We start from the raw sequence: 115,343 nt of genomic DNA on the forward strand, positions 1-115,343 counted from the left end.
TACCGGCAACCCGGTGCGCGAGGACGGCAAGGAAAGTTCGAATATTTCGGCCAACTATATCGACGCCGATGAGTCCTTTCCCCTGGCCAAGCAGTTCAACGTCACCATGCAGTGGGACCCGGTCGAACACGAATCGTGGTTCTACTTCTACCGTGACCAGATGCGTGAATGGGTATTTCTGCCGGACGCACGCGCCTTTCGCGATCGCTATGACGTAGTCAAGCAGTATGACTTGCAGGGGTTCTGCGCCTGGGTGCTCGGCGCGGAGGATCCGAAAGTCTGGGAGGCCTTGCCCGATGCGGTCAGGTAGCTCTCGTATGCCGGCAACGCGGGCAGTGATCATGGCCTGCCTGTTGGCTCTGGGCGGGAGTGCATACGCTACGCTCCCGCCACTGATTCCTCAGCCCGCCCAAGTTCGTGTGGGGCAGGGTAGCTATGTCGTCGACTCGACCACGGCGATTCATATCGCGCCAGGCGATACGGCCGCTGCAGATGCGGCGCATTACCTCGCCGATCTGTTGGCGCGCACGCGAGGCTTGCGGCTTGCCGTGCGCGAAGATACGACACCAACGAGTCATGGCGGCATCGTATTGCGCAGCGACGCTCATGCGGCGGTTACGCAAGCGGAAGGTTATGTCCTCGATGTCGATGCCGATGGGGTACGTATTGTTTCGCGCGATGCCGCCGGACTCTTCTACGGGGCGATCAGCGCGTGGCAATTGCTGACGCCCGATACGGCCAAAGGCGCCGTGTCCGTGCCCCTGCTGCATGTGGCGGACTGGCCACGCTTTGCCTGGCGCGGGCTCATGCTCGACTCCGCGCGCCATTTTCAGTCGCCGGACGATATAAAGGTCGTCCTCGATGCCATGGCACAGCACAAGCTCAACGTCTTTCATTGGCATCTCACTGACGACCAGGGCTGGCGCCTGCAGATCCGACGCTATCCCAAGCTGACCGAGATCGGCGCCTGGCGTAAACCTCCGGGACCGCTCAGCGAGTCCGCGGCGGCGACCTACGGCGGTTACTACACGCAGGCACAGGTGCGCGACGTCGTCGCATACGCCGCGGCTCGACACATTACGGTCGTTCCGGAAATCGACATGCCCGGGCACGCCCAGGCGGCGGTTGCGGCGTATCCCGACATCGGCGTGACCGGCGAGCGCCCCGCGGTTTCCATCGACTGGGGTGTCAACCCGTATCTGTTCAACGTCGACGAGCATACGATCACCTTCCTGCACAACGTGTTGGACGAAGTCATGGAGCTTTTTCCATCGACCTTCATCCATGTCGGCGGCGACGAAGCGATCAAGGATCAATGGCAAGCCTCGCCGGCGGTGCAGGCGCGCATGCGGGCGCTGGGCATCAAGGACGAGAAGGCGTTGCAAACCTGGTTTATCGAGCGCATGGGCGTTTATCTCACCCAGCATGGCCGGCGTCTGATCGGCTGGGACGAAATTCTCGAAGGCGGCCTGCCGCCCTCGGCTTCCGTGATGTCGTGGCGCGGCATCCAGGGGGCCATCGATGCGGCACGCATGGGACATGACGTCGTGTTGTCGCCGGCCCCCACGCTTTACTTCGACAATCTGCAGAGCCATCGCAGCGACGAGCCGTCAGGCCGGCTAGGGGTTCAACGCCTGGCCGACGTCTATAAATTCGAAGCGATGCCGCCGCAGATTCCCGCAGAACAGTCCAAACATGTTCTCGGTGCGCAGGCGAATGTGTGGACGGAGTACCTGACCGCGCCCTGGCAGATTCAGCACGCGGTGTTTCCGCGCATGGACGCACTCGCCGAGGCGGTGTGGACGCCGTTGGGGGGGCGCGACTTTGGCAGTTTTGTCGAACGTCTTCCGGCGCAGTTCGGCCGTTACCGCCTGTTAGGTCTTCGCTACGCCGATAGCGCGTTCGCCGTGGACATCGAAGGGCAGGCCGATGCATCGTCGAACGACAAGGTGCGTGTCACGTTGTCCACGCAGACGCCGGTAGCCACGCTTCGGTACACCACGGACGGCTCTACGCCTGACGCTGCCTCACCCGTGTATCGGCAACCCATCGATCTGGCCTTGCCCGTCACCGTCACGGCGATACCTTTTACCGCCGATGGGCAGCCGCTGGCCGACGCACGTACGCAGCGCATCGACACAGGCAGTCTGATGAGTTTCGACAGCGCGCATTTTGCTGGCTGCCTCCATGGCGATCTAGGCTTGCGAGTGCCGCTATTGCCCGATGCGACCGCACCCGCACCGGTTTACAACGTTGATTTGATGAACTCCTGTTGGCAGATACACAGCGTGCATCTGGATGGGATCGCATCGGTTGCAGTCGACGGAGCGTGGCTCGCCCGCAACTACGGCTTGGCGCACGACGCGGTCAAGGTCGTTTCCCGTGCCTCGCGGACGGCGAATGGAGAGTTCGAGATCCATCTGGACCGTTGCGATGGTCCGTTACTGGCCTCGCTGCCCTTGCCTGGGAAGGCGGAGCCGGGAACGCCATTTCGGGCGAGCTCGGCCTTGTCCGGCCGCGCAGGTGTGCATGATCTTTGCGTACTCTCGACCGCGCCGATTCGTGGCGCGTTGGCGGCGCCGGGTCGGATCTCTTTCGGTCCCCATCCGACATCGCCCGAGACCCCCTGATGAGCAAAAGGGCGCGCCACAAGATCGGTTCATACGCATCGATACTCGGCACGATGCTGCTATCGATGCTATGCGCAACGGCGACGGCGGCCACAGCGGATGATGCCGACCAGAAGGCTGCGCACCTGGTGGCGCAGATGACGCCGGATGAAAAAATAGCGCAATTGCAGAGCACGGCCCCTGCCATTCCACGGCTGCATATACCAGCCTATGACTGGTGGAGCGAAGGGCTGCATGGACTGGCGCGCCACGGTTACGCCACGGTCTTTCCGCAGGCGATCGGGATGGCGGCCAGTTGGGATACAGATCTGTTGCATGCCGTTGGCGATGTCATCGCAACGCAGGCGCGGGCCAAGTTCGTCGCCACCGGCATGCACGAGGACCATGCCCGCTACAATGGCCTGACGATCTGGTCGCCCAACATCAATATCTTTCGCGATCCGCGCTGGGGGCGAGGCCAGGAGACGTACGGAGAAGACCCGCGCCTGACCGCAGAGCTTGCCAAGGCCTTTATCGGTGGCCTGCAAGGTGGCGACCCCGAGCATCCGACGGTCATTGCGACACCAAAACACTTTGCCGTGCACAGCGGGCCAGAGCCTGGACGCCACGGCTTCGACGTCGACGTCTCGCCGCACGATCTGGAAGACACCTACCTGCCGGCGTTCCGCGCCGCTGTTGTCGATGCGCATGCCGGGTCGATCATGTGTGCCTACAACGCCATTCAAGGGACACCGGTGTGTGCCTTGCCATGGCTGCTGGGGCAGCGGCTACGCAACGACTGGGGCTTCCGCGGCTTTGTCGTTTCCGATTGCGATGCGGTAGACGACATGACGGCATTTCATCACTTCCGTCAAGACAATGCCGGATCGGCCGCCAGCGCCCTGCGTGCCGGCACTGATCTCAACTGTGGCGTGGCCTATGCCGGGCTGCGTGCGGCATTGGCCGATGGCCGGGTCGACGAACACGATATCGACACCGCGGTCACCCGGTTGTTTGCCGCGCGATATCGCCTGGGTTTGTTCGATAGCCGTTCGACGGCGTCACACGACAATGCGGCGAATGATCGTTCTCTCGCTCTGCGTGCCGCCAGGGAAGCGATGGTCCTGCTGAAGAACGAGCGAAACACGCTTCCCTTGAAGCCAGGCAGCCGGCTCGCCGTGATCGGGCCCAATGCCGACTCGCTGGCCATACTGGAAGCCAACTATCACGGTACGGCACGCTCGCCCGTGACACCGCTGGCCGGATTGCTGGCTCAGTTTGGCGAAGCGAATATCCGCTACGCGCAAGGATCGTCGCTTGCGCAAGGCGTGCCCGTGCCGATTCCGGCGACTGCATTGCGAACCGGCCGGCGCGATGGCGAGGCTGGTCTGAAGGGCGAGTATTTTCGTCGTAGCGACATGTCCGGCAAGCCGTCGGTTACGCGTATCGATGCCACGGTGGATAGGGATGTCGACCATGTCGCACCGCTGCCGTCGTTGGATGTCGACGACTATGCCGTGCGATGGACTGGTCAATTGATTCCGCCCGGGCCGGGAGACTACACGCTCGTCGCGCATGTCGACCGTTGCTTCGACTGCCGCGGGCACGATCCGGTGCGTCTCTATCTGGACGATCGGCTTGTTGCCTCCACCGATGGCAACGATCAACCGCCAGCCGCCGTCGTGCATATCGACAATACGCGGCCACACCCGATTCGGCTGGAGTGGCAGCACAGCGGGCAAGATCAAGGGATCCACTTGCAATGGATCGCGCCAGCGGATGCGCAGCTGGCGGAGGCTCGCGGCGCGGTCGACGGCGCGGATGCCGTTGTTGCCTTTGTGGGATTGTCGCCCGATCTCGAAGGCGAGGAGCTCAAGGTCGACGTTCCAGGCTTTCTGGGTGGCGACCGCACGGACATCGGCTTGCCTGCGACCCAGCAGCGTCTGCTCGAGACGGTAGCCGCCAGCGGCAAGCCGGTGATTGTCGTTCTGATGAGCGGCAGTGCAGTGGCGATGAACTGGGCCAAGGAACATGCTGACGCGATCCTGGTGGCTTGGTATCCGGGCGAGCAGGGCGGCACGGCGATAGCGCAAACCCTGGCCGGCACGATGAATCCCGGCGGGCGTCTGCCCGTGACGTTCTATCGCAATGCGAGCGACCTGCCGCCCTTCGTCGACTACGGCATGAAAGGGCGCACGTATCGCTACTTCAGCGGCGATCCGCTTTACGCCTTCGGCGACGGCATGAGTTTCACCACGTTCAACTATGGCACGCCGACATTGTCGAGCACGCAGATCAAGGCGGGTGATTCGCTGGATGTGGACGTCCGGCTGCGCAATGCCGGCTCGCGCGATGGCGATGAAGTGGTGCAGGTTTATCTGGCGTATCCCGATGCGCCCGATGCGCCGCGCCGTGCGCTGGTGGCTTTTCAGCGCGTGGGATTGGCTGCGGGCCGGGATCGCGTGGTGCATTTTCATCTCGATCCGCGGGCGCTGAGCCTGGTCGATGCTGATGGCGCGCGCGCGGTGCGGGCGGGCCGCTATCAACTTTTTATCGGTGGCAAACAACCGGAAGCGGCGCAGGTGCCGGCGACCTTCACGGTCGACGGGCATGCCGATCTGCCGCACTGAACTCAGGCACTTCGGAATCAAGGACTTCAGACTAAGGAGCGTTGCATGGTGACACGACGACGGTTTCTTCAGGCTGCCATGGCCGGAACATTGCTCGCACGTGCGGAGCTTGGCGGTACGGCCTTGGCCAAGAGAGGCGCCGGCAAGCGCACGACTGCGGTACCACTGGCGCCATCGCAGTACGTCGATGTGTTCATCGGTACCGGCGGGCACGGTCACACCTATCCCGGCGCGGCGCTGCCGTTCGGCATGGTCCAGCTGGGTCCGGATACCTATAACGCGGTGTGGGATTCCTGCTCGGGATATCACATCAGCGACAGCTCGATCATGGGGTTCTCGCATACCCATCTCTCGGGCACGGGCATCGGCGACATGCTGGATGTGCTGGTCATGCCGCGTACGGGTCCGGTGCGGCTGAACCCTGGTTCGCTCGAGCACCCGGAGAGCGGCTACCGATCGCGCTATCAGTCGCAGTCCGCGGAGCCGGGTTACTACCGGGTGTTGCTCAGTGACACCGACATCACCGCGGAACTGACCGCAAGCCTTCGCGCAGGCATGCATCGCTATACGTTCGGCAGCGATGCGCCCGGTCATGTGCTGATCGATTTTGCGCACGGCATGCAGGACAAGCCGGGCGTGCCGACCCGAGTCACCGACGCCAGTCTCGCGCTGGTAGGTAACGACACGCTGGTGGGCGGACGGCGTGTCCATCAGTGGGCTGATGGGCGCTATGTTTATTTCGCGATGAAACTATCACGACCGTTTGCCGGCGCGACGCTGTATAGCGACGATGCGGCGGCCGGTGGGACACACATCGAGGGTGCGCATTTGAAGGCGGTCCTGCGCTATCCCGATGCTCATGCCGAACCGCTATTGATCAAGGTCGGGCTGTCGGCGGTGGATATCGATGGCGCCTTGCGCAATCTCGAGCAGGAGATGCCGGGCTGGGATTTCGACGGCTATCGCGCTCGCGCGGCGGAGGCATGGAATACCGAGTTGTCGCGCGTGCATGTCGAAACAACGAATACGGCGGCCAAGCGCATTTTCTATACGTCGCTGTACCACAGCCTGCTGGCGCCCACCCTGTTCGACGATGTCGATGGGCGTTACCGCGGCATGGATCTCGATGTGCATCGCCTGCCCGAAGGCTCGCACAACTACAGCACCTATTCGCTGTGGGATACATATCGCGCGCTGCACCCCATGTTGACCTTGCTGCAGCCTGCGCGCGTACCGGATCTGGTGTCCGGCTTGATCCGCATGGGCGAAGAAAGCCCTAATGGTGTGCCGGTATGGCCGTTGCAGGGTGTGGAAACGGGCTGCATGACGGGCTATCACTCGGCGGTCGTCGTGGCCGAAGCCTGCGTGAAGGGATTGGGCGGCCCTGAGATTGCCAAGGCGTGGCCGCTGTTTCGTCAGCGTGCCATGGATGACGACTATCGTGGCCTTGCGAAGTACCGCGCAATGGGGTTCATTCCCAGCGATCAGGTGGATGAGGCCGCCAGCAAGACGCTCGAGTATGCCTATGACGACTGGGCGGTTGCCGCGATAGCGGCGGCTACGGGCGCTACCTCCGAAGCCATGGCGTTGCGTCGTCGGTCGCAGAACTACCGGCATCTTTTCGACAAGGCGACGCAGTTCATACGTCCTCGATTGGCCAATGGCGAATGGGCGGAGCCGTTCGATCCGCGCGGCATGGGGCACAGTTCACGCTGGCGCGACTTCACCGAAAGCAACGCCTGGCAGGCTACGTTTCTCAATCAGCATGACGTCACCGGCTATATCCGGATGTTCGGTGGTGACGAAGCATTCGAGGCGCGGCTCGATGAGCTGTTCAACACGAGCTCCGAGCTGCCGCCGGATGCGCCGCCGGATATCGCGGGATTGGTCGGGCAGTATGCGCACGGCAATGAGCCCAGCCATCACATTGCCTACCTTTACGCGTACGTCGGCGCGCATCACAAGACGCAGGCGCGCGTTCGCCGTCTGCTGGAGGGTCAATACCACGCCGCGCCCGATGGTTTGGCCGGTAACGAGGATTGCGGCCAGATGAGCGCGTGGTATGTCATGAGCGCGCTGGGCATCTACGCGGTCGATCCCGTGGGCGGCAACTACGTCTTCGGCAGCCCGCTCTTTGACGATGTCACGATCGATGCGGGCAGCGGACAACTCTTGCGCATTCAGGCGCTGAATAATGGGCCGGGCAAGCCTTATATTCAGTCGATCACCTGGCAGGGACGGCCCTGGACTCGCAGCTGGATTCCCCATGGCGAACTCGCACGGGGCGGGCATCTGGTTTTCACCATGGGAGCCAAGCCCAATCTCGACTTCGGGCGATCGCATGACGATCGCCCGCGCGCCGATATCGATACCTCGTTAGCGTGACGGCCGGGCCTCGACGTTGAATACCTGGAACTCCCGGATCGCCGCTTCGCCAACACTGGACAGGATATTCAGCCGTACGCGCTGGGCGGTGACTTTCGGGAAGGTGTCGATCTTCATGTGCCCGATGGCTTCCGCGCCGGCAACGGCCCGCCAAGCCTTGCCGTCGAAAATCTCGATCGCATACTTGCGAACGTGCTGTCCGTCATCGAGCCATTCCATGCTCAGCACGCGGTCGAAGGTGACGGTGTGACCGAAGTCCACTTCGATCGTGGCGTGTCGCGATCCGGCGGGAGCCGACCAGAACGTATCCTTGTTGCCGTCGAGCGCGGCTTCGGTATTTTCGTCGGTGGCGACATGATGGCGAGCGAGGTTGTGCGCGTCGCCGTAGCGCTCCTGCAACGCCTTGCCGAATGCCTCCAGCCGGGCGACATCGGCATCGGGCAGACGTCCGTGACGATCCGGCGCGATACCGAGCATCAACTGGCCGCCGCGCCCCACGCTGTTTTCCCAGGTATCGACCAGCTTGTCGACGCTCTTGAGCGTACCTTCGTCGTTGGGGTGCCAGAACCAGTGCAGGTCGTGCAACGGCGTGTCGACCTCCACCGGTCGCCAGCGCAGGTAGCCATGGCGATCGAGCACATTCCAGTTCTCGCCGCGGATGTAGCCGTCCTCCTGGCCCACCCAGCGAATATCGCCGTACTCGAGAAGGCCAGCGTCGGCGAACACCATCGTGTTGGGTTGATACGTGCGCAGGGTTTCGAGGTAGCGGGTGAAGTTGTAGACGTGACCGGCACTGCCTGCACCGTCCAGCCACCACTCGACCAGAGGGCCGTAGTGCTGTGTCAGTTCTTCCATCTGCGCCATGTAGTAGGCGTCATAACCTTCGGGCTGTATAGCGTAGCGCGGCTCATGCCTGTCCCAGGGCGAAAGATACACGCCGAACTCCAGACCCTCGGCGCGAGCTGCATCGGCGGCCATGCGAACCACGTCGCCCTTGCCCTGCATCCAGGGGCTGTTCTTGACCGAGTAATTGCTCCCGGCGGTGGGGAAAAGCGCGAAGCCATCGTGATGCTTGGCCACCATGACCATATAGCGGGCGCCGGCGGCGCGACTTGCACGCGCCCACTGCGCCGGGTCCATATGGTCCGGATTGAACACCTTGGGGTCGGCGGTGCCGTCTCCCCACTCGCGATCGAGAAAGGTGTTGGTGCCGAAATGCACGATGACGCCGAACTCGAGGTCCTGCCAGTGGGTTTGCTGCGGCGACGGCTTGATGTCCGCCGAGCTCTGACCAAAAACGGCACTGGAAAAAAGCGCACAAGCCAGTGCCGCGCCGAGGATGGTTCGAGCTACTCGTTTCATGCGTTCCCTTCCGAAGAATTACAAATAGACGTAAAGATGGCCAAAATGAAAATACATTAAAGGGCATCGTCGGCGGCCATGTCAATGCATTTTTCGATCTATATTCCGGCGATAAAACGGTGTATTCGCCTGGGTTTCATGCTGCTTGCCGCGGTGTCGATTTCGGCCGTCGGCGGCAACGCCTCGCCTATCGTCGCGAGCGAGTTTATCGCCGATCCCGCGCCCACCGCACAAAGTCATGCGGGCACGATTGTGGAAACGAAGCAGGGGCTTGTTGCTGCCTGGTTCGGCGGCAAGCAGGAGCGCGATCCGAGCGTCGGCATCTGGGTTGCGCGGCATATCGCGGGACGTTGGTCTTCACCACGCGAAGTCGCTAACGGACGTCAAGCGGACGGTTCGCGGCTACCGACGTGGAACCCGGTACTTTTTCAATCCACAACCGGCACGCTCATGCTCTTCTACAAGGTCGGTCCGGATCCGGAGCATTGGTGGGGCATGGTCATGACCTCCGGCGATGCCGGCGCGCATTGGTCGCAGCCGTGGCGTTTGCCGTCGGGAATACTCGGCCCGTCCAAGAACAAGCCGATCCAGCTGGCCGATGGGAGCATCGTCAGTCCGTCGAGTACGGAACGTGGTGGCTGGCATATTCATGTCGAGCGTTCCAGCGACGACGGCAAGACATGGTCGACCAGTGGCGACATACCGTCCCATGGCATCGACGCCATTCAACCGAGTCTGCTCGTTCGGCCGCGAGGCGACATCGAGGCGATTGGGCGAACCCGTCAGGGTAAGCTCTTTCAGAGCCTGTCTTCGGATGGCGGACGCCATTGGTCGCCGCTGCGCCTGCTGGATATAGACAACCCCAATGCCGGTATCGATGCGGTGTCGCTTGCCGACGGTCGTTATCTGCTGGTCTATAACCCCGACTTGCCCGGCCGACAATGGTGGGATGGCCGCGGCACATTGGCGATTGCCGTGAGCGAAGACGGCATGCGATGGCGCAGGGTGCTCACGCTCGAAGACAAGCCAGGCAACGAGTACTCCTATCCCGCAGTTATTCAAACCCGAGATGGCTTGGTCCATGTTCTCTATACGTGGGAGCGAAAACGGATGCGACATGTAGTTATCGATCCGGGAAAACTGGTCCCAGACAATCTCTAAAAACCTTGCTTATTCGTCATCCCGGCGGAGGCCGGGATCCAATCCTCAGTTGCCGCTTGTCAGGCAGTCTGTGGCAAGCATCTGCGTTGCGGAATGGATTCCGGCCTTCGCCGGAATGACGGGTTGGGGGGCTTGTTGGAGCTTTCCGTCAATCGCGCCTTCGACGATACGGCCTCTATCGCTTCACATAAAGCTGAACATGCGTATAGAAGCCATCCTGGATATAGGGTGTCGACACTGTTGCTTACGCCACTAGCTAAACCATGTGGCTCAAATAACTATCGCATTCCGCCACGCCTTCAGGAATCTGCAGTTCGCGATATAGCGCGCGAGCTTCTTGCAATACAGGCAAGGCGTCGAGTGGCTTTCCCAGGTCCATCAAGGCAAGCGCCGTAACTCTCAATGCATTGGCGAGATCAAGTTGTGACGCATCGGGAAGCTGTCGATAGATATCGACGGCTTCTTGTCCTGCCATGAAAGCCTCTTCTGACTTTCCACGCTCGCGCTCCATATCGGAGACGTGCCTGAGCGCATGGGCCAGCAAGGTTCGATCATCAATCGCGCGGGCTTTGGTGACGACCAGTCCGTAAGCCGCGCGCGCTTCGGCCATATGGCCAGCCGCGCGATCGGCTCTTGCGTGCTGAAGCAATGCTTCCAACTTCCGGCTCATATCGCATCCGATGACCTGGTCAATCGCCGAAAGGCATGGTATCGCAATATCATTCGATGTCTGCGCGCCGTCCATAGGGATCGGTACTTCCTGGGCACCGAAATACACTTTTGAGTCAAGAAGTCTACCCTGAGGGAGGCTTCGGAACGCTCTCGATGTCGGTACCGTTGCGTTAGGGATGCAACTCTATCCAGGGATGCTCTACCTAACCGGGGTCAGAGAGACGGCTATGTATGAAGGTGCATTTGGCGAGCGGCTAGGGCGTTCGTTCCGTATAAGCGATCCGCCCACGCTTCAGAGTCAGACAAAGCGCGGAAGTCGGCTGGCGGCGACGGAATTGCGTATCGACAAGTCCGGCTACGGCATGACCTCACCCATGGGTAACGACGACGCTTATCTGATTTGTCTGAATTTGAAGCGGCAGTCGACGCATGAGCTGTGGTGCGACGGTCGGTCTGTATGTTCGACTGCCTATGAGGCAGGCACGACCTATCTTCTGGACTTGCGCAGAGATCCGATTACCTATATCGGTGATCCGCTGCATTCGCTCTATTTTTATATACCGAGACGCGCGATCGACGAGACGATGGAGGAGATCGACAGTTCGAACTCCAGCGATATCGTGCTGCAACCGGGTGAATGCATCGACGACTCGATCATCATGAGTATCGGGCAGACACTGCTACCGATCTTCCGCAACGCGCCGGCGTTTCATCAGCCGCTCGTGGACCATCTTCTGCAGGGCTTGTGTGTTTACCTGGCCTTGAATTTCGGTGGGTCTTCGGTCGCGAACGCCATCGTCAAAGGTACCCTCGCGCCATGGCAGCAACGGCTCGTGACGCAGATGATGCGCGATCGGCTGTTCGAGGGCATCTCGATTACCGAGCTTGCCGAGGCATGTGGTTTGTCCGCCGGCGCACTGGTGCGAGGGTTCAAGAAGAGCACCGGCGTATCACCGCACCAGTGGTTGCTCTATCGGCGTATCGACCTGGCGATCGAACTCATGTCCGATCCCGACACCTCGCTGGCGCAAATCGCCTTCAATGCGGGTTTTTCGGATCAAAGTCATTTCAGTCGCGTCTTCACGCAAAAGATGGGCGTGACGCCCGGTGCGTGGCGCAAGTCGCAAGTATCGAGCAGGAGAGGCATCAAATGCCTGGTGGCTTGATGACGCTCTAGGGCAATGAATCCAGAAAGCCGCGTTTGACGGCGATCATCACGGCATGCGTACGGTCTTCGGCACCCAGTTTGGCCATGATGCTCTTCATGCGTGCCTTGACCGTGTCTTCCGTGATATTCAGCGTTTCGGCGATATGACGATTGCTGCGCCCCTGGGCTACCAGGGAGAGCACCACGATCTCGCGATCGGTCAGTCCTTCGCGACCGGTGTGGCTTGCAATTTCCTGAGCCACTTCGGGTGCCACGATGTGACGACCCGTCAATGCACCGCGTATGGCCTTGATGATTTCCTCGCGGCGGGCTGTCTTCAGCAGGTAGGACGTGGCGCCAAGCGTAAAGGCCCGGACCACCCGGGCGTCACCGGGAAAGGTCGTGAGCACGATGATGGTGGCGTCGGGAAACTCGCTGCGAATGGTCGTTATGGCCTGCAAGCCATCCATGACGGGCATCTGCAGGTCGATCAACATGATGTCCGGGAGCAGCTTGCGAAACTGTTCGATCGCTTCTTTGCCATCGGCGGCTTCGCCGGTGACTTCCATATCGGTTTCCTGCTCGATGACCGCTCTGAGCCCGTCTCGCATTACGGGATGGTCATCGACAACGAGTATCCCGAATCGTTCTTTGGTCTCGTTCAAAAAAGTCACCTGTTTTCCGTCACCGGCACCGAAAACAAGGGTGTGAGCGGAATCCTCACTTTCTCCCTGGCGTCATGACTATGCGCTGAGGCGTCGAGTAATTCAATGCTCGAAAGTGTACTTTTTTTGCGAATCAATGCGGTTTTCCCTTGATTTGAAGGCTTTATGCACGTGTTTGGCGAATGTCCGTGATATCAATGCGACGGATGCAAAGGAGTGAATTTTCATCCTTCATCGTCAGCTTTATCCAAGAACCCGGAGGTGCCGAGTGCCATAGTCGTCGCGATTGAGTTCGCATCGCAACGTGCGTCGTTTCTTGAAGACGCTGCCGATGAGGACTCGAGAGCCAGCCCCATGGCATCGACCAATCTTTCTTTGGGAAAGCCACATGAAAAGCAACTTCTTCCTGCCTATCACGCCGCGTGGCCTGTCGACGATCGCACCGCCTCCACCCTGGCACTATTCCGGCGACTTTCTCGTCATCGAGTTCTGGAGCGACCCGAAAGTCGTGGCCGCCCTGCTACCCAAGGAGCTACAACCCGACGCCAAAGCGGAGGGGCATGCGCAAGGCTATTTTATCGATTGGCAGTTCACGGGAGAGAATGACGAGTTCATGGACCCGGCGCGCTACCAGTATCGCGAGTTCTTCATCCTTGTCGACGCGATGTACGAAGGTAAGCCGGTTTCGTATTGTCCCTATATTTTCGTCGACAACGATTCGGCAATTGCGCGTGGATGGGCCCAGGGTTTTCCGAAGCGGCGCGGTTCGATCTTTCAAACGCGCACTTTTGCCGCGGACAGCATCGCGTCCCCGAAGCTCGCACGCGGCAGCCGTTTCGGCGCCTCCGCCTCGGCGGAGGGGCAGCGCATTGCCAGGGGCATCGTGACGTTGGACAGCGAGGTCACGAACCTTGCTGAGCTGGGTTCACGGCCCACCATCAACCTGCGCCACTACCCGCGGCTGACCGCCGGCGATTGGGGGAGGCCGGCGGTGCATGAACTGGTCGAGTCCGTCATGGACAACTTCACGGCCGTCGATGTCTGGGGTGGCAAGGGCGAGCTGACGTTGCCCGAATGCGAGAACGAAGATGTCTCCGATCTCGCGCCCGTGCGTTGCGGTAAGGGCTATCGCATGTCCGTGTCGTACTCGGTGACTGATCTGAAGACGCTGGTCGATCACTCATCGAAATAACGTCGAACGGTTTTTCGATGAGATTCCGGACATTCATCTAGAGGTTAATCCTATGTCAGCTCAATTTACATTTCCGTTTTCGCCAAAAGGCAGGTCGGCCATTGTTCCTTCGCCGCCCTGGAGTTATGCGGGCGATGCGCTCGTGGTCGAATTCTGGGCCAAGCCCGATGCCGTCAAGGCGCTCCTTCCGGAGGGCTTGAAGCTCGACGAGGACGCGGGCCATGCGCAGGCACTGTTCGTCGACTGGCAGTTCACCGCCGCCAATGAAGAACTGCTCGATCCCGCGCGCTATCAGTATCGCGAGTTCTACATCCTGCTCGATGCCCTCTATGGCGAAAAGAAAGTCGCTTTCTGTCCGTATATTTTTGTAGACAACGATTCGGCGATGGCTCGCGGATGGGCGCAGGGGTTTCCGAAGCGGTTGGCGTCGGTTTTTCAGACCCGAACCTTTGCGGCACCGAGCAAGGCGTCGCCTAGAGTTGCGGCAGGTAACCGCTTTGCCGGGTCGATGTCGTCGAACGGTCAGCGTCTTGCGGAGGGGCGGGTACTTATTGAGAAGCCGCTGGATGACCCGTCTTCGCTCGTGGGTCGGCCGACGATAAACCTGCGCCATTTCCCGCAACTGGCTGCCGGCAAGCACCAGACACCTGCCGTGCACGAGCTGGTGCAAGCCCAGTTCAGCAACTACTCGCTGAAGGATGCGTGGGTTGGCCGTGGCGAACTTGTATTGCCGGAATGCCGGGGTGAGGAACTGTCCGACCTGGCGCCGCTCAAGTGCGGTCTCGGTTTCCGTGCGTCGATGGGTTTGACGGTGGATGGGGTGATTATTCTTCCGACGTGATGGGTTGTTTGGTGCTCTCTCCGTTTGCCGGTGTCCTCCTAAGTCGTCATCCCGGCGAAGGCCGGGATCCACTCCTCAACGCAAATACTCGCCTAGTGCTCTCTGACAGGCCAGAACTGAGGAAATGGATCCCGGCCTTCGCCGGGATGACGGATAGGAGAGGGTGTTTTAGAGAAGCTCCCTGAGGTCGCGCCCACAGGAAATCAGTCAACCACTGAATCTCTGTAGGAGCGGCTTCAGCCAAGACAAGTCCTAGGGGAGGTTCTCGCGAATCATCTCCACGACATCTGCTCCACGCCCATGAAGAATGGCCCGAGTGGAATACAAAGCCATGCCTATGACGGGTTTCAGCTCGATGAAAGGTGGCTTGACCAGCTCGAGCGGATTGACCAGTACATTGAGCAGTGCAGGGCCTGGCTGGGCGAGCCACTCGTCGATGGCCGCCTCCAGCTCGGAGGACTTGCTGACGGTTCTGCCCCATAGGCCAATGGCCTGCGCCACCTTTCCAAAGTCGGGATTTTTGAGGCGCGTGAACGTATCGAGCATCCCTTCGGACTTCTGTTCTATTTCGACAAAGCCCAGTTTGCTGTTGTCGTATACGACAATCTTGACGGGTATATCTTCTTGTATGGTCGTCAGCAGTTCGCCGAACAGCATCGACAAGCCGCCATCACCACAGAGCGCGATGACTTGACGATCGGGTGCGGCCTTTTTTAGCCCGAGCGCATTTGGAAGTGCCGTCGCCATGGTGCCATGAAGAAGGCTTCCAAAAATGCGGCGCTTGGCGTTCGATTCGATGCAACGAACGGCCCAGACAATGGGTGTGCCGTCGTCGCCGGCAAAGAGCGCATCTTCGTCGGCATGCTTGCTGATGAGAGATGTCAGGTACGAGCCGGGAATGGTGTCATTGTGACCAGGTGCCAGGTGCTTTTTCCAGGCCGCCATGAGCTTGTGATAGCGTTCGACATGAGCCTTCTGGAAGGTATCGTCCGTCTTTTGATGCAGAAGCGGGAGCAGTGCGCTCAGCGTGGGCTTGATATCGCCGACGGCACCCAGCGTTACATGATGGCGTCGACCAAGATGGGTAGGGTCCAGGTCGATCTGTACGATCTTGGCCTTGTCGGGATAGAACTGACGCCATGCGAAGTCGGCTCCCAACAGGAGGAGGGTGTCGCAGTCCAGGATGGCCCTGTAGCCAGACTCGTTTCCAAGAATACCCGTCATGCCGATGTTGTACGGATTGTCGTGCTCGAGGAAACACTTTCCTCGTGATGTATGTGCGATAGGCGCCTTGAGTTGCTCGGCGACAGCGATGATCTCGTCCAGCGCACCCTCACATCCGGATCCGGCATAGATGGTGACATTTTTGCCGGCATTCAGGATCCTGGCGATGTCTGCGAGTTCATCGTCGTTGGGACGTACGGTGGGACGCGCGTGGTGAACCTGGTAAGGAAAGTCTTCGTGAACCTCGCCGTGCGATACATCGACAGGAACGATCAATACAGCGACGCCGCGCTTGGCGATGGCGGCCTGGCAAGCCATTACCGCCTTCTTGCGGGCTTGATCCGGGGTAAGGATCATTTCGCAGAAGACCGAGCACTCTTTGAATACCGACTTGAAATCCACTTCCTGGATGAATTCAAAACCCATGTCGCTCATCAGGATCTGGCTGGCAATCAAGACGATGGGCGAACGATTGCGGTTGGCTTCGTACAGGCCATTGATGAAATGCAAGCTTCCGGGGCCACAGCTGCCCGCGCAGGCGGTCAGTTCGCCGGTAAGTAGCGCCTCGGCGCCGGCAGCGAAAGCCCCGGCTTCTTCATGACGAACATGCACCCACTCGATCGGGCTCTTGTCGAGATGCTCGGCGATGAGATTCAGCGTGTCGCCGACAATGCCGTAACAGCGTTTCACCCCCGCCTGCTCGAGAACTTCTACGAGGATTTCGGCAACTTTCTTGCCCATGGCACACTCCACCAGTTGAGTTGGTAAGGAAAGAGACGGATAGCGGGCATTACAGCGAGCCGGGCCGATGGCCCAGTGCGAGGTCGAGCGCGGCCTTGGCAATCTGCACATTGGCGTCCGCGTCTTCCTGGTCGGCCTGCGCTTTTGCGAGTACCGCTTCGCTGTTGGTCAGATCGGTGATGCTGCTGAGTCCGCGTTTATAAGAAGCCAGGGTGGCTTGATAGGCGACGTCCGAGGCCTTGGTATAGGCCAGTGCCTGCTCGCGATTGTCGAGGCTCGTCTTGAGATTGCTGTAGGCCTGTACGACCTGCTGAGAGGCCACATTCTTGGCGGCCGCCAGCGAATCTTCCGCTGCGGACTTTTCCGACATGGCCAGCGACACCTTGGTTGCACGTGCGCCACCATCGGACAGTGCCCATTCGAACGAGACGAATACGGCATTGCCGGTGCGGTTGATCGACGAGTAAGGACTGCCGTCGCTGCTGATCTTGCCGATGTTCTGAAATACCTGCGCCGACAGGCCGATCGTGGGGCGGTAGGCCGCCTTGGCCGTATCGATCTTGGCGTCCGATGCGGCCACTTTGTTCTTGGCGGCGAGGATACTGGGTCGCGATTCGACCGCTTCATCGATAAGCGCATGGAGCGCCGGCAGGGAATCTGGCGTCGCGACGTCCGATGGCGTAGCGACTTCGAAGCGGCTTTCCGGTGGCAAGCCCACGGTGGCCACCAGACCGGCAAACGCCGTATCGGCAGCACCGGATGCCTTGGTCAGTGCCAGGCGCATGGCCGCTGTCTGACGCTGCGCTTCCGCCACCTGTACCACGGTAGCGCGCCCATGGCTGCGTTGCGCCTGCACGGCCTGTTCAGTCAGTCGTGCGGAATCGAGTGCCTTTTGTGCGGCGCGGACGCGACCTTGCGAGGCGGTTGTTTCGAAGTAGGCTTCTGAAACGTCGTAGACGAGCTTTTCCTGCGCACCCAGCACCGCCGACTGCGCGGCATCGGCGTTGTGCTGAGCCTCTTCGACCTCACCTTTGCGGCGGCCAAAATCGAACAGGAGCCATTTCATTTCCAGGGTAGGGAAGATCTCGCGCGTCGACGAAACGAAATAACCCTTGGACGAGACAGTGGGCGGAATGGCCGCTGGCGTGTGCTGGAAGCCGCCCAGAGCCTTGAGGCTGATCTGTGGCGAGTATTGGCTCTTGGCCAGTTGCGTTGCCAGATTCGCTTGATAAGCCTGTTCCTGGACCTCTCGCGTTTGCGGGTTGATCGACAACGCTAGCTGCAACAGCTCCGGCAGCGCATAGGTTCGGTCTTCGACCTTGGGCGTGTCACCTACTGTTGTGGCGGTCTCGGACGTTTCCGCCCAAGACGCGGGCGCATCGCCCGCCCATGCCGGCGCGAGATAACCCCATAGCGCAAGGGCAACGCCGCAGATCATGGAAGGTAACGATTTATAGCAAGCGCGATGCATGGTCGATCTCTTCGTTTAAGCGCACGCGCGCCAGGCCGGCGAGCGAGGTCGGGGCCGACGCATCGGGGTGAATCGATTCGGGAGCGGACCCTCTGGAAAGCGAAAGCAGGCGCTGCGACGCTTGCAGGTCGGCGTTGGGCATGGGGTGTTCGGACTGGAGACGCTGGACCACAAAGGCCGAGCTGACCAATCGTTCGATGGCGGCCGCTTCGCTGTCGGCGGTATCGGCTGGCCTGCGGCCCTGAATCAATCGTCCTTCGAATGCCGAACGCGATTTCAGCAGGGCTGCCTGTTGAGCCTTTGTCGCAACGTCGAGCCGCAGTTGTGCTGCCGCTTGTGCCGTCGGAGCGACAAGCAGCGCACTCAATCGCTGCAGCGACGAAGACCAGAGCTTGCGCGCCTGCTGCAGCGCGCTTACCGGCCAGAGGCTGGTGAAAAACACGCTGAGCCAGATATTTCCGATAACGATACCAACTACTCGATCCCGCAGTACCGTCAGATCGCTTGCCGGCGCATAGCCCTGCAACACCCCAAGAAAGAACGCGAACGCCATTTGCATGCCGGCGTAGGAAATGTTTTCACTGCCGGTGGAGACCCAGGCGCAAAGTGCCGAAACACCCGCGACGAGCAGGCATAGCTGACCGATATCCGTCAGTGAAGGCATGACAAACACCAGGCAAAGACCACCGAGAAGGCCGCCCAGGACCGCGCCGGAAATGCGCAGGGTCAGCTTGTGCACGCTTTCGCCAAAGGTGGTCAGTGAGACAAAGAAGCACGTCGTCACCGCGGTCCGGATTCCCGGCCAATCCAGCAAGGTATAGGTTGCGTAGGACGCCATCACTGCAAGGGTCACCTTGAGTGCGTAGCGTGCGTGTGCCGGATCGTGGAAGGCCTCGGGTACAAAGAACCGACGAGGTTGAGCGGCCGGCTTGCCGGGCGTGCCGGTCTCGACCTGCCCGCTGGCTTGTGCGTGCAGGTCGCGCAATGCTAGCTCGAGGGCTTCGCAAGCAGGATTGGATGCTCGCTCCGTGCTTTCTTGAAACGACGGAGCGGGTTCTGTCTCGATGCCTCTGCGCTTGAGAAATAGCCAACGGCTGTGGCGAACGCTCGATGCCAGCGCATGCCGGGACGTCGCCGGTAGCCCAGGCGGCAAATCGCGGGCGATCTGGAGTATTTCCAGTACGAGACCGAACAGCCGTTGGTCCTCTTCCGCAAATGCCTTGAGTTTTTTATCCCAGAGGTACGCTTTTCCTCGCAGCTGGTTGAGCGACACGAGCTTTGCACGCAGCTCGGACGGATTCTGGGAGAGCGGTCGTTCGATATAGCCGGCTACCGCTTCCAGCAACGCCGCCGCTCGCTGACGGGAAAGGGCGACCGGACTTTCTCCGGTAAGAAGATTGAGGACGATGATCGTCAATACCGGCGTGGCGACAACGACCCAGAGCCACAACACGACATGGGTGATCGCCTCACCGCTAGGCACATCGTCGATGAGTGTTTGCGAGAGCATCAGAACGAACCCGGCGAGGAACGCGACCGGTCCCAACGTGCTCGTGCGCGACAGGAACGTGCCCAGGAACGTGCTCAATGCGAGCACAGGAATCCGAAGTGCGGGCTCCGATGCATCGAATACGTAGAACAGGACCGAGAGGGCCACCGCCAGCGTCGCGGCCACCAGGCCGGCGACAGCGGTCATCAGCGTCGTGGCGGTGTCTTCCATGCTGAGAAGAAAGATCAGGTACGCCACATACGGAGGCAGCGGTATCTCAAATACCATGGCTAGCGTCACGGCAATGGCCGTTCCGGCGGCAATGCGTGCGATGGAACGCATTCTCGGTGCATCGAGCTGTAGCTCGCGACGGAGCAGCGCCGAGAGCCCTTCCGAGGAAGCGCCTGCGCTGACGGAAGTCATTTCATCACCTTGACCGACACCGTCGCGCCGATACGCAGGAAACTCGCATCGGAACGATCCAGCCGCACCCATACAGGGAAACGCTGTGCCACAACAACCCAGTTGAGATTTCGATCGACCGCGGGCAGTCCCGGGCCGGCTTGTCCCTGCGGTTGAACACCCGATCCGAGACTTTCGACGACGCCCTGCAATGGGTGCTCATCATGGCCCATCACCCAGACGGTGGCGCGATCGCCCGGCTGCAGATGGCGAAGATCCGTTTCCCGGAAATTGGCGATGGCATACCAGTGCGTGTTATCGATCAGGGTAAACAGGGGATGACCTTCGACGGCGAACGAGCCGATCGACAGATTGAAGCCGGTGATCCGCCCGTCGACCGGTGCCCGGATAGTCGTCTCACGAACGTTACGCGCGGCCAAGGCCTGGGCGGCTTGCGCGCCGAGCAGCTGCGCCTTGAGGCTCTCCACGTCGCCAATGGCTTCCTTGGCTTGCGAAGCCTGTTGAACGGCGGCCGCCAATTGCGCATTGGCGGTACGCTCGTTGGTACGTGCCTCGTCCATTTGCTGCGCCGTCACGAAGCCGCTTGCCAGGAGCGGCGCCATGCGCTGAACCGTGTTGTGTGCCAGCGCGAGCTGTTGGCGGGCACGATCCGCCTGCAGTGCGGCGGCCTGCGCACCCGAACCCTGTGATGTCACCTGACGGCCGGTCAGGTCGATGTCGGCTTCCAGCGCGGCGACCTGCGCATCGGCCTGGCGGAGCTTCATCTCAAACGGTTCGGGATCGATGCGAAGCAGCACATCGCCTTTGTGAACGAACTGATCGTTCTGGATGTTGGACTCGACGATGCGCCCGCTCACCTCAGGCGTGATGCCTGCGCTATAGGCAAAGACATAGGCGTCGTGGGTACGGGGGCGCTGATCGAGCACGATCATCGTCGCGATCAGCATGACTACGGCACTGGCGATGGCGACGAACGCGATGATGCGGCCTAGGGTTGTCTTTTCGGACATGGACGGTGTCTCCCTCATCCCAGCCATAGCAGCCAGATCGCCAGCGTCATGGTGATCCATAGGCACAGGTAGACCACTACCGGCATGGGAAGCGCCGCATCGATGCCGGCCTTTCCGAGTACGACGCGCAAGAGCACGACACCGAGCAATCCAAGCAGGGCGCAAATCATCCAGGTCGGAAAATACGATCCCAGGATGTTTCTGGAGGGGGACGCGCTACATGCCGTCAATACGGTGGCCGACGTCAGCATCGCAGCCGCACGCCACCGACCTGTCGCTTGCAGAAGTAGAAGTCGGGGCTTTGAGCATCGACATGAATTCATGGCGCGTTATTTCCTGGTGTCAGCTTTACGTGTGCGGGGGACATGGACGGCTTCGCCCACCCCTCGCGAGGTGGGCACGTTGAGATATCGTCGTCCTGCTCAAGTCCCGTCTCCGGAGCAGGCGGTTCGCCATGCGTCGCGTTAGCGAAGAAGGTTCACTTTCGCCAGGTCGACCAGTTGGTTGGCCCGGCCATCGAGCACCGCGCGGATCATGAAAAGCCCAAATTTGTAGGCTTCGTCGAACGTCGTGGTCGGCGGCATCGCCAGTTCCTGGCGTGCGCTGACAACGTCCACGAGCGCGGGACCATCGTGCTCGAACGCCGCAATGAGCGCCGAGCGCAAGTCCTTCGGGTCCTCGACACGAATGCCCTTGACGCCGACGGCGTTGGCCATGTCGGCAAAGTTGGGATTGATCAGGTCACAGCCGACGTCGACAAAACCGTGCGCCTTCATCTCCATTTCAACGAAACCCAGGGTGCCATTGTTGAGCAGGACGATCTTGACCGGCAGGTTCAGTTGCCGCAGCGAGAGGAAGTCGCCCATCATCATCGAAAAGCCGCCGTCGCCGGACATCGAGACCACCTGGCGTTTCGGGTAAGCGACCTGCGCGCCCATGGCGTGGAGCATCGCGTTCGCCATGGAGCCGTGATTGAACGAGCCGACGATACGGCGCTTGCCGTTGACCTTGAGATAGCGCGCCGTCCACAGAATGGGCGTGCCGACATCGCAGGTAAAAATCGCATCGTCCGCGGCCAGTTCGCTGACCAACTGGGTCACGTACTGCGGATGGATCAGCTTGCTGCCGTCCTTGGGCTCGGCCAGCTTGTCCAGGCCTTCGCGCGCTTTCTTATAGTGAGCGAGCGCTGCATCCAGATGGCTGGAGTCGACTTTTTCGGGGATGGAAGGCAGCAGACTCTGCAGCGTCTCCCGCACGTCGCCGATCAGACCGAGATCGAGCGGGCAACGATTGCCGAGCGCTTCCGGGCGCATGTCGATCTGCGCGATCTTGGCGTGCTCGGGGAAGAACTGACGGTAGGGGAAATCCGTGCCCAGCAACAGCAACGTATCGCAATCCTTCATCGCGGCGTAGCCAGAGGAGAAACCTACCAGCCCCGTCATGCCGACATCGTACGGATTGTCGTACTCGATAAATTCCTTGCCGCGTAGAGTATGGACGATCGGCGCTTTGAGACGCCGCGCCAGCTCGACTACCTCGTCATGTGCGCCGGCACAGCCCGCGCCGCAGAACAGGGTGACGCGTGTGGCATCTTTCAGCAGGTTGGCCAGCCGCTTGAGGTCTTTCAGGGACGGATGAACGATGGGCTTGGTCGGCACCACCCAGCGCGGCGGCTTGGCCACGGCCTCTTTCAGTGCAATATCGCCAGGGATGACCACGACCGCGACACCGCGTCGCGCGACGGCGGCGCGGATGGCGCGCCCCAGGATCTGCGGAAGCTGGCTGGAGTTGGACACCAGTTCCACGTAGTGGCTGCATTCCTTAAATAGCGATTCCGGATGCGTTGCCTGGAAGTAGTCGATGCCGATTTCGGTGCTCGGGATATGCGCCGCGATGGCAAGCACGGGCGTGCCACTGCGATGGCAATCGAACAGGCCATTGATCAGGTGAAGATTGCCGGGACCGCAGCTACCCGCGCAGACCGCCAGTTCACCGGTCAGATGCGCCTCGGCGCCAGCGGCAAAAGCCGCGCCTTCTTCATGGCGCGTATGGATCCATTCGATGGTGCCCAGTCGCCGGAAAGCATCGGTCAGACCGTTGAGCGAATCGCCAACAACGCCATAGACGTGTTTGATGCCTGCCAGTTCGAGGACATGGGCAATGTAGTCGGCAGAGGTCATGGCCATGGTAACGATCTCCCTTGCGATGGATGTCTATGCGCGACGTCAAGCGACTTGAATGCAGGAGACGTTAGCGCCAATGCCGCGTTGCGGGCTTGTACGCGATTGACCGGATATGTACGAAACCCATGCGGGTTGCCCGGACTGACGGCGCTGACGCCTATGCCGACACTTTCGAGTCGGAAGCGCTGCTTCTCGATGCGCCGCGATGGCGACGACACGTCTTATCTGTTCCTTGGCGGACAGTTTTATCCAAGACCGTCTTGCTCCAGCGACCTACAGTCGTCCCGTCCCCATGTCACGCAGTGGGTGAAGTCGCGTTCACCATGCAGCCCACGTGGCTGTTCCGTGCTGTCGTAAGGAGCTGCGCCGGACGCGGTGCGGCATAGCGGAGACCCATCATGATGCTTAGAAGCCCGACGCTGTCGTCTTTGGTTCGCTTGACGACGGCGATGGCCTGTTGCATGTCCTTGAGCGCCTGTACCGAGGGGGTGCTCGACCCCAAGGGACCTGTCGGGGCGCAAGAGAAGCAGCTTCTGCTGGAAGCGCTTATTCCGATGCTGATGGTGATCACGCCCATCATCGTCCTTACGCTCTGGTTCGCCTGGTGGTTTCGCGCGTCCAACGCCAAGGCGACCTATCGGCCGCGGTGGGAGTATTCCGGAGCGATCGAGTTTTCCATCTGGATGATTCCCTTGCTCGTCATCCTCTTTCTCGGAAGCCTGGCATGGGTCGGCGCACACCAGCTCGATCCCTATCAGCCGTTGGCATCGAAGCGAAAGCCGCTTGTCGTCCAGGTGGTGGCCTTGGATTGGCGATGGCTGTTCATCTATCCGGAGCAGGGCATTGCCAGTGTCAACGAGCTGGCGATTCCGGTCGACACCCCGGTCTCCTTCAAGCTCACCTCGGCGACCGTGATGAACTCGTTCTTTGTCCCCTCGCTGGGTGGTCAGATATATGCGATGCCGGGCATGCAGACACAGTTGCAATTGCAGGCGAGCGAACCGGGCAACTATCGCGGGCTGTCGGCTCAATTCAGCGGCGATGGTTTTTCCGACATGCATTTCCAGGTGCTCGCGACCGACTCGGCAGGTTTCGAGACGTGGGTTCAGCGGGCCAAGTCGGCAGCTTCGCGACTGGACGCGGCTACGTATGACCAGTTGGCGGCGGATCACAAAGTTGGCCCGGTCGCTTACTACTTCCCGGTATCCGACGCTCTGTTCGATCACGCCATCGACCATGCCACGAAGCGGCCGGAATCGACGTCAGGCGTCTCCGTAAGCACCCCAGGCCCTGCGCTTATATCGGCTCGATCGGAGCAATGACATGTTCGGAAAGCTTACGCTAAGCGCCATCCCCTTCGACCAGCCCATCATCATGGGCACATGCCTCGTACTCATCTTTGGCATCCTGGCGATCCTTGGCCTGATCACCTATAAGCGCAAATGGGACTGGTTGTGGACCGAGTGGATCACCACGGTCGACCACAAGCGCATCGGCATCATGTACACGCTGCTGGCCATGGTGATGCTGCTTCGCGGGTTCAGCGACGCCATCATGATGCGTTCGCAGCAGGCGCTGGCCAGCAGCAACGCGCATGGTTTTCTGCCGCCGGAGCATTACAACCAGATCTTCTCCGCGCACGGCACGATCATGATTTTCTTCATGGCGATGCCGTTCGTGGTGGGACTGATGAATTTCGTCGTGCCTTTGCAGATCGGCGCGCGCGACGTGGCGTTTCCGGTGCTCAACTCCGTCAGCTTCTGGCTGACCGCTGCCGGTGCGCTGCTGATCAATCTGTCGCTTGGCATCGGTGAATTCGCCCGTACCGGCTGGCTGGCGTATCCGCCGCTCTCCGAGCTGCCTTTCAGCCCTGGAGTAGGGGTCGATTACTACCTGTGGTCGCTGCAAATATCGGGTGTCGGTACGCTGTTATCAGGCGTCAACCTGGCGACGACGATACTGAAGCTGCGCGCGCCGGGCATGCGCCTGTCGATGATGCCTGTGTTCACCTGGACGGCGTTGGCCTCCAACATGCTCATTGTCGCGGCGTTCCCGATCCTGACGGCCACGTTCGCGATGCTGCTGCTGGACCGCTACCTGGGAACGCACTTTTTCACCAACGACGGTGGTGGAAACCCGATGATGTATATCAACCTCATATGGACATGGGGGCATCCGGAGGTCTACATCCTGATTCTTCCGCCATTCGGTGTGTTCTCGGAGGTCATTTCCACGTTCTCCCGCAAACCGTTGTTCGGCTACCGGTCCATGGTCGTGGCGACCATGGTCATCACCCTCCTGGCGTTCACGACCTGGCTGCATCACTTCTTCACGATGGGATCGGGCGCGGACGTCAACGGCTTCTTCGGTATCACCACCATGGTGATCGCCATACCGACGGGCGTGAAGATCTTCAACTGGCTGTTCACCATGTACGGTGGCCGCGTGCGCTTCACCTCGCCGGTCCTGTGGACCATCGGCTTCATGGTGACGTTCACGATAGGCGGCATGACCGGTGTCCTGATGGCCGTGCCACCGGCCGACTTCGTGCTGCACAACAGCCTGTTCCTGATCGCGCACTTCCATAACGTGATTATCGGTGGCGTCGTCTTCGGGTGCTTCGCGGGACTGACGTACTGGTTTCCGAAAGCGTTTGGCTTTCGTCTCCACGAGGGGCTTGGTAAAGCCGCGTTCTGGTGCTGGTTCGTGGGTTTCTATCTTGCCTTCATGCCGCTTTACATCCTTGGCTTCATGGGTATGACCCGCCGCATGAACCATTACGACAATCCCGCGTGGCTGCCTTATCTCCTCGTCGCAGAAGCAGGGGCTGTCCTGATCTTTATCGGCATTCTTCTCCAGGTCGTCCAATTGGTATGGAGCATCAAAAAACGCGCGAGCTTGCGCGCGGGTGCGGACCCATGGGATGGACGTACCTTGGAGTGGTCGACGGCATCACCGCCACCGCCGTACAACTTTGCGCGGGTCCCTCAAGTGGCTGGTCTCGATGCGTACTGGGAAGTGAAGCAGGAGGTCGCGACCGCTTCGACCCAGCCGCTCGAGGCGATCGAAATGCCGAAGAATTCGGGGTTTGGCTTCTTTGTCAGTTTCTTCGCCGTCATGGGTGGTTTTGGCATGATCTGGCACATCTGGTGGATGGGTGTATTGGCACTCGTCGCGTTCTTCGCGCTGATCGTGTGGTCGTCCTGGGGCGAAGAGGACGAATTTGAGCTGTCGGCGGCGGAAGTCGGCCGACTCGAACGCGCCAACCCCCACACTGCCTGATCTGTAAAGGACGGACCTATGTCTAGCGATGTTGCTTCATTGGATATGCCGTCGGAGGAGTCGGGAGTGCAGCTCCCGTCCAGGCAGCATGTCACCGGTTTTGGTTTCTATCTCTACCTTCTGAGTGACGGCATTCTGTTTGCTGCACTGTTTGCCGTGTTTGCCGTGCTCAGGACGGCGACGGACGGTGGTCCTGACGGGCACATGCTTTTCAGCTCGCGCAATGCCTTTATCGAGACGGCCTGCCTGCTCACCAGCAGCTTTACCTGCGGCATCGCCATGTTGGCGTGCGATCGGCGCAACAAGTTCGTTGCGCTGATGGGATTCCTCGTGACAGGTGTGTTGGGTCTCGTCTTTCTGACCCTGGAAGTCCATGAGTTTGCCGATCTTATCGCCAAAGGCGATGGGCCCGGACGCAGCGCTTTCCTCTCGTCGTTCTTTACGCTGGTGAGCACGCACGGATTGCACGTGACATGCGGACTCCTGTGGCTCGGCGTGCTGCTCGTGCAATTCCTGCTGCGCGGATTCACACCGGCCATCCTGCGCCGTTTCCTGTGTTTCAGCCTTTTCTGGCATGTCCTGGACGTGGTCTGGATCGGTGTCTTTACGTTCGTCTATCTGGTCGGAGGCTATCTATGACAACACAGCAACGGCACGACCCTCGGCGCGGGGATTCGAATACGCCGGGTCTGGAAGGCCGGGAGGCGCATGGCAGCCTCCGTGGCTACATCATCGGCTACGTTTCGGCCATCGCGCTGACCGTTGCCGCATTTGTCATCGCACCCAATACGAGCATGGCTCCTTTCAGCGTGGTGGCGGCGCTGGCCGTTCTGGCGATTGCGCAGATGCTGGTTCACCTGATCTTCTTCCTGCATATCAACACCGCACCCGCTCAAAAGATCAATGTCACGGCGTTCGCCGCGGCGATGTTGATCATCGCGATTGTCGTCGTCGGATCCATATGGATCATGGGACACCTCAATCGGAACATGCTTCCGATGGATCATCTGATGCAGATGCAGCGTTGAGGCAGTGGTCGAAGGAAAGCCTGGAACGAACCACTACCTATTCGTCATCCCGGCCTGCGCCGGGATGACGAGTGGGAGGTTTTTCGAAATCAGCCGGAGTCATTCCCGCCAAAAGGCCGATTTTTCGACCCTCCCCAAAGGACTAGACTGCAGCCACGTGACCCATCTTCACCGTCGCGGATACTTTTCATCCGGCCATGGATTTGGAACTCTATCCACTTATGTCTGCGTCGGTGTAACCATGAAAATTCCACGGGTAACGGGAAAACTTCGCGAAATGACGGCTGCCTATGAGCGCGATCCGACGGTCATCGTCGAGCGTTCTTACAAGGCGATCACCCAAAGCGACCCGGTCTACGCCAAGCTGCCACCGAGCGCCAGGAACGACTTCCTGGAGTCGATCCGCTTTTCGGCAATACTTTGGTGCAAGACCATGTTGACGGGCGAATACCCCTCCGACGAAGACATGGAGGTATTTCGAAACCTGGGACGGCGGCGCGTCCATCAGGGCGTTGAGTTGGCGTCGTTGCTCAGGGCCTACCGGGTCGGCTCAAAAGAGCTGTGGGCTATTTATCTGGAGTTTGGTGCAGAGCATCCGGATGTCCAGAACGAACTTCTTTTCAACCTGTCGCCGTATCTCCTCGACCACTTCGATGAAATGGCTCAGGCCATCGCAGCCGCCTACATGGAAGAACAGTACGAGCAGTCTCGATGGAAGGACGCCCTGCGTTACGAGCTTTGCAATTTGATCTTCAGCGCATCGGGAGACGTGAGCGAGTTCAGCCGGGTATCGGAGACCATTGGCATCGACCCGACGATCGCCAGGGTGGCCTTCGCATTCAATGCCAATGTGCCCGATACCTTGCCGTCCCGCGTGGAGGCGGAGCTGGACAGGATACTGCTCACCGTGGCGCGCATGGCAAAGGTCAATGTGGCCGATCTTGTCAGGGTGACGTATCGCGGGCGGTTGATCGTCTGGGTTCCATGCATTCGTGGCGATTCCCTGCTTGCCAGTGACCGGAGAATGGGGGAGCTGGCCGAGCGCCTGATCGAGAACGTTCCGGAGCTAAAGCAGGTGGGCGTCGGGATGATGGGGCAGGGGCCATCCGGCTGGTCCGGCTCCGTGGACGAAGCTGCCAAGGCGTTGGAGGTGGGCGAACGCATTGGTGCCGGCGAAGGCGTCTACCGGTACTCGGACATTGCCTTGAACGAGGGCGCCAGGCGCTCGGATAACGTGCTGCGCTATATGGAATCGCTGATCGAACGTCTATCGCACGAGCCGGACCTGTTGAGAACTCTCGAGTGCTATCTGGAGCAATGCCAGAAGCGCAAGCCCACCGCCTTGATTCTGGGGATTCATCCCAACACGCTGAACTACAGGCTCGAGCGTATTCAAGAGATCACCGGCGGGAGTCTCGAAGACCCCGCGTGGCTTACCAAGCTGTATGTAGCGACAAGCTTGCGCAAATACAGTCTGTAAGGGCGGTTTAGAAAAGCAGCCTAGACAGCTAGTTCGCCGGTGCGCGACAACTGATGAGTCGCGTCCGACCGCGTTGTGTTTTTTTACAAAAAAAGTCGAGATTCTTCCAATTCTTATCAAGGAGACATGCTGATAAAAGTTGCCCCAAAGCAGCGGGGGCGGCTAATAAGGTGGTGTTTGTGTGGCATGGGTTGTCCATCTCTTACTCAAATTGGGTGAGATCGCTCGGTGCTGGAATCGCGTTGGTTCTTGCGCTTTGGAACGTGAACAGGCTGCGACTGAGACGCACGGAGAAAGGCGCCCGTTTTCTGGAAGACGAACGGCGCGCCGAACGCAAGCGCATAGCCAGGGAGTTGCACGACACGCTGCTGCAGGGTCTCCAGGGCATCCTGCTCGAGCTTGAAGTGCTTTCGTCGAGGCTGCCGGAACAGGAGCGCGAGCGCGCGATGCGGATCGAGCGAAAGCTGCGTGACATCGTCGTGGATGGCCGCAATGCGATCAGTGCGCTGCGTTTTCCTGATGACGACGAAAAGGATTGGATGGCGGCCGTGCTGGAGATGGGAGAGCGGGCGGCCTCGGATTCGAAGGTCGACTTCACGCTGAGAATCAGAGGCGTACCCTGGAGACTCCCGTTAAAAGTGCGCGTCGAGGTGTTGGCCATTGTTCGCGAAGGCCTGCGTAATGCGTTCGAGCACTCTCAGGCGAAGGCTATCTTGGTACTCGTCAGATATGCAAAACGCGGGCTGAAGATTTCGATCCAGGACAATGGCATCGGCGTCAGCGAACAGTACATCGAGTTCCGCCGGAAAGAAGGCCATTGGGGCATTGCCGGCATGCGCGAGCGGGCCGAAAAACTGAGGGGGAGGCTGACGATCAAGAGCCAGCTTTCCCGAGGGACCTCGGTCAACCTCGTCCTCCCCAGAGGTCCCGTCTGCTTGAAACCTCGTGCCCTGTGGATACCCCCCGCAGGGCGTCGATTGGGCATGAAAAAGCGAGCCTAGCCAGGCGCTTGTATAAGCCTGATTCCCCGTGGACAAAATGGTCCGCCGTGAGACGGATATGTACTCTTTAGGGTAACGATAAGCACTCGCCGAATCGCTAGAGTGCGCTCATGGTCATTCGGGGAACGGTGATGAGCGCTGACAGCCCTAATACAACCTCATCGGCCCATGCGAAGGTCTATGCCATCGCATGGGGCCTGGCGGCCGTGTTTTATTTTCTGGAATACGCATCGCGCTCGTCACCGGCGGTCATGATGCCGGAGCTTGCGCAAGCCTTTGGCGTGAGCGTTTTGGGTTTGAGCGGCATCCTTGGTCTCTACTACTACACCTATTCGACGACCAGTCTCGTCGCGGGCGTGCTGTTAGACCGCTGGGGTGCCAAGTATGTGGTCCCGATGGGCATGCTGTTGCTCGCGCTTGGCTGCATGTTGTTCGCTGTTCCGACCACCAGTATCGGTGGCGCGGGGCGATTGCTGCAGGGGGCAGGGTCCGCCTTCGCTTTTACCGGCGCCGTCTATCTGGCCTCACATGGATTCTCGGCCAAGAAACTGGCGACAGCGATCGGCTTTACGCAGTGCTTCGGCATGCTGGGCGGGACGATGGGACAGATCGCCGTTGGACCGCTTGTTCATGGCGTCGTAAAGGTGGCGACATTCTGGGTGGGACTGGGCATTGTCGTGCTTCTCGTGGCCGGTGTGTTGTTCGTAATGACTCCCAGGGAGCCCGTCGTCGCCGGAAGCGCCGCGGCGCACGGAAACTTTCTTGCGCCATATAAAGTGGTGTTCAGCAATCCTCAGTCCTACTTGTGCGGCCTGGTGTCCGGGCTGCTGTTCGCGCCGACGACGATCGGGGATATGGTGTGGGGCGTTCGGTTCTTTCAGGTGGACCGGGTGTTCAGCTATCACGATGCGGTGTTTGCCATATCCATGGTGCCGCTCGGCTGGGTTTTGGGTTGCCCGCTGTTTGGCTGGCTCGCGGATGCCCTGGGTCGACGCAAGCAGGCTCTCATTATCGGCATCTGCCTGATGCTCGTTTGCGCGCTGCAGTTGACCTTTGCGCCAGGCGTCCTGCCTGCGTGGTTGACCTTGCTCACTTTCGGCATAGCGTCAGGCGCGGCGATGATTCCTTACACGATCATCAAGGAAGCCAATCCAGATAACGTCAAGGGCAGCGCGACCGGTGCGATTAATTTCATCACGTTTGGCGTGACCGCGCTGATCGGGCCGGTGTTTGCCAGCAAGCTGGGCAAGTCGGTCGGCGACTCGACTATCGATCCTCGGTTGCATTTCTTTCATTCGACGTTGTTTTGGGTATTGATCGTGGTTGGCGCGCTTTTGGTTTCTCTGCTGCTGAAGGAAACGGGCAGGGCGACTGCTCGCACCTAACCTTAATTTCCATCGTCGTCCCGGCGAACGCCGGGACCCAGCGCCTTCAGCGGGTCGAAGCGTAAGACCCTGGGTCCCGGCGTTCGCCGGGACGACGGCTAGGGGAGGATTCTTCAAGGCCCTTGAAGATGCTTCGCAGTCTGACACTTGTTCTAACGGGTTGCGCCATTCCCCCTGAAATTATTCCACTTTCTTATTAGAGTCCTACTAAGACGAACAAAAAACGGCGCCGACGCATAGGCGTGACGTCGGGGAACCTCGAGCTCGATCACGGTCCCTTTACCAGGAGCACTGGTCACCATAAGCTGCGCGCACAGTTTGCCAGCCCGCTCCCGCATGCCAGCTATACCCCAATGGCCATCCTTCTGCCGCTCCTCGATGCGCTGTTCCGATACCCCGATGCCGTTATCGCAGATGGTAATGGTCAAGGCGTGCTGTTCGTAATCGACGGTCACCCAGACCGCTTCCGCCTGAGCGTGTCTGAAAGCATTCAAGATGGCTTCACGAGTTATCGCCAGCACTTCTTCGCACGCGTCTTGAAGCAGATCGCGTGGGTCATTAATCAGACGGAGCGAAAACCTCGTCTCCGATTGTGCGGCGGCTTCGTTGCCGACCACAAGCAATTCGGCGATGAAGCTGACCTGGTGGTCCTGTGATTGTCGAAGCGCACTGATGGTGTCGCGTCCCTCGATCAGCATGCTGCGCATCTTGTCCTCTATCCTTGACGCACTATCTCGCTGCGCATCGGACAGGGTAGGGCCGCGCGTCCAGGATTCGATTTGCAGGAGTATGCCTTGCATGCCCTGAAGGAGGGTGTCATGGAGATCCCTGGCAATACGCTCCCGCTCCGCCGAACGCTCATGAAGAAGTAAGCGGTATCTGCGCGCGATGAATGACACCCGCAAGGCATATAGGCACCAGGCGCACAGCATGGCCATACCGACCAGGAGTGACTTGAACCAGACGGTTTGATAAAACGCCGGCTGCACTTTGAAAGTGAGGCTGGCTGGCGCAACACTGGCAACGCCATCTTCGTTGATAGCCAACACCTGGAAATGATAAGTGCCTGGCAGAAGGTTGGTGTAAAAGGCTTCGCGCCGTCCTCCTGCTTCCTGCCAGTCATTGTCTACGCCTTGAAGCCGATATCGAAAGCGCGCGCGTTCAGGCATGGATAGTGCCGGTGCTGTGTAGTCAATGCGCAGATTGGCGGTCAATGGCGGAAGTATCGGGATCGAAGACAGCGGCCATGATTTACCGCCGGCGGTGAAGCCGCTGATCGTGATCGCCGGAGCAATCGTGTTGTATCGGATATGCGGCGGATCGATCCAGGACAGGTTCTGCTTTGTCGCCACCCAGATGCGCCCATCGGTACTTTGAACCATGGAAGGTCCGGGCCGGACCGCCTTGGGTTGTCCATTGATACCATCGTCCTGGGTAAACAGCTCATAAGAGGGTTGATACCCCGGGTTGTGTAGGAGAGTTTCGATCTGGTTGGCCGCAATGCGGTAGGCACCATCCGTATTGTTTAACCAGAGATCGCCTCCGCTGGTTTCAACTATGCCGGAGATGCCGCGCAATGCATTGCCGCCCTCGGCATGGAAAGCAACGAACCGGTTGTTGGAAGCAAGATAGGCGATGCCGGTATCTCCCGCTGCCCAGACATGCGCGCCCCGTATATACAGGCTCAATACATTGCCGATCGCCAACCCATCGTCGCGACCATAGAGCGTCACTCGATCATGATCGACCATCGCGATACGGTTGTTGGGGTAGCCGAGCCATATGCGTCCCTTCTCATCGGCGATGATGCGAATCGAGGGCCCTGAAGGCAGTCCCTTGAGGCCGCCATTGAGTTGCCAAGCGCCATAAGCGCGGCGAAAGACACCGACCTTCGCCGCCGAAAGCCAGATATTTCCCGCGGCGTCCTCCGCTAGATTCTGGCAGGCTTGAAGCACCTCCTGGCCATGGTCGCTTTTCAGCGTGCCGGGCGGAGGCGATATGTGGGTAACACGCACACCGTCATAGACTTCCAGATCGGCGTACCCGACCATCCAGATGGCCCCTTTGTGATCCACCATGGAGCAATCGGAACCCGGGCCCATGCCTTCAATACGTACGGCAGGCGCCTCGCCTTCGAGATGGAGTGCGTTTTCTCTGAGGCTGCCCACCCATAACCCACCAGCATGATCCGCCGCTATGGTCAGGTCGGACATTCTTCCTGGAAAGACGACGGGCGTGAACTTGCTCACGCTGAAGCGATCGATGCCTTGTTCGGTCGCCACCCAGACATTGGCCTCGCGGTCCATGAAATAGAACAGCCCATACTCTCCGCTCAAGCCTTCGGCCTTGCCGAAATGCTCCTCGCCGGCGATGGCATCCTCGTCGTTTTTCCAACGAACGCGCGTGATGCCTTCGCGATCCTCCCTGGTCACCCACAAAGCCCCGGAGGGGTCGCGCAAACTTGCCCAGTACAGGTTGTAGGTGTCATTCCAGGAAATGGATGCCGGGAGACCCAGCCGATCGTGTTTGGCCTTTGCTATATCCGTGGGCTGCCATTGCCCAGTTTTATCGTCGAGGAGATAGGCAGCCTGGGACTCGAAGAGATAGATGCGACCATGGATGTCACCGAGCCATAGAGGCTCGTGCGTCGGGTCGCCGTCGTTGGGGCGGGAAACCTTTTCCCAATGCCCATCGCGTTGCCGGGCGATGCCGCGAGTCGTGGCCATCCATAGGGCGCCATCTTTCGCTCGCACAAGGCCGAGCACGCTGCCGCCGGGAAGTGCCGCATCCGGCACGCTCGATAGTTTGCCTTGATGCCATACGCTGACGCCGCCGAAGGTGTAACCGATCCACAGGTCGCCATTGGGCTCGGAAAATAAAAGGGAGATATTGGTCTTCGGCAGCAAGTCGGTGGGACTGCGATCGAATCGCACGCCGTCAAATCGAAACAGACCGTTCTGCGTACCTATCCACAGAAACCCGTCGGGTGTCTGGACCATCGCCTGCGCGTTCGCCGGCGCGCCGTCCCGAGAGAGATAGGCGCGGTGCTGGAATTGCGGCAAGCTGTAACGGTAAGGCGATTGCGTCACCAGCGGTGCAATAGCATGAGGTGGCTCGGCGGCTCGCGCAACGAAAGGCACGCCCATCGCGACCGGCGCGGTGCAGGCGAGCCACACGAACAGACGTGTCATTGCACGGCCAATGAAATGCATTCCACACAACCCTCAAGACGATACCCATGCGCGAACCCGGATACGTGCATGGAAACCCAAAGATTCAGCCCGCGGCGCTTGGCCGTTCGGCAGATAAAGATGACTCGGAGGCGTCCCTCCGCACTATCTGGGCTTGCCCTTCACGTTTTACTCCGATCGCCGGGTTTCCGAATTACCCGAGGAAGGAGATAGGCCAAGAGCACATAAGCCAAGAGTGCTAGGAGACCAGCCGAAGCAAGGTGCTTGACCGCTGTGGCATATCAACGGTTATGGATGTTTGCGTACCGATTACCATAGATACTTGAGCTCCATACCCAGATAGTTGGAATTGTGCGCGCCGGCACGACGAAGGGCATTGCCAACCTCGAAATGCACCATTTCCAAGGCAGCCACGAGGTTTGTGTTGATGGCGTAGTCGCCACGAAGCTGGCCGTAGCTGCCCGTCCAGCGCCCACCCTGACCGGCCGTGCCAGGGATGGGGATATTGGGTTGCGTATACACGGCATCGGCGGTGGTCTGACGCCACTGCAGCGCGAATGCCGCCGTTAGCGTTAGCCGGCTTATGGGCTTGACCGTCACCGACGGTTTTACATGGATGAAGTTGACGTACCCGGTATAACCCGCGAGCGTGAGGTAGTACCCATTGGGGAAGAGCGGGTTGAAAGTGCCTACGGTGTGGTCCGCGCCATGGCGATCGCCGGATGCGGCATCCAGCTGCAAGCCAAGGCGGGGCTGCCAGGACGTTGTAGCAAAGGTGTAGCCGGCGCGTGTGCCTATGGCCCAGGCGCGAATGTCACTGGCGCCGACCGAGCCGCGCTGGATCATGGTTTCCAGATCCCAGTCCAGGCCGCGGGCGGCGCCGGCGTAGCGGACATCGAATATGTGTCGTGATTCTCTTCCGCTGGCGTCGATGTAACGCGCGTTATCCCGGGAGTACAACGCGTAGTACGCGGACAGCTCCTGTGAACCGAACAGCAGATGCTCCGCACGGACCATGTTGAAGCGCAAATGCCGATCGGAATAGTCGTCGAAATCCTGAGCGTCCCGATACTGCACCGGCTGGCTGATAAAGCCGATGACATGCCAGGACCGGGTTTCCCAGCCTGCCCAGATCGCATCGAATGCCTGGCGTACATTGGGGCCGTCACGTAGCGACACGAAGCGCTGCAAGTCGAAGGCGAACTCCTGACGGCCTGCACGGAATTTGAACGTGTCGTCGCCGATCGTGGTGTTGTACGCAACAAAATCGAGACGCAGGTCGACGGGATTGCGGTCCGCCGATGTGGTGACCTGCTTGCCATAGTCGCGCGCGTCCTCGAGCTGGGTAAACAGCTGCCAATGCGAATTGAAGTGGAGATCGGCATGTACCTGGAGACGCTGAATGAGGTAGCTGTCCGACCGGTTAGCGCCCACACCGAACCCCACGTCGTCGTTGTATTCCACACGCTCACGCAGATTCAATCCTAGCGAGAGATAGCTGGACGGATCGTCGGCGGCAAGCGGAATGTATTTCAGCGCATCGCCTGGCCGGTTTCTCAGGGACGGGTTGGCCAGTGCCGACCAGTCCTCCTGCCAGCGACTGAACATGGGCGTGGGGCGAGTTGGAGCACTGTCCTGCGCGCAAACCGTTGCCACCGGGAGCAGGGCAAGCAGCCCGCACGCGACACCGCGGGCAACGGTGTCGCGTAGCAATGGGTGAGTCTTACTGTCCGGTCGCCGCATGGACTTCCGCGACGTAGCCGCCCGGGAACAAGATCATGGCGATCTGTCGGCCATCGGCGGTATAGGGTTCCACCAGCACGTTGGCGCCGCTGGCTTTGGCCTTGGCGAGCGTATCGGCCAGATGAGGCACCTCGTAGCCGGTCATTTCATGACCGTACGGCCACGGAAGGTGTCCATCGGTGACCTGTACCGACATCTTGCCGAAGGTCGATTCGATACGGATGCGGCGGAACGTATCGCCGGCTCGGCCGATCTCTATGCCTGGCGCATGGGGATTGTCGGAGACGACCTTGCCATGCGAGAAAGCAAGAAAACTGCGCACGAACGCGTCCGCACGGTCTGGCGAAACATAGACGCGATTCTCCGGCACGGTCTGGAATGCCGCGTAGTTCGGCGGCGTGGTGTGCCAATACAACTGCATGTTCACGCCACCCGGCCACTGGATGACCGCATCGCGACCGATCGGATCGGGAAACGTAGAGACGATGACGTCGGCGCCGGCTGCACGGGCTGCACGAATGGCCACATCCATGTCCTTCACCAGGTAACCGGTGCGCTCGTCGCCGAACGGGCGCGGAATGGGTGTCTTGAAACCGAACAACGACACAGTGCCCACCGGTGTCTGCAGTAGCTGCGTGGTAGTGCTGCTGGGTGTTGGCGTGACCTGGGCGACACCTTGCTTCGTGCTCTGCCCGCCAAAGGTGGCCAGGAAGCTTTGGGCGAAGCGGTCGACATCCGTGGGCGCGACGTAGACATGGGTGGTGTCGTACTGCGAGCCCACCGCGACCACAGGCGTGGGCGTGGCGTCGCGTGCCTGTGAGGAGGTCGCGGTCGCTGACAATGCCAGACCGACACCCCATAAGGCTGTCAGCAAGAAAGAGGAAATACGCATGTCTAACTCCGGATCAGGATGGAGTGAAAGAAACTTTGGTGCGGCGGTCTCGCAGATCATGCCAGGCTACCAGCAGGAAACCGCCGACCAGCCCGAGATGCTCAAAAAAGGCGTTCTCGATCGGGAAACGCTGTGCGAGCGGAAGCTCCCAAAAACGGTTGGCCAGAAACGTGGCCATTAAAGTGAAGCCGGCCAGCACCAGCGCACCCGCCCACCGATAAAAGCCGGTGACGATAAGCACCGAGGCGACCAATTCGATCACGATGGTCAGCGCCGTAACCAGTGCCGGTATCGGCAGTCCAAAATGGATCGTTTCGGCGACGGCACCACGGAAATCCCAGGCCTTGTCGATACCGCCTTGCAGATAAGCGGCACACAGCAGCAGCAACGCCACGCGCTGTATCAGTAATGGCGGAGTCCAGGTGCGCATGTCTATACCGCCCAACAGGCGCAACCCAATGTGCCCCAGAACGATTTGAGGTCATCGACCGGCGCGTGACTGGTCCACGAACGAGCGTGATCGTGACCGTGCACTCCGCAGGTATGGGCGCATCCACAAGCGGGAGCAGCGACGCGTTTGGCATGAGCGGCTTCGTCGGCCCAGCCTGCATAGCCGCCGAAACGACGCACCGGCGACCAGTCCGGCATGGCCGCAGGCACGGTCACTTCCTGGAATCCGCTGAAGTTGCCGGCGCTGTAGACGATCTTGCCGCCGACCATGGTCAGTTCCGACACGGTATCGGCAATCTCGTCTTCCGCACACGCGAAGAAGTCGCGATCGGGCACGATCAGGTCGGCGAACTGGCCCACCTTGATCTGTCCCTTCTTGCCGACTTCGTTGGAGAACCAGGTAACGTTCTCGGTCCACATACGGAGCGCGGTTTCGCGATCCAGGCAATTGCGCTGCGGATATAAGCGCAACCCGCCCACCGTGCGCCCCGTAACCAGCCACGCCAGCGATACCCATGGGTTATAGGAGGCCACGCGGGTCGCATCGGTGCCAGCCGAAACGGGTACGCCCTTGTCGAGAATCTTTGCCACCGGAGGCGTTGCTTCGGCGGCGATCGACCCGTAGCGCTCCACGAAATATTCGCCCTGGTAGGCCATGCGGTGCTGCACGGCAACGCCGCCACCGAGCGCCGCGATGCGGTCGATCGAACGATCCGAAATCGTTTCGGCATGATCGATGAACCAGTGCAGACCTTGCAGCGGGATGTCCTTGTTGACGTGCTCGAACACGTCCAGCGCGCGGCTGATCGTCTCGTCGTATGTGGCATGCATGCGCCAGGGCCAGCGATTCTCGGCCAAGATGCGCACCACGCCCTCAAGGTCGTCCTCCATCTGCGCCGGCATATCCGGCCGTGGTTCGCGGAAGTCCTCGAAGTCGGCGGCGGAGAACACCAGCATCTCGCCGGCGCCGTTATGGCGGAAATAGTCGTCGCCCTGCTTGTACTTGGAATGCTTCGTCCAGTTGAGAAAGTCGTCCTTCTCCGCCTGGGGCTTTTGCGTGAACAAGTTGTAGGCCAGGCGAATGGTGAGCTGCCCATCGTCGGCCAACTGCTGGATCACGGCGTAGTCGTCGGGATAGTTCTGCGAACCGCCGCCGGCATCGATGGCGCCGGTGACGCCGAGCCGGTTGAGCTCGCGCATGAAATGGCGCGTGGAGTTGAGTTGATAGTCGAAGGGGAGCTTGGGGCCGCGAGCCAGCGTGGCATAGAGAATGGCCGCATTCGGCTTGGCCAGCAGCAAGCCGGTCGGATTACCGTCGCTATCGCGCACGATCTCGCCCCCCGGCGGCGCGGGCGTGTCACGGGTATAACCCACGGCACGCAAGGCGGCGCCATTGAGCAAGGCGCGATCGTAGAGATGGAGCAGGAATACCGGCGTGTCCGGTGCTACCGCATTGAGCTCGGCGATAGTGGGCAGGCGCTTTTCGGCGAACTGGTGTTCGGTGAAGCCGCCCACCACGCGCACCCACTGCGGCGGTGGCGTAATCGCTACCTGGCGCTTGAGCATGTCCATCGCGTCGGCGAGCGAACGAACGCCGTCCCAACGCAACTCCATGTTGTAGTTCAGACCGCCGCGGATGATGTGCAGGTGGTTGTCGATCAGGCCGGGCAATACGCGCCGGCCATGGAGATCGATCAGCCGGGTATTGGAGGTCGCCAGAGACAGGATATCCGCCTCGTCGCCGATGGCGGTGAACACGCCATGGGCGACAGCAACGGCCGTAGCTGAGGGCTTGCCGCGATCGAGCGTGGTGAACCGGCCGTTGTACAGAATGAGTTCGGGCGGAACCTGTCGACTGCTCATGACTTAGCCTCCGGATCGGTGTTCGTCTTCGATAGCTGACCGCTGGCCTGGCTGGTCTTTGCGTCTTCTTTGATAAAGAAGTGTTTGATCAGCGACGGGCTTTGCTCGCCAAGCAGAATACCCAGCAGCCCAATAAGCGCAATCAGCGGCGGGGCAGGCGAGCGTACCCTGATGAGGCTGTAGATGCAGCCCACCAATAGCCCCGCGGCAAAAGAAAGCAGATAAGACTTCATGGCCGACTCCCCGCCTCGGGGCGGTGACGCGATGTCACCGCCTGCACGCGGCATCAACCTTCGTGCGCCCCGAACATGCTCTTGGCATAGGTGACGCCAAGGCCATAAGAACCACCGAACTGCTTGGCGATACCGGTGGTGCTCTCGTAAGTCTCGGCACGTGCCCAGTCGCGCTGCAATTCGAGCAGGTATTGCAGGGCCGTCATCGGGCGGGCGCCCGCTTGCACCATGCGCTCGATCGCGCGGTTATGCGCTTCGGCGGAGACATCACCACAAGCGTCGGCGATCACATAGATCTCGAAACCTTGATCGAGCGCCGACAATGCAGGACCGACGATGCATACCGATGTCCACAAGCCTGCCAGGACAATACGACTCTTGCCGATTTCGTTGATCTTCTTGATCACCGCGGCGTCTTCCCAGGTGTTCATCGAGGTGCGATCGAGAAGCGCCTGGCCGGGAAACGGGTCGGTAACCTCGCTGAACATCGGGCCGGAAAAGGTCTTTGCCGCCACCGTCGTCAGAATGGTGGGGACCTTGAAGCTGGCCGCCGCGCGTGCCACAAGGCCGGCGTTGTTGCGCAGGGTGATGGCGTCAATCGAATGGGTGGCGAACGACATCTGCGACTGGAAATCGATCATGACCAGGGCATGATCGCGCGGTGTCAGCAGGGTCTTGCCGGGCGTCGGAGTGGCAGTAATGGACATGACACGTTTCCTCGTTGCGTTGGCAGGCTTGGGGTGCGGTGAGATAAATACTTTCGGCGAATGCCGCTCGCCGGCCAAGCTCACTTCCGGTAAATCTTTTCTACTCTTAGGAGTAATTTCCGGAAGTCTCAGAAAACCCAACCTATTCGTCATCCCGGCGCAGGCCGGGATCCAGTGGCTTCGGTTGCAGGGTTTCGTGATCAGATCCAGGCTCTGACGCGACAACCTACCGATAACGCCACTGGATCCCGGCCCGCGCCGGGATGACGAGTAGGAGGGGCTTTTAGAAAGAAAAAGCCCGCTCAAGCAGCGGGCTTTCTTCTGTCGCCATGGATCCGCAGATCCTCAGCGTTCGCCTTTCCTCAATTCCAGCAAGCCGAGCAATATTTCATCTCGATACGCCTCTAACTCGGGAATCGAACGGGATTGAACTTCAGCGCGCACCCCCTCGATGATCGTCGCGCGAACTTCCGGCGTAATCTCCGGCGTCCCAAGCGTGTTCCACCACGCGGTCATCGGTCCGGTGAACTGGTCGAAGAAGTGCTCGATGCCCCCGGCGCCGCCACCCAGGTGATAAAGCAGGTTCGGTCCCATGATTCCCCACCGCAGGCCGGGCCCCCAGGAGATGGCGGCATCGACATCGGTGACGTCCACGACGCCTTCGGAGACGAGATAGGTGACTTCACGGTAGAGCGCCGCGGCAAGCCGGTTGGCGACGTGTCCCGGGACTTCCTTGCGCACGCGGATGGCCCGCTTACCGAGGCCGTTGTAGAACGCCATCGCGCGGTCGATCGTCTCGGGCGATGTCCTGGACCCGCCGACAATCTCGACCAGTGGTACAAGATGCGGCGGGTTGAACGGATGGCCAATGACGCAACGCTCGGGATGGCGCTCGCAGGCGGACTGGATCTCGCTCATCGTCAACCCGGAAGAACTCGAGGCGATAATGACGTCCGATGCCAGCTTTTCATCGAGATGTTTGTAGAGATCGCGCTTGAAGGCGATTCTTTCGGGGCCGTTTTCCTGCACAAGATCGCAGTCGGCGATCGCGGCATCCAGCTCGGTCGTGAATGTCAGGCGTTCTCGCGATGCGCCCGGCGCCAGCCCCAGGCGTTCGAGCGCAGGCCATGCCGCTGCGATAAACGCCTCCAGCGAAGCCTTGGCGTTCGGTGCGACGTCCGTCGCTACGACGTCGAGTCCCTTTGCGAGAAATAGAGCGGACCAGCTTGCGCCGATAACGCCAGTACCGATGATTGCGACTTTCTTTATCGCCCTTGCCATGCAGCGTCTCCTAACTTCAAATCAAACAAGACTGATAAACCGGACCCGCGCGAGCGATGGCGTCATGCAGCGCCATCACCGAACGCGCCGCTTCGATGCAACTGCGCGATCGCGTCCGCACTGAAATCGAGACTCTTGAGTACGTCTTCGTTGTGCTCGCCAAGCTCAGGCGCGATTCGCGGCTTTGTTTTCGGGAATCCGGCGATTTCTATCGGACTGCTGACCGTGCGTGCTTGCGGATTGGCGGTTCCCTCGAGCGGAACGACGATGTTGTTCGCCTCCAGCTGGGGATCGTTGATGATCTCGACGGCGTTCTGCACGACGCCGAAAATAACGCGGCCTTCGTTCAGGACTTTTTTCCAATGAGCCAGTGGCTGGCTTGCAAACAGCGGATCGAAGATCTTTACCAGATCCGCCGAGTTCTCAAGCCGCTTGCGCGCGTCGGCAAAGCGCGGATCCGCGGCCAGCTGCGGCTGGCCTATGGCCTGGATAAAGCCACCCCAATCCTTCTGTTGAGCGGCGACTATCAGGAGCCAACGGTCATCGGACGTCTGGTAGGGGTTGAGCAACGCGTTGGGCGGCGTGTTTCGATCATGCTGCGAAAAAAAGTGCCCGCCATTGAGCGCACCCTCGACCCATGCGCCAGCTGCCCAGATGCCGTTGGCGATCAGAGAGGTGGTCACATGCGTGCCTTTGCCGGTTTTCTCGCGTGCAAACAGTGCCGTGACGATCGACGCATAGAGCGTCGTTGCCGTCGCATGGTCGCCGATGCCGGGGACCGGCAAGGTCGGTGGGCTACCCGCATCGTGGGTAACCTCCATCAGTCCGGAGCGTGCCCAGTAAGCCGTAATGTCGAACCCTGGAGTATCGGCTTCCGGCCCACGGCTCCCGTAACCGGTGATGTCCGCATAGATCAGACGCGGGTTTAGCGGAGCGAGCGCTTCATAGTTCAAACCCAGCCCAGCCTTGACGCGTGGGGGAAAGTTGACCACGACCACGTCGGCCCAGCGAACCAGGCGCTCGACAACTTCCCGCGATTCGGGGGCCTTCAGATTGAGCGCCAGACTGCGCTTGTTTCGGTTGGTGAGCTGCCAGGCGTAGTTGACGTCGCTGACGGGGTTCGGCGGTACGGTCGTAAAGTAGCGGTACGGATCGCCGATGCCTGGCGGTTCCACCTTGATGACGTCGGCGCCAAAGTCCGAGAGGATGGTCGCTGCAGCGGGCCCGGCAATAAAGCTCGCGAAATCGACGACCTTGAGGCCGGAGAAGATGTTCGATGCATCAGACATGGAGTTCGGATCCTTTCAAGAAGCGGGTGGCCGAGCGATGCGCCGATACGGACGTGATCGATGGCGGAATAAGGTGCATTAACGTCCGTTGAAAACGGGGTAGCGTTTTTCGAGGAAGGCCGTCGTGCCTTCGCGCATATCCTCGGTACTCGCGCACACCGCAAACAAGGCGCTTTCCAGATCCATGCCTGCGCGGACGGTCTGGTTGAGCCCTTCGGTGATGGCCTGTAATGCGTAGCGCACTGCGAGCGGTGCGTTGTTGCCGATGCGGCGCAGGATCTCCTCGGCCCGGGTCAGCAATTGATCGCTTGGAACGATCTCGTTGATCAGGCCAAGCCGATAGGCTTCGGCTGCCGCAATGGTCTCTCCGGTTAGAATGAGTTGCGTCGCTTGTGCCTTGCCGATCAGGCGTGCCAGGCGCTGGGTGCCGCCGAATCCGGGGATCAGGCCAAGCTTGATTTCTGGCTGGCCGAATCGTGCTTCTTCCGTGGCCAGGCGCAAGCTGCATGCCATCGCCAGTTCGCATCCACCGCCCAGCGCCAGGCCGTTCACCGCGGCGATGACGGGTTTGCCCAGTGTCTCGATCAGAAGGGTGAGTTGCTGACCACGCCGTGCCTGCTCCTCGGCATCAGTCGGCTTGGCTTTTGCCAACTCGGATATGTCAGCGCCTGCTGCAAATGCTTTCCCGCCTGCGCCGGTCAGGATGACGCCATGAACGTCGTTGTCTTCGCGCGCGTCGGCAAAGGCCGCGGTCAGTTCGGCGATGGTGGCCCGGTTGAGCGCATTCATCACTTGCGGACGATTGAGTGTGATGCATGCGATCAAATCATGCTTCGTATAAGCAATCGCTTGAAAGTTAAATTCAGAGATGGCCGATGGCATAGGGAGTGCTCTGGTGAAGGGCGTCAAGATGCGCGCACGCGCCATAGCGCGATGCCGGTCAGCAGCCCGCGGCCGGACAAGACCACCTTGGGTTCGCTTGATTCATCGAGAGAAGCGACGCGGACATAACCGCCCAGATCGCTGACGAATGCCTGCTGGGTGGCGACATCGAGTGCCAGACCGATGCCTTCCTCAAGGTTGGAAAGCAGGATCTGTGGCGACTCGTGCGTTTGGTGGCCAATGCGACACCTGTTCAACGTGTTTCCCAGCGGCGGCGCGCCACGATCGGTCCAATACAGCAGGCTGTTCGCCTCGTCCCATTCCAGATCGATCGGCTCGGGAAGGTTGTCGAACACGACAGTGATGTCGCTTCGATGCCGTGGCGACATGCCTGCGGGCAGGTCGATGGGGGCGCTGAGGAGGCGGCCTTTCCCGCCCTTGGGTGGTCCTTTCTGTGTCCAGTAAAGGCGGCCGGCTGCGCGATCGAGGGCAATGCCGACGCAATGCAGGCGCTCGTCTGCGCGATCGATCTCGGTCGATCCTGTCTCGACCAACACCGTGATATCGCTGCCGTCGGTGCGGGCACGCATCACGCGCATGCCTTCGCGGTCGCACCAATAAAGCAGTCCGGCTTCTGCATCGACCTGGATCTGTTTTGGCGTGAAGGTAGCCCCTTGAGGAATGACGATAGTACGGTTCGAGCCGTCAAAATCGACGCGTTCAATAAAGCCATCATTCTTGGACCAGTCTTCGCCCATATTGGTCCAGTAGATGTGACCATGGAGATGGTCGACAGCGATGCCATCGGGGGTTCCGCCGAGGTTGTCGACGAGCACGTCCACACGGTTGCCGCTCAGCGAAACAGACAGCATGCGTGGCGGCCTGGCTTCCAGCAGGAGAAGGCGATCGATCACTTGGGTGTTCATCGGGGTGTCTCGAATTCAGGTCCATCCGTGGCGGCGATCGCCTGGGCTATCGCCGGCCAGCGGAAGAAGGGAAGGGGATGTGAATGTCAGCGCAGCGCCGCGCTCAAACAAAAGCACTGAAGCCGGTAATCGCCTTGCCCACAATCAGCGCGTTCATCTCGCGCGTGCCCTCATAGGAATAGAGCGCCTCCGCGTCCGCGACGAAGCGTCCGATGTGCTGGTCGAGCAGAATGCCGTTGGCGCCCAGGAGCTCGCGCGCCCAGCCGACCGTCTCGCGCATGCGGGTCGTGCAAACGCCCTTGGCCAGGGATGCATGCTCGTCCCGCATCAGCCCTTGATCCTGGAGTTGCGAGAGCCTCAGGCACAGCGCCTGGGTGGAGGTGATATTGCCGAGCATCTTGAACAACAGATCCTGCACGAGCTGGAACTTCGCAATCGGCCGGCCAAACTGCTCTCGCGTCTGGGCATAGCGAAGCGCATGTTCGTAGGCGCCCGTGGCGCATCCCACCGATTCCCAGGCGACGCCGGCTCGCGTCATGCGCAGTACGCGGGCGGTATCGGCGAACGAATTCGCATTCGCCAGGCGATTGGCCTCGCTGACCTTGCAATCGGTGAGTGTGATATGGCCGTTCTGCACGACGCGTAGCGCCATCTTGTGCAGGATTTTTTCGACGGAGAAGCCGGGCGTCCCTTTCTCGACAATGAACCCCTTGACCTGCCCATCGTCGACGTCGCGCGCCCAGATGATCGTAAGGTCACCCCAGGTGGAGTTGCCGATCCATTTCTTCTCGCCGTTCAGCGTCCACGTGTCACCGGAGCGTTTGGCAGTGGTCAGGAGGCCGCCGGATGTGCCTGAACCGACCAACGGTTCGGTCAGCCCGAATGAGCCCACCTTTTCTAGAGCTGCCATCTGCGGCAGCCATTTTTGCTTCTGCTCTTCCGATCCGCACAGATAGATCGAGCCCATCGCCAGGCCCGTATGCACGCCGAAGAATGTAGACAGCGAACAGTCGACGCGCGCTATCTCCATCATGATGAATCCCATCAGGGTGGTCGAACGGCCCGGACAGCCGTATCCCTCATAGGGCAGTCCCATGATGTTGAGGGCTTTGATCTTTGGCAGGAGATCGAAGGGAAATTCGTCGCGCTCCCAAAAATCCGCGATGATCGGCTGGACCTCCGCTTCCATGAAGGCGCGAACCTTCAGGCGGATCGCTTCGTCTTCCGGCGAGAGCGTGCGGCTGACGAGATAGAAGTCGCCATCGGCCACGGGAAGCGGGTGAGAGGATTTTGCTGCGAGTTCGGAGGAGGTCATGGAGTACGTTGCCCGATACGAAGGTTGTTGACTGGGACCAAATCGACTGATGAGCCGCGTCGCTACGATCGCGCGCGCTGACATGCGCCGTTTCGAAACGACGACGCCTGGACGTAGTTGATTTGCCGAACGACAGGGCAACACTATCTCTGTTCGGACTGTTGCTATTGGACGTTTGTGCCGCCCATTGATGATTCGAGATTTTCTGGATATGAGGCCTGGATGCTTGCGTGTGACACTAATGTTTCAGGCGTAACCTGTCGTCCGAGCAGCTTCCAGGCGCTATGGTTGGCGTCATACTCACCTTGACGATCGCATGTCGCCAGGTATTCACGAGAGGCGTTGGATGAGCATTTCACCGCGTTGCCTATCGCGGCTATGTCTGGGCGTGGCGTTATCGTTCACTGCCCTTTCCGGCCTGGCGTTCGATGCCGCTGCCATTCCAAAGCCGGAAACAGGCATCGACCGCTCAAACATGAGCACCGAATGGACGCTTTCGCCGCCCGCCGAGCCGAATGTCTATCCTTTCAATGGGCCGTACAACGGCAACGGTGTTTTCGAGGCACGACGAATCGCCGTATTCGATGGCATAGCCAAGCTTCATCCACAATGGTTTCGGGATGGGTTTGGCGGGGATACGCCGCAAGATATTCAGTTGTTTGTCGACCTGGTTCGACAAATGCATGCTCGTGGCATCAAGGTGCTTGCCGTCGTCGGGGCCAGTGCGAGCGACTTCGATCCGAAAGATCACCTAAGCCCCGCGGCAAGTGGCTGCCAGTGGGGTACGTTTCCGCTAAGCAAGATCGACCTGTCCAAATTCGAGCAGCACCTGCGCGCGCATCTTGAAGCGGTCAAGCAAGCGGGCGAGTCTGTCGACGCCTTCGAGATCGGCAACGAACTCGATCTCTACTGCAACGACGCGGACATGCCCAAGACATCGGAATTTGCGGCGCACCAGTGGAAGTGGTTTCTGACCGCCGAACAGGTACACACTTTTGCCGCAGGCTATGCCCCGTTTCTGGCTACCTTCGCCAGGGTGGCCAGGGAATACTTTCCGCATACCAGGCTCATCACCTTCGGTATGTCCAACCCGAGCGGCAACTCGGCACCGCTTATCGCTGCCTTGGCAAATTTCAAGGATAAAACGGGAAAATCATTCGATTACACCAGCCTGGTCGACGGATATGGCACGCACATCTATCCATCATCCGATACGACCCTCGGCATGGTTACCCAGGCAACGGGACAACTGACCAGCCAGGCGGCCATCTTTCCGCATGGCCGGCAAAAAGCCATATGGATTACCGAGTGGAATGAGGTGGCCTCTGCGTTCTGGTCGAGCCACCGATGGTATTTCCAGCCTGCAAAGCGTGGTAACGCCACACTCGATCTCAACAAGCCCGATCCTGAGCATCGTTTTGGGCCGATGACGCGAGCCGAGGTGATCGAGACGTTTCAGAATCAGGTCGTTCAGCATCTTCGTTCGATGCCGAGCCCGATCAATATTGGCTATGTGCTGTATTACTCCTATGATTCCGCCGGAAAATCGCCTATGTGCGATGCCACGACCTTCAATATCAGCCGAGGCATCAAAGGCACCTGTTTCAACGGTGTGATCGACCCCGTAACAGGAAAGTTATTGCCGGATGTGGCTGCTGCTTTGAGCCAGGGGCGTTAATCACCGGCGTGGTCACATCTACGGCTTGGGCAACCACTCAGCGTTCCATTGCGAGGTAGGAGCGAGTTCAGTTACGCGGCTGTCTTGACGAGTACGCGCAGCACCGCTTCGAGCGATGTCTCGCCCTTCACGACGGTGTCGTCGGCACCTTCGAATGCGATCCAGCCTTCGTTGAAGCCATCGAGCATGCGAATGCGTGGCTGCGGATTCTTCATGCCCTGCGCCGTGAACAGTTCGGCCCAAGTGTCGCGCGGCACGACCTGCGCCGTCACCGGTCGATCGAGTACCTTGGAAAAAGCCGCTGCCGCATCATTGGGCGAAACGCGTTGGCTGGCTTCGAGTTCGATGATGCGATGACCTTTCCAGTCCTGTTGGAGCAGGCTGGCGGCAACACGACCTACGTCGGCTGTCGCGATCATCGGTACGGGCTTGTCCAGCGGCTGCAGGAAACTCGCGATGACTCCCTGGGCGCGCGCCTGTTCCACGTCCCAGGCGAAGTTCTCCATGAACCAGGCGGGACGGAGGAAGGTAACAGGGACGGCCGACGTCGACAGCGCCTGTTCCATCAGCGTGCGCTGTGTGAGCAGATTTGTCTGCGTTGCCTGCGCGCCTATCGTCGACAGGCAGACCACCTTGCGCGGCTTTGCCCATTCGATCGCGGTCATCACGGTATTGATGACCGCACGTGCTTCAGGGAAGTCCGGCTCCGGATCGAACTCCGATGGCGGCAGGATGAATACGCCTTCGGCCCCTTCGAATGCGGCGGCCAGCGCGGATGCGTCGTTCATGCTGGCGAGTGCGATCTCGCAGCCGAGGGCTTCCCATTCGCGTGCCTTGTCGAGATTGCGCAAGACGGCGCGGACGGGTTGGCCGGCGGCGAGCAAGGTGCGCGCGAGCGCACCACCTACCTGTCCGGTAATACCTGTGATCGCATACATGAGTGTTGTCCTTCTATCTATGACTGATTGCCGCCGCGCTGCTGCCCTGGCAGAAGGCGGATGAGCTTTGAGCAAAACTTCTGTGCGGGGACTATCTTCCTGACCGGCTCATGCTTCAATATCGCTTATGATCTTTCAGTCGTGATTTTTAGTCAGGAATTGCCATGGCGATCGATAGCAAGCTTTTCTCCGACCTTTCCGTGCTGTTCGCGGTGGTAGAGGCGGGCACCATTGCGCGCGCGGCCGAAGCGTTAGGAGTGTCTCCTTCTGGGGTGAGCCGCATGCTGGCTCGCCTCGAGCAACGCGTAGGTGCGCGTCTGCTTGCGCGCACGACACGCACGCTTTCGTTGACCGACGAGGGGCGGCGCTTCTATGAACAGGTTGGACCGCACCTTGCCGGTATCCAGGAAGCCGCCATCGAGGCCGCTGGTTCGGCGAGCAAGGTGCGAGGGAAACTACGCGTCAATATCGACCCGTATTTTTCCCGGATCGTGCTGGCGAAACATCTGGCGAAATTCCTCTCGCGCTACCCGGAGTTGTTTGTCGAACTGATCATGCGCGATTCGGTGGGTGATCTGGTGGCAGATGGCTTCGATCTCGCGCTGCGCTTCGGCGAGCCGCCGGTAGGGTCGTTTGTTGCACGCAAGCTCACTGAAACGCGCGTTATCACGGTTGCCTCGCCTGCCTATATCAAGGCGCACGGCAAGCCTGCGCATCCGAGGGACATCGAAAAACGAGACTGCATCGACTTCTACGACGCGGCGAACGGTAAACCCTACCCGTGGGAGATGCAGCGCAAGAAAGAGGTGCTGACGCTGCGTGTGAAAGGGCGGTTGCTGACGTCGGACTCGGGCACGCTGCTGGCGGCTTGCGAAGCTGGTTTCGGCATCGCGCAGGTGATGGAGATCGGTTGTGAGCAGTTGTTGCGCAGCGGCCGGCTGATCGAACTGTTTCCGGGATGGTCGGACGAGCGCTTTCCCCTGTATGCGATCTTTCCGTCACGTCTGCATCGCGCGGCGAAGGTCCGGGCGTTTATCGATTTTGTCGGCGACATTCTGAATGTCGATGCCGCGTAGTGTTGTGCAGGAGTGGCTTCAGCCACGACCACAGTTGCGTCACGGCCTGTCGCAGCTAAAGCCGCTCCTGGTCTGATGCATTCTTGCATCTTGCGGAAAAGTGGCTGCCGGACAACGGCTATTCATTACTTGCCTGTACAAGCGCAGCATCTGCTCGAAGTTTGACTTTATGGCATCAGCCGTTTGGTGATGCTCGCGTTTTTACAGATTATTTCAAGGCGATATCCGCCCCTGTGAGGTGAGTAATGGCGAATGGTTATTGGGTCATGACATTTCGATCGGTTTCAGATCAGGCCGGCATCGACAGATACGCGGCTGCGGCTGGACCGGTGATCCGGGCGCTAGGGGGGAGGGTGCTTGCAGTGGGTGTACCTGGCTTCGCCTATGAATCCGGCATGGCGCAGCGCGTAGCGATTGTCGAGTTCGACAGCCTCGAAGCTGCCGACGTCGCCTATCGCAATCCCGAATATCAGGCAGCGGTGAAGTACCTTGTGGGAGCTGCGGAGCGCGATGTTCGGATCGTCGAGGGCGTATAAAGAGAATTCGCCGAAGTGAGGTACGACGATGGGGACGCCCAGCCTGTCTCTGGGCGTTTCGCGGTGATTGCGGTCAGGATGCTATGGAACAACGAGATCGACATGACCAAGCTCGCCAGCCTCGTAGGCGCGGATGCGGTCGATGAGTTCCGCCTGGCTGTTCATGACGAAGGGACCGTGCTTGGCGATGGGTTCGCGCAGCGCGGGGCCTGAAAGCAGAGCAAAATGGGTGCCTGCGCCGTCTCCGGCGAGTTCCAGTTCGGTGGCTCCGGATACGGCTACGGCTTGGCCCGTCGTCAGCGTACGGTGGCCCGTCTGATCGATGACATGCAATGTCCCTTGCACGACGAGGATCGTCGCGTGCCAGGCTTCCGGCACAACGTGGCTGATCTTCGCCCGGTGCTCCAGAAACCCGTCGAGCAGCAGGAACGGCGTCGGTAGCGCAACAGGCGACGAGAGCCCTTGCCACTGGCCTGTGACTACGCGGACTCTTGTTCCGGGCACTTCGTAGACAGGGACGTCGGCAGCGTCCAGGTGCACTGCATACGGCTCGCAGAACTTCAGGCGCGCAGGCAGATTGACGAAAATCTGCAGCGCATGAACGTGGTCGCCTATCCCCTCGGGCTGTTCTGTATGAACGGCCCCACGTCCGGCGACAAACCAGTGCAGGTCGCCGGGCCTGATCGGTTCGTGATTGCCCAGGGAGTCGTAATTGACATGCGGTCCGGTGGAGTCCTCGAACATATAGGTCACCGCCGAGATACCCGCGTGCGGATGTGGCGCGAATGTCGGCGTGGTCATATGGAAGTGATCGACCATCACGACGGGATCCAATAGCCCGTCGAACATCGATTCGTTGAAATGTTTGGCCTCGAAACCATTGCCAATACGCATGTCGTGTCCGTCGACGATGCGCAAAGCAGGGAGTTGGGAACGCATGATGGATATCCTGAGAGCAGGTGGCTGGGTCGGCATTGCCGGTAACGCCATACGATCGAAGATCACTTGCCGCGCTTGGCGGCCTCCAACTGGCCCACCAGGGTGGCGAATGGAATATCGAGTGCACCGTAGACGGCGCCAGCTTGCGGATCGGCATTGTCCTTGAGCATTTCGACAGCCGCGCCGGCGTAGTCGGTCAAGGGAATATCGGCTCGCGCCAAGCGTTCGATGCCTGCCGTGCGCTTGGCTTCGTTGAAGGTTCCGGATGCATCGAGCACGACGCGTGTGTCGTAGCCTTCAGCCTTGGCCGAGAGCGCGGGCAGCGTGGCGCAGACTTCCAGCGACGTGCCTGCGATCAACAACTGCTTGCGGCCGGTCTTCTTGATCGCCGCCACCACGTTCGGATCGTCCCAGGCGTTGATGGACGTACGACTGATGACGGTCACACCGGGCAGCGCATCGGTGAGCTCGGGAATGGTTGGGCCCCACATGCCGTCGGGCATGGTGGCGGTCACGATGACGGGAACACCCATGGCGCGTGCGGCCTTGGCCAGCGCCACGACGTTGTGCTTCAGATCCGCCACGGGCATGTCGCGTACGCCGGTCAGCAAGCCGATCTGGTGATCGACCAGCAGCAGAACGGTGTCGTTGCGGGAGAGTGTGCGCAGGTTGTTGTCGACCGTGTGGGCGGCGCTCATGGATGGCGCGGCTATAGCGGTGCCGGTAGCGACGGTGCAGCTGAGTGCGAACAGCATGGCGAACGTGGCGGCCAGCGGTTTGAGTGAAGAAGAACGGTTCATGATGTGGCTCCTCGGGAATCCGGAAGCGCGAATGCGCTCTCGATGGAGGCGCAGGTTAGACACTGGCGGCACGTCGATTAAGCCGGGACAGTGGAAAGGATTGTTACCCCAGCGAAACAATCGCCGGCGCCACGCTAGCGGCCGGCCGCGCCTTCGACGATCGCCGGCACGCGTTCCACCAGATAGTCGGCCAGCAGACGGACGGCTGGCATCAGTCCCTTCGATGCGGGCAGGATCAGGCTGAGGGTTCGGCGGGAGACTTCCCAGCCGGGAAGCACGCGAATCAGGCTGCCCTGGGTCAGTTCGTTGAGACAGGCGTCAAGCGGCAGGATGGCCACGCCTTGTCCCGCGACAGCAGCTGCCTTGAGCAGGAAGATATCGTCCGAGCCCAGCCGGTGCCGGAGCAGGACGGTGGACTGTTGATTGTCCGGCCCATGCAGCGTCCAGGTGGATGGGCCGTTGCGCGTATCCATGTGCAGCCCGTCGAGGCCGTGGATGTCGTCGAGGCTCGATATCGAACGGTTGCCGATGTAGGCGGGGCTGGCGACCAGTGCGATCTGCAGTGTCGCCAGTCGACGCGCGATCAGCGAAGAATCGGTGAGTTCGCCTTCGTGCGATCGCAGGCCCATGTCGAAACCTTCGGCAATCAGATCCACGTAGCGGCTGCTCGCTACGACATCGACGCTGACGCCGGGGTGGTGTTCCATGAACTGGACGATCAACGGTGTCAGCAGCGAACGGAGCATGCCCTGGGGACACGTCATCCGGATGCGGCCGGTGGGCACGCCCATCAGGCTGCGTAGATGCCCTTCGGCGAGCTCTGCCTGCTGTACCGCGATACGTGCGTAGTGATAGAGCTTTTCGCCGGCCTCGGTCAGCGCAAAGCGGCGCGTCGTGCGGTCGATCAGGCGCAGGCCAAGCTGATCTTCCAGCGCCTTCAGTCGCCGGCTCAGCGTGCCTTTGGGAATGCCGATGGCATCGGCCGCCGCGGTGAAGCTGCCGCGTTCGGCCAGCGTGGCGAAATAGTAAAGATCATTGAGATCGATCATTCGTCACCATCGCCGTTACTCAGGGTCGCAACCGGGAAGCCGGGGCTCGACGCACGCGCCTTTACCCATAACCCGAACTGCTTCATGACCTCGACAACGGGTTCGAGGCGCCTGCCATCGGCAGTGAGCTCATACTCCACCTTGACGGGCACGGTAGGAAACACGGTGCGCTTCAGAAGGCCGGCTTCTTCCAGCGCGCGTAGATCAAGAGTCAACATCCGTTGGGAAATTGCCGGGATGTCACGTCGAAGGTCATTGAATCGTTTTGGCCCATCGATCAGATACGAGACCAGCAGCAAGCGCCAGCGACCACCCAGCAAGCGCATGGCCTCTTCGACGGAGCAGCCGGATACGTTGTCTTTCAAGGCGGGGTTCCCTGTGAGCGGCACAAGTATAATTTGTGTACCTAGCTAACAATAGTGTGCCTTCTTCTTTTTTTATACCTGCGATCTAGACTGCACAGCGCCGCTTTCGCCATGGAAGCCGTGGCGCATTCTGTTTTCTGGAGATCGTAATGAAGCTTCACTACATGCCGGCCGCTTGTTCGCTTTCCCCTCATATCGTGCTCAATGAGCTTGGTATCGACGTGACACTGGTCAAGATGGACCACAAGCAGCACACGACCGAGTCGGGAGACGACTACTATCGGCTCAATGCCCTGGGCTATGTCCCGCTCCTTGAGCTCGACGACGGCACGACCCTGCGCGAGGGCCCTGTCATCGTGCAATACCTGGCCGATCGAAAGCCCGAGCTGGGCCTGGCGCCAGTCAACGGCAGCATGGAGCGCTACCGCCTGCAGGAGTGGTTGAACTTCCTGACTTCCGAAATCCACAAGGGCTTTATCCCGCTTCTCTACGCGGTGCTTGCAGGCAAGTATGTGGACACCGCCAGGCCCAAGCTGGAGAAGCGCTTTGACTGGATCGATGAGCAGTTGGCCGATCGCCCGTATCTGATGGGTGACACCTTCACTGTCGCCGATGCCTATTTATTCGCTCTGATCGGCTGGGGGCAGGCGTCGTGGCTGAAGTCTTATTACAAGGCTGATATCCACTTTGATGGGCTGAAAAATCTGAAGGCATGGTATGAGCGCGTTCGCGAGCGCCCGTCCGTGCAGAAGGCGCTCGCGGCCGAGGGGCTTCAGTAGTTGCAGATGTTTAGGGAGTGGCCATCCCCATGTGATTAGTCGACCTTACATGATGGACGCAAGGCAAAGCCCATATAGGAAATGGAGAGATCGCTGCTCTGCTTGAGTTTGATCCGTGCGCCCAGCTCGGCAAAGCTCATTCTTCCCAGTTTGTTCCGGATCAGCGCACTCAGAGCAATCAATGGGTTCATTGCGGGCGAGAGCCCGGCGAGCTCGAATTCCGGCATGCCGTGGCGGCCCAGGAGTTGAGTCAGTTCCTGCGGCCGGATGAATTTCTCCCAGACATGGACATCGCGTGGAATGAGTCGGGTCAGACGCCAGTCCTGCGCGAATTTGATCGCGATAAGCTTGCTTCTGAAGGTGCGATTGATGGTGTCGAAGAAGAAAACACCGCCGAGTTTGAGCACGCGGGATATCTCGCGCACAACGGCATCGGGACTATCGACGTGCTCAAGTACATCGCAGCAGCAAACGACGTCGAATGTCCCGGACTCGAAGTCCAGCCGATCGGCGCTGCCTTCTAGATAGCGGATGGACAAGCCCGATGCCTCCGCATGCCGGCGAGCTGCCATCAGCGTCGGTGCCGACAGATCGATGCCGGTAACGTCGCAGCCCATGGCGGCAAACTGTTCCGACAAGAGTCCTCCGCCACACCCGACATCAAGAACGCGCAGTTCATGGGGGTCTCGATGCAGGCGCTCGATCAGCACCTTGCGGAAGTACGCAGACCGTGGCGGGTTGACCGAGGTGCGCAGCAGGGACATGAAGCCGTCTTCGTCCCACCATGTGGTGGAGATGCGGTCGTAGATGGTGTTGTCTATTGCCTGCATGACGATTCCTTTGAATGAGTCGATCTTGCGCCTGGTTTGGGTCATCGCAGCCAGGGTTTCGCATACGTCATTTACCCTGATAACTAATTAGCTATTTAGTTAAATGTTGATGTATCATATCCCACAGAACAGGTTCTTTCCATCGTTTTGCAAGGGAGGCGCTCATGAGCACATCTGTTGGAACAGGGGATGTCTGGCTGGTCTATGACGGCGAATGTCCTGTCTGTAAGACCTATTGCATGCATGCCCGTATTCGCGACGCCGTGGGGCGGCTGCACCTGGTGGATGCGCGCCAGCCTGGTGTGTTGATGGACGAGATCACCGCCGCTGGGCTCGATATCGATCAGGGCATGGTCGTCAAATTCGAAGGTATCCTGTACTACGGCCCTGAGGCCGTCCGTATCCTGACACTACTCAGCACGCCCTCCGGGTTCTTCAATCGCCTCAACTACTGGCTTTTCGGCAGCGCCCGGCGAGCACGAGTCTTCTACCCGATCGGCAAGGCGATCCGGAACCTGATCCTCAAGCTGCTTGGGATTCGTTACATCGAGAACCTTTCCCAGTCCAAGCAGGAGCAGCGCGCATGAATGCGACAGGGGGTGCCAGTGCCGTCATGGGATGGTTTGGAGAGGGATTCGGTGCTCTCCACCCGCTTCTTCAGGCGTTGCATGAGCGCGACAGCGAGCTGAGCGGGCCGGTGACGCTGCGCTTTGGTCGAGGCGCGGCCGGTGCGTTTGGTCGGCATATGGCGCGCAAGCTCGGCATGCCGGTAGTCGCTGGCCAGCATCATATGAATGTGACGATCCGCCACGATGCGACGAGCCTGGAATGGCATCGCTGCTTTGACGGCACGCATCATCTTCACTCGAGCTTTGTTCCGAGCGGCCATTGGCCGGCCGGTCACTGGATCGAGAAGACCGGTGCGCTGGAGTTGCTGATGACCGTCGACGTCATTGAGGGCGGCTGGTATTGGCGTCTCATCGCTGCGCGTTTTCACGGCATCCGCGTGCCTCTGTGGTTGATTCCTCGTTCAACGGGATACAAACGCATAGAGGAAGGCGCATATCGCTTCCATGTCGCATTTTCGTTGCCGGTGCTGGGCGAAGTGATCTGCTACAGCGGAGTCCTGCAACCAGGCCGTCAAGGATAGAGTTACGAATAGCCTGAAAGCGGCCGGGCAGGGCGCCCGGCCGCGCTATCTTATCGGCGAGCAGCCTGCGGCTCTGGCTGTTGCGGTGCCGGCTGTTGCTGCTGATTTTGCGCGTTCGCCGCCTGCTGGTTCTGTTGCGGAAGCTTCTGGAATTCGGCGCTGCTCTGTTCCAGTGGCTTGGCAACGGCCTGCGCGACGTTCACTTCGGCCATCTGCTTGAGTGGCGAGTTGAGGTCGCCTTGTACGGCAAAAGCACGCTTGCCATCGTCGCTCAGGATGACGTGGTCGATGCGTGTCAGGCCTTCGGCACGAGCCGCTGTCGCCAGCGAGCCGGCGAAATTGTGGGTGATCGTGTCCGAGGCGCGACCGCGTTCGGCGTCGATGGCCTGGACATTCTTCAATGCCTGGTTGTACATCGGGTTGCCCGGGTTGCGGCTATCGGACAAGCTGGCATGGGGCGGCTGCGCGGCCTTGTGCACGGCGTCGAGTGTCTTCGCACCAGCGATGCCATCGGCGGTCATGTGATGTTCGCGCTGGAATTTTTCGACCGCGGCTTTGGTGCCTGCGCCGTAGTCGCCGTCAGCTTTCAACGGATGACCCTTCGCATCCGTGACGCCCAGCTTGATGAGCTCGTTTTGCAGGGTCTTGACGTTTTCGCCGTGCGAGCCTTCGCGCAAGGTACTGTGGCCACCCGGTGCCGCATGCGCGCGCCCACCCTGGTGGATCGCCTTGAGAGCGTCTTTGATGTCCGGGTCGTTGGCCGACTTGGCCGGGTTGAAATTCGGATCGCCTACTTTGGTATGCGCGCGATCGAGCGCGGCCGCCTTCTGCGGATCCTTATAGGCATTCTTATATTCCTCGGCCAGGGCGGCAGCCTTTGGGCCGTCGTAGTACGAGTACTTTTCCTTGATCTTGTTGGCTTCCGCCAGCACGGCGTTGTAGTCGCCGCCGTCCTTGAGCACCTTCTCGAACTTTGCGACCTGCGACGGGATCTGGTTCTCCGTCTTTGCCAGAATGGCGATGGTTTCCAGGCGGCGATCTTCCGGAATGTTCTTGCCGTACTTGTCCAGGATATCCATGGACGACTGGGTCGCATTCTTGATCTGCGGATAGTCGATGTTCTTATGGATCCACTTCTGGCCGTCTTCGGAGGATGCCCACGCGTTGATGCTGTTGCGCGTGTCCTTGTCGATAAAGGCGAGGGTGTTGCGGCCGTGCTCGCCGTTGCCGTGGCTCAGCAAATCGGCACGCAGCGTCGCCTTGTCATCGGTGAATTTCAGGTTGTTGTCTTTCGCGTATTTTGCAGCCTGGTCGATGATGGCATCCACATAGGTGCTCTCACCGGGCTTCGGCTTGGCGCCGTCGGCTGAACCTAGCGCCCAGGTGCCGCGTTTGCCGAGATCGACCTGGATGGTGCCAAGCGAATAACCACTGTCCGCGACAATCTTCTTCGCGTCGCCCCAGCCGGGATCGGACGTGCCTGAGGTGACGCCGGCGATGGACAGATGATAGGAAGACGGACCGCCTTCAGTACCGCGCCCCACGACAAAGTAGGTGGCACCGGCGAGCGAGTTGATATCGTGTGTATCAAGACCGGACATGACATTCCTCCGTGAAGTGCGGATAGGTTATTGGTCGTTCGCGATGGATAGATACTTGTCCAGGGTATTGGCGCGTTCGCAGAGACGGAAAATCTCGTTTTGCGTTACCTGGAGGTCGGCGACGGTTTCATCGCCGTAGAGCGCTGCTTCGACATTGCCGCTCTTGTTGTGAAAATCCAGCCATGCGCGCTCCGCGCTGACCAGGCCATCCTTCGCCTTGCTATTGAGTTTGGCGAGCAGGGCTTTATAAGTCGTATTGAGCCGGGTGTCCTGTGCCTTCTTCTCGGCGGACAGGCAGGCGCTGGTGGCCACGGTATCGGAGCCGGCCTTGTCGATACATGTATAGAAGCTGGCATTGATGCCGCTAGGCGCCTGGCGCTTGATAACCTGGCTGGTGCTGTCTGCTGCCATGGCCCCGGTGCCATAGGCGAGGAGGGCGAGGCTTATAGCGATCGTTTTAATCGTTTGCATGAATGGCGTTCCTGATCCTGCCGTGCTTTGCGGCCTTATATCCTATCGGGGCGTAGCTCGTCGCAGTGAGACGCCCAGCAAACGACATCATATTGGAATATTTCGAAGCTCAAAAGGGCGGCGCGTCTTGTCATCACCTCGCCGTAGCCGGAAACGAGCAATGAATCACTTCAGGGGCGCGCCAATTTTCCTGGTACATCCCAAAAATAGGTTTCTGGTTCTTTTGTATGTGCCTGAATCGGGCGCAGCATCATCGTTTTCACGAGGAACGTCCATGAAGACAAAGATTCTTCTTTCAGCCCTGCTGGCTGCCACCGCGTTGCTATCGGCGGTAGCAGGTGCGCACACGCCGGATGGCACGGTCACGCCCAACTTTTCGCATCCCATCACCAATATCCCCGGCAAGTCCCTCGTTGCCGTCGAAGTGGCGTATCCGCCGGGAGGCGCGTCGCTGCCGCATAGCCACGCGAAGTCGGCTTTCATCTATGCCTATGTCGTATCGGGTGCAATCGAAAGCCAGGTGGATGACCAACCCGCACGCGTCTACACGGCCGGCCAGGCTTTCTACGAAGAGCCCGGCGCCCATCATCGGATCAGCCGTAATGCAAGCAAAAGCGAGCCGGCCAAGTTGCTCGCCGTGTTTGTCGTCGACACCGGCGACACCCCGCTGACGACGCCGCAGAAATAGGTTTTCGACTAGAGCAACCATGCCATCTACTATCCTGGGGATACGCATCCCCGACAGCGTGATCGCCCGCGAGGCGACACAACTCCTCCGCGACACGGCAAGCGACATCCTGTTTCAACACTCGATGCGGGTCTACCTTTGGGGTGCGCTGAGTGCGCAGCGCAAAGGCATAGTCTTCGATCCGGAGTTGCTCTATGCCGGAGCGATGTTTCATGACTTCGGTCTTACAGAAGACTTCCATGGAAGTTCGCTGCGTTTCGAAGTGGATGGAGCCAACGCCGCGCGCGACTTCTTGAAGCGTCACGGCATTCCGGAAGGGGACATTCAAAAGGTATGGACGGCCATCGCGTTCCACACGACACCTGGAGTCCCCGAATTCCTGCACGCGGAGGCGGCACTGCTTCATCTGGCTGCAGGCATGGACGTAGCGGGCCGCTCGTACGATCAGTTTACGGAGGAGGAGCGTGAAGCCGTGGTGGCAGCCCATCCTCGCGGCGAGGGTTTCAAGCAGCGCATCATCGATGCCTTTCATGAGGGTTTGAAGGATCGTCCTGCGACTACGTTTGGCACCTTCAACGACGACTTCATTGCGTTCAGGGAGCCTGGGTTTCAGAGGGTGAATATCTGCAGCATCATTTTGAGTTCGCCCTGGGCGCATTAGCTCCGGCAGGAGCGCGCCATCGCTTCGTTCAGTCGCTCGAATAGAAAGTCACTGAAGACCGCACCCAGAACGGCCGTCACACGGATTGAGGTTTGCCGATTGGGCCAAAGCTGACTTTGTGACCGGCGCGACGGTTTGAGGACGCACCTATCCAAACGGAGGCAGCGGGTACGTCGCTGATCGGTAGTCACGAGATCGACATGTTGTCGAGCAGGATATTCATGCTCGATGACATGGCTTCGGTACGTGTCGAGCCCGCCGAAATCCACGCAACGAAAAAACAAAGATCGCGTCATATGAATGAGGTGAAGCTCGTTCACGACGGTGAAATTCAAGTGAAGGCACTGAGAAGCCGGCTGTGCCTTCCGTTGTAAAAGTGCCAAAAAACAGCCGAAATCAGGGCCGCTTCACTGTTGCAATCATCGGTTGACCTTTCAACATATCGAGCATCGCCATAACGGAAGCTGTATGGCGATGCGCGAAGATCAAACTGTGGATTGAGTTACGCAATACCATCCAGTCTTCGTCTAGGATGGCCTAGATGTGAACCGGCAATGCAAGATCGACGAAACAGGGGATGTCGAGATTCACGCTGTCCATGCGGACTCCACATCCTATTTGTAGAAGTTAGGCGATCGTTGTGTTCCGAAGTATCTTGCTCGTTTGTGTGGGCAATATCTGCCGCAGCCCCACGGCAGAATATTTGCTACGAAATCGACTGGCCGATAGCGACGCAGGCGTGTCCAGCGCAGGCTTGGGTGCGCTCGGTGATCGCCCCATGGATGCCACGGCGGCGCAGTTGCTGCGTGAGCATGGCATCGACGCCAGTGCGCATCGTGGCAAGCAGCTCAGTCCGGACATGCTGCGGCAGGCCGAGCTGGTGCTGGTCATGGAGAAGGCGCACGCGGCAAACATCGCCCGCAGTACGCCGGAGGTTAGCGGAAAGGTGTTCCTGCTTGGCAAGTGGCAGGACGAACGGGACATTCCGGATCCGTACGGTCAGCAGCGGCCTGCATTCGAGCACGTCTATCGGCTGATCGATCAGGGCGTATCGAGTTGGCTGCCGTATCTATGAGCGCTCGCTCGTATCCCCAGTCGATTCGCATCGATCAGCCGTGCGCATCAAGCGATAGAGCGCGAACAGCGCGTTGTGGCGAGCCTGCTTTCGTTGTTCAGCAAGCCATGACGCGCTACTTAGGATCCAACCCGAGCCGCTCACGGCGCGATGCTGTCGCTCGCTCGTGGATGGACTGCGCGCATTCATTTGTATGCAGGCAGGCTTCGGTGCTGGCAATGCATGGATGGCGGGCTGATTTCAAATCCCCTTCCTCTTCAAAAGCTCTCTATGTCAAATATCAGTAACGCTGCGCCAGAGAATGATGAGATCGACCTGGGTGCCATGCTTGGCACGCTGGTGGATAACAAATGGTTGATCCTGATCATCACCGGATTGTTCATGCTCTGCAGCGTGGCGTATGCACTGTTGGCTACGCCGATCTACCAGGCCGATGCGCTCGTGCAGGTCGAGCAGAAAGTGCCCGATCTTCCAGGCCTCAGTGCGCTGTCGCAGACTCTGGGGGCTTCCAATTCGGAGGCGACCACCGAAATCGCCCTGATCACCTCGCGGGCCGTGATCGGCCATGCGGTGGATGATCTCAAGCTGGACATCGTGATTGAGCCACGACATTTTCCGATGTTCGGTGGCGGCGTAGCGCGGCGCTATCGGAACGCCCATCCAGGCGAGTTGGCCAGTCCGTGGCTGGGTCTGAGCAGCTATGACTGGGGTGGCGCGCAACTGGAGTTGCAGCAGATCGATCTGCGCAACGATCTGCTCGGCAAGCGTCTGATGCTGGTTGCCGGGGACACGGGCAGCTACCGTTTGCTGGACGACAAAGGCCAGCCCTTGCTTGAAGGGGTGGTCGGAAAGGTGGCGAGCGAACGCGGCGTGACCATGCTGGTATCGACACTGCGTGCGAATCCCGGGACACGTTTCGATGTGCAGCGCAACCGCGCGCTCACCACCATCAACGCGTTGCAGCAGGCGATCAAGGCGACCGAGCAGGGTAAGGACTCCGGCATCATCGGGCTGTCCTATGACAATGCCAGCCCGATCATGGCCACCGCGCTGCTCGATCAGGTGTGCTTGTGGTACGTGCGCCAGAATGTCGAATGGAATGCCGCCGAGGCAGCCAAGAGCCTGGAGTTCGTGCAGGAGCAGTTGCCCAAGGTGAGGGCGGAAACCGATAGGGCGCAGGCAGCCCTGAATGCGTACCAGATCAAGGCGCACTCGGTGGATATCACCATGCAGACCAAGAGCCTGCTGGATCAGAGCGTCACCATCGGCAGCAGTATCCAGCAATTGCAGATGCAAAAAGCGGATATCGACCGTCGTTTCACGCCGGATCATCCGGCCTACAAGGCGCTGATGCAGCAGATCAGCGATATGCAGGCGCAGAAGGCCGCGGTGGAGAAGCAGGTCGGCGATCTGCCGGACACCCAGCAGCAGCTGCTCAAGCTCACCCGCGACGTCGAGGTCAGCAACCAGACCTATACCGGACTGGTCAGTCAGGAGCAGCAGTTGGATATCGCGCGAGCCGGCAAGGTCGGCAACGTGCATATCGTCGACAAGGCGGCGGTGGATGTCACCCATCCGGTCAAGCCCAAGCGAGCCATCGTGAGCATCGGCGGCACGTTGCTGGGCGTGTTCCTGTCGGTTTGCATTGTGCTCGTGCGGCAGATGCTCAACCGTGGCGTGGAAGACCCTTCCGTCATCGAGCAGCTGGGATTGCCGGTGTATGCCTCGATTCCGATCAGTAGTATCGAGCGTGCGGTGATGGCCGATGGCCATCGGCGGCGTACTGAAGGCCAACCCCATCTGTTGGCAGTCAACGAGCCGGCCGATCTGGCCACCGAGGCGATACGCAGTCTGCGCACCAGCCTGCATTTCGCACGGCTCGAGGCCAAGAACAATGTGCTGATGATTTCCGGCGCCAGTCCGGGGGCGGGCAAGACGTTCATCTCGTCCAATCTTGCCGCGGTGATTGCGCAGGCCGGCCAGCGCGTGCTTTTGATCGATGGCGACATGCGCAAGGGTACGTTGCACAAAGTCATGGGCGGTCCACACGAAAAGGGATTGTCCGATCTGATTGCCGGAAGCATCGATCTGGCTACGGCGATCCGGTCGGTGTCGTCGCTGCCGAACCTGCACTACATCTCGGGTGGCAAGGTTCCGCCTAACCCGTCCGAGTTGCTGATGAATGAGCGCTTCACCGATCTGTTGACGAAGGTGATGCCCTTGTACGACCTCGTCATCGTCGATACGCCGCCGATCCTTGCCGTCACCGATGCGGCGATCATCGGTCATCTGGCGGGCACCAGCTTGCTGGTGGTGCGTTTCGGGCTCAACCAGGCTCGTGAAATTGCCCTGGCCAGACAGCGGTTCGTGCAGAACGGCGTGGACATCAAGGGAGCTGTATTCAATGCCGTGCAAAAACGAAGTAGTGGCTACTACTCGTATGGCTATTATGAATACAAGGCTGCGACATAGGTTCACAAAGTTGTCAAAGCCGTCGAATATAATTGGACGTCTTAACGTCTAAACCGTGATGAACGTCTCGAATGCTTGAAAGCATATGGAATTTGTATAAGCGCTTCAGCGAGCAGTAAAGAAGAGCTTGTAATCATCAATGGGCTTGGATGCCATGACCGGACCAGTGAGCTTTTGTGCACGATCCGAAGCGAGCCGATAAAGGCCGGATTTCGAGTCGCAACTACTCTGGAAAATTGGCATGCAGAAAGTGGATAGCGCCAGGATCGCCATCATCGGCCTCGGTTATGTCGGGTTGCCGTTGGCGGTGGAATTTGGAAAGAAATACGATACGATCGGCTTCGACATCCGCGCCGCGCGCGTGGATGAGTTGCGAGCGGGCCGCGACAGCACGCTCGAGGTCGATGCGGCTGAGCTGGCCGAAGCCCACCGCCTGAGCTTCAGTGCGGAGCTGGACGCGATCCGTGCCTGCACGGTGTATATCGTTACCGTTCCCACGCCGATCGACGTGTTCAAGCGGCCGGATCTCACGCCCTTGATCAAGGCTAGCGAGAGTCTGGGCAAGGTGCTCAAGCGCGGTGATGTGGTGGTGTACGAGTCCACCGTGTATCCCGGTTGTACCGAAGAAGTCTGTATCCCTATCCTGGAACGAATCTCCGGCCTGGTCTTCAATCAGGATTTCTTTGCCGGCTACAGTCCCGAGCGGATCAATCCCGGCGACAAGCAGCATCGCGTGACGTCCATCCTCAAGGTGACCTCCGGCTCCACGCCGGCAGTGGCCGACTTCGTGGATGCGCTGTACGCCAGCATCATTACCGCAGGCACGCACAAGGCCAGCAGCATCAAGGTGGCCGAGGCGGCCAAGGTGATCGAGAACACCCAGCGTGATCTCAACATCGCCCTGGTCAACGATCTGGCGATTCTGTTCAACAGGCTGGGTATCGACACGCTGGAAGTGTTGCAGGCCGCCGGCACGAAATGGAACTTCCTGCCATTCCGACCGGGTCTGGTCGGCGGTCATTGCATCAGCGTGGATCCTTACTACCTCACGCATAAAGCGCAGGAAGTCGGCCACCACCCCGATGTGATCCTGGCTGGCCGTCGCACCAATGACAGCATGGGTCCGTACATTGCCAGCGAGGCCGTGCGCCTGATGGTGCGCAAGGGCATCAATCCGGTACGCGCGCGCATCCTGCTGCTGGGCCTGGCGTTCAAGGAAAACTGCCCCGATCTGCGCAATACCCGCGTCGTGGATATCGTGCACGCACTGCGTGGCTACAGTGTCGACGTAGACGTCTACGATCCGTGGGTGGATGCGGCCGAGGCCGAGCATGAGTACGCGTTGACGCCGATCAGCGAACCCAAGCATGGCGATTACGACGCCATTGTCGTAGCCGTGGGTCACCATCAGTTCGTCACGCTGGGTGCGGAGGGCATCCGCGCCTTCGGTAAACCGACGTCGGTGGTCTACGACGTGAAATATGTGCTTCCGCGCGATGCGGTGGACGGAAGGCTGTGAACATGAAGGTGCTGGTTACCGGTACGGCCGGCTTTATCGGCTCGCATGTCGCCATGCATCTGCTCGATCGTGGCGATGAGGTGATCGGTTTCGACAATCTGAGCGACTACTACGACGTCAACCTCAAGCGGGCTCGGCTCGCCCGCTTCATAGATCGCCCAGGTTATACCCACATACACGGGGACTTGGCCGATCGTGCGGCCGTGGAAGCGGTATTTGCCGAGCACAAGCCACAGCGGGTGATCAATCTGGCCGCACAGGCCGGCGTGCGCTATGCGGCGCAGAATCCGCATGTGTACATCGCCAGCAACGTGACCGGTTTTCTGCACATTCTGGAAGGCTGCCGTCATCACGGTGTGGAGCACCTTGTGTTTGCATCCACCAGCTCGGTCTACGGCGCGAATACTTCGATGCCGTTCTCCGAACACCAGTCCGCCGAGCATCCGTTGACCTTGTACGCGGCGACCAAGAAGGCGAATGAACAGATGGCGCACAGCTATGCGCATCTGTACGGCATTCCATGCACGGGTTTGCGCTTTTTCACCGTCTACGGTCCGTGGGGGCGGCCGGACATGGCGCTGTTCCTGTTTACCAAGGCGATCCTGGCCGGCGAGCCTATCAAGGTCTTCAACCACGGTCATCACAAGCGCAGCTTCACCTATATCGACGATATCGTCGAAGGCGTGGTGCGCACGTTGGACAACGTGCCTGGTTCGGATCCCTCATGGCGCAGCGATGCGCCCGATCCGGCCAGCAGCAACGCGCCGTATCGCCTCTACAACATCGGCAACGAACGTCCAGTCGAGCTATTGCGCTACATCGAAGTGCTTGAGCAGTGCCTCGGATGCAAGGCGATCATGGAAATGTTGCCGTTGCAGGCAGGCGACGTACCCGATACCGAGGCTGATGTATCCGGTCTGATCGAGGCCGTCGGCTACCGTCCCCAGGTGTCGGTGGAAGAGGGCGTACGCCAGTTTGTTCGCTGGTACCTGATGACCTATCCGTCTGCCTTGTCCCCTTCGATCCCCGGAGCCGTTCCAGCATGAAGAATTTTGCCCTGATCGGCGCCGCCGGCTATATCGCGCCACGTCATATGCAGGCGATCAAGGACACTGGCCATCAGCTGGTGGCCGCCTATGATCCGAACGATTCGGTCGGCATCATCGACAGCCATTTCCCGGAGGCCGATTTCTTTACTGAGTTCGAGCGCTTCGATCGTCATGTCGACAAGCTGCGTCGCCACAATCACAGCCATCGCCTCGACTACATTTCGATCTGTTCGCCCAACTACCTACACGATTCGCACATGCGTTTCGCCTTGCGCTCCGGTACCGATGCGATCTGCGAGAAGCCGCTGGTGCTCAATCCGTGGAACATTGACGGTCTGAAGGAAATCGAGCGCGACAGCGGTCACAAGGTCAGTACCATCCTGCAGCTTCGCGTGCATCCAGCGATCATCGCGCTACGCGAGCAGGTGCAGCGTGGCAAGCACGACAAGAAGTACGAGGTGGATCTGACCTATATCACCTCACGCGGTCATTGGTATCTGCAGTCCTGGAAGGGCGACGCCAAGAAGTCCGGAGGTATTGCCACGAATATCGGCGTGCATTTCTTCGACATGCTGCATTTCATTTTTGGCGAGCTGCAGGACAACGTGGTTCATTACTCGTCCGAGACCAAGGCGGCCGGCTACCTGGAATACGAGCACGCCAGGGCGCGCTGGTTCTTGTCGGTGGACGTGGAGGACGTGCCGGACGAACAGCGTGCCGCAGGTCAGCGCACCTATCGTTCGATCACCGTGGACGGCAAGGAGATCGAGTTCTCCGGCGGCTTCACTGATCTGCATACGCGCAGCTACCAGGAAATCCTCGCTGGGCGCGGCTACGGCCTGGAAGCCAATCGTACGGCTATCGCGACGGTTGCAACGATCCGCAATGCGCAGCCGTTGGGTTTGCAGGGTGACTATCATCCTTTTCTCAACCGGGATTCGATAGGAGTTTGATGTCATGAGCTTCTATCAGCATCCCAGTGCGATCGTCGATGAAGGTGCCCAGATCGGAGAGGGCTCACGCGTCTGGCATTTCGTGCATGTCTGCGCGGGCGCACGCATCGGCAAGGGCGTATCGCTTGGCCAGAATGTGTTCGTCGGTAACAAGGTCAGTATCGGCGACCACTGCAAGATTCAAAACAACGTGTCGGTCTACGACAACGTGACGTTGGAAGAGGGCGTGTTCTGCGGCCCGAGCATGGTCTTTACCAATGTCTACAACCCGCGCTCCCTGGTGGAGCGCAAGGACGAATACCGCGACACGTTGGTGAAACGAGGCGCCACGCTTGGGGCCAACTGTACGATCGTCTGCGGCGTGACCATCGGTGAATTCGCCTTCATCGGCGCCGGCGCCGTGATCAACAAAGATGTGCCGGCCTATGCGCTGATGGTAGGCGTGCCGGCACGCCAGATCGGCTGGATGAGCGAATTCGGCGAACAACTCGACCTGCCGCTGACCGGCAATGGTGAAACGCTATGTCCGACTACAGGCCTGCTGTACCAGCTGCAAGATGGGCAGTGCCGTTGCGTGAAAAGATAGCGCGTCTCCGCCAGAGTGGGTTGATCCGCTCGATCACCTTGCTGGTTGGAGGCACCGCGTTCGCGCAGGCGCTGATGGTACTGGTATTGCCGGTACTGACGCGGCTGTATTCGCCGCAGGATTTCAGCGTGCTGGCGGTCTATGCATCGCTGCTGGGTATCATCTCGGTGGCCGCCTGTCTGCGCCTGGACATCGCCATACCCATGCCAGAGGTCGATGGCGACGCCGCCAATCTGCTGGCCTTGGCGCTCGGCTTTTGTGTGTTGGTGTCGGTGGCGACAGCCTTGCCGATTCTGCTGGCGCCCGCCGCGATAGCCCGGTTGCTGCACCAGCCGGGATTGCAGCCTTATCTGTGGCTGTTGCCGATCGGCGTGTTGCTGGCGGGGACTTATAGCGCATTGCAGTATTGGGCCACGCGGAAAAAGATCTTCGGCACCATCGCCAAGACCCGGATGACGCAGGCGATCGGCGGCGCGGGCGCACAGCTCGGTATGGGCTGGCTGGGCCTGGCGCCTTCCGGTTTGCTGGTGGGGCAGGCGATCAGCAGCGGTGCCGGCGTGGTCGGCCTGGGGCGGCGCATATTGACTGCGGATCGTGCGGCGCTGAATGACGTGAGCCGCTCCAACATGCGGCGGCTGTTCCACGAGTACGATCGCTTCCCCAAGTATTCGACCTTCGAGGCATTGGCCAATACCGGCGGCATTCAATTGCCGGTGATCCTGATCGCTGCACTGGCGATCGGACCGGAAGCCGGTTTCCTGATGCTGGGTATGCGTGTGATCCAGGTGCCGATGAATCTGATCGGCAATGCCGTCTCTCAAGTCTATCTGGCGCATGCGCCGGAAGAATATCGCGCCGGTACGCTGGGCAAGTTCACCGCAGGCATTCTCGGTGGATTGATGAAGACGGGCGTTGGTCCGCTGCTGTTTGCCGCCCTGGTGGCACCGCAGGCCTTCGCGCTCATCTTTGGCGAGAAATGGCAGCGAGCCGGCGTCCTGGTCGCATGGATGACGCCGTGGTTTGTCGCGCAGCTGATGTCGTCGCCGGTATCCATGGTCATGCATGTGCGCAATCGCCAGCGCGGCATGATGATCCTGACCATCGCTGGCCTGTGCTTGCGCGTCGGAGCGATCGGCGCCGCGGCTGCCCTCCTGCCTGGCCGCCTTTCTGAAATGTATGCGGTCTCCGGCGCGGTGTTTTATCTGGCGTGCTTTTTCGTCTTTTCCCATCTGGCGGGATTGCGACTGCAGGATTATCGACTGTTGCTGAAGTCGGGCTTCAACTTCGTGGCGCTTTGGGTGCTTCTGGGCTTGCTGGCGCGTTACGCGCTGGGGAGATTCGTCTGATGGAGTCGCTTAGATGATCAAGCGTGTGCTCATGCGAACGGGTTTCCTGATCAAGCCGGTGGCGAAGCTGGTGCTGTCGCTTTTTTTCAAGCGGAAGTACCTGCAAGGTCGGCATTTCGACGCCAGCTATGGCGGCTACTTCTGGGCGGTGCGCTCGGTGTGGCAGAAAAACATTCTTCGTCTGGCACGTCCATTGCCCTGGCCCAGCGGTTTGACCTGCTATGTGTCCAATCCGGACAACCTGGTGTTCCATCCGGACGACATCAACAACTTCCAATCGCCCGGGATCTACCTGCAGAACTTCAAGGGCACCATCCATCTCGGCCGCGGGACTTATATCGCGCCGAACGTCGGCATCATCACCGCGAATCATCGTCTGGATGCATTGGACGAGCACGAAGACGGTCAGGACGTGGTGATCGGGGAGAAGTGTTGGATCGGCATGAACGCGGTGATTCTTCCCGGCGTGATCTTAGGCAACAGAACCGTGGTGGCCGCGGGCGCGGTAGTTACTCGCAGCTTTCCGCAGGGCCGATGCGTCATCGGCGGTACGCCGGCAAAAATTCTCAAAGAGATCGAATATGCAGTTCATTGATCTGAAGACGCAACAGCAGGCGATCAAGCCGGAACTCGACCGCAGGATCGCCGAGGTACTAGCGCACGGCCAGTACATCATGGGTCCGGAAGTTGCCGAGCTTGAGCAGACTCTGGCGAACTTTGTCGGGGTGAAGCACTGCGTCACGGTCGCCAGCGGCACCGAGGCGTTGCTTATTTCGTTGATGGCGTTGGGGGTGGGGCCGGGTGACGAGGTCATCACCAGCCCATTCACCTTCGCCGCCAGTGCCGAGGTCATTGCACTGCTTGGCGCCAGACCCGTATTCGTGGATGTCGAACCGCATACCGGCAATATCGATGCCCGCTTGATTGCAGAACGCATTGGCGACCGAACGCGCGCGATCATGCCGATCAGCCTGTACGGACAGTTGGCCGATATGGAAGCCATCTGCGCGGTCGCAGCCGACCACGGCCATATTCCGGTGATCGAGGACGGTGCGCAAAGCTTTGGCGCGCAGCGCAACGGCAAACGCAGCTGCGGGATGTCCACCATCGGCTGCAGCAGCTTCTTTCCCAGCAAACCGCTGGGCTGTTACGGCGACGGCGGCGCATTGTTTACCGATGACGACACGCTGGCGCAGGCAGCACGGGAGATCCGGGTCCATGGGCAGAGCAAGCGCTACGTGCATACGCGCATCGGCCTGGGCGGACGGATGGATACGCTGCAATGCGCGATCGTTCTGGCGAAGTGGCCGCGATTTTCCTGGGAGGTGGAGCAGCGGCACGCATTAGGCGCGGAATACACGCGACAACTCGCCGAGGTTGCGCATGCCGTACCGGTAAGCAGCGACGAGGTCGGTCGTCCGTTAAGCGGATTGCGTACGTTGGCGCTGGCACCCGGCAACCGTTCAGTGTACGCGCAATACACCGCATTGGTGCCTCATCGCGATGTTGTGCAAGGCGAACTGAAGAGCGCAGGCATTCCGACTGCCGTGCACTATCCGATACCGCTGAACGAGCAGCCGGCGTATCGGTCGTTCGACGTCGATGCCAGGTCGCCCGTGGCCAGCTGGTTGGCCGAACACGTTATCAGCCTGCCGATGGGCCCGGATCTGTCGCAGGACGATCAGCGCCAGGTCGTCGGGCTGCTGTCCGAAGTGCTTGCCGGAGTGAGCGTATGAAGATCGTAACCGTCGTCGGCGCCAGGCCACAGTTCATCAAGGCCGCCGTTGTCTCGCGTGCGCTTGCCGGACACCGCCAGCATGTAAAGGAAGTCCTGGTGCATACCGGTCAGCACTACGACGCCAACATGTCGGATGTGTTTTTCAATGAGCTGGATATCCCAAGGCCGGCCTACCATCTGGGTATCGGCGGTGGACCACATGGTCAGAACACCGGGCGCATGATCGAAAGCATCGAAATCGTGCTGCTATCGGAAAAGCCCGATTGGATGCTGGTCTATGGCGACACCGACAGCACGCTCGCCGGCGCACTGGCAGCGAGCAAGCTTCATATCCCGGTGGCCCATGTCGAAGCGGGATTGCGTTCGTATAACCGGCGCATGCCCGAGGAGATCAATCGGGTACTGACCGATCACCTGGCCAGCCTGTTGCTGGTTCCCAGTGAGGGCGCAAAGGACAATCTACGCAGCGAGGGCATTGTCGGTTCCAAGGTGCGTGTGGCCGGCGATGTAATGTATGACGCCGCGTTGTATTACCGGGAAAAGGCCAGGCGGCCGGCGACCGAGGCACTGGATGCGCTTGGCAACAATGGTTTTGCGTTGTGCACCATTCACCGCGCCGAGAACACCGATGATAACGGCAGGCTGCAAGGCATTCTGACGGGTCTGGCCGCGTTGCCCACGGTAGTGATCCTTCCGCTGCATCCCCGTACGCGGTCGCGCATGGCAGCGGCGGGCATCCATTTTCCCGACAATGTTCGGGTGATCGACCCGGTCGGTTATCTCGAGATGGTCTGGTTGGAAGCGAATTGCCGGATGGTACTGACCGATTCCGGCGGCGTGCAGAAAGAGGCTTATTTTCATGGCAAGCCCTGTATCACCCTGCGTGACGAGACCGAGTGGGTGGAGCTGGTCGAGATAGGCGCCAATCGCATCGTGGGCACGTCGTCCGTGGCCATCGGGCAGGCGTATGAGCAGATGCTGGCATGCGAGATTTCCGGGGCGGAGCAGCCTTACGGGAAAGGTCATGCCGCGGATCTCGTTATCGAAGCGCTTCTGGACGGCCACCCGGTAAAGAGCGGCGCCAGGACGGCAGTCAGCGTTGACGACTGATACGTCGAGGATGCCATGTTGAACAAGACCGACCCCAAGAAAATCAACCTGTTCGTGTTTGCTACGCATCACACGGCCAACAACATCGCGTCGCAGCGATTCAAGGGCCTGTTGAAGTATCTGGATTTCCAGAAGTACCGGGTCTTCATCTTTTCGCGCACGACTGGCCAGGATGCCGTTGAGACAAACATGCCGGTCGGAGGCGATGAAGCTTTCAACGACATCAACGTGATGAATTTTCGCGGGCATTGCGTCGGCTCGGAGTCGTCGGCGACCAGCTCGTTATTGTCGTTGCTGTCGGCTTTTGCGTCGCCCACGCCATTTCTGGCGGCGGCGACCAATCGTGTGCTCGGACGCAGTAGCGATACCTGGCTGATCAATGCGCTGGAAGCTGCCGATGCGTTATGCCGAGCGCGACTTGCCGAAGGCGAGGCTTGCGTCGTTATCGGTACCTATTCGCCCATCGATGCATTGGTTGCCGCCCGTTGCCTGTCGGCAAAACATCGCATCCCTTGCCTGCAGGATTTCAGGGACGGCCTGACCTTCGAGGCACTGGGGCGGCAGGGCAGGCTCAGTGCGCTGTTGCGCCAACTGGTCGAGAGCCGGGTTGTTACGGCGTCTGGCCTGGTAACCACGGTGAGCCGCGCGCTGGTGAGCGATTTCGAACGGCGTTACCCGAAGAAAAAGGTCGGGCTGATGCCCAATGGCTACGATCCGGATGACTTCTCCGTGCACGACGGCGACAGTCGCACCGTGGCCTCTCAGTTGATGGCGAAGCATGTGCCGCCAGGGAGGCGATTGATCGGTCATTTCGGTCGGATCAGCGCAAGCGACCACAGCCGCATCGGCAGCCTGGAATGCTTCGTACGTGCCATGAATGCGAGTGCGGAGGCACGCCAGCATGCGCATGCCTTGTTTGTTGGAGAGCTGACTCCCATCGAGCGCGAAATCATCGCGCGCCTGGAATGCACATACAGCACGGTCGACTCAGTGCCGCGTCCGGTTGCCTTGAATCTGATGATGCAATGCCAGCAGCTTCTGTTGATTACCGGCGACGGTGTCGGTTGCGCCACCGGAAAGCTGTTCGAGTACCTGGCCGCCGGACCGGAGGTGATCTGTTTTTCCGGCGTCGAAAACGAGGCCTCCCATATTCTTTCCGAAACCGGGGCGGGTGCGACGGTGCTGACGACTGACGAGACCAGGGCGCCGGCAATGCTGGATCGCCTGTTTGGCGTCGCGTCGGGCAGCGCCAAACAACGCGGTATCGGTGTTTACAGCAAGGTCGAACAGGTCCGCCAGTTCGATCGTTGGCTAAGCGGCATGGTTGCGTGATGCATACGCGATCGGCCAGGTTGATGCCGTCGAAGCTAGTCGCGCCTGTTGAGCCAGGTGTGGAGCGGAAGGTGGCGACCATGCCATTCGGATGGAGCCGCTTATGAGCTCCGTTCAACTCTCGACACCGGTAGCCATGCCGCAAATGCTCAGCCCATGGCAACGGATGCTGACTACGCGCACTCTGTTCATGTGCGCCGCCATGCTGCTGCTATTCCTGTCTGTGGTGATTCCCAATTCGCTGCAGCTACCGACGGCCGGCATGTTGGCGGTCTGCTTTTTATTTTCCCTGCATGGCTTCCGGGTTGCTCCGGGCCTCAAGACGATCTTTCTGTTCTATGCATGCTCGGTGATGGTCACGCTGATCTACATCGCCGTCGGCTATCTGAATGACGCGCCATGGATCGCTGCCGCACAGGTCGTGGCGATCTACATCGTCTCGCCACTCTTGTGGGTTTTCGTCTCGGCCCATCTGATCCTCACGCTCGGCACCGAACGGCTTATCCATGGGTTCGTCTGGCTGGCGATTCTGTGCTGTATCAGCGTGGCGATCTATTTCGTGCTGTATCACATCGGCGGTGCGGCGGCGGTATCGTTCTTCACCGAAGCGGCCAACGTGAACAATAGCGACGGCTACTCCGCCGCCGTGATGCATGTCTACGGTTCGCTGATCTTTCTATGTGGCGGATTCTTCAGCTCGCCCGAGCTGATCCGCAACAAGTTGCTGCGCCTGATCGTGCTGGCTGCGCTGCTCATATGCATTATCACTTCCGGACGATCGGCGCTGATCCTGTCCGTGCCCATCGGCCTGTTGCTTGGACTGATGCTTACACCGCGCACCAGCGAGTATCGGCGCCGTCGTTCGCTGCTGACGCAAGTCGTCAAATATGGGTTGCCGATGCTGTTGGCCGGCGGGCTTGCGATTTTCGCCCTAGGCGAACTGGCGAATATCCATCTGTCGGTCATTTTCAATAATTTTGCCGACAAGCTGGCGTCCGGTGGTGGCAGCGCCCGTTCGGGGCAGGCCTATGCCTTGTATCAAGGCATCCTCGATAGCGGCGGTGTCGGCGTGGGGCATGGCATCGGTGTTTCGTATATACGCAGCACCGATTACCCATGGCGCTATGAACTTGTCTGGCTGGCCACCTTGCTTCGGGTTGGCATCGTGGGTGCGCTTGTTTATGCGTCACTGTTCTTCTGGTACATCGCCCGTGTGATAAAGGCGGCCATCCTGCGTCACCTCACTCCGGGCATGAAGTTCATGTTCTGCGGATTTGTCGCGGCCTTCGTTGCGTCCAACACCAATCCGTACATCGAAGCCTTCACGTTCCAATGGATGTACGTGCTTCCGGTGGTGGGGTTCTTCATCGACCACGCAGCCATGCGCAAGAGTGCATCGACATGAGGCGGCTCAAAGTTATTCTGTTTTCCAAATACTCGCGGATGGGCGCCAGTTCGCGCCTGCGCAGCATGCAGTACCTGCCGCTGCTGGCCGAGCAAGGTATCGATATCGAAGTATGCGAGCTGTTCCCCGATGCTTATCTGCAAGCCAGATACGGTGGAAGTGCATTTTCCGCGAAGAAGCACGTATGGAAGTACTACTGGCGCCGTATGGTCCAATTGCTTCGCGCGCCGTCTGGCAGCGTGTTGTGGATCGAGGCCGAGCTATTTCCCTATCTGCCTTACTGGCTGGAATCCATGCTTCGCCGATCCGCCGCGCCGTTCGTGGCCGAATACGACGATGCCTTGTTCCACAACTACGATCTGTCATCGAGTTCGCTCGTAAGGCGCATTCTTGGCAAGAAAATCGATCGGGTCATGCGGCACGCATCATGCGTCATCGCGGGTAACGGCTATCTTGCCGCGCGTGCGAATCAGGCTGGGGCCAAACGGGTCGAACGTATTCCTACTGTCGTGGATCACCGGCGCTATACGAAGGTGACCCACGGCGAACGGGAACAAACAGTGATCGGCTGGGTCGGTTCGCCGGCCACCCAGAAATACCTGCTCGATATTCGGGATGCCCTGGCCCAGGTCTGCGCGAAGCACAACGCGCGCCTGCTGCTGGTCGGTGCCAACGCGCAGATGGTCGACGCACTGGCCGGCATTCCGGTGGAGCGGGTGGAATGGTCCGAAGACACCGAGGCGGCGACGATCGCGCGCATGGACATCGGCATCATGCCGCTGGTCGATGGCCCCTGGGAGCGCGGCAAGTGCGGCTACAAGCTGATCCAGTACATGGCCAGTGGTTTGCCGGTAGTGGCCTCGCCGGTAGGTGTGAACGTGGACATCGTGCGGCAGGGCGAAAACGGCTATCTCGCGGCCGACGATGCTGCCTGGGCGGATGCGCTGCAGCGGCTTGTAAGCGACGCATCCTTGCGGCAACGCATGGGCAGCGCAGGCCGCGAGCAGGTCGAGCGCGAGTACAGCCTTGCGGCCCAAGCGCCGCGCCTGGCTGCCGTGCTGCGTAGCCTGTTGCAATCCGATAGCGCGCCGACCGGCACGGCATCACCCAGGGTAGAGCAGTTCGATATGGAGCGACGCTGATGTGCGGCATGACCGGTTTTTGGCGGCCGCGCGGCGGCGTCACGCAGGAAGCGATGAGGCGGCAGGTCGAGCTCATGTGCGAACGCCTGGTGCATCGTGGTCCGGACGACGATGGATCGTGGTGCGATGAAGCTCGAGGTATCGCGTTGGCTCAACGTCGTCTGGCTATCCAGGATCTTTCGCCAGCCGGACATCAACCCATGCACTCCGTGGGGGATGCAGGTGGCGGGCGCTACGTGATGGTGTTCAACGGCGAGATATATAACCACCTCGATCTGCGCGAGCGCCTGGCGACGGAAGGCCATGCGCCACCCTGGCGTGGGCATTCCGACACCGAGACGATGATGGCCTGCTTCGTCGCGTGGGGTATCGAACGCACCTTGCAGGCCACGGTCGGCATGTTTGCGATCGCCTTGTGGGACCGTCAGGACAAGGCGCTGACATTGGCTCGCGACCGGCTCGGCGAGAAGCCGCTGTACTACGGTTGGCAGGGCGACACCTTGTTGTTCGGCTCTGAACTCAAGGCGTTGCGCGCGCACGAGACATTTCGAAGCGATATTGACCGAGATGCATTGGCCCTGTTGCTTCGACACAACTGCATCCCGGCGCCGTACAGCATCTATCGGAATATCCGCAAGCTTCAGCCCGGACATTGGCTGCGTATACCGCTAGCCGACGACATGTCGATCGGCGATGTCGATGCGGTGCCTTATTGGCGCTTTAACGACGCGGTGCAGGCGGGCCTGGCCGATCCTTTTATCGGGTCGGAAACCGAGGCTGTCGACACGCTCGAGGCGCAACTGACCCGCAGCATTCAGGCGCAGATGTTGTCCGATGTGCCGCTCGGTGCCTTTCTCAGCGGCGGCATCGACAGCAGCACCGTGGTCGCATTGATGCAGGCGCATAGCAGCCGGCCGGTGAAGACATTCACCATTGGCCTGGACGAGAGCGGCTACGACGAGGCCGTGCACGCCAAGGCGGTCGCCCGCCATCTGGGGACCGAACATACCGAGCTGTACATCCGTCCCGAGGATGCGCTGGCCGTCATTCCGCGTTTGCCATCGATGTACTGCGAGCCATTCAGCGACAGCTCGCAGATTCCCACCTTCCTGGTCAGCCAGCTCGCGCGACAGCATGTCACCGTGGCACTAAGCGGTGATGCCGGTGACGAGCTGTTCGGTGGTTATAACCGGTACCTCTCGGCGCGCAAAGTGTGGGGCCGTATGCAGCAGATGCCACTGTTGGCGCGCCGGGCGGCTGCCAGTGGCTTGCGTGCACTGTCGCCGGCAGCCTGGGACAAATTATTCGAAAGCACGAAGTTCCTGTTGCCCAAGCGCATGCATCTGGCCACGCCGGGCGACAAGGCGCAGAAGCTGGCCGCCGTGCTGACGCTGTCGGGTGGCCAGGCGTTCTATCGTCAGCTGACCAGTCATTGGAGCGATCCCGGTAGCGTCGTCATCGGCGCGAAGGAGCCGCCGACGTTGCTGACGGATCTGCGCGCATGGCCACAGACAGATGGTCTCGAGCACTGGATGATGGCGATGGACGCGCAGACATACATGACCGACGACATTCTGGTGAAAGTCGATCGCGCCGCGATGGCGAATAGCCTGGAAACACGCGTCCCCTTGCTGGATCACCGGGTGGTCGAACTGGCCTGGCGCATGCCGCTCGGTTTGAAGATTCGCGATGGGCAAGGCAAATGGCTATTGCGCCAGGTGCTGTACCGGCATGTGCCGAAGGAATTGATCGAGCGGCCGAAGATGGGCTTCGGCATCCCATTGGATAGTTGGCTGCGTGGGCCGCTGCGCGATTGGGCGGAAAACCTGCTTGGCGAAGATCGCTTGCGGCGCGAAGGGTATCTGCAGCCAGCGCCGATCCGTCGATTGTGGGACGAGCACTTAAGCGGCAAGCGCAATTGGCAGCATCACTTGTGGACCATCCTGATGTTCCAGGCATGGCTGGGCGAACAGACGTAACACGATTCAGATTGCGGCATGCCGTTGGGGGACGGCGTACAACCTAGAGCTTTAGCGAGTTGTTTGAATGACCTTCCTCCTCATTGCCAGCTTCCCTGATTCGATCCTGCATTTTCGTGGGCCGCTGCTGGATGCATTGCTTGCGCGCGGGCTGAGCGTGCATGTGGCAGCGCCGGGATTGGATGCGGGAAGCCAGTGGTATGAGCCACTGCGGACACGCGGTATCACGGTGCACGACATCCCGTTGCGCCGCACCGGCATGAACCCCTTGGCGGATCTGCGCACGCTGATCGATCTATGGCGTCTGATGCGCAAGATTCATCCCGACTATGTGCTGGCCTATACCATCAAACCGGTGATCTATGGCTCGCTCGCAGCGACGTTTGCCGGGGTGCCGCGGCGTTATGCGCTGATCACGGGGTTGGGCTACGCGTTCCAGGGCGATGGTGGCCAGAGTCGTGGCCTGTGGCGAGTATTGGCCAGAAGCCTGTATCGGCTTGCCCTTCGTCGCGTAAATAAGGCGCTGTTCCAGAATCCGGACGACGAGGCGCTATTTCGCACGCTGGACATCTTGCCCGCGACGACTTCGTCTTTTGTCGTCAACGGCTCGGGCGTAGATGTGGCGGCGTATGCCGTGGCGCCGTTGCCGGCGTCGCCACGTTTCCTGCTCATCGCGCGCCTGCTGGGTGACAAGGGCGTACGAGAATATGCCGAAGCGGCTCGGCACATTCGCAGCAAGTATCCGCACATTGCCTTCACCTTGGTCGGCTGGATCGACGAGAACCCGGATGCCATCGCACAACACGAACTGGATGGCTGGTTGGCCGATGGCGTGGTCGAGTACGCCGGTCGTCTGAGCGATGTGCGACCGGCGATTGCCGCCAGTAGCGTCTACGTGCTCCCGTCCTATCGCGAAGGTACGCCACGCACGGTGCTGGAAGCCATGGCCATGGGGCGCGCTGTCATCACCACGGATGCGCCCGGTTGTCGCGAAACGGTCGTCGATGGCGACAACGGCTTTCTGGTGCCGGTGAAGTCGGTGAGTGGGTTAGTTGCAGCGATGCAACAGTTCATCGATGACCCCGCGCTGGCTGGACGCATGGGCGGGCGCTCACGCGCGATCGCCGAAACCAAGTACGACGTGCACAAGGTCAATCAATCCATGCTCGAACAAATGGGAGTCGCATGAATATCTCGACGCCAAAAAGCACCGCGCCAGCAGCATTGTCGGCGAACGCGCGTTTCGATGCTGTCATCGATATGGTTCGAAGCATCTATGGCGAAGGTCCGGTCGCGCTGCATCGTCCCGTGTTCGAGGGTAACGAGAAACGTTACCTGATCGATTGCATCGATTCGAACTTCGTATCCTCGGTGGGCGCCAAGGTAGTGGAGTTCGAGCAGCAGCTCGCCGCGTTCACCGGGGCTAGGTATGCAGTGGCGACAGTCAACGGTACGGCGGCATTGCACGTGGCGTTGCAGCTGGCCGGTGTAGAGCGCGATTGCGAGGTGATCAGCCAGGCCTTGACCTTTATTGCCACCTGCAATGCGATTGCCTACTGTGGCGCGCACCCGGTATTCGTGGACGTGGAGCGCGAGACCCTGGGGATGAGCCCTGACGCCCTGCGGGCATTCCTGTCGACGCACGTGGAACGCAGGGGAGGGCAGGCGTTCAATCGGGGAACCGGCAGGCGCATCGCTGCCTGTCTGCCTATGCATAGCTTCGGTCATCCTTGTCGGATCGAAGAGATCGTTGCGTTATGCGACGAGTACGGCATTCCGGTGGTCGAGGATGCCGCCGAGTCGTTGGGCAGCTATCGCGGCGGTCGTCATACCGGCAGATTCGGCAAGCTTGCCACGCTCAGTTTCAACGGTAACAAGGTGATCACCACCGGCGCCGGCGGCATGATCCTGACCGATGACGATGCGCTCGCGACACGGGCAAAGCACATCACCACGACAGCCAAGATTCCGCACCCTTACGAATTCGTTCACGACGAGACCGGTTACAACTATCGGTTACCGAATCTCAATGCGGCACTTGGCTGCGCGCAGATGGAACGGCTACCCGAGTTCCTTCGTATCAAGGAAGAGATCGCTACTCGTTACGCTGCATTCTTCGATGCGAACGGCATGCGTTTCATGAAACCGCCAGCCGGAGCTGTGTCCAATCATTGGCTCAATGTATTGCTGCTCGACTCGCTTGCCGAGCGCGATGCCTTTCTCGAGTACAGCAATAGCCGCGGTGTGATGACCCGCCCGATCTGGCGATTGATGACGCGCCTGGACATGTACCAGCACTGCCAGCACGACGGGTTGGAAAACTCCCGCTGGCTGGAAGATCGCGTGGTCAATATTCCATCCAGCGTTCCGGACCATGCCTTACAGAACTTGACCTTGCAGGTACCCAAGCCATGAACGTGCTGCAAATGATTGGCCGCGACCGGCCGCTATTCGACGTGGACGTGCAACGTGAAGAACAGGAGCTCTCGGCGAAAGTTGCTTCGAGCCGCTTTCTGGTGATCGGTGGCGCCGGTTCGATCGGCCAGGCGGTGACCCGCGAGATTTTCAAGCGGCGGCCGAAGGCACTGCACGTGGTCGATATCAGTGAAAACAACATGGTTGAGCTGGTGCGCGATATTCGCAGCACGCTTGGTTATATCGACGGTGACTTTCGTACCTTCGCGATCGACTGCGGTGGCCGCGAGTATGAGGCGCTGATGCAAGCTGAGCGAAGCTATGACTATGTGCTCAACCTGTCTGCACTCAAGCATGTACGCAGCGAGAAAGACCCGTTCACTTTGATGCGTCTTATCGAAGTCAATGTACTGAACACGATCAAGACCATCGAGCTGGCACGCGCGCATGGAGCGAAGAAATACTTCTGTGTTTCCACCGATAAGGCCGCCAATCCGGTCAACATGATGGGTGCGAGCAAGCGCATCATGGAAATGTTCCTGATGCAGGCCAGCGCCAAGCTGCCGATATCTACCGCGCGCTTTGCCAATGTCGCGTTTTCAGACGGCTCGCTACTACACGGATTCAACCAGCGCTTCACCAAGCGTCAGCCCATTTCGGCGCCGAACGACGTGCGGCGTTATTTCGTCACACCACAGGAGTCGGGCGAGCTTTGCCTGATGTCCTGCCTGCTGGGCGACAACCGCGACATTTTCTTTCCGAAGTTGAGCGAAAGCCTGGACCTGACCCGATTCTCCGATATCGCAGTGCGCTATCTGGAAAGTCTTGGCTATGAAGCGTATCCGTGCGCCAGCGAGGATGAGGCGCGCGATCGTGCTACGGAACTGATCGGTCAGCGCAAGTGGCCATGCTATTTCTTCGCAAGCGATACCACCGGCGAGAAGGATTTCGAAGAGTTCTTCACCGATGCCGAGACATTGAATATGCAGCGCTTCGAAAGCATCGGCATCATCAAGAATGCGCCCGACCACGACGCCGGTCGGCTCAGCCATTTTCTCGAAGCCATTCGTTCCATTCGCAGCGGATCGGCCTGGCAGAAGGGTGAGATCGTCGACCTGTTCAATCACATGATTCCGGATTTCGCGCACAAGGAAACCGGCAAATACCTCGATGGCAGGATGTAATCATGCAACGTCTATTCGATGTGTTTTTCTCTGGGCTGGCGCTACTGATATTGTCGCCTCTGCTGATTCCGTTGATGGTTCTGTTGCGCCTTACCGGCGAGGGCGAGATTTTCTTTGTACAGCAAAGGGTGGGTTTGAACGGCCAGCCGTTTGGCTTGCTCAAGCTCGCTACCATGCTGAAGAACAGCCCGAATATCGGCACTGGCACGGTGACGGTGAAGGGTGATCCACGCGTATTGCCGGTCGGAAAGTTCTTGCGCAAGACCAAGCTCAACGAGCTGCCGCAGCTGATCAATATTCTCAAAGGCGATATGAGCCTTATCGGGCCGCGACCGCAGACACAGCGTTGCTTTGATGCCTTCTCGAAAGTGGTGCAGGCGCAGATCGTGAAGGTGCGGCCTGGCTTGTCCGGGATCGGGTCGATCGTGTTCCGTGATGAGGAAAACCTGTTGCATGGGCATGAGCAGCAAGAGCGCTATTACGACGTGGTCATCGCGCCGTATAAGGGAGCTCTTGAGGAATGGTATGTCGCTAACCAGGGTTTGCGCACCTATTTCCTACTGATCGTGCTTACCGTCTGGGTCGTGTTGCTGCCGAAGTCGTCGGTAGTGTGGAGGGTTTTCGAAAACCTGCCATCGCCACCGCTCGAGCTGGCCGAGGCGTTCGGGATCTGATGCGGTCTGGTATGCCATGAGTAAGCGCGAATGCTATCGCCAGGTGGCGCAGCTACATATCGCCAATATTGACCAGGGCTTCCTTTCGAGGCTTGGTGTTGGCTTCGTGTCACTGCTTTATCAGGTGATCGATGAAGGTGCCGACAGTGTGCTGCTGACGGTGGAACGTGACGGCAGGGTGGTCGGTTTCGTAGCGGGTGGTATGGGTATGGGGTCGATCTATCGCCGCATGTTCTACCACACGCCGCGCTTGGCGTTGGCGTTGCTGCCTTCGCTGTTTTTCCCTCGGCGGATCTGGCGCATGCTCGAAATCCTGCGTTATAGCCGGGACAACGACCAATCGTCATCGTGGCCGCGAGCGGAGCTATTAAGTATTGCTCTCGATCCTGCGTGCCGGGGCCAGCATCTGGCTGAGACGCTCTATCAACGATTGACGGAATTCTTCGAAAGCCGCGGCAACACGGAATTCAAGATCGTCGTGGGCGCAGCGCTAGCGCCGGCGCACAGGTTTTATCTGCGGATGGGGGCGGAGCCGGTTGCGCAGACCGAGGTGCATCAAGGCGAACATTCGACGATCTACCGTCAACGCGTGTTGCAGTCGGTGACGTCATGCGAATGAAAGGTTCCTCAAGAAACTCTCCCTATCTATGCAGGAGCGACTTCAGTTGCGACAAGGCCTTGCCTCAACGTAAGGCTGAAGTTCGCCTCGAAAACCACCCGGTCGTCATCCCGGCGCAGGCCGGGATGACGGTAGGAGAGGCTGAGGTCTTAGAGGTGGTTCCTGCAAAACCTTGTCTCAATGTTTGAGATCTCTCGCAGAACCGAGAGGAGTAACCCGAAATGCAGAAAGAAGTGAGCGTGCTGGATTTCCTGCCGAAGACCGAGCATGCGGCGATCAGTGCCGGCACCAGCAAATACGACTGCACCAACGGTATCCAGGCGGCAATCAATGCGGCGAGCAAGGTATTCGTTCCGCCCGGCGTCTATCTCAGCAAGCAACTGAACCTGAAGTCGGACTTGGAATTCTATGGCGCAGGCCCGTCAAGCGAGATCAGAGTCTACGACGCTACGTTGGCCTGCCAGTATTTGCTTGCTACCCATGTCGGTAGCGGTGGGACCAGCAATGTTGCAGACAATATGCGCAATGTCTCGCTCCATCATCTCAAGCTCAATGGGCGCGTGGTCGAATTCGGTTATCAACCGTTCTACTATCTGCTTGCGGTGAATGCCACGTCGGACATGACGGTTCAGAATGTATCGTTCTATGGTTTTCGCGGCGATGGCATGTATGTCGGTTCGGGCACGCTGCATCAGACCCAGCGCTACAACCAGCGCGTCAATGTGCATGATTGCCTGTTCGACGGTGCGGTAAAGAACAATCGCAATGGCCTGTCCGTGATCGACTGCGATGGGCTGACGGTAGCCAACTGCATCTTCCAGAATATCGGCAACGCCAAGCTTTCCGCTTCGGTTGGTGGCATCGATTTCGAGCCGGACCACGATTGGAGTGTCTATCGCAATATTGCGATTCGAAACTGCACGTTCCGTAATATCGATTCGGTGAACACCGCGGGCGTTACGTTTCACAATATCTATCAGACAAGCCACAACATGCACGACTGGCTGGTCAGCGACTGTCAGTTCGATCGTTGCTACTGGGGCATCGCCTGTGCCTCCAAACCGAAGACTACGGCCGATCCGGTCGACAATCTCTCCGTCCTGAACTGCCATTTCTTGAATATCGTCCGTACCGGCGTGGCCATCAATGGTCTCAACGGTACCCAGATCAGCGGCTGCGTGTTCGAGCAATCTCCACCCGGATCAGGGGCGGGGGGCGATGCGATCCGAGTTGGTAGTACGGCGTCAGCTACTAGCGCCAATGCGATCAACGCGGTGATTACCGGCAATACCTTCAGCGGCATTCGTCCGCAACTCGGCGTCATTGGTGTCCTTGGTGTGCATGGCCTGGTGTGCGCTGGGAATATCTTCAAGGATATCTATGGCACCTGTATCGGCTTTTCCGTGGAAGAGGCCGCTGACACCACAGGGCACATCGGCGTCGTAGTCATTTCGGGCAACACTGTTACGCATACTGCGCACCTCTCGGGACGTCCGGCCGCCAATACCATTTTTCTGGGCGCGGGCCAGGGCATGCGCGTAGGTAGCGGCAATTTGCAGCTGGACTCGAGCAGCTTCGAGTACGACAACAAGCTCGATGTCGGTATTCGCCGTGCGGCGAACGGCACGTCGATTCAGTTCAACGGCCGCGTTGGACAGTGAGCCGGTACGAAGCTCTCAGGCTCTGCCGCTCAGAACGTAAACAGCCAGGCCGATATATTCGTGCAGGATATGGTGGTTGAGCCAGAGCACGGCGCGTTGCGGCCACCATTTATCGTTTGCGAGGAGCGGTTTGGCGGCGGGGCTGGTCCGCGCTGATGCGGGTATCACCTCGAGGCCTTGCTTTCTGAAACTCGCTATCGCTCTTGGCATGTGCATCGGCGAGGTCACCAGCAAAATTCGCCGCAGTTTCTCATCGGCCAGCATATGCGAGGAATACAGGGCATTTTCGTAGGTATTGCTGCTACGACTTTCGATGCGCAGTGCGGACGATGGAACACCCTGTTGCTCGAGCATCACGGCCATCCGCTGCGCGCCGCCCGACCCGCCAGAGAGCAGGATGATCGGAGCCTTGCCTGCCTTGTAGAGCAAATAGCCAAAGCCGACACGAGTTGTTGCCATCGGGCCTTCTTCGTCGTCCCAATCCTGCTGCTCGCTGAGCGGACTGTCTCCGCCGATGATAACGATTGCGTCTGCTTTGAGATAAGTCGCTGCGTCGCGTGGAGGGTACTGATGCTCCAGGCTGCCAGTCAGCCATATTGTGAAAACTGGCGTAGCGCAAGCAACAAGCCATAAAAGTCCCGCAGCCAAAAAGGCGAGACCTGTCTTATGCCATCGCTTTATCCAGAGCAGCAGACCAATGATAGCGAGTAATAGTGTCTGCGAGGTGGGATAGCACAGATCATAAAAATACGAAGATGTATCCATGCTACGGTGCTTTCGCTTGTCGCTCTGGCATATTCACAGAGCCATATTTAATATGAATATTAATTATATAGACTGCGCAGAAACACGTATTTCTATATATGAAACGTGAATTTCAGTTGGCCCTGCGTACGGCGGCTAGCGAAGCGCGATCCGTTTGCATATTCCAGATACGAGCCATGGTGATGGTATAGACCACCGTCATGCCACCAAACACAATGAAATTGGCGCCCGGACCCAGGCGATGCATGAGATGGCCAAGAAGAATAAGGCCGCCCGATAGGATTAACAAAGCCACCAAGGTGCTACGCGGTCCAAGGCCGGCACGCATCAGAATATGATGAATATGGCCGCGATCCGGCTTGAATGGGGACTTACCCTCGCGCATACGTCGATACATGACCGCGAAGGTATCGAAGACGGGCAGTGCTACGCACCACAGCACATCGCTGGATGACAGGGTTGGCTGCGAGCCTTGGCTCAGCTCGATCAAGGTCCAGGCCAGGAGATAGCCCAGCACCATGCTGCCAGCATCGCCCATGAAGATTTTGCGCCCAAACATGCCGAGATTGGCCAGCATGAACGGCAATATGGCGACAGCCAGCAAGGTCACGATCGTCACGACGCCCTGCGGCTTGGCGTGGTCGCCGACCTGGCTGTTGAACAGGAGGATGCTGCCGATACTCATCAGGCCGAGCCCGCCCGCCAGACCATCGATGCCATCCATCATGTTGAACGCGTTCAGCAGGCCAATCACCGCAATCACGGTCAGCGGGATACCCAGCCAGCCCAGTTCCAGTTCGATGCCAAGGACATGCCCCAGTCTGTGCACATAGATGCCGGTGGTGGCGATCATGGTAAGTATCGCCGCCGCCTGTACGACCAGACGCGAGCGTACGCTCAGGTCGTTCCGATCATCCAGCGCACCCAGGAACACCATGACGGCCGCTGTGCCGAGCAACATCCAGGAGAAGTGCCCGAAATGCCCATAGCAGATGGCGCCAACTGACAGGCCGAGGAAGATCGAAAGGCCGCCGATCAACGGAACGCTTCCGATGTGCTGCTTGCGACCACTGGGGCGGTCGATCAAGCCCAACTGCTCGGCAAATTTACGAAGTGCCGCTATCGCGAGGACCGTGATGAACAAGGTCACGGTGCAGATAGGGATCATGCTTGCATCTAACATTGGGTAGACCAGATTGCTTAGTTACCCCCTGATTTGGCAACAAGCGAGTCATAAATTTCTGGTTTACGAAATGAAATTATGAAGGTGACATGACATCACATGCATGTTGTGTATATCTGGCGAGGCGGTATACGCCTTCAATTTTTCTAGTGTGCCGAACGATACTACAAGTGTCTGCTGATAAAGTCACACTATGGGCATCGCTTCGATATCGAGTGATGAAATGCTCGCGCAACTGCTCAACGATGAGCCTGTTTTCACATGTTTGGCGAAGCCAAATTTCGCATCACTGATGAACTTTGTCGTTTGCGAAAATTCAATGAACAAGCAATGAAGATTCCGTCTATGCTGAACAAGAAACGATGATGGTTACTGTTGAATTTAAGAATCTTAATGACGGTTCAGTTGCGTGATGATCTGGCGCACATAAACACGCATCTATTCGATCAGAGTGTGTGCATCGCAGTCTTGGTCTGCTAGGCTGCAGTGGATTCGATTTTCCTGAATGCAGATATCGAGGAAAGACCATGAAGATTCTTGTGATAGGAGCTTTCTCGCTAGCTTTGGTTGGGCAGGCATTCGCACAGGCTGTCGCACCAAGTCCTTCACAGGCACCAGCCGGTCAAGCTCCGGCATCGCCAGCGAATCAAGCACCGGTGCAACCAGCACTGGCCACGCCGGCTCAAGCGAGTGCCGCAGCGCACGGTAGTTTGAGGAAGCCGGCAGTCGGGCCCGGTGCGGCGGCAGCAGCTGTTGCGGCAGGTACCGCAGGTACGGGAACCGGCACAGGTACGGGAACCGGTACCGGAACTAGCGGAACCACAGGCACGCACTAGTTGAAGTTTTTTTTGCGTAGACCCTGTCGTCTGAAGGGTCTTTGCGCATGGCCGGCAGTCGTGCGCGGCTTGGATACAACAATCGATCACCATTGGTAGGGGCCTGGGTGGAAGATCACGTCGCTGCTGCGGCAGCGACTGTGTTGGTTAAGTAAAGGTTCCTCACGTGAAGAAAAATCTGCGGGCTTTGGCCGTCGCAATCGCCGCATTGGCCCTGCATGCCTGCGTTCTGGCGCCCGGCCAGCACATGAGTACGGTCGGGCTTACGCGTCAGGGCTCGGTGGAAGCGGCTCGCTATCAGTTGGTTCCTATCACGCCCAAGCTGCTTGCCATGGACAAGGCAACGGCGGTATCCGCTGCGATTCCGCCAGAGCTGCTTGCGTTTCAGCCTGGGAGCTATCGCATCGGTGCGGGCGATTCGCTCTACATCACGGTGTGGGAGCATCCGGAACTGACCTCGCCGGCTGGGCCGCAACAGCAGCCAAGTGCGAATGGTCGTCTCGTGCGCACCGATGGCACCTTGTTCTATCCCTATGTGGGCTTGCTCAAAGCAGAGGGCATGACCATCGAGGAGCTGCGCGCTGCGATCACCGAGAAGTTGGCCAAGTATGTAGAAAAGCCGCAGGTCGATCTCAGTGTGATCAGTTATGGCAGTCAGCGCATCACGCTGCGTGGCGCATTCATGAAGACCGAGCCGCAGCCGATAACGGTAACGCCCTTGTCGTTGTCGCAGGCCATCGGTCTGGCACAGATCAACACGGATCAGGCCGACCTTTCTGGGCTGGTGTTGACGCGCGACGGTCACGAGTATCACCTGGATATGGACACACTCAGCCGCGAGCCGCATGGGCTCGACAATGTCTGGCTCAAGGCTGGCGATCAGATTTTCCTGCCTTATAACGATCGCAAAGAAGTGTACGTCGTGGGTGAGGTCGTCCGTCCGATGGCGATTCCTTTCAAGACCGCCGATCTGACATTGAGCCAGGCCCTTGGCCGTGCAGGCGGTCTCAACGAAGTCACATCCAAGGGCAACGCGGTCTACGTGATCCGCGGTGTCGAGGATATGGAAAAATCGCCGGCCATGATCTACCAGCTGCGCGCCGAATCGCCGACGGCATTTGCCTTGGCATCACAATTTTCGGTGCGCCCCGGTGACGTTGTGTTCGTGGGCCCGGCTGACATCACGCGTTGGAATCGCTTCCTGCAGCAGCTGCTACCGTTGTCGGGAGTGATCAGTAACTTGTCCACCGCCAAGACCAATTTCCTGGATACCACTAATTGATGCGTGCTGTGGGTGGGTTGTGAACAGACCTTCGCCATCCCTGTGCATTCGACTGAGCCTGCTCATGGCGATCGCGTTGTCGGGCGGCTGCACGACGGTTTCGATGGGCAGTATCGACGCGTTGAAGCAGGCGGTCGATCATCGCGCCGATGTTCATCCGACCGCGGCATCGGTCGCCGCGCAGCCTTACTTCCAGCTTCAGGTATCGAGTCATGATGGCGAGGCCGTCATGGTGCTCGCCAGCGTGCAGGGTGCAAGGCTCGGTTGGTACGGTGCGGACGGACAGGCAGTTTTTTTGAGCCACGGATTGTTGGTAAAGACCCTCGGGCTGACTCAGAACCTGGATGCCGTGCTATTGCCGCAGATGGATCCTTTCGCTGCCGGTCTGCAGCATCTGCCGCAGCCGATAAGCTACACACGTGTGATGGATTGGTCGCCGGGATACCGCTATGGCGTGCAGGCGCAGGCGCTGCTGTCGCCCAAGGCGATGGAGAATGTCGAGATTCTCGGTGCGGTGCATCACTTGCGCCGCATAGATGAGCGAGTGCGATCGGCGGAAGCTGGTCTGGATGTAGTGAATCATTACTGGGTTGATCCGGTCGACGGATTCATCTGGAAGAGCCGTCAGTACGCGGCGCCCGGCCTATCGCTCGAGCTGATTCAGTTGCGGCCATATCGAGAAACTGCGCCATGAGATGCCTGCTCCGTGCCGGCTGTCTGTTGATATTGCTGTGCGTGTCGCGGCTGTCGCTGGCACAGGTGACCGTAACGGGCGCCGTAGCACGGCCAGGCACCTATGCGCTGGCCGAGGCGCCACGACTGGCTGATGCAGCCAAGCTCGCGCAAGTCGATCCCGAAGCCTATGTGCTGGGAGCGTCATGGTCGCAGCATTCGCAGTTGTTGTTACAACGGCGCCAACAGGTAGGGCTGTTGTACGAACTGGAGGTGATACGACAACAGGCTGCCGTTGCGGGCGACGATGCCATGCTCGCGGCCAGCCGCTCTTTGCGAGATTGGTTACAAAGCCTGCCGCTGACTGGCCGCCGATTGGTGCATACGCTCGATCCCGCGCAGTTGGCGATCAGCGACGCCGACAATTTTCCGCTCGGCGATGGCGATCAGCTGAACTATCCGAAACGCCCAGCCGGTGTGCGTGTAGTAGGTGCCGTCGCGCATCCCTGCATATTGCCGCAGATCGGATTGAGGGCGGCACGCGACTATCTGGCAGATTGCGCGCCGTCATCGGCAGCGGATAAGGAGCTGCTGTACGTGATTCAGCCGGATGGACAAGTCTCCGAGCTGGGCATTGCGCTGTGGAATCGCAGTCCGCCGATGGTGTTGGCGCCCGGCGCGATTATCTATGTGCCGCTGGATCGACATGTCATTCGTTCGGCTGCGGATGACGTTTTCAATCATGAAATGGCCGATTTTCTGGCGACCCAGCCGGTAAGCGATACCGAGGTGCCGAAGTGAACGGGAGGGTTGGCCATCCTGGCGTTGGCCCTTTCGTTTTTCTGCGCCGTGGCATGTGGCCCGTGGGGTTGCTGCTTGCCGCATCGTTGAGCAAGGCCCTCCATGCGCAGGAAGCCCCGGGTTATACGCATGACGATTTCGGTGGCATCGGTTTGTTGCAGATGCCGACTGCGCGCATGGCCGACGATGGCGAAATCAGTTTCACCGCCACTCGTGTCTATCCCTTCTCGCAGTACAACCTCATGCTGCAACCATTGCCGTGGATGGAAACCACCTTCCGGTACACCAACGTCAGCAACGAACTGTATGGTCCGGTCTCGCTGAGCGGGCATCAAAAGCTCAAGGACAAATCGATCGACCTGAAGGTCCGCTTGTGGAGCGAATCACGCTACTTGCCGGATGTCTCGATCGGTGGTCGCGATATCGCCGGTACTGGGTTGTTCAGCGGTGAGTTCCTGGTTGCCACCAAGCGTCTCGGGCCGCTCGACCTAAGCCTGGGTCTGGGCTGGGGCAATGTTGGCGGACGCGGCAACTTGGCCAATCCGTTTGGTTTTATCTACAGCGGATTCAAGCAGCGCGCCGGCAACACCAACCAGCAAGGTGGTGAGTTCAACGTCTTCAACTACTTTCGTGGGCCGACGGCGCTGTTCGGCGGCGTGGAGTACCAGACGCCGCTGGATTGGTTGCGCCTGAAACTGGAACTGGACGGCAACAATTACCAGCACGAAGCGCACAACAACAATCTAGAGCAACGCACGCCGTTCAACGCTGCGGCGCTGTTCCGGATCAACCGTAATGTGGATTTCTCGGTCGGCTACGAGCGTGGCACCACGGTGATGGCGACGTTGAGCCTGCACGCCAACCTGGCCGAACACAAACCGCCGGAGAAAACGATGGACCCTCCGCCGGAACCCTTGCGCTCGTTGCCTTCGGTAGCGCCCAAGCAGGCGACGGCCACTGTCGCTGCTCCAGCGTCCATGTCGCCGGAAAAAGTCGATTGGCCCGAGTTGATTCGTGCCCTCAACGACAATGCCGGTATTTCCGTTCGCAGTATCAGCCGGCGCGGCTCGGATCTGGTCATTCACGGCGAGCAGCAGCGGTATTTCTATTCGGCCGAGGCGCTGGGGCGAGTCTCGCGCATTCTGGACAATCGCCTGGACGGCAGTTTCGACTGGTTTACCCTGTCCAGCGAAAGCTACGGCATGCCGATGGTGGAGTACACGTTGCACCGGCCGCGCTTCGTCGATCTGATCGATCACAAGATCGACTCGACCGCGTTCAAGCGCAGCATCGAGCAGGATGCGCCGATTCCACAGCCGGAGCAGACACTGTATTCGGCGACACCCAAGAAATTCGATGCCGGCGTGGCCCTTGCCTATAAGCAGAGTCTGGGCGGGCCCAATGCGTTTGTGCTCTATCAGTTCACAGCCGATGGCAGCGCCAGCTACCACTTCACCCCGAACCTGTGGTGGGACGGTCTGGTCAGCGTCAACCTGCTCAACAATTACGACAAGTTCACCTATACGGCACCGAGCTTGCTGCCACGCGTGCGCACCAATATTCGTGAGTACTTGACCAGCTCGGACATCACGATGCCCAACTTCCAGCTCACGGGTACGCGACGGCTGGGCAACGATCTGTTCGGCATGGCCTATGGCGGCATGCTGGAGAGCATGTACGCAGGCGTTGGCGGCGAAGTGCTGTATCGGCCTTTCGGTGACCGATGGGCGATCGGCACGGATGTGAACTGGGTTCGACAGCGTGGCTTTAGACAGGACTTTGCATTGCGGTCGTATCACATCATCACCGGGCAGACCACGCTTTATATGGACACCCGATTCCATGATGTCACCGTTGCGTTGAGTGCGGGGCGCTATCTTGCCGGCGACGTGGGCATGACGTTGGATATTTCGCGCCAGTTCGCCAACGGCACCAAGATGGGAGCCTATGCGACGTTGACCAACAAGTCAGGCCAGGCGACCGGCGAGGGCAGCTTCGACAAGGGTATCTATTTCTCGATCCCATTCGACCTGATGCTGCCGAGATCCAGTCGCACCTCGGCGAGCTTCATGTGGGAGCCGCTGTTGCGCGATGGCGGCGCACGCCTCAATCGGCGCTACACCCTATACAACATGACCAGCGATCGCGACGGCGATCTATTCGATAACAACGTGGATAAGGTTATCGAGTGACTCTGACTCGGCATGCCGACAACAGGCCTTACACAATAGGTACCTCGTTGACATTGTTCTTTGGGTCCATCCAGAAGGCTTCGTTGGCAAAACGCCCGAAGATCTCCCGCGGCAGAACCGGCTGACGCTCGTTCGACTCCACCTTAGGTCGAACCGAATGCAGGCCGGGCATGCCGACGCGGGCATCGAACTCGTCCGCGTTGTATTCGATGTGGTTGAAGTCGTGCTCGAACCAGGGTTCGCCGAGAAATTGATAAACCGCGCGTACGGCGGCGGCCGGATCGCGCACCAGGCTTTCGTAGGTCAGCAACAGCAGATGGTCCCGTGCGTACTCGCCGTAAAATGCGTCTTTGGTCGCCTGGTAGGCAAAGCCCACCATGCCCCGTGGATCGGTCAGAGCCTCGATGCGGGAGTACACGGTGGTGTTGGTGTCGAAACGGAATACCTTGCTGACGCTGACCGGTTGCCGGCGCACCAGGCGCTCCATGCTGTCCAGCACCCATGCCAGCTGGCGCACGCATGCAATGACTTTCACGCCGGGGAACAGCGTGTTGAGCAACTGCATTCGGCTGCACCACAGCCGACTTGTGTCGAACACCACGCCGACGTCAGTCTCTACGGAATAGAAGTTCTCGACCAGGCCACGCAATAGCGCGACGCGTTGTTCGTCGGAGACATCGAACGAAAAATCGTTCTTGCTGCTCGCCTCGGCAATCACCACACCCATGATGTCGGCAAGCGGGCTGGTCATGCCCGCGCGAAAGCGCGGGTTCTGATTGAGGATGGCGGCCAGCAGCGTGGTGCCGGCGCGCGGCAGCCCGGAAATGAAGTGGAACTTCCGTGGCGAGTGGCTGGCGTCTGGCATGTGCGGTGTCCTCGGAATAGTGTGGTGTGGCTACGATAGCGCGACTTTCAGGGCCTTCTGAAAACCCTTCCTACTCGTCATTCCGGCGTAGGCCGGAACCCAGTGGCTTTGCGATCGGTTGTCGCGAGAGCCAAGAAAACTGAGCGTTTATCTCAAAAATTCGAAATCGATGCCACTGGGTCCCGGCCTACGCCGGGATGACGAGAAATCAAGACTGAGGTTATCCGAGGCACCTTTTTATGGCGCTGGGGCCGTCGATGCACGCATGCGCATTTCATAGCCGACTTCCACCATGCGCGCGTCTCCCTTGCCAAGCACGCGAAGCAGCAGCTCTTCGGTGGCGCGCTTGCCCATCTCGTGCACAGGCTGGTGGACGGTGGTGAGCGGCGGCCACACCTGGGTGGCGATCGTAGTGTCGTCGAAACCGCAAATGGATATATCGCCGGGAACCGACACGCCTGCCTCCGCGGCTGCCCAGATCGCGCCGATGGCCATGTCGTCGTCCGCCGCGAAAATGGCGGTCGGTCGTTGCCTCAGTGCGAGCAACTGGCGGGCCGCAGCTACGCCAGACTCGAAAGAAAAGCGGCCTTGCACCATATAGGCGGGGTTTTCCTTCAGCCCTGCGCGTTTCAAGCCATCGCGAAAGCCGGCGAGACGCCAGATGCCGGCGCCGTGCTTGGGCGGGCCAATGATGTGGGCGATACGGCGATGACCCAGTGCTACAAGGTGGTCCACCATTGCTGCTGCGGCTTCATGCTCCCGGAGGATGACGCCGATGCAGCCCTTGGACTGGCGTGGCGCGATCGAGGCAAACGGAAGGTCGTTCTTGCGCAAATGATCGAGCAGCTTCGGATGGTCGGTGATAGGCGGCGTAAGGATCAGCCCGTCGGGCCGGTGCCGCCACAGGATGCTCTCGACGCGCTCGACAAAGTCCGGCGCGGTCGAGACCAGCGGCTGTACCATCATGCTGTATTGCGCCGCTTCACAGGCTTCCAGCACGCCGGCCTGGACTTCCATGATGTAGCTCGGCGACAAGTTGTCGTAGAGCAGGCCGATCATGAAGGAGCGGTTTGTCGCCAGGCTGCGCGCCGAGGTGAGGGGGCGGTAATTGAGTTGCGCAACGGCCGCGAGCACGCGGTCCCGCACCTCGTCGCGCACGTTCGGCTCGTTGTTCAGTACGCGCGATACGGTCTTTTTCGACGTGTCGGAGGCGCGGGCGACATCGTTGATGGTCACACGTGACATGGAAGCCTTTGCGCCTTCAATGATCGGTTCCCTGCGAGGTGCCAGCCGGAACGCTTTGGGTCGGGACGTTCCATCCATTGACTTCGACCACTGGTGCTGCCGTTCCTTGCGCTGCGTATCGCGCGGTCAGGACTATCGACTCGCCAGGCCAAAGTGTGACGTCATTGTCATTCCAGCGTATCGGCAACGCAAGATCGCCCTGCGCGCCGCGCCGGATCGACACATGCTGGAAGAGCGCCACGGTCCTGGACGCGTCGGGCACCGACAGGGTCACGGTAGTGACGTCCTCGTTGCCCTCATGTCGCGTCGTTGCCTTGATCTCGCTTGTGGCCGCCGGCAGTGTCTTCAGTGCGGTCAGGTCCGCGTACTGCGTTGACGGTGTGAGATACCAGTTCGACTTGGCCCAGTTGAGCTTGTCCTGCCGGGTGGATAGCCAATAGACGTTGCGACTGACCGGCTTGCCGTCGGATGCGGTCAGATCGAGCTCGATGAAGTAGGTGGCGGACAGGTCGGCGATGGTCGGCAGCGTTGCCAGCTGCCGGGTGTGGTTTCCTGTCAGGTCGATGTTCGGCAGGCGCTTCTCGTAAAGCACGCTGCCATCCAGCTTGCGCACGCGGATGTTCGCCCGCAAGCCATGGACATCGTCGAGCCCATGGTTCACCAGCACGATGCCGTTCGAATCATACGAATACTGGATGTGTACCAGCTCGTTCGCCTTCTTGGCGCCAAAATACGCCCCGGCGGGATTCATGTAGTAGTCGTACAGATGCCAGTGCAGCGAGGGCCACGCGTTGTTGAGCATCCAGTAGATCACGCCGGTCGCCGGCTTGGCGGCATCCATGTGCGCGTTGAATGCTTCGAACTGCGCTCGGACGTTGTCGTAGTTGTCGAGCTGGGCCTTGGCGACATAGTCGGCAAGGCTCGTGGGTGCGCCGTAACGGGCAGCCAGTGCCTTGTCGAACGGCGTCAGCACGGCAAAGGTCGACCAATCCGCGGACGCGTGGAATTGCCTGGCCTCAGGGGATTTCCACAAGGCCTCCTGCTCCTGCGGCGACAGCATGCGCTGCACATCTTCCAAGCGTGGAATATCCGCACCTGCGCTGACTTCCGAATCGAAGCCGAACGCGCCGCCAAGCTTATCGGCGTACCAATAGGATGGCGGAATCCAGTCGTACGGGCCATCCATCTTCAGGCCGGAGGGGCCGAGTTCGGCGGTGCCCTTGGGAACGGCGGCCGAAATGATCGGCAGCGGCCAGTCCGTAGCGCGCAGCGTATCGAAGTACATCTTCGCGATGGGCGGCGGAGGCGCATTGTCGCTGCCGATCAGGAAGCCGATCACCGAAGGGTGATTGCGCAGCAGGCGCGCTTCGCTGGCCACGGAGTCTTCAGCCACTTTCATATCTGCGGCGCTCCAGGGTGCACCACCGGTCTTGGCGGCCGACTCCCATTTGTCGCAGCACTCCCAGCCTGCCAGTATCAGAATGCCGTTGCGGTCGGCCAGATCGTAGAAGCGCTGATTTTCCAGCTTGCCTTCGCTGCGGATCGCATTGAGGCCAAGGTTGAGGACGTAGCTGAACTCGGCGTCCATGCGCGCGGGATCGTCGCGCAGAAACATGTCCGGTGCCCAGCCACCGCCGCGAATCAGCAAGGGTTTCCCGTTGATGAAGAACTGGCGATAGCCCTGTTTCGTCAGGTTCGAACTGACGCTGCGTATGCCGAATGTCGCGAGGGCCCGGTCGGAGGTTGCGCCATCGACTGCGGCTGTCAGCTCGAGTTGGTACAACGGATGTTCGCCCATGCCCACCGGCCACCAGATTTTCGGATGATCCAGTGCGAGGGCAGGGGTCGTTTTAGGCGAAAACGAAACGACTTGCGTTTGTCCGGGTGCGAGATGGACGGTCTGTTTTATGGAAATGCCAGCCACCGTGCCGTCGATCGCCGCATCATGCGCCACCGTGTCGAGGTTCCTTGCAGTCACCTTGACGTCCAGTGCGGCGTGCGCGAGATCGGGTAGCGACAACGTTGAAACCACTTGTGGAAAGCTCAACTCGACCGGCCCGGTCTGCACGATATCCACGCCGCGCCATGGGCCCATATTGTTGTCCGGAGGCGTGGGGTTCCAGTCCACCCAGCCGATCGACAGGCTCGCTCTCGGATCGGCCGGATGCACTTGCATGGCAAGGACGTTGTCGCCCGTGTGCACCCAACGCGTCACGTCGAGTTCGCGCACGGGATAGGCTCCGGCAACCTCGCCGTGGTCGGCGATCAGATGCCCGTTTACCCATACGTCGGCGCTCGCGATCATGCCGTTGGCGCGCAGCAGCGTATGTCCTCCGGCCGGCGCCTTCGGCAGCGTGAGCTGGGTTCGGTACCACCAAGGTGTCACGAAAAGAGTGCCGCTGGAGTCGGGCACCTGCACCGCACGCAGGTTGTCACTGTAGAACACGTCGTTCTTGTACGTGCCGTTCTCCAACAAGCCGGCCATGACGGTCGCGCGGCCACTTACCGGATACCAGCCCTCGGTGGCATACCCCGGCGCGGAGATCTCGGCGCCGGTCTGCTGCGCCTTCGCGCTGTCCTGGATATGCCAATGAGCGATGGGAGTCACCGTGCCGGCATCGACGGCTACCTTGGTGGGCGTGTAGGTCGTTTGCGCGTGTGCGGCCGACATGGCCATCGCGGCCATCATCCAGAATGCGCACCTGGTTGGAGTTTGCATGGCGTTACGGTTTCCCAAGATAGGTTTCGCGTACTTCGACGGGCGCGAACGGCCAGGACTGGTTGAGCCTGGCCCAGATGGCAAACACCACCAGGCCGGCGACAATCCAGATGCCCGACAGGATCAGCGACGACGTCGAGGCGGATACATACACATAAACCCAGCCCAACAGCGCGATGACGCATGGCACCGGGTAAAGCCACTGCTTGTACGGTCGCTCGAGATTCGGTTGACGCTTGCGCAGCACGACCAATGCCGCGATCTGCGCAATGGACTGCACGATGATGGTCGCCGTCAGCAGCATATTGATGACTTCGGTGAGGTCGAAGAACGTGCCGATGGCTGTCACCACGCCCATGGTGAGCAGGGCTATATGCGGAAAGCGGTGCTTCGCGTGCAGGCGTCCAAATATGGACAGGAATACCTTGTCCTGCGCTGCCTGGAATGGCACGCGCGAGCCGCCCAGCAGGCCGGTGAACACCGAGGCGAACGCGGTCACGATGATGAGGACGGTCATGACGGCGGCTGCCAGATGTCCCCAGCTACGTTCCACCACCAGCGAAGCCACCGATTTGGACTGGGCGATCTCCTGCCATGGCGCCACGCCAAGCACGCTGATGTTGAGCAACAGGTAGACAAACATCATCGCGATCACCGAGATGATGATGGAACCGGGCATGGTCCGCCCCGGATCGCGCAGCTCGTCGCCGATATAGGCGGTGGTGTTGTAGCCGAGATAGTCGTAGATGCCGATGATCAGCCCCGCGCCAAGCCCGACGAAGAAGTGGCTGCCGAACGTGTCGGATGGGTAGGTAAAGGCGAAACTCGCATTGAAATGCGAGAAGCCTGCCGCCGCCACGCCGATGACGGAGATAAGCATGATGACCCACAGCGCGACCGTGATCGAGCGAACCGATTCGATGCGGCGGTACAGGAGCCAGGTAACGATGGCAGTCGCTGCTACGCTGACCAGATGTATCGGCCACCAGCCCAGATTAGGGAAGAAGAATCCCAGATACTCCACCATGCCGATGATGCCCGTGGACATCAGCAAGGGAATCGCCAGCAGCATTGTCCAGATGAACAGGAACGGCATCAGTTTGCCGGTGCGGTATTGGAAAGCCTCGCGCAGGTAGACATAGGTGCCTCCCGAACCGGGCATCGCCGCTCCGAGTTCGGCCCAGACCAGGCCGTCGGCCATGGCCAGGATGGCACCGGCAATCCAGCCGATGATCGCCTGCGGACCACCCATCGCGGCGACCATGATCGGAATGGTGATGAACGGTCCGATGCCGCACATCTGGGTCATGTTGATCGCGGTTCCCGAGAACACCCCGATGGAGCGGTGCAGGGCGTTGTCGTGAACGGGCGGTGGCGCGCTGGAGTTTTGCATGCTTGCCTTGTTGTATTGGTTTGCGAATGGAGTGCGAGTGGCTGCCCGGATAACCTCAGTTTCCATCGTCGCCCCGGCGAAGGCCGGGGCCCAGCGTCTTCAGCACATTGAAACGTAAGGCACTGGATCCCGGCCTTCGCCGGGATGACGAGTAGGAGGGCTTAATCGATACCCCGGGAAACGCTCCGGTTACCACTGCCCACGCACACCCACCATGAACATACGCTCGGAGAAGGTCGAGTGCGCAGGCTGGTCAGGCCATACCAGGTAGTAGCGCTGATACTCATTGGTAAGGTTGGTACCGTCCACGAACACTTCCGCGTATTTGCTGAACTTGTACGAGATCGACGCATCCAGATATTTCTGCGGCGCTTCGTACATCTCCATCCCCGTAATACCGCCCACGCTATCCATCACTGCTCGCCGCGAACGGTAGTTGTACGCAACGCGTGCCTGGAAGTGATCGTCCTGATACCACAGGATGAAATTGCCGGACTTAGTGGAGTTGTCCTGGAACGGAATCTCCTTGCCGGCCAGGTCCTTTTCGCCCGAATTGCTTGGTGCATAGGTGGCGTTTATTTCCATGCCCGTCTTGGACAGAATGCCGGGAAGGAAGGTAAAGCCCTGGCGATAGTCGAACTCCGCACCGTGAATGCTGTTGCCGGTGCCCTGCACGGGCTGGGTGATCACGATGCAATGATCGCGAACCACGCCATCCTCATCGGGCAGGGTACAGTTGGTCACGCTGCCGTTCTTGATGAAACTGTCCACGTTGATACGAAACAGCGCAAGACTGAGCATGCTGGTTGGGTTGATGTAGTACTCCAGCGATGCGCCGTAGTTGGTGGAGCGCCACGGGTTGAGGTTCGGGTTGCCGGTCGACGTGCCATCGGCGACGCGGAAGATCGGCCCGTTGGGCGTCTCGGCCAGCGAGTAGTTCAGCTGCAAACCGCCACCCCAGGTGCTTAGGTCGAGTGGCATCATGTTCTTGGAATAGGCCAGTCGAAACTTCAGGCTGTCGGTGAGATCCAGCGAGAAGTTGGCCGATGGCAGGACGTCCTGATAACTGCGTTTGGTAACGTCCGTACCGACATCGGCCGGCTCATCGCCGTACGCTCCCGGATCGCCACTCAAATGCTGGGTCACGTTCAGATGCGTACGGATCAGCCGCACGCCAATATTGCCGCTATAGGGCATGTCACCGATATCGCCCTTGAAATCACCCTGCAGATAACCGGTCAGTTCCTTCAACCGTACCGCCCATGTCGTGCCCGGTTCGGCCACCTTTTGAGTATCGGGATAGAGTGATTTCCAGAACGAAATCGGATCGATCATCGCCGAGGGATTGATCGCCCAGAAGTTGATGCCCGAGCCGAGCAGGTTGTTGTACTGCTTCCAGTTGCCTGAAAGCGGCGCGGCGGCGTTGGGCAGCGAAATCGCCGACTGCGGGCCTGCACGGAAATAACCCAGATCGTTGCCCGCGGTACACGTGCCGCTATTCAGGACCACGTCGGCACCGACATAGCGCACCAGGCATCCGTTCGGATCGCTTGCACCCATGCCGGCATAGACCGGAGTTTCCAGAGTCCAACCATTGTTGTCCGCGCCGCGGATACTGTTGCGCACGCCGAACTCAAGCTTGAACCCATCCTGGAAGTCGTAGGTACCGTCGAACCGCAATGCATTCAACGCCACCTTGCGGTCGTAGTCGCCCGAGGATTCCAGTGTCTTCATCGTCCAGGCGTTGGGATTGGCGAAATCGGCAGCCAGCGAGGCTGGCATGTCGACCTTGATATAGCGGCCACCGAAGTTCGCAATGATCGGCACCGTGTTCTGCGGAATGCCGTTGGCATTGAATACGCGATTGCCGCCCAGCTGCGCCGGATAAACGAAGGTGCCGGGCGGTACTGCGTCATCAGGTACGCCGTCCTTGAGCACGTTGGGCCACAATGCGCCGTCAGAGTCGGAAATATTGACGTCAGTTTCCTGGTTCGACTGCGATGCGGTGTCATGAATGCCGCGCAGGCTGGCCGTGAATGCGCCGCCGTCGTCGTAATCCAGCTGAAGATTGAAGTTCTTCGCTACCGAGCTTTTCTGGACAATCTGTGAATACGACTCCACGTCGCCGGGCCACTTCTCGTACACCTGCGAGGTGTATAGCTGCGAGCCTTCCCAGCCCGGTTCCGGCGTGCCGTAGGAACCCAGGGCAGGGCTTCCAGTGTTACGTGACTGCAGCGGCACATAGGTTGCGCCCTGCCAGTTGGTGGAGTTGAACTGGATGCCGACGTTACGATCGTACTGACGCTGCTGCGAATAGAAGTAGTCGCTGGTCAGGCTGAAGCCGCTGCCCAGATCCATCTGGAACGAGGCATTGCCGGATTTGCGCTTGCGTTGGGTAATGATGTCGTTGAGGTTGATGTCCTGGCTGCCCATGAAGACGCCATTGGATTTACCGTCGCCATTGACGTCCACGCTGCCGTCGGCGTTCTGCACGATCTTCGACGGGATAGGCGCGCCGTTCCACGGGGTCAGGAAGCCGTTATAGCCGCCCGCGCTGGCCGCATTCTCGCCATTGAGCACGACACCGTATTGGTCGAGGCCTTCGGTGGCGTTCATACGCCGGGTATTGGAGAAATCGGCGGCGATCAGCAGGCCCCAATGGCCATTATCGTTATACGAAATAAGGCCGTTGCCTTCGGGTCCCCAATGGTTGGTGGTGGTGCCACGCTCGCCATTGGCCGAGTAGCTGTAAGTAAAGCCGCTGGGGAGATCCCAGGGGCGATAGGTATGCAGGTCGATGGCGCCGCTAATGCCGCTGTCGGTCTCATTGGCGGTGGACGATTTGACCACGTCCACGCCGTGGAACAGCGTCGACGGCAACATGGTGAAGTCGGGCTGCTGCGCGTCGATCTGGTCTGCCGTGATGAACACTTCGCCGTTCAACATGGTGCCGACCTGGGGCAGGCCGCGCACGTCGACGGAGGTACCCACGCCGGCATCGCGGTTGATCTGCACGCCTGTGACACGCTGCAGCGAGTCGGTGATGGTGGTGTCGGGCAGGGCGCCGATGTTTTCGGCGGTGATGCTGTCCTGGATCTTCGGCGCATCGCGCTTCAGGTCGATGGCACGCATCTGCGATGCACGCACGCCGGAGACCGCCACGGTCGATAGCGTGACCGCTTTCTTCTCGGCATCGGCGTCGGCTTTCTTGGTGTCGGTCGATGGCGGTGCAGGTGCCGGCGTGGTTTGTGCCGTTGCCTGGCCGTCCGCCTGGACATCGAAAAATGTCGACGCTGCAGCCGACGTCGACATGACGGCCAAGAGCGACGCGGTAATGGCAAATGACAAAGGACGCTTGCGAAGTACGGTGGACATGGGCTTTAACCTCGTTGGTGTTGCCTGTCGAACCTCAGGTGCTCCGTGGTATTTCAAAAAAAGCGTACGGCTCGGCGGTGCCTGCGAGTGCGCACGCCGTTGTGATGCAATCTCTCGTTTTCTCCCCAGGCTTTGGCTTCGCGAGCCAAGGCCGTCTTACTCCGGTGCTGCTGCACGAGGCCCAGGCCCCGTGTGTTGCTTATTTCGAAAACGCCATGCGCGCTAACGCCCATTGGCCATCGCGCGGATCGCCGGTAGCGAAGACGCACACATTGCGAACGCCGGTCCCCACCGGCGTAGCAACATTTGCTTCAAGATGGATTTGACCTTTTTTCTGCGCCGCAGTCGCTAGCGGCATGCTGGCAAGCAGCGGCCCTGTGCAAGCATCGGCGTGAATCTCGAACTCGCCGGCGGCGCTGGCCTTCGGGCGCACCACGGCATCCCTGGCTTCATCGCCAAAGCGCCAGGTCACACGCTCGACCGTTATCGCGACATGCTTGATGCCGTCCAGCGACACTTCCGGCCACAGCCAGCATGCATTGCCGATATCCACCGAATGAACTGGCCTCAATGCCTGCACCTTGCTGCTGCCATCCAGACGCGTAGCCGGCTGCTTGGAGCAGGTTGCAAACGCATGGCTGTCACGACTCAGCAAGGTCGTTTCATCCAGCATCTGCGTACGTGGCGCGGCGAGTTCGAAACCGTCCGGTGCAAAGGTCGCGGCGCGCAGGGTCGTATGGCTCGGTAGTGTGAGCTGTTGGGCGTACGACGCGGATTGGTTGGTCGGCGCGGAGCCGTCCGTCGTGTATCGAATCGTCCCGAATCCGACCTGATTAGAAAGCTCGATCCGGAAGCTTCCGTTCGCCGCGGCGGTTACTTGAAAAACCGGTGCGAACGCACTGTCCGCATAGCCGATGCCCAGTGCGCGGTAACGCGCCAGTTCGGCCGGCATGCGTCGCAGGAAATTATTCCAGTCGCGAGCGTTTGCGGGTGACCAGCCAAGTTCGGACAGTGCCGCGATGCGTGGAAATACCGCATGCTGGTCATGCGCAAAGGTGCGCATCTGCTCGGTCCAGAGGCCCGCCTGCACGCCAATGATGTGCTTGGCTTCGGTGGCGCTTGCACCGTCCGGGATGACGATCGTGTCATAGGCTTGCCGCAGCGTTGCCGCGGGCGGCGGTCCTGCCCATTCGTCAGGCAGGTCGGACTGGTAGTGGTCGAAATAAAGCGATTCCTGCGGTGTCATGACCACGTCGTGGCCTTGGCGAAGAGCCGCGAGCGCGACACGTTCATTGTCGTCGCCGTGCCAGGACATCACCACTTGCGAAGTCGGCAGCGTCGCGCCGGCGACCAGCTCATCGTCCCAACCCACGGGGCGGCGTCCGTGCTTGATCAGATACGCGGTGACTTCATTGGTGAACCAGCTCTGCAACTGGTCCATGTTTGCCAGGCCGAGCTTGTGCATCTGCGCACGCACTTCCGGCGATGCATTCCACTGCTGCTTGTCGGCCTCGTCGCCGCCGATCGAGATGTATTGCGACGGGAACAGTCGCATGACCTCATCGAGCACATCGTCAACGAACTGCAAGGTCTTTTCATTGGGCTTGAGCAACCACGGGCTGACGCCCCAGTTGGTCCATACGTCCGGTCGCTTGCCGGTGACGCCCAACCATGGATAGGCGGCGATAGCTGCTTGGGAATGTCCGGGAATATCGAATTCCGGAACCACCTCGACATAACGCTCGGCGGCATAGCGCACGATCTCGCGTGCATCGGCTTCCGTGTAAAAGCCGCAATAAGGGTGATCGCCAGAACCGATCAGTTCGCTGTCCAGACCTACCGCTTCGCGGCATGCCCCGATTTTCGTGAGCAGGGGATACTTGGGGATGGCCAGACGCCAGCCCTGGTCTTCGGTCAGGTGCCAGAGCAGCACGTTCAACTTGTTGAGCGACATCCAGTCGATCAGTTTCTTGATTTCGGCCACGCTCTGGTAGTGCCGTCCGGAGTCGAGCAGCAGTGCACGCCACGCGAAACGCGGATGATCGTCGATGACGCCATGGGCAACTGCGACCGGGGCGCCACGCGTCCATCCGGGTGGCGTCAGCAATTGCCACAGGGTGACGCTGCCATAGAACGCGCCGCGCGGCGTGCGTGCCGTGACCAGGATGCCGTTGCTGTCTACCGTGATGCGATAGCCGGCATCATCGGCGATGTCGGCATCGGGGTTCACATCGAACGTGATCGCAGGATGCGCCGCACCCGTCGCCGCCATGCCCAGGTGCAATCCGTTGGTATCGGCGACACGCTGCACAAACTGCTGCGCGATGGACTGCGCTTGCTGGCTATCGGCGCCACGCACCGAGACCACCGCGCCATCTGCGATATCGACCGCGCCCGATCCGGCCGGGCTCGCCTTTGCCGGCTGCGGGAGTAACGACCAGTTGGGAACCGCTGGGGCTGCCATGACCGTACACGTAGCCGCGAGCCAGGTGATGGTCAGGCGGCAAAGAAATCTCGATGGCGCGATGCGGCTCATGCGCCCAACCCCTTTGCGATGGCATGGCCAAGCGCTCCCGCTCCCGGCATGCCATCCTTGAGGAACCACAGCGCCGCCCCCTGCACACCGTGGCGGCCGTGTTCCGTTACCCGCACCGGTATTTGAGAGAGCAGCGTGCGCGCGCTGCGCCCGTGCAGGAATCGCTCTTCGAAGGCGCTGCGCTTGAGCAGTTCGAAGATGGACGACAGAAATCCACCGGCCAGATACACGCCGCCTGTAGCCATGAAGCTCATCGCGAGGTTGCCGGCAAAGCTTCCCAACGAGGCGCAGAAAATCTCCACGGCCTCTACGGCATAGGCGTCGCCACGTACAACGGCTGCCATGGTGACCGATTCGGGTGTCGCCATCAGCGGTGTTTTTTCGTCCAGCGCACACAGGGCCGTATAGATGGTCAGCAGACCAGGGCCGGACACGATGCGTTCGAACTCCACGTAGCCACCATGGGGCGCCAGATGTGCGAGAACCTCGCGTTCACGCACCGAGTTCGGCGCGAAATCCATCTGGCCCGCCTCTGTCGCCAGTACGAAGCCGCCGGCAGGGCCGGGGAAGTGCACCGCTGCACCCAGACCGGTGCCCGGCCCGATCACCAGGGTCGGGCCGCTGGCGTGCGTATCCGGCCCGCACAGGTGGCGACCGCCATCGGCAAGGGCGCCGTCGAGTGCGTAGGCCAGTGCTTCGAAGTCGTTGAGTACGGCAACCTCGTCCAGGCCGAGCGTCTGACGCAACTGCGCCAGATCGATGGGCCAGGCGAGATTGTCGTTGACGACGTCGTTGCCCACGATCTGACCGGCACAGGCCAGCACGCAGTGCTTCACTGGGGTCCGCACGTCGGAGTCGACAAAGGCTTGCAGCAGGTCCGACAGCATCGGGAACGCCGCGCACAGGTAGACGCGATAGGCGAGTGTCTCCACCTCACGTCCCCCGTCGCGCGGGGCGCGCATCAACGCTACACGCCCATGCGTGCCGCCAATATCGGCCGCCAGAAACAGCATCACCGGTCTCCCCGCCAGTCGATCCGAGTCGTCAATTCCCACGTCCAGCGCCCCCCGGCATTGGAACGGGTATCAGGGTGTAACGTAATTGACACCGGTGTCAAGCGGTGGCGCAGCATGTGGGGAAATGCCCTGGGGCGGGCGGTGTTGGTATGGAGTCCGGCTTAAGGAAACATCGAGCAATCGGCTTTTTTAGGAGCGACTTCAGGGAACCTCTAAAAACTCTTTCCTACTCGTCATCCCGGCGCAGGCCGGGATCCAGCGACTTCGGTTTTCGGTCTTCGCGATAGAGCAAATGCTTGAACGTTCTGGCGATAACCGATCGCAAAGTCACTGGATCCCGGCCTGCGCCGGGATGACGATAAAGGGACTGGGGTTATTCGAGGCTCCCTGAAGTCGCTCCTACAAAAACCTGGGACGTTAATCGCGCCATGGTTGGTTTTTGGAGGCTCCCTCATGGCGCGAAGAGAGACGCACGACCCCATGGAATCTTGATACGGCCTTGATACCGCCCGCGTCGATCTCCGTGCCGTCTTGAAACGAGCCGACTTACGCTTCGCGCCTCGTCATTCGAAGAGGTATGTCGTCATGCGTCAGGTCGATGCCAAGCGAGCGCCATCATGGTTGTGATCGGTTGCGTGCTGCTGTTTGCGTTGTTCGCCTATCTGCTCTACGCGCTCATCAAGCCCGAGCGGTTCTGAAGCCATCCATCGAGGTATTCCATGTACGACATCGTCTTTGTCGCGGTGGCGGCGTTGTTCTTTGCCATCACTGTCTCTTTCGTCATTGCCCTGGACCGGATCTGAACTTCCATGGTTATCGATATCGCCCAATTTGCGCTGCTTCTCGTGCTGATGGCCGGCCTGGTCGTCGTGGCCGGGCGCTGGCTGACGCGCATTCTCACCACGCAAGGTCACTGGCTGCCCGAGCGCATCGGCTACCGGCTGCTTGGCGTGGATCCCCATACCGGCATGGACTGGAAGGCGTATGGACTGGCGCTGGTGCTGAGCAACGCCGCCATGATGCTGCTGGGATATCTGATCCTGCGCCTGCAGGCATGGTTTCCGTTCGACGCGCTGCATCGTCAGGCGCAGACGCCTGACCTGGCCTTCAACACAGCGGCATCGTTCATTACCAACACCAACTGGCAGTCCTATTCGGGAGAGTCCAGTTTGTCGAACTTCTCGCAGATGGCGGTCATCACGTTTCTGATGATGGTGAGCGCAGCCTCGGGCATCGCCGGATGTGCCGCGTTCATCCGTGGCCTGGCCCAACGCGAAGCAAGGAACGTGGGCAACTATTGGGCCGATTTCAGTCGCATTATCTGGCGCCTGCTGCTACCGATCTGCCTGCTGCTCTCGGTTGTATATGTCTGGCAAGGCATGCCGCAGACGTTGTCGAGCAGCGCCAATGCCACGACGTTGGAAGGCGCTACGCAGCATATCGTGGTGGGTCCGGTGGCCAGCCTGGAAGCGATCAAGCACATCGGCACCAATGGCGGCGGCTTCTACGGTGCAAATGCAGCCCATCCGTTTGAGAACCCGTCGCCGCTGACCAACCTGTTGCACATGTTGGCGATGTTCCTGATTCCTTCGGCGCTGACCTACGCCTTCGGTCGCATGCTTTCGCGCCGCGCCCAAGGCTGGGCGTTTCTTGCCGCGTTCATGGTGATGTTTGTGGGCTTCCTGGCAGTGGAGTATCCGGCCGAGCGTAGTGGTACGCCGATGTTCGCGAGCCTGGCTGTCGACCAGACGCCAAGCACGCTTCAACCAGGCGGCAACATGGAGGGCAAGGAAATGCGCTTCGGTATCGCACAGACCAGCGTCTTCGTCGCCGTGACCACGGCCGCCACCACCGGCTCGGTGAACGCGATGCACGACTCGCTCACCCCAGTGGGCGGCATGGTGCCGTTGTTCCTGATGATGCTTAACGATGTCTTTGGCGGTGTCGGCGTCGGCTTTATCAATCTCGTGTCGTTCGCCATCCTCACGGTGTTCCTCGTCGGGATGATGATTGGGCGCACACCGGAGTTTCTCGGCAAGAAGGTCGAAGCGCGCGAGATGAAGCTGGTAATGCTCGCGCTACTTGCGCATCCATTGTGCATTCTTGGGTTCACGGCATTGGCCGCGCTGTGGCCGGGGGCATCATCCAGCCTCGCCAACGCCGGTCCCCATGGTTTCAGCGAACTGATCTATACCTATACCTCGGGCACCGCCAACAACGGCTCGGCCTTTGCCGGTCTGAACGCAAACACGCCGTTCTACAACACGACCATCGGCCTGGCCATGTTGCTGGGACGTTATTTCACCTTGCTGCCCATGCTGGCGGTGGCCGGCTCGCTGGCTGCAAAGCGCTCGGTACCGGAAAGCGCAGGCACGCTGCCGACGGCGACACCGCTGTTCACGATGCTGTTGATCTTCGTCATCGTCGTCGTGGGCGGCCTTACGTTCCTGCCAGCGCTGGCTCTCGGGCCGATCGTCGAGCATCTCGCCATGGCTGCGGGTCAGTTTTTCTGAGGCATATGACTATGAACCCTGCTCTTGTTCGTCCCGTTCTTGTTCGCCCCGTCCTCGTTTCGGCGGTATTGTTCATGGCGGTGACCGGCATCGCTTATCCCTTGGTCAGCACCGGCATCGCGTCCGTTCTCTTTCCGCATCAGGCGGCCGGTAGCCTGGTGCACCAGGGTGAAGCCGTGGTGGGTTCGGCGATGCTGGGCCAGGATTTCCACGCGCCGCGTTATTTCCATCCGCGCCCCAGCGCCACCAGTGACCAGCCTTATAACGCCGCATCGAGCGGAGCCAGTAACCTCGGCCCCACAAGCGCGAAGCTACGTGACGCCGTGAGCGAACGTGCGGTCGCATTCCGCAAGGAAAACGGTTTGGCCGATGGCACGCCGGTGCCGGTCGATGCGGTGACGGCTTCGGGTTCGGGCCTCGATCCCGATATCAGCTTGGCCAACGCGCATGCGCAGGCCGAACGCGTAGCCAAGGAGCGGCACCTGTCGGTGGATGAGATCAACGCGCTGATCGATCGCCAGGCGCAGGGACGCCAGTTGGGCCTGCTGGGCGAGCCGCGCGTCAATGTCCTCGCGCTGAACCTTTCGCTTGATCGCGCACGCTGATCGGGATACTTCCATGAGCACTCCACAAATCTCCATGTCAAAAACCGCTGAAAATCCTCCGGCGATCGAATCGCCCGGGTTCGGTGCCATCGTTCTTGACGCGTTCGCCAAGCTGGCTCCGGCCACGCAATGGAAGAATCCGGTCATGTTTGTCGTCTACCTCGGCAGCATTCTCACCACACTACTTGGCATACAAGCGTTGCGCGGTCACGCGGATGCTCCGGCAGGTTTTGTGTTCGCCGTCGCTGGCTGGCTGTGGTTCACGGTGCTGTTCGCCAACGCTGCCGAAGCGCTCGCCGAAGGACGAGGCAAGGCACAGGCGCAGGCTCTGCGCGCGGCGAAGAAGCGGGTGCACGCCAAGGTATTACGCGAGCCGCGTTACAACAGCACCTGGCATATCGCCAACAGCGACGAGATCGTTGCCGGTACCTATGTGCTGGTGCAGGCGGGTGACACCATTCCCGCTGACGGCGAAGTGGTGGAAGGCGTCGCATCGATCGACGAATCGGCCGTCACCGGTGAATCCGCGCCCGTGGTCCGTGAATCGGGCGGCGACTTTTCGTCGGTGACCGGCGGTACGCGCGTGTTGTCGGACTGGATCATCGTCCGCGTCACCGCCAATCCGGGTGAAGCGTTCCTTGATCGCATGATCGCCATGGTCGAGGGCGCGCGCCGCGGAAAAACACCGAATGAGATTGCCCTGACCATCCTGCTGGTGGCGCTGACTGCCATCTTCCTGATGGTCTGTGCCAGCTTGCTGCCGTTTTCGGTGCTCAGCGTGGCGTTGAGTGGCCACGGTAGCGTGGTCAGCGTGACCGTGCTGGTAGCGCTGCTGGTGTGCCTGATTCCTACCACCATTGGCGCGCTGCTCTCGGCTATCGGCATTGCGGGTATGAGCCGCATGCTGAAGGCCAACGTCATCGCCATTTCCGGCCGTGCGATCGAGGCTGCCGGCGACGTGGACGTATTGCTGCTGGACAAGACCGGCACCATCACGCTGGGCAACCGTCAGGCGCACGCCTTTCATCCCGCCAGCGGCGTGACCGAATCTGCCTTGGCGGAAGCCGCGCGCTACGCATCGCTGGCGGATGAAACGCCCGAAGGTCGCTCCATCGTCACCTTGGCACACGCGATACTGGGCAATGATGAGCCGGGCCTTCCCGAGAATAGCGTGGCGGTGCCGTTTACCGCGCGCACTCGCATGAGTGGCATCGACATGAGCGATCGCTGCATCCGCAAGGGTGCGGCATCTGCGGTCAGCGCGTATGTGGAAAACCTTGGCGGTGCCTTTACCGCCGATATCGAGCGTACGGTCGAGATCATCTCGCGTCGTGGCGCCACGCCGCTGGTCGTTGCCGATGGTCGCCGTGTGCTTGGCGTCGTGGAATTGAAAGACATCATCAAAGACGGCATCAAGACGCAGTTCGCCGAACTGCGGCGTATGGGCATCACGACAGTGATGATCACCGGCGACAATCGCCTGACGGCTGCCGCCATCGCGGCGGAGGCCGGCGTGGATGATTTCCTGGCCGAAGCCACGCCCGAAGACAAGCTGGCACTTATCCGTCGCTACCAGGGCGAGGGGCACCTGGTGGCCATGACCGGTGACGGCACCAACGATGCGCCTGCGCTGGCTCAGGCAGACGTGGCGGTGGCGATGAATAGCGGCACCCAGGCAGCGAAAGAGGCCGGCAACATGGTCGATCTGGATTCGAATCCGACCAAGCTGCTGCGCGTGGTGGAGGTCGGCAAGCAGATGATCATGACCCGTGGTGCGCTGACTACTTTTAGCGTCGCCAACGATCTGGCGAAATATTTCGCTATCGTGCCAGCGGCGTTCGTGGCGACGTATCCGTCACTGGACGCGCTGAATATCATGCGCCTGCACTCGCCGGCGTCGGCCATCCTCTCTGCGGTCATCTTCAATGCGCTGATCATCGTCGCACTGATTCCGTTGGCCCTGCGCGGGGTGCGTTATCGCCCGGCGCCGGCGAAAGACCTGCTCACGCGCAACCTGCTCATTTATGGGGTGGGCGGCATTATCGCCCCCTTCGTCGGGATCAAGCTGATCGATCTCCTGCTTACCCCTCTGATGTGATTGCGAGTGCTCTTGCCGATAGCCGCTCCCGCGAGGGACGGCTATCATGGCCAATGATGATCCCGCACCCCGCACAGGTACCATCGCGTCCATTCCGATATCGCGTGCTGGCCTACGCCGTGGCCGCCTGCGCCACGACCACCGGCATCGCGGCCATGCTGTTGCGCGTTTTCGACTTGTCGAACGTGGTCATGGTGTTCCTGCTCACGGTGATGCTGGTGGCCCTGCGTTGGGGCCGCGCCGCCGGCGCCCTGGCAGCCATCGTGGCCGTGGGCAGTTTCGATTTTTTCTTCGTGCCGCCGGTGTGGTCGTTCCACGTCTCCGATACGCAGTACCTGTTCACGTTCTTGCTGATGCTGGTGGTGGCCCTGGTGACTGGCCAACTGGCCGCGCGTCTGCGTGCCGAGGCCGTAGGCGCCGCTGCTGGCGAGCGCCGGGCAAGCGCGTTGGCGGCCGTGGCCACCGATCTGTCCGTCGCTGTGCGCAATGAAGACATCGCCGATGTGTGCGCCGCGCGTATCGGTCCGTTGTTCGATGGCAAGGCCACGCTGCTGCTGCCTGGCCGTGACGAGCGCATGGCAGCCGATGGAATCGGTGATCGAGGCATCGCCCAGTGGGTCCTTGAAGAAGGACGCCCCGCGGGTCGGGGCACCGAGACCCTGCCAGCGAACGATGCCATCTATCTGCCATTGACGACACCGTTGCGGACGCGCGGTGTGCTTATGCTCGAACGGAGCGCCACCCAGCCGCTGGACGCGGAGCAGGTTGGCCTGTTGCGAGCGTTCCAGTCGCTGATTGCGCTAGCGATCGAGCGCGTGCATTTCGTCGAGGTGGCGCACGAGACTCAGCTACGCATGGAAGGCGAGCGTTTGCGCAACGCGTTGCTATCTGCGGTTTCGCACGACCTGCGCACGCCTTTGACTGCGATTCGTGGCATGGCCGGCATGCTGGACGAGAGCGACGTAGCGCAGGCCATCATGAACCAGGCCGACCGCATGCAACGCCAGGTGGCGAACCTGCTGGATGCCGCGCGCCTGCAAGGCGAAGGTGTGCGCCTGGACTTGCAATGGCATGCCCTGGACGAACTTGTCGGCTCCGCGCTGGCCTCCATGCACCTTGGCAGGCGACGCGTCGTGCTCGACATCTCGCCCGAGATCCCGCTGGTCGAGCTGGATGCCACCTTGTTTGAGCGCGTGTTGGTGAACCTCTTCGACAACGCCACAAAGTACACGCCCGACGATGCCACGCTCTACATCCGCGGCGATCGCACCGGTACGCACGTGATCCTTCGTGTCGAAGACAACGGCCCGGGTTTTCCGGCGGGCATCGACACCCATGCGCTGTTCGCCGAGTTTGTCCGCGGCGCGCGCGAATCGGCCGTCCCCGGTGTGGGTCTGGGCCTGGCATTGTCGCGACGTATCGTCGAGGCGCATGGTGGCAGCATTTCGGCATCGCGGCGCGAGCCGCATGGCGCGCGTTTCGAAATCATCCTGCCGGCTGGTGAGCCGCCGACGATCGATCTGGAAGATCCCGCATGAGCAAGCCACGTATTCTGGTAGTGGAAGACGAAGCGGACATCCGCCGCTTTCTTCGCCTCGCCCTGGAGCGCGAGGAGATGACCGTGTTCGAGGCCGGTGACGCGCTGCGAGCGCGTATCGATGCCGCCAGCCGCCAGCCCGATCTGATCGTGCTGGATCTCGGGTTGCCCGACGATGACGGCAAGGCGGTAATTCGCGAGGTGCGCGGTTGGTCATCGGCGCCGATCATCGTGCTGTCCGCTCGCGATAGCGAAGCGGAAAAAGTGGCTGCACTGGAAGCGGGTGCCGACGACTACTTGGTCAAGCCTTTCGGCGTACCGGAACTGGTGGCGCGTGTGCGCGCGCAATTGCGCCGTGCCAGTCTCGCGGGCGATCGAAGCCAGGCCAGCGCACGCGTGCGTTTCGGCGATATCGAGGTAAACCTTGCCACGCACGAAGTGTGGCGGCGCGGCGAAGAGGTACACCTCACGCCCATCGAATTTCGTCTACTGGCAGCACTGGTGCGCGGACAGGGCAAGGTATTGACCCATCGTCAGTTGCTGATCGACGTATGGGGGCCTGGCTATGCCACGCGCGCGCACTACGTGCGCGTTTATATGGCCAACCTGAGGCTCAAGCTGGAAGACCAGCCCGCGCGTCCGCGCCACCTGGTGACTGAATTGCAGGTGGGATATCGGCTGGCGGGTATCGCCGAACCGTCTTGATGGCACCTTGATACCGCTTCAAGGAATACGGCGCCGTCCATAGACGCCGGTGCCTAGCATGCATGGTCATCCTTGATCCAAAGGCTTGACCATGAACCTTCGTTCCATCGCTGTTCTGCACCTTGCATTGCTCGCCGCCGTATCGACATTCGCTGCCCACGCCGACGACGCACCACCGATCTGTACCGACCGTCCGACCAAGGCCAACGCCCCCTGCACGGTGCCCGAGGGCATGTGGCAGTTGGAAACGGATATCGGTAACGCTACTCACGATGCGCACGATGGCGGCAGCACCGATACGTTGTACTTCCTCAATCCGTATCTCAAGTACGGCATCACTAGCCGCACCGACATCGAAGTGAATTGGGCGCCCGCGATACGCGTGCGCACGAAGGCCGATGGCGGCCGCACCACCACGAACGGTGCCGGTGACCTGTATGTGCGACTGAAAACGAATCTCTACAGCGGAGTTGTGTTCAGTGCCTCGATCATTCCCTTCGTCAAGGCTCCCACGGCATCGCACGGCATAGGCAATGATCGCTGGGAAGGTGGCATCGCACTGCCCATGAGCGCGGTCGTCGGTGGCGGATTCACCTTGACCGTTGGACCGGAGCTTGACGCACTGGCCGATGCGGACGGGCGCGGCCGCCACCTTTCCGTGACCAACCTGGTCAACATCGCCCATCCGCTGACGAGCAAACTGTCCATGGCGGTGGAGTACTGGCGCCAGGACAATCGCGACCCCTCCGGTCACGTGAAGCAGGAGTCAGGTGATATCGCCTTCATCTACGCGGTTAACCCGAACCTTCAGCTGGACCTGGGCGCCAACATGGGTTTGAACAATGCGACACCGGACCGGCAGATGTACCTGGGTCTGTCGTATCGGTGGTAGCACTCCGCACGTTGCTTCCTTTCTCGCCACGGCACTCGTTGTGGCGAGAAGTTCGTGCAAGCGTCAGTGATTGCGGCGGCGCAACATCAGCGTCAGTCATATCGTTTTGCAATGACTGAAATATGCCCGGGGTGGATTTAATGATGTGTGGTGGCCGGCTAGGCTCAGCTCACCCCATCCCCGAATTAAGGCGTTCCCATGCATCGATACGGCACGATTCTCGCGCTTTGCGGATTGGCGCTGGTATTGCCTTGCCGTGTCCATGCCGATACAAACGCCTTTGAAAAGTCAGTGCAACGCTCTGATTTATCTAATGAAAATTCAGGCGTTGCGGCAGGTCGTGTGCCGGCGTGGCTGGTCGGTACCTGGGTGCTGATCCGTTGCGACAATGTCTATCCGGATGGCCGCCTGGTAGAGCTTTATGGATCGAATCCCCAGGGGCTGTGGCTCATCGACGCCCAGGGCCATTACATGATGCAGATGGTTCGGGCCGAGCGGGAGCCATTCGCCGCCAACGACAAATCCAAGGGCACGCCCGACGAATACCGCGCGGCATCGTTGGGCTCACATGCGCATTACGGGTGGGTAAGCGTCGATGGCGCCCGACTGCACACACACATCACGCATGCGTCCTATCCGAACTGGGATAACAGGGACGGCAATACGACATTCGTCCTCCAGGGTGATTTGCTGACTTATTCCGTGGACAAGCCGAGCAGTGGCTCGGCTGAAGGCGCTCGCGGCGTGGTGGTTTGGCGCCGGGTGGCCATTTGAACGTATGACTTGAACGGTACGACCACTCCCGGTTCTTTCTTTCGGAGCAATACGATCCATGAACAAGTTCCTGATGTGCAGCGTGCTCTTGCTTGGAACAGTGACGTTGGCACATGCCGACATGCAAGGGCTGCCTGCCTATGTATCGGCGGCCGTGGCCGACCATTCGCGGCCGGAGGCCGATACCAAGCGCGACGCGGATCGCAAGCCAGCCGAACTGGTCGCCTTTGCAGGCATCAAACCCGGTGACAAGGTGGCCGACGTGATGCCGGGTGGAGGCTACTTCACACGAATCTTCAGCAAGGTCGTCGGCCCCCAGGGCCATGTCTATGCCGTCGTACCGTCGAGTCTGGCGGCCGGTGCTCCGAAGAAGGTCGACGATATCAAGGCATTGATCGCTGATCCCGCATACGGCAATACAACGCTCGTCATTCGTCCTTACGATCAACTGGGTGCGGACGAGCCGCTCGACGTCATCTGGACCGCGCAGAATTATCACGACGTCTATGGTGGCGTCAGTGTCTTTGCGGTGGCTGGCGAAAGCGGCCCCGAAGTAACGGAGAAAATGGATCGCGCTGCTTTCAAGGCGTTGAAGCCCGGTGGGATCTATATGGTTATCGACCACGTTGCCAAGGCGGGCTCTGACGCGCAGGTCTCAAAGACGCTTCATCGGATGGATCCCGATCAGGTGATTGCGCAGGCAAAGGCGGCAGGGTTTGTGCTGGAGGCTCGAAGCGACCTGCTTGGCAATGCACAGGACGCGCACGAAAAGATTATATTTGCTCCGGAAATCCGCGGGCATACCGATCAGTTCGTGCTGAAATTTCGCAAGCCGAAGGCATCGAATTGAGGCAAGGCGGGCATGCTCCGGCAAACGTATCCCTGACACATCCCCATGTGTCAGGTGCATTCTTCTGCCAAAGAAACCCACCATGAAGAAGCTCGATCTCGAGGCGGTCAAGGCATTCGTGCTGACTGCCGACCTGCAGAGTTTTACACGCGCCGCCGAAGCGCTCGACAGCACGCAATCTGCTGTCAGCACCAAGTTGCGGCGCCTGGAGGAACATCTGGGTCGACGCCTGCTCGAGCGCACGCCAAGGCAGGTGCGCCTATCTGCCGAAGGCGCGGCGTTTCTTGTCGCTGCCCGTGAGCTGGTGGGCGCACACGATCGGGCCATCGCCTCATTTGATGTGGAGCAACGGCGCCTGATCATCGGCATCAGTCACCAACTGATCGGTGGCGAACTGCCTGTCCTGCTGCGGCGCATGAACGAACACGATCCGAACCTGGTGATCGAGCTGCGCGTGGCAGGGTCGCGCGAGGTCAGCCAGGCCTACGAAGCGGGAGCGCTGGACGCAGCGTTGGT

General features: G+C 59.9%; 95 protein-coding genes (2 of these 95 cut by a window edge). 57 read left to right on the plus strand and 38 right to left on the minus strand.

What is annotated here, in order from left to right:
* The 4 genes in view from ACZ6WW_RS06270 to ACZ6WW_RS06285 are tightly spaced (at most 53 nt apart) and all read left to right on the plus strand, a layout consistent with a single transcriptional unit that may run on beyond the window.
* On the plus strand, positions 1 to 310 hold the final stretch of the coding sequence (locus ACZ6WW_RS06270; RefSeq protein ID WP_465273421.1) for a glycosyl hydrolase family 18 protein. The gene continues 746 nt to the left of window position 1, outside the view; the window shows 310 of its 1,056 coding nt (coding positions 747-1,056); its start codon lies off the left edge, out of view; it ends in the stop codon at positions 308 to 310.
* A 7-nt stretch (positions 311 to 317) separates the two neighbouring features.
* On the plus strand, positions 318 to 2,630 hold the full coding sequence (locus tag ACZ6WW_RS06275; RefSeq protein ID WP_465273422.1) for a family 20 glycosylhydrolase: 2,313 nt from the start codon (positions 318 to 320) through the stop codon (positions 2,628 to 2,630).
* A 53-nt stretch (positions 2,631 to 2,683) separates the two neighbouring features.
* Positions 2,684 to 5,239, plus strand: coding sequence for a glycoside hydrolase family 3 C-terminal domain-containing protein (locus ACZ6WW_RS06280; protein ID WP_465273568.1), 2,556 nt, complete (start codon positions 2,684 to 2,686; stop codon positions 5,237 to 5,239).
* Positions 5,240 to 5,284: 45 nt separating this feature from the next.
* On the plus strand, positions 5,285 to 7,624 hold the full coding sequence (locus ACZ6WW_RS06285; RefSeq protein WP_465273423.1) for a GH92 family glycosyl hydrolase: 2,340 nt from the start codon (positions 5,285 to 5,287) through the stop codon (positions 7,622 to 7,624).
* Here the strand turns inward: ACZ6WW_RS06285 and ACZ6WW_RS06290 are convergent.
* Complete coding sequence (locus tag ACZ6WW_RS06290) at positions 7,616 to 8,986, minus strand: alpha-L-fucosidase (RefSeq protein WP_465273424.1); 1,371 nt, start codon at positions 8,984 to 8,986, stop codon at positions 7,616 to 7,618. The two genes, ACZ6WW_RS06285 and ACZ6WW_RS06290, sit on opposite strands and share 9 nt — an antisense overlap.
* Before the next feature lie 78 nt (positions 8,987 to 9,064).
* Here ACZ6WW_RS06290 and ACZ6WW_RS06295 point away from each other — a divergent pair, with 78 nt between their 5' ends.
* Complete coding sequence (locus ACZ6WW_RS06295) at positions 9,065 to 10,147, plus strand: sialidase family protein (protein WP_465273425.1); 1,083 nt, start codon at positions 9,065 to 9,067, stop codon at positions 10,145 to 10,147.
* Between the two features lie 256 nt (positions 10,148 to 10,403).
* Here the strand turns inward: ACZ6WW_RS06295 and ACZ6WW_RS06300 are convergent, their stop codons facing one another.
* Positions 10,404 to 10,892, minus strand: a complete 489-nt coding sequence (locus ACZ6WW_RS06300) for a tetratricopeptide repeat protein (RefSeq protein ID WP_465273426.1) — start codon at positions 10,890 to 10,892, stop codon at positions 10,404 to 10,406.
* A 154-nt stretch (positions 10,893 to 11,046) separates the two neighbouring features.
* On the opposite strand from ACZ6WW_RS06300, the gene ACZ6WW_RS06305 reads away from it, so the two are divergent.
* Entirely contained in the window at positions 11,047 to 11,985 is a 939-nt protein-coding gene (locus ACZ6WW_RS06305; RefSeq protein ID WP_465273427.1) for a helix-turn-helix domain-containing protein, read from the plus strand.
* 7 nt (positions 11,986 to 11,992) lie between these two features.
* Here ACZ6WW_RS06305 and ACZ6WW_RS06310 read toward each other — a convergent pair whose 3' ends face one another.
* Positions 11,993 to 12,631 (minus strand): response regulator, encoded by a 639-nt coding sequence (locus ACZ6WW_RS06310; RefSeq protein WP_465273428.1) that lies wholly within the window; start codon positions 12,629 to 12,631, stop codon positions 11,993 to 11,995.
* 388 nt (positions 12,632 to 13,019) lie between these two features.
* Here ACZ6WW_RS06310 and ACZ6WW_RS06315 point away from each other — a divergent pair, with 388 nt between their 5' ends.
* A complete protein-coding gene (locus ACZ6WW_RS06315; RefSeq protein ID WP_465273429.1) occupies positions 13,020 to 13,823 on the plus strand; it encodes an acetoacetate decarboxylase family protein in 804 nt (267 codons plus the stop codon).
* 52 nt (positions 13,824 to 13,875) lie between these two features.
* Positions 13,876 to 14,664 carry an acetoacetate decarboxylase family protein gene (locus ACZ6WW_RS06320; protein WP_465273430.1) on the plus strand — a complete coding sequence of 263 codons (789 nt, stop codon included), beginning with the start codon at positions 13,876 to 13,878 and terminating at the stop codon, positions 14,662 to 14,664.
* Positions 14,665 to 14,916: 252 nt separating this feature from the next.
* Here ACZ6WW_RS06320 and ACZ6WW_RS06325 read toward each other — a convergent pair whose 3' ends face one another.
* From ACZ6WW_RS06325 to poxB, 6 genes are all read right to left on the minus strand, one after another.
* Positions 14,917 to 16,629 carry a thiamine pyrophosphate-dependent enzyme gene (locus ACZ6WW_RS06325; RefSeq protein ID WP_465273431.1) on the minus strand — a complete coding sequence of 571 codons (1,713 nt, stop codon included), beginning with the start codon at positions 16,627 to 16,629 and terminating at the stop codon, positions 14,917 to 14,919.
* Positions 16,630 to 16,678: 49 nt separating this feature from the next.
* Positions 16,679 to 18,100 carry a TolC family protein gene (locus ACZ6WW_RS06330; protein WP_465273432.1) on the minus strand — a complete coding sequence of 474 codons (1,422 nt, stop codon included), beginning with the start codon at positions 18,098 to 18,100 and terminating at the stop codon, positions 16,679 to 16,681.
* Entirely contained in the window at positions 18,081 to 20,012 is a 1,932-nt protein-coding gene (locus tag ACZ6WW_RS06335; RefSeq protein ID WP_465273433.1) for an FUSC family protein, read from the minus strand. Before ACZ6WW_RS06335 ends, ACZ6WW_RS06330 begins: the two co-directional genes overlap by 20 nt.
* Complete coding sequence (locus ACZ6WW_RS06340) at positions 20,009 to 21,022, minus strand: hypothetical protein (protein WP_465273434.1); 1,014 nt, start codon at positions 21,020 to 21,022, stop codon at positions 20,009 to 20,011. Before ACZ6WW_RS06340 ends, ACZ6WW_RS06335 begins: the two co-directional genes overlap by 4 nt.
* A gap of 14 nt (positions 21,023 to 21,036) precedes the next feature.
* Positions 21,037 to 21,273: a YtcA family lipoprotein gene (locus ACZ6WW_RS06345; RefSeq protein WP_465273435.1), complete on the minus strand. Its 237-nt coding sequence runs from the start codon at positions 21,271 to 21,273 to the stop codon at positions 21,037 to 21,039.
* A gap of 213 nt (positions 21,274 to 21,486) precedes the next feature.
* Positions 21,487 to 23,208 carry a ubiquinone-dependent pyruvate dehydrogenase gene (gene poxB / locus ACZ6WW_RS06350; protein WP_465273436.1) on the minus strand — a complete coding sequence of 574 codons (1,722 nt, stop codon included), beginning with the start codon at positions 23,206 to 23,208 and terminating at the stop codon, positions 21,487 to 21,489.
* 395 nt (positions 23,209 to 23,603) lie between these two features.
* On the opposite strand from poxB, the gene cyoA reads away from it, so the two are divergent.
* From cyoA to ACZ6WW_RS06385, 7 genes are all read left to right on the plus strand, one after another.
* Positions 23,604 to 24,527, plus strand: coding sequence for a ubiquinol oxidase subunit II (gene cyoA, locus ACZ6WW_RS06355; protein ID WP_465273437.1), 924 nt, complete (start codon positions 23,604 to 23,606; stop codon positions 24,525 to 24,527).
* A gap of 1 nt (position 24,528) precedes the next feature.
* Positions 24,529 to 26,487 (plus strand): cytochrome o ubiquinol oxidase subunit I, encoded by a 1,959-nt coding sequence (gene cyoB, locus ACZ6WW_RS06360; RefSeq protein WP_465273438.1) that lies wholly within the window; start codon positions 24,529 to 24,531, stop codon positions 26,485 to 26,487.
* Between the two features lie 18 nt (positions 26,488 to 26,505).
* A complete protein-coding gene (locus tag ACZ6WW_RS06365) occupies positions 26,506 to 27,126 on the plus strand; it encodes a cytochrome c oxidase subunit 3 (RefSeq protein WP_465273439.1) in 621 nt (206 codons plus the stop codon).
* On the plus strand, positions 27,123 to 27,515 hold the full coding sequence (cyoD, locus tag ACZ6WW_RS06370; RefSeq protein WP_465273440.1) for a cytochrome o ubiquinol oxidase subunit IV: 393 nt from the start codon (positions 27,123 to 27,125) through the stop codon (positions 27,513 to 27,515). Before ACZ6WW_RS06365 ends, cyoD begins: the two co-directional genes overlap by 4 nt.
* Before the next feature lie 4 nt (positions 27,516 to 27,519).
* Positions 27,520 to 28,995: a PucR family transcriptional regulator gene (locus ACZ6WW_RS06375; protein ID WP_465273441.1), complete on the plus strand. Its 1,476-nt coding sequence runs from the start codon at positions 27,520 to 27,522 to the stop codon at positions 28,993 to 28,995.
* Between the two features lie 242 nt (positions 28,996 to 29,237).
* On the plus strand, positions 29,238 to 29,996 hold the full coding sequence (locus tag ACZ6WW_RS06380; protein WP_465273442.1) for a sensor histidine kinase: 759 nt from the start codon (positions 29,238 to 29,240) through the stop codon (positions 29,994 to 29,996).
* Positions 29,997 to 30,127: 131 nt separating this feature from the next.
* A complete protein-coding gene (locus ACZ6WW_RS06385; protein ID WP_465273443.1) occupies positions 30,128 to 31,381 on the plus strand; it encodes an MFS transporter in 1,254 nt (417 codons plus the stop codon).
* 152 nt (positions 31,382 to 31,533) lie between these two features.
* Here ACZ6WW_RS06385 and ACZ6WW_RS06390 read toward each other — a convergent pair whose 3' ends face one another.
* From ACZ6WW_RS06390 to ACZ6WW_RS06445, 12 genes are all read right to left on the minus strand, one after another.
* Positions 31,534 to 34,593, minus strand: a complete 3,060-nt coding sequence (locus ACZ6WW_RS06390) for a sensor histidine kinase (protein WP_465273444.1) — start codon at positions 34,591 to 34,593, stop codon at positions 31,534 to 31,536.
* 288 nt (positions 34,594 to 34,881) lie between these two features.
* Positions 34,882 to 36,315, minus strand: a complete 1,434-nt coding sequence (locus ACZ6WW_RS06395) for an alginate export family protein (protein ID WP_465273445.1) — start codon at positions 36,313 to 36,315, stop codon at positions 34,882 to 34,884.
* Complete coding sequence (locus ACZ6WW_RS06400) at positions 36,296 to 37,207, minus strand: glyoxalase (RefSeq protein ID WP_465273446.1); 912 nt, start codon at positions 37,205 to 37,207, stop codon at positions 36,296 to 36,298. The genes ACZ6WW_RS06395 and ACZ6WW_RS06400 overlap by 20 nt, the downstream gene beginning before the upstream one ends.
* Positions 37,208 to 37,220: 13 nt before the next feature.
* Entirely contained in the window at positions 37,221 to 37,601 is a 381-nt protein-coding gene (locus ACZ6WW_RS06405; RefSeq protein ID WP_465273447.1) for a DoxX family protein, read from the minus strand.
* A 38-nt stretch (positions 37,602 to 37,639) separates the two neighbouring features.
* Positions 37,640 to 39,520: an amidohydrolase gene (locus tag ACZ6WW_RS06410; protein ID WP_465273448.1), complete on the minus strand. Its 1,881-nt coding sequence runs from the start codon at positions 39,518 to 39,520 to the stop codon at positions 37,640 to 37,642.
* Positions 39,517 to 39,753 carry a DUF1427 family protein gene (locus ACZ6WW_RS06415; protein ID WP_465273449.1) on the minus strand — a complete coding sequence of 79 codons (237 nt, stop codon included), beginning with the start codon at positions 39,751 to 39,753 and terminating at the stop codon, positions 39,517 to 39,519. Before ACZ6WW_RS06415 ends, ACZ6WW_RS06410 begins: the two co-directional genes overlap by 4 nt.
* 53 nt (positions 39,754 to 39,806) lie before the next feature.
* Entirely contained in the window at positions 39,807 to 40,460 is a 654-nt protein-coding gene (locus ACZ6WW_RS06420; protein WP_465273450.1) for a hydrolase, read from the minus strand.
* A gap of 345 nt (positions 40,461 to 40,805) precedes the next feature.
* A complete protein-coding gene (locus ACZ6WW_RS06425; protein ID WP_465273451.1) occupies positions 40,806 to 41,741 on the minus strand; it encodes a 3-hydroxyacyl-CoA dehydrogenase NAD-binding domain-containing protein in 936 nt (311 codons plus the stop codon).
* A 62-nt stretch (positions 41,742 to 41,803) separates the two neighbouring features.
* Positions 41,804 to 43,030, minus strand: coding sequence for a CaiB/BaiF CoA transferase family protein (locus tag ACZ6WW_RS06430; protein ID WP_465273452.1), 1,227 nt, complete (start codon positions 43,028 to 43,030; stop codon positions 41,804 to 41,806).
* Between the two features lie 78 nt (positions 43,031 to 43,108).
* Positions 43,109 to 43,912 carry an enoyl-CoA hydratase/isomerase family protein gene (locus ACZ6WW_RS06435; protein WP_465273453.1) on the minus strand — a complete coding sequence of 268 codons (804 nt, stop codon included), beginning with the start codon at positions 43,910 to 43,912 and terminating at the stop codon, positions 43,109 to 43,111.
* A 23-nt stretch (positions 43,913 to 43,935) separates the two neighbouring features.
* Positions 43,936 to 44,838, minus strand: coding sequence for a hypothetical protein (locus tag ACZ6WW_RS06440; protein WP_465273454.1), 903 nt, complete (start codon positions 44,836 to 44,838; stop codon positions 43,936 to 43,938).
* A gap of 103 nt (positions 44,839 to 44,941) precedes the next feature.
* Complete coding sequence (locus tag ACZ6WW_RS06445; protein ID WP_465273455.1) at positions 44,942 to 46,153, minus strand: acyl-CoA dehydrogenase family protein; 1,212 nt, start codon at positions 46,151 to 46,153, stop codon at positions 44,942 to 44,944.
* A gap of 475 nt (positions 46,154 to 46,628) precedes the next feature.
* On the opposite strand from ACZ6WW_RS06445, the gene ACZ6WW_RS06450 reads away from it, so the two are divergent.
* Positions 46,629 to 47,831: a hypothetical protein gene (locus ACZ6WW_RS06450; RefSeq protein WP_465273456.1), complete on the plus strand. Its 1,203-nt coding sequence runs from the start codon at positions 46,629 to 46,631 to the stop codon at positions 47,829 to 47,831.
* A 71-nt stretch (positions 47,832 to 47,902) separates the two neighbouring features.
* Here the strand turns inward: ACZ6WW_RS06450 and ACZ6WW_RS06455 are convergent, their stop codons facing one another.
* Positions 47,903 to 48,769, minus strand: coding sequence for an NmrA family NAD(P)-binding protein (locus tag ACZ6WW_RS06455; RefSeq protein WP_465273457.1), 867 nt, complete (start codon positions 48,767 to 48,769; stop codon positions 47,903 to 47,905).
* A gap of 164 nt (positions 48,770 to 48,933) precedes the next feature.
* On the opposite strand from ACZ6WW_RS06455, the gene ACZ6WW_RS06460 reads away from it, so the two are divergent.
* Both ACZ6WW_RS06460 and ACZ6WW_RS06465 read left to right on the plus strand, forming a co-directional pair.
* Positions 48,934 to 49,845, plus strand: coding sequence for a LysR family transcriptional regulator (locus ACZ6WW_RS06460; protein ID WP_465273458.1), 912 nt, complete (start codon positions 48,934 to 48,936; stop codon positions 49,843 to 49,845).
* Between the two features lie 245 nt (positions 49,846 to 50,090).
* Positions 50,091 to 50,381: a DUF1330 domain-containing protein gene (locus tag ACZ6WW_RS06465; protein ID WP_465273459.1), complete on the plus strand. Its 291-nt coding sequence runs from the start codon at positions 50,091 to 50,093 to the stop codon at positions 50,379 to 50,381.
* An 81-nt stretch (positions 50,382 to 50,462) separates the two neighbouring features.
* Here the strand turns inward: ACZ6WW_RS06465 and ACZ6WW_RS06470 are convergent, their stop codons facing one another.
* The 4 genes from ACZ6WW_RS06470 to ACZ6WW_RS06485 all read right to left on the minus strand — a co-directional run bounded on the left by ACZ6WW_RS06470 (position 50,463) and on the right by ACZ6WW_RS06485 (position 53,534).
* On the minus strand, positions 50,463 to 51,320 hold the full coding sequence (locus ACZ6WW_RS06470; RefSeq protein ID WP_465273460.1) for a pirin family protein: 858 nt from the start codon (positions 51,318 to 51,320) through the stop codon (positions 50,463 to 50,465).
* A gap of 62 nt (positions 51,321 to 51,382) precedes the next feature.
* Positions 51,383 to 52,120: an isochorismatase family protein gene (locus ACZ6WW_RS06475; RefSeq protein ID WP_465273461.1), complete on the minus strand. Its 738-nt coding sequence runs from the start codon at positions 52,118 to 52,120 to the stop codon at positions 51,383 to 51,385.
* A 134-nt stretch (positions 52,121 to 52,254) separates the two neighbouring features.
* A complete protein-coding gene (locus tag ACZ6WW_RS06480) occupies positions 52,255 to 53,169 on the minus strand; it encodes a LysR substrate-binding domain-containing protein (RefSeq protein WP_465273462.1) in 915 nt (304 codons plus the stop codon).
* The gene (locus ACZ6WW_RS06485) at positions 53,166 to 53,534 is read right to left on the minus strand and encodes a winged helix-turn-helix transcriptional regulator (protein WP_465273463.1); all 369 of its coding nucleotides are present in this window, start codon (positions 53,532 to 53,534) and stop codon (positions 53,166 to 53,168) included. The genes ACZ6WW_RS06480 and ACZ6WW_RS06485 overlap by 4 nt, the downstream gene beginning before the upstream one ends.
* A 149-nt stretch (positions 53,535 to 53,683) precedes the next feature.
* Here ACZ6WW_RS06485 and gstA point away from each other — a divergent pair, with 149 nt between their 5' ends.
* On the plus strand, positions 53,684 to 54,313 hold the full coding sequence (gstA, locus tag ACZ6WW_RS06490) for a glutathione transferase GstA (RefSeq protein ID WP_465273464.1): 630 nt from the start codon (positions 53,684 to 53,686) through the stop codon (positions 54,311 to 54,313).
* A gap of 35 nt (positions 54,314 to 54,348) precedes the next feature.
* Here the strand turns inward: gstA and ubiG are convergent, their stop codons facing one another.
* A complete protein-coding gene (ubiG, locus tag ACZ6WW_RS06495) occupies positions 54,349 to 55,143 on the minus strand; it encodes a bifunctional 2-polyprenyl-6-hydroxyphenol methylase/3-demethylubiquinol 3-O-methyltransferase UbiG (RefSeq protein ID WP_465273465.1) in 795 nt (264 codons plus the stop codon).
* 164 nt (positions 55,144 to 55,307) lie between these two features.
* Between ubiG and ACZ6WW_RS06500 the strand changes: the two genes are divergently transcribed.
* Both ACZ6WW_RS06500 and ACZ6WW_RS06505 read left to right on the plus strand, forming a co-directional pair.
* Complete coding sequence (locus ACZ6WW_RS06500; protein ID WP_281848602.1) at positions 55,308 to 55,730, plus strand: DCC1-like thiol-disulfide oxidoreductase family protein; 423 nt, start codon at positions 55,308 to 55,310, stop codon at positions 55,728 to 55,730.
* Complete coding sequence (locus ACZ6WW_RS06505) at positions 55,727 to 56,293, plus strand: DUF4166 domain-containing protein (protein ID WP_465273466.1); 567 nt, start codon at positions 55,727 to 55,729, stop codon at positions 56,291 to 56,293. The genes ACZ6WW_RS06500 and ACZ6WW_RS06505 overlap by 4 nt, the downstream gene beginning before the upstream one ends.
* 50 nt (positions 56,294 to 56,343) lie before the next feature.
* Here ACZ6WW_RS06505 and ACZ6WW_RS06510 read toward each other — a convergent pair whose 3' ends face one another.
* Positions 56,344 to 57,894, minus strand: coding sequence for an XVIPCD domain-containing protein (locus ACZ6WW_RS06510; protein ID WP_465273467.1), 1,551 nt, complete (start codon positions 57,892 to 57,894; stop codon positions 56,344 to 56,346).
* 27 nt (positions 57,895 to 57,921) lie between these two features.
* Complete coding sequence (locus ACZ6WW_RS06515; RefSeq protein WP_465273468.1) at positions 57,922 to 58,365, minus strand: lysozyme inhibitor LprI family protein; 444 nt, start codon at positions 58,363 to 58,365, stop codon at positions 57,922 to 57,924.
* Positions 58,366 to 58,639: 274 nt separating this feature from the next.
* Between ACZ6WW_RS06515 and ACZ6WW_RS06520 the strand changes: the two genes are divergently transcribed.
* The 22 genes from ACZ6WW_RS06520 (at position 58,640) to ACZ6WW_RS06625 (ending at position 83,973) form a co-directional block, all read left to right on the plus strand.
* Positions 58,640 to 59,053: a cupin domain-containing protein gene (locus ACZ6WW_RS06520; RefSeq protein WP_465273469.1), complete on the plus strand. Its 414-nt coding sequence runs from the start codon at positions 58,640 to 58,642 to the stop codon at positions 59,051 to 59,053.
* A gap of 19 nt (positions 59,054 to 59,072) precedes the next feature.
* On the plus strand, positions 59,073 to 59,714 hold the full coding sequence (locus tag ACZ6WW_RS06525; RefSeq protein WP_465273470.1) for an HD domain-containing protein: 642 nt from the start codon (positions 59,073 to 59,075) through the stop codon (positions 59,712 to 59,714).
* A 640-nt stretch (positions 59,715 to 60,354) separates the two neighbouring features.
* Positions 60,355 to 60,789, plus strand: a complete 435-nt coding sequence (locus ACZ6WW_RS06530) for a low molecular weight protein-tyrosine-phosphatase (protein WP_465273471.1) — start codon at positions 60,355 to 60,357, stop codon at positions 60,787 to 60,789.
* Positions 60,790 to 61,059: 270 nt separating this feature from the next.
* Positions 61,060 to 63,261 (plus strand): polysaccharide biosynthesis tyrosine autokinase, encoded by a 2,202-nt coding sequence (locus tag ACZ6WW_RS06535; RefSeq protein ID WP_465273472.1) that lies wholly within the window; start codon positions 61,060 to 61,062, stop codon positions 63,259 to 63,261.
* 241 nt (positions 63,262 to 63,502) lie between these two features.
* Positions 63,503 to 64,780: a Vi polysaccharide biosynthesis UDP-N-acetylglucosamine C-6 dehydrogenase TviB gene (gene tviB / locus ACZ6WW_RS06540; RefSeq protein ID WP_281848610.1), complete on the plus strand. Its 1,278-nt coding sequence runs from the start codon at positions 63,503 to 63,505 to the stop codon at positions 64,778 to 64,780.
* Positions 64,781 to 64,782: 2 nt separating this feature from the next.
* Entirely contained in the window at positions 64,783 to 65,826 is a 1,044-nt protein-coding gene (locus tag ACZ6WW_RS06545; protein WP_281848611.1) for an NAD-dependent epimerase, read from the plus strand.
* The gene (locus ACZ6WW_RS06550) at positions 65,823 to 66,782 is read left to right on the plus strand and encodes a Gfo/Idh/MocA family protein (protein WP_465273473.1); all 960 of its coding nucleotides are present in this window, start codon (positions 65,823 to 65,825) and stop codon (positions 66,780 to 66,782) included. Before ACZ6WW_RS06545 ends, ACZ6WW_RS06550 begins: the two co-directional genes overlap by 4 nt.
* Positions 66,783 to 66,786: 4 nt before the next feature.
* Complete coding sequence (wbpD, locus tag ACZ6WW_RS06555; protein WP_465273474.1) at positions 66,787 to 67,368, plus strand: UDP-2-acetamido-3-amino-2,3-dideoxy-D-glucuronate N-acetyltransferase; 582 nt, start codon at positions 66,787 to 66,789, stop codon at positions 67,366 to 67,368.
* Positions 67,353 to 68,714, plus strand: a complete 1,362-nt coding sequence (locus ACZ6WW_RS06560; RefSeq protein WP_465273475.1) for an oligosaccharide flippase family protein — start codon at positions 67,353 to 67,355, stop codon at positions 68,712 to 68,714. The genes wbpD and ACZ6WW_RS06560 overlap by 16 nt, the downstream gene beginning before the upstream one ends.
* A 13-nt stretch (positions 68,715 to 68,727) precedes the next feature.
* The gene (locus tag ACZ6WW_RS06565) at positions 68,728 to 69,309 is read left to right on the plus strand and encodes a DapH/DapD/GlmU-related protein (RefSeq protein ID WP_465273476.1); all 582 of its coding nucleotides are present in this window, start codon (positions 68,728 to 68,730) and stop codon (positions 69,307 to 69,309) included.
* Positions 69,296 to 70,450: a DegT/DnrJ/EryC1/StrS family aminotransferase gene (locus ACZ6WW_RS06570; RefSeq protein ID WP_465273477.1), complete on the plus strand. Its 1,155-nt coding sequence runs from the start codon at positions 69,296 to 69,298 to the stop codon at positions 70,448 to 70,450. The genes ACZ6WW_RS06565 and ACZ6WW_RS06570 overlap by 14 nt, the downstream gene beginning before the upstream one ends.
* Positions 70,447 to 71,562 carry a non-hydrolyzing UDP-N-acetylglucosamine 2-epimerase gene (gene wecB / locus ACZ6WW_RS06575; RefSeq protein ID WP_465273478.1) on the plus strand — a complete coding sequence of 372 codons (1,116 nt, stop codon included), beginning with the start codon at positions 70,447 to 70,449 and terminating at the stop codon, positions 71,560 to 71,562. Before ACZ6WW_RS06570 ends, wecB begins: the two co-directional genes overlap by 4 nt.
* Before the next feature lie 15 nt (positions 71,563 to 71,577).
* Positions 71,578 to 72,894, plus strand: a complete 1,317-nt coding sequence (locus tag ACZ6WW_RS06580; protein WP_465273479.1) for a glycosyltransferase — start codon at positions 71,578 to 71,580, stop codon at positions 72,892 to 72,894.
* 103 nt (positions 72,895 to 72,997) lie between these two features.
* Positions 72,998 to 74,299, plus strand: coding sequence for a hypothetical protein (locus ACZ6WW_RS06585; protein ID WP_465273480.1), 1,302 nt, complete (start codon positions 72,998 to 73,000; stop codon positions 74,297 to 74,299).
* Positions 74,296 to 75,441 carry a glycosyltransferase family 4 protein gene (locus ACZ6WW_RS06590; protein ID WP_465273481.1) on the plus strand — a complete coding sequence of 382 codons (1,146 nt, stop codon included), beginning with the start codon at positions 74,296 to 74,298 and terminating at the stop codon, positions 75,439 to 75,441. Before ACZ6WW_RS06585 ends, ACZ6WW_RS06590 begins: the two co-directional genes overlap by 4 nt.
* Positions 75,442 to 75,449: 8 nt before the next feature.
* On the plus strand, positions 75,450 to 77,420 hold the full coding sequence (gene asnB / locus ACZ6WW_RS06595; RefSeq protein ID WP_465273482.1) for an asparagine synthase (glutamine-hydrolyzing): 1,971 nt from the start codon (positions 75,450 to 75,452) through the stop codon (positions 77,418 to 77,420).
* Between the two features lie 67 nt (positions 77,421 to 77,487).
* Positions 77,488 to 78,609, plus strand: coding sequence for a glycosyltransferase family 4 protein (locus tag ACZ6WW_RS06600; RefSeq protein ID WP_465273483.1), 1,122 nt, complete (start codon positions 77,488 to 77,490; stop codon positions 78,607 to 78,609).
* Complete coding sequence (locus tag ACZ6WW_RS06605; protein WP_465273484.1) at positions 78,606 to 79,835, plus strand: LegC family aminotransferase; 1,230 nt, start codon at positions 78,606 to 78,608, stop codon at positions 79,833 to 79,835. Before ACZ6WW_RS06600 ends, ACZ6WW_RS06605 begins: the two co-directional genes overlap by 4 nt.
* Positions 79,832 to 81,019, plus strand: coding sequence for a UDP-N-acetylglucosamine 4,6-dehydratase (locus tag ACZ6WW_RS06610; protein WP_465273485.1), 1,188 nt, complete (start codon positions 79,832 to 79,834; stop codon positions 81,017 to 81,019). Before ACZ6WW_RS06605 ends, ACZ6WW_RS06610 begins: the two co-directional genes overlap by 4 nt.
* A 2-nt stretch (positions 81,020 to 81,021) precedes the next feature.
* Positions 81,022 to 81,693: a sugar transferase gene (locus tag ACZ6WW_RS06615; RefSeq protein WP_465273486.1), complete on the plus strand. Its 672-nt coding sequence runs from the start codon at positions 81,022 to 81,024 to the stop codon at positions 81,691 to 81,693.
* Positions 81,694 to 81,709: 16 nt separating this feature from the next.
* A complete protein-coding gene (locus ACZ6WW_RS06620; protein WP_465273487.1) occupies positions 81,710 to 82,312 on the plus strand; it encodes a GNAT family N-acetyltransferase in 603 nt (200 codons plus the stop codon).
* 221 nt (positions 82,313 to 82,533) lie between these two features.
* The gene (locus ACZ6WW_RS06625; protein WP_465273488.1) at positions 82,534 to 83,973 is read left to right on the plus strand and encodes a glycosyl hydrolase family 28-related protein; all 1,440 of its coding nucleotides are present in this window, start codon (positions 82,534 to 82,536) and stop codon (positions 83,971 to 83,973) included.
* A gap of 15 nt (positions 83,974 to 83,988) precedes the next feature.
* Here the strand turns inward: ACZ6WW_RS06625 and ACZ6WW_RS06630 are convergent, their stop codons facing one another.
* Both ACZ6WW_RS06630 and ACZ6WW_RS06635 read right to left on the minus strand, forming a co-directional pair.
* Entirely contained in the window at positions 83,989 to 84,738 is a 750-nt protein-coding gene (locus ACZ6WW_RS06630) for a YdcF family protein (RefSeq protein WP_465273489.1), read from the minus strand.
* 112 nt (positions 84,739 to 84,850) lie between these two features.
* Complete coding sequence (locus ACZ6WW_RS06635; protein ID WP_465273490.1) at positions 84,851 to 85,906, minus strand: undecaprenyl/decaprenyl-phosphate alpha-N-acetylglucosaminyl 1-phosphate transferase; 1,056 nt, start codon at positions 85,904 to 85,906, stop codon at positions 84,851 to 84,853.
* A gap of 1,017 nt (positions 85,907 to 86,923) precedes the next feature.
* Here ACZ6WW_RS06635 and ACZ6WW_RS06640 point away from each other — a divergent pair.
* From ACZ6WW_RS06640 to ACZ6WW_RS06655, 4 genes are all read left to right on the plus strand, one after another.
* Entirely contained in the window at positions 86,924 to 88,039 is a 1,116-nt protein-coding gene (locus tag ACZ6WW_RS06640) for a polysaccharide biosynthesis/export family protein (RefSeq protein ID WP_465273491.1), read from the plus strand.
* Between the two features lie 64 nt (positions 88,040 to 88,103).
* Entirely contained in the window at positions 88,104 to 88,733 is a 630-nt protein-coding gene (locus ACZ6WW_RS06645; protein WP_465273492.1) for a YjbF family lipoprotein, read from the plus strand.
* Positions 88,730 to 89,512: a capsule biosynthesis GfcC family protein gene (locus ACZ6WW_RS06650; protein WP_465273493.1), complete on the plus strand. Its 783-nt coding sequence runs from the start codon at positions 88,730 to 88,732 to the stop codon at positions 89,510 to 89,512. Before ACZ6WW_RS06645 ends, ACZ6WW_RS06650 begins: the two co-directional genes overlap by 4 nt.
* Positions 89,509 to 91,704, plus strand: coding sequence for a YjbH domain-containing protein (locus ACZ6WW_RS06655; RefSeq protein WP_465273494.1), 2,196 nt, complete (start codon positions 89,509 to 89,511; stop codon positions 91,702 to 91,704). The genes ACZ6WW_RS06650 and ACZ6WW_RS06655 overlap by 4 nt, the downstream gene beginning before the upstream one ends.
* A 28-nt stretch (positions 91,705 to 91,732) precedes the next feature.
* On the opposite strand, the gene ACZ6WW_RS06660 is transcribed toward ACZ6WW_RS06655, so the two are convergent.
* From ACZ6WW_RS06660 to ACZ6WW_RS06690, 7 genes are all read right to left on the minus strand, one after another.
* Positions 91,733 to 92,569 carry a sulfotransferase family protein gene (locus ACZ6WW_RS06660; RefSeq protein ID WP_465273495.1) on the minus strand — a complete coding sequence of 279 codons (837 nt, stop codon included), beginning with the start codon at positions 92,567 to 92,569 and terminating at the stop codon, positions 91,733 to 91,735.
* A gap of 237 nt (positions 92,570 to 92,806) precedes the next feature.
* The gene (locus ACZ6WW_RS06665) at positions 92,807 to 93,814 is read right to left on the minus strand and encodes a LacI family DNA-binding transcriptional regulator (protein WP_465273496.1); all 1,008 of its coding nucleotides are present in this window, start codon (positions 93,812 to 93,814) and stop codon (positions 92,807 to 92,809) included.
* A gap of 16 nt (positions 93,815 to 93,830) precedes the next feature.
* Positions 93,831 to 96,533: a glycoside hydrolase family 2 protein gene (locus ACZ6WW_RS06670; protein WP_465273497.1), complete on the minus strand. Its 2,703-nt coding sequence runs from the start codon at positions 96,531 to 96,533 to the stop codon at positions 93,831 to 93,833.
* A 4-nt stretch (positions 96,534 to 96,537) separates the two neighbouring features.
* Complete coding sequence (locus ACZ6WW_RS06675; protein ID WP_465273498.1) at positions 96,538 to 97,926, minus strand: APC family permease; 1,389 nt, start codon at positions 97,924 to 97,926, stop codon at positions 96,538 to 96,540.
* 189 nt (positions 97,927 to 98,115) lie between these two features.
* A complete protein-coding gene (locus ACZ6WW_RS06680) occupies positions 98,116 to 101,301 on the minus strand; it encodes a TonB-dependent receptor (protein WP_465273499.1) in 3,186 nt (1,061 codons plus the stop codon).
* A 199-nt stretch (positions 101,302 to 101,500) separates the two neighbouring features.
* Complete coding sequence (locus ACZ6WW_RS06685) at positions 101,501 to 103,837, minus strand: beta-N-acetylhexosaminidase (protein ID WP_465273500.1); 2,337 nt, start codon at positions 103,835 to 103,837, stop codon at positions 101,501 to 101,503.
* Complete coding sequence (locus tag ACZ6WW_RS06690) at positions 103,834 to 104,850, minus strand: glucokinase (protein WP_465273501.1); 1,017 nt, start codon at positions 104,848 to 104,850, stop codon at positions 103,834 to 103,836. Before ACZ6WW_RS06690 ends, ACZ6WW_RS06685 begins: the two co-directional genes overlap by 4 nt.
* Before the next feature lie 620 nt (positions 104,851 to 105,470).
* On the opposite strand from ACZ6WW_RS06690, the gene kdpF reads away from it, so the two are divergent.
* The 10 genes from kdpF to ACZ6WW_RS06740 form a co-directional block, all read left to right on the plus strand.
* A complete protein-coding gene (kdpF, locus tag ACZ6WW_RS06695; protein WP_465273569.1) occupies positions 105,471 to 105,551 on the plus strand; it encodes a K(+)-transporting ATPase subunit F in 81 nt (26 codons plus the stop codon).
* A gap of 111 nt (positions 105,552 to 105,662) precedes the next feature.
* Positions 105,663 to 107,366 (plus strand): potassium-transporting ATPase subunit KdpA, encoded by a 1,704-nt coding sequence (gene kdpA, locus ACZ6WW_RS06700; protein WP_465273502.1) that lies wholly within the window; start codon positions 105,663 to 105,665, stop codon positions 107,364 to 107,366.
* 11 nt (positions 107,367 to 107,377) lie between these two features.
* A complete protein-coding gene (gene kdpC, locus ACZ6WW_RS06705) occupies positions 107,378 to 107,971 on the plus strand; it encodes a potassium-transporting ATPase subunit KdpC (protein ID WP_465273503.1) in 594 nt (197 codons plus the stop codon).
* Positions 107,972 to 107,984: 13 nt separating this feature from the next.
* Positions 107,985 to 110,069 carry a potassium-transporting ATPase subunit KdpB gene (kdpB, locus tag ACZ6WW_RS06710; protein ID WP_465273504.1) on the plus strand — a complete coding sequence of 695 codons (2,085 nt, stop codon included), beginning with the start codon at positions 107,985 to 107,987 and terminating at the stop codon, positions 110,067 to 110,069.
* A 53-nt stretch (positions 110,070 to 110,122) separates the two neighbouring features.
* Complete coding sequence (locus tag ACZ6WW_RS06715; RefSeq protein WP_465273505.1) at positions 110,123 to 111,607, plus strand: DUF4118 domain-containing protein; 1,485 nt, start codon at positions 110,123 to 110,125, stop codon at positions 111,605 to 111,607.
* The gene (locus tag ACZ6WW_RS06720; RefSeq protein ID WP_465273506.1) at positions 111,604 to 112,311 is read left to right on the plus strand and encodes a response regulator; all 708 of its coding nucleotides are present in this window, start codon (positions 111,604 to 111,606) and stop codon (positions 112,309 to 112,311) included. The genes ACZ6WW_RS06715 and ACZ6WW_RS06720 overlap by 4 nt, the downstream gene beginning before the upstream one ends.
* 91 nt (positions 112,312 to 112,402) lie before the next feature.
* The gene (locus ACZ6WW_RS06725; RefSeq protein ID WP_465273507.1) at positions 112,403 to 113,203 is read left to right on the plus strand and encodes a transporter; all 801 of its coding nucleotides are present in this window, start codon (positions 112,403 to 112,405) and stop codon (positions 113,201 to 113,203) included.
* Between the two features lie 198 nt (positions 113,204 to 113,401).
* Positions 113,402 to 113,977, plus strand: a complete 576-nt coding sequence (locus ACZ6WW_RS06730; RefSeq protein ID WP_465273508.1) for a lipocalin-like domain-containing protein — start codon at positions 113,402 to 113,404, stop codon at positions 113,975 to 113,977.
* Positions 113,978 to 114,035: 58 nt separating this feature from the next.
* Positions 114,036 to 114,827, plus strand: a complete 792-nt coding sequence (locus tag ACZ6WW_RS06735; RefSeq protein ID WP_465273509.1) for a class I SAM-dependent methyltransferase — start codon at positions 114,036 to 114,038, stop codon at positions 114,825 to 114,827.
* 82 nt (positions 114,828 to 114,909) lie between these two features.
* On the plus strand, positions 114,910 to 115,343 hold the 5' portion of the coding sequence (locus tag ACZ6WW_RS06740; protein WP_281848648.1) for a LysR family transcriptional regulator. It continues 421 nt past the right edge of the window; only the first 434 of its 855 coding nucleotides appear in the window; the start codon lies at positions 114,910 to 114,912; the stop codon falls past the right edge of the window.

The sequence above is a fragment of the Dyella sp. NPDC103356 genome, from assembly GCF_055584465.1.

Coding starts and splice junctions, on each gene's coding strand:
- ACZ6WW_RS06605 (WP_465273484.1), top strand. CDS start 78,606: ATGAATATCTCGACGCCAAAAAGCACCGCGCCAGCAGCATTGTCGGCG.
- ACZ6WW_RS06415 (WP_465273449.1), bottom strand. CDS start 39,753: ATGAAGTCTTATCTGCTTTCTTTTGCCGCGGGGCTATTGGTGGGCTGC.
- ACZ6WW_RS06500 (WP_281848602.1), top strand. CDS start 55,308: ATGAGCACATCTGTTGGAACAGGGGATGTCTGGCTGGTCTATGACGGC.
- ACZ6WW_RS06670 (WP_465273497.1), bottom strand. CDS start 96,533: ATGCAAACTCCAACCAGGTGCGCATTCTGGATGATGGCCGCGATGGCC.
- kdpF (WP_465273569.1), top strand. CDS start 105,471: ATGGTTGTGATCGGTTGCGTGCTGCTGTTTGCGTTGTTCGCCTATCTG.
- ACZ6WW_RS06285 (WP_465273423.1), top strand. CDS start 5,285: ATGGTGACACGACGACGGTTTCTTCAGGCTGCCATGGCCGGAACATTG.
- ACZ6WW_RS06660 (WP_465273495.1), bottom strand. CDS start 92,569: ATGCCAGACGCCAGCCACTCGCCACGGAAGTTCCACTTCATTTCCGGG.
- ACZ6WW_RS06455 (WP_465273457.1), bottom strand. CDS start 48,769: ATGTATGCGATCACAGGTATTACCGGACAGGTAGGTGGTGCGCTCGCG.
- ACZ6WW_RS06305 (WP_465273427.1), top strand. CDS start 11,047: ATGTATGAAGGTGCATTTGGCGAGCGGCTAGGGCGTTCGTTCCGTATA.
- ACZ6WW_RS06410 (WP_465273448.1), bottom strand. CDS start 39,520: ATGAGCAGTCGACAGGTTCCGCCCGAACTCATTCTGTACAACGGCCGG.
- ACZ6WW_RS06365 (WP_465273439.1), top strand. CDS start 26,506: ATGTCTAGCGATGTTGCTTCATTGGATATGCCGTCGGAGGAGTCGGGA.
- ACZ6WW_RS06570 (WP_465273477.1), top strand. CDS start 69,296: ATGCAGTTCATTGATCTGAAGACGCAACAGCAGGCGATCAAGCCGGAA.
- ACZ6WW_RS06300 (WP_465273426.1), bottom strand. CDS start 10,892: ATGGACGGCGCGCAGACATCGAATGATATTGCGATACCATGCCTTTCG.
- ACZ6WW_RS06420 (WP_465273450.1), bottom strand. CDS start 40,460: ATGTCCATTACTGCCACTCCGACGCCCGGCAAGACCCTGCTGACACCG.
- ACZ6WW_RS06465 (WP_465273459.1), top strand. CDS start 50,091: ATGGCGAATGGTTATTGGGTCATGACATTTCGATCGGTTTCAGATCAG.
- wecB (WP_465273478.1), top strand. CDS start 70,447: ATGAAGATCGTAACCGTCGTCGGCGCCAGGCCACAGTTCATCAAGGCC.
- ACZ6WW_RS06390 (WP_465273444.1), bottom strand. CDS start 34,593: ATGCATTTCATTGGCCGTGCAATGACACGTCTGTTCGTGTGGCTCGCC.
- ACZ6WW_RS06600 (WP_465273483.1), top strand. CDS start 77,488: ATGACCTTCCTCCTCATTGCCAGCTTCCCTGATTCGATCCTGCATTTT.
- ACZ6WW_RS06510 (WP_465273467.1), bottom strand. CDS start 57,894: ATGTCCGGTCTTGATACACACGATATCAACTCGCTCGCCGGTGCCACC.
- ACZ6WW_RS06620 (WP_465273487.1), top strand. CDS start 81,710: ATGAGTAAGCGCGAATGCTATCGCCAGGTGGCGCAGCTACATATCGCC.
- ACZ6WW_RS06440 (WP_465273454.1), bottom strand. CDS start 44,838: ATGAACACCCAAGTGATCGATCGCCTTCTCCTGCTGGAAGCCAGGCCG.
- cyoA (WP_465273437.1), top strand. CDS start 23,604: ATGATGCTTAGAAGCCCGACGCTGTCGTCTTTGGTTCGCTTGACGACG.
- ACZ6WW_RS06590 (WP_465273481.1), top strand. CDS start 74,296: ATGAGGCGGCTCAAAGTTATTCTGTTTTCCAAATACTCGCGGATGGGC.
- ACZ6WW_RS06345 (WP_465273435.1), bottom strand. CDS start 21,273: ATGCTGACGTCGGCCACCGTATTGACGGCATGTAGCGCGTCCCCCTCC.
- ACZ6WW_RS06535 (WP_465273472.1), top strand. CDS start 61,060: ATGTCAAATATCAGTAACGCTGCGCCAGAGAATGATGAGATCGACCTG.
- ACZ6WW_RS06385 (WP_465273443.1), top strand. CDS start 30,128: ATGAGCGCTGACAGCCCTAATACAACCTCATCGGCCCATGCGAAGGTC.
- ACZ6WW_RS06320 (WP_465273430.1), top strand. CDS start 13,876: ATGTCAGCTCAATTTACATTTCCGTTTTCGCCAAAAGGCAGGTCGGCC.
- tviB (WP_281848610.1), top strand. CDS start 63,503: ATGCAGAAAGTGGATAGCGCCAGGATCGCCATCATCGGCCTCGGTTAT.
- ACZ6WW_RS06330 (WP_465273432.1), bottom strand. CDS start 18,100: ATGCATCGCGCTTGCTATAAATCGTTACCTTCCATGATCTGCGGCGTT.
- kdpB (WP_465273504.1), top strand. CDS start 107,985: ATGAGCACTCCACAAATCTCCATGTCAAAAACCGCTGAAAATCCTCCG.
- ACZ6WW_RS06275 (WP_465273422.1), top strand. CDS start 318: ATGCCGGCAACGCGGGCAGTGATCATGGCCTGCCTGTTGGCTCTGGGC.
- ACZ6WW_RS06520 (WP_465273469.1), top strand. CDS start 58,640: ATGAAGACAAAGATTCTTCTTTCAGCCCTGCTGGCTGCCACCGCGTTG.
- ACZ6WW_RS06445 (WP_465273455.1), bottom strand. CDS start 46,153: ATGACCTCCTCCGAACTCGCAGCAAAATCCTCTCACCCGCTTCCCGTG.
- ACZ6WW_RS06290 (WP_465273424.1), bottom strand. CDS start 8,986: ATGAAACGAGTAGCTCGAACCATCCTCGGCGCGGCACTGGCTTGTGCG.
- ACZ6WW_RS06430 (WP_465273452.1), bottom strand. CDS start 43,030: ATGTCTGATGCATCGAACATCTTCTCCGGCCTCAAGGTCGTCGATTTC.
- ACZ6WW_RS06325 (WP_465273431.1), bottom strand. CDS start 16,629: ATGGGCAAGAAAGTTGCCGAAATCCTCGTAGAAGTTCTCGAGCAGGCG.
- ACZ6WW_RS06715 (WP_465273505.1), top strand. CDS start 110,123: ATGATGATCCCGCACCCCGCACAGGTACCATCGCGTCCATTCCGATAT.
- poxB (WP_465273436.1), bottom strand. CDS start 23,208: ATGGCCATGACCTCTGCCGACTACATTGCCCATGTCCTCGAACTGGCA.
- ACZ6WW_RS06675 (WP_465273498.1), bottom strand. CDS start 97,926: ATGCAAAACTCCAGCGCGCCACCGCCCGTTCACGACAACGCCCTGCAC.
- wbpD (WP_465273474.1), top strand. CDS start 66,787: ATGAGCTTCTATCAGCATCCCAGTGCGATCGTCGATGAAGGTGCCCAG.
- cyoB (WP_465273438.1), top strand. CDS start 24,529: ATGTTCGGAAAGCTTACGCTAAGCGCCATCCCCTTCGACCAGCCCATC.
- cyoD (WP_465273440.1), top strand. CDS start 27,123: ATGACAACACAGCAACGGCACGACCCTCGGCGCGGGGATTCGAATACG.
- ACZ6WW_RS06505 (WP_465273466.1), top strand. CDS start 55,727: ATGAATGCGACAGGGGGTGCCAGTGCCGTCATGGGATGGTTTGGAGAG.
- ACZ6WW_RS06480 (WP_465273462.1), bottom strand. CDS start 53,169: ATGATCGATCTCAATGATCTTTACTATTTCGCCACGCTGGCCGAACGC.
- ACZ6WW_RS06450 (WP_465273456.1), top strand. CDS start 46,629: ATGAGCACCGAATGGACGCTTTCGCCGCCCGCCGAGCCGAATGTCTAT.
- ACZ6WW_RS06615 (WP_465273486.1), top strand. CDS start 81,022: ATGCAACGTCTATTCGATGTGTTTTTCTCTGGGCTGGCGCTACTGATA.
- ACZ6WW_RS06580 (WP_465273479.1), top strand. CDS start 71,578: ATGTTGAACAAGACCGACCCCAAGAAAATCAACCTGTTCGTGTTTGCT.
- ACZ6WW_RS06720 (WP_465273506.1), top strand. CDS start 111,604: ATGAGCAAGCCACGTATTCTGGTAGTGGAAGACGAAGCGGACATCCGC.
- ACZ6WW_RS06400 (WP_465273446.1), bottom strand. CDS start 37,207: ATGCGTATTTCCTCTTTCTTGCTGACAGCCTTATGGGGTGTCGGTCTG.
- asnB (WP_465273482.1), top strand. CDS start 75,450: ATGACCGGTTTTTGGCGGCCGCGCGGCGGCGTCACGCAGGAAGCGATG.
- ACZ6WW_RS06725 (WP_465273507.1), top strand. CDS start 112,403: ATGAACCTTCGTTCCATCGCTGTTCTGCACCTTGCATTGCTCGCCGCC.
- ACZ6WW_RS06340 (WP_465273434.1), bottom strand. CDS start 21,022: ATGTCCGAAAAGACAACCCTAGGCCGCATCATCGCGTTCGTCGCCATC.
- kdpA (WP_465273502.1), top strand. CDS start 105,663: ATGGTTATCGATATCGCCCAATTTGCGCTGCTTCTCGTGCTGATGGCC.
- ACZ6WW_RS06650 (WP_465273493.1), top strand. CDS start 88,730: ATGAGATGCCTGCTCCGTGCCGGCTGTCTGTTGATATTGCTGTGCGTG.
- ACZ6WW_RS06550 (WP_465273473.1), top strand. CDS start 65,823: ATGAAGAATTTTGCCCTGATCGGCGCCGCCGGCTATATCGCGCCACGT.
- kdpC (WP_465273503.1), top strand. CDS start 107,378: ATGAACCCTGCTCTTGTTCGTCCCGTTCTTGTTCGCCCCGTCCTCGTT.
- ACZ6WW_RS06625 (WP_465273488.1), top strand. CDS start 82,534: ATGCAGAAAGAAGTGAGCGTGCTGGATTTCCTGCCGAAGACCGAGCAT.
- ACZ6WW_RS06635 (WP_465273490.1), bottom strand. CDS start 85,906: ATGATCCCTATCTGCACCGTGACCTTGTTCATCACGGTCCTCGCGATA.
- ACZ6WW_RS06435 (WP_465273453.1), bottom strand. CDS start 43,912: ATGCCATCGGCCATCTCTGAATTTAACTTTCAAGCGATTGCTTATACG.
- ACZ6WW_RS06315 (WP_465273429.1), top strand. CDS start 13,020: ATGAAAAGCAACTTCTTCCTGCCTATCACGCCGCGTGGCCTGTCGACG.
- ACZ6WW_RS06335 (WP_465273433.1), bottom strand. CDS start 20,012: ATGACTTCCGTCAGCGCAGGCGCTTCCTCGGAAGGGCTCTCGGCGCTG.
- ACZ6WW_RS06610 (WP_465273485.1), top strand. CDS start 79,832: ATGAACGTGCTGCAAATGATTGGCCGCGACCGGCCGCTATTCGACGTG.
- ACZ6WW_RS06565 (WP_465273476.1), top strand. CDS start 68,728: ATGATCAAGCGTGTGCTCATGCGAACGGGTTTCCTGATCAAGCCGGTG.
- ACZ6WW_RS06515 (WP_465273468.1), bottom strand. CDS start 58,365: ATGCAAACGATTAAAACGATCGCTATAAGCCTCGCCCTCCTCGCCTAT.
- ACZ6WW_RS06525 (WP_465273470.1), top strand. CDS start 59,073: ATGCCATCTACTATCCTGGGGATACGCATCCCCGACAGCGTGATCGCC.
- ACZ6WW_RS06680 (WP_465273499.1), bottom strand. CDS start 101,301: ATGTCCACCGTACTTCGCAAGCGTCCTTTGTCATTTGCCATTACCGCG.
- gstA (WP_465273464.1), top strand. CDS start 53,684: ATGAAGCTTCACTACATGCCGGCCGCTTGTTCGCTTTCCCCTCATATC.
- ACZ6WW_RS06545 (WP_281848611.1), top strand. CDS start 64,783: ATGAAGGTGCTGGTTACCGGTACGGCCGGCTTTATCGGCTCGCATGTC.
- ubiG (WP_465273465.1), bottom strand. CDS start 55,143: ATGCAGGCAATAGACAACACCATCTACGACCGCATCTCCACCACATGG.
- ACZ6WW_RS06470 (WP_465273460.1), bottom strand. CDS start 51,320: ATGCGTTCCCAACTCCCTGCTTTGCGCATCGTCGACGGACACGACATG.
- ACZ6WW_RS06280 (WP_465273568.1), top strand. CDS start 2,684: ATGCTGCTATCGATGCTATGCGCAACGGCGACGGCGGCCACAGCGGAT.
- ACZ6WW_RS06730 (WP_465273508.1), top strand. CDS start 113,402: ATGCATCGATACGGCACGATTCTCGCGCTTTGCGGATTGGCGCTGGTA.
- ACZ6WW_RS06690 (WP_465273501.1), bottom strand. CDS start 104,850: ATGCTGTTTCTGGCGGCCGATATTGGCGGCACGCATGGGCGTGTAGCG.
- ACZ6WW_RS06295 (WP_465273425.1), top strand. CDS start 9,065: ATGTCAATGCATTTTTCGATCTATATTCCGGCGATAAAACGGTGTATT.
- ACZ6WW_RS06630 (WP_465273489.1), bottom strand. CDS start 84,738: ATGGATACATCTTCGTATTTTTATGATCTGTGCTATCCCACCTCGCAG.
- ACZ6WW_RS06585 (WP_465273480.1), top strand. CDS start 72,998: ATGAGCTCCGTTCAACTCTCGACACCGGTAGCCATGCCGCAAATGCTC.
- ACZ6WW_RS06645 (WP_465273492.1), top strand. CDS start 88,104: ATGGCGATCGCGTTGTCGGGCGGCTGCACGACGGTTTCGATGGGCAGT.
- ACZ6WW_RS06395 (WP_465273445.1), bottom strand. CDS start 36,315: ATGCGGCGACCGGACAGTAAGACTCACCCATTGCTACGCGACACCGTT.
- ACZ6WW_RS06475 (WP_465273461.1), bottom strand. CDS start 52,120: ATGAACCGTTCTTCTTCACTCAAACCGCTGGCCGCCACGTTCGCCATG.
- ACZ6WW_RS06685 (WP_465273500.1), bottom strand. CDS start 103,837: ATGAGCCGCATCGCGCCATCGAGATTTCTTTGCCGCCTGACCATCACC.
- ACZ6WW_RS06425 (WP_465273451.1), bottom strand. CDS start 41,741: ATGGCAAGGGCGATAAAGAAAGTCGCAATCATCGGTACTGGCGTTATC.
- ACZ6WW_RS06735 (WP_465273509.1), top strand. CDS start 114,036: ATGAACAAGTTCCTGATGTGCAGCGTGCTCTTGCTTGGAACAGTGACG.
- ACZ6WW_RS06665 (WP_465273496.1), bottom strand. CDS start 93,814: ATGTCACGTGTGACCATCAACGATGTCGCCCGCGCCTCCGACACGTCG.
- ACZ6WW_RS06460 (WP_465273458.1), top strand. CDS start 48,934: ATGGCGATCGATAGCAAGCTTTTCTCCGACCTTTCCGTGCTGTTCGCG.